85 protein-coding genes (1 of these 85 only partly in view) are annotated in these 91,911 nt (G+C 62.6%); 39 read left to right on the forward strand and 46 right to left on the reverse strand.

The features are described from left to right. The 9 genes from bamA to rpsB form a co-directional block, all read right to left on the reverse strand. Window positions 1-817, reverse strand: partial view of an outer membrane protein assembly factor BamA gene (gene bamA / locus BM186_RS21205; RefSeq protein ID WP_074918164.1) — the 5' portion only. It extends 1,544 nt beyond the left edge of the window; only the first 817 of its 2,361 coding nucleotides appear in the window; it begins with the start codon at window positions 815-817; its stop codon lies off the left edge, out of view. 85 nt (window positions 818-902) lie between these two features. After that, the gene (gene rseP / locus BM186_RS21210) at window positions 903-2,255 is read right to left on the reverse strand and encodes a sigma E protease regulator RseP (protein WP_074918166.1); all 1,353 of its coding nucleotides are present in this window, start codon (window positions 2,253-2,255) and stop codon (window positions 903-905) included. A gap of 63 nt (window positions 2,256-2,318) precedes the next feature. Next, window positions 2,319-3,503 (reverse strand): 1-deoxy-D-xylulose-5-phosphate reductoisomerase, encoded by a 1,185-nt coding sequence (ispC, locus tag BM186_RS21215; protein ID WP_074918277.1) that lies wholly within the window; start codon window positions 3,501-3,503, stop codon window positions 2,319-2,321. Then, window positions 3,500-4,315: a phosphatidate cytidylyltransferase gene (locus tag BM186_RS21220; protein ID WP_074918168.1), complete on the reverse strand. Its 816-nt coding sequence runs from the start codon at window positions 4,313-4,315 to the stop codon at window positions 3,500-3,502. Before BM186_RS21220 ends, ispC begins: the two co-directional genes overlap by 4 nt. Next, window positions 4,315-5,061 (reverse strand): polyprenyl diphosphate synthase, encoded by a 747-nt coding sequence (uppS, locus tag BM186_RS21225; RefSeq protein ID WP_074918170.1) that lies wholly within the window; start codon window positions 5,059-5,061, stop codon window positions 4,315-4,317. Before uppS ends, BM186_RS21220 begins: the two co-directional genes overlap by 1 nt. A 17-nt stretch (window positions 5,062-5,078) precedes the next feature. Continuing rightward, window positions 5,079-5,636: a ribosome recycling factor gene (gene frr / locus BM186_RS21230; RefSeq protein ID WP_072425456.1), complete on the reverse strand. Its 558-nt coding sequence runs from the start codon at window positions 5,634-5,636 to the stop codon at window positions 5,079-5,081. Continuing rightward, window positions 5,633-6,376 carry a UMP kinase gene (pyrH, locus tag BM186_RS21235; RefSeq protein WP_004424012.1) on the reverse strand — a complete coding sequence of 248 codons (744 nt, stop codon included), beginning with the start codon at window positions 6,374-6,376 and terminating at the stop codon, window positions 5,633-5,635. The genes frr and pyrH overlap by 4 nt, the downstream gene beginning before the upstream one ends. A gap of 188 nt (window positions 6,377-6,564) precedes the next feature. Then, complete coding sequence (tsf, locus tag BM186_RS21240) at window positions 6,565-7,428, reverse strand: translation elongation factor Ts (RefSeq protein ID WP_072425457.1); 864 nt, start codon at window positions 7,426-7,428, stop codon at window positions 6,565-6,567. 129 nt (window positions 7,429-7,557) lie between these two features. Next, window positions 7,558-8,301 (reverse strand): 30S ribosomal protein S2, encoded by a 744-nt coding sequence (gene rpsB / locus BM186_RS21245; RefSeq protein ID WP_072425458.1) that lies wholly within the window; start codon window positions 8,299-8,301, stop codon window positions 7,558-7,560. 271 nt (window positions 8,302-8,572) lie between these two features. Between rpsB and map the strand changes: the two genes are divergently transcribed. The 7 genes from map to BM186_RS21280 all read left to right on the forward strand — a co-directional run bounded on the left by map (window position 8,573) and on the right by BM186_RS21280 (window position 16,846). Further along, window positions 8,573-9,355, forward strand: coding sequence for a type I methionyl aminopeptidase (gene map, locus BM186_RS21250; RefSeq protein WP_045735080.1), 783 nt, complete (start codon window positions 8,573-8,575; stop codon window positions 9,353-9,355). Window positions 9,356-9,440: 85 nt separating this feature from the next. Further along, complete coding sequence (locus tag BM186_RS21255; protein WP_021489811.1) at window positions 9,441-12,140, forward strand: [protein-PII] uridylyltransferase; 2,700 nt, start codon at window positions 9,441-9,443, stop codon at window positions 12,138-12,140. 37 nt (window positions 12,141-12,177) lie between these two features. Next, window positions 12,178-13,374, forward strand: a complete 1,197-nt coding sequence (gene dapC / locus BM186_RS21260; protein ID WP_074918172.1) for a succinyldiaminopimelate transaminase — start codon at window positions 12,178-12,180, stop codon at window positions 13,372-13,374. 239 nt (window positions 13,375-13,613) lie between these two features. Then, window positions 13,614-13,961: an ArsC family reductase gene (locus BM186_RS21265; protein ID WP_021489813.1), complete on the forward strand. Its 348-nt coding sequence runs from the start codon at window positions 13,614-13,616 to the stop codon at window positions 13,959-13,961. Window positions 13,962-14,000: 39 nt separating this feature from the next. Continuing rightward, window positions 14,001-15,035 (forward strand): 2,3,4,5-tetrahydropyridine-2,6-dicarboxylate N-succinyltransferase, encoded by a 1,035-nt coding sequence (dapD, locus tag BM186_RS21270; RefSeq protein ID WP_074918173.1) that lies wholly within the window; start codon window positions 14,001-14,003, stop codon window positions 15,033-15,035. Window positions 15,036-15,114: 79 nt separating this feature from the next. Continuing rightward, the gene (locus BM186_RS21275) at window positions 15,115-16,320 is read left to right on the forward strand and encodes an aminotransferase class V-fold PLP-dependent enzyme (RefSeq protein WP_074918175.1); all 1,206 of its coding nucleotides are present in this window, start codon (window positions 15,115-15,117) and stop codon (window positions 16,318-16,320) included. A gap of 118 nt (window positions 16,321-16,438) precedes the next feature. Next, on the forward strand, window positions 16,439-16,846 hold the full coding sequence (locus tag BM186_RS21280) for a SufE family protein (protein WP_074918177.1): 408 nt from the start codon (window positions 16,439-16,441) through the stop codon (window positions 16,844-16,846). A gap of 132 nt (window positions 16,847-16,978) precedes the next feature. Here the strand turns inward: BM186_RS21280 and BM186_RS21285 are convergent, their stop codons facing one another. The 3 genes from BM186_RS21285 to tcdA form a co-directional block, all read right to left on the reverse strand. After that, window positions 16,979-17,449, reverse strand: a complete 471-nt coding sequence (locus BM186_RS21285) for a YehS family protein (protein WP_072425462.1) — start codon at window positions 17,447-17,449, stop codon at window positions 16,979-16,981. A 39-nt stretch (window positions 17,450-17,488) separates the two neighbouring features. Next, window positions 17,489-18,283 carry a substrate-binding periplasmic protein gene (locus tag BM186_RS21290; RefSeq protein ID WP_074918179.1) on the reverse strand — a complete coding sequence of 265 codons (795 nt, stop codon included), beginning with the start codon at window positions 18,281-18,283 and terminating at the stop codon, window positions 17,489-17,491. A gap of 149 nt (window positions 18,284-18,432) precedes the next feature. Then, entirely contained in the window at window positions 18,433-19,242 is an 810-nt protein-coding gene (tcdA, locus tag BM186_RS21295; RefSeq protein WP_017674801.1) for a tRNA cyclic N6-threonylcarbamoyladenosine(37) synthase TcdA, read from the reverse strand. Between the two features lie 246 nt (window positions 19,243-19,488). Between tcdA and dapE the strand changes: the two genes are divergently transcribed. Genes dapE through BM186_RS21310 form a run of 3 tightly spaced genes read left to right on the forward strand, consistent with a single transcriptional unit; the run spans window position 19,489 to window position 21,832 of the window. Then, on the forward strand, window positions 19,489-20,631 hold the full coding sequence (dapE, locus tag BM186_RS21300) for a succinyl-diaminopimelate desuccinylase (RefSeq protein WP_074918180.1): 1,143 nt from the start codon (window positions 19,489-19,491) through the stop codon (window positions 20,629-20,631). Next, a complete protein-coding gene (locus tag BM186_RS21305) occupies window positions 20,628-21,455 on the forward strand; it encodes a putative RNA methyltransferase (protein ID WP_074918182.1) in 828 nt (275 codons plus the stop codon). Before dapE ends, BM186_RS21305 begins: the two co-directional genes overlap by 4 nt. A gap of 5 nt (window positions 21,456-21,460) precedes the next feature. After that, complete coding sequence (locus BM186_RS21310) at window positions 21,461-21,832, forward strand: hypothetical protein (protein WP_074918183.1); 372 nt, start codon at window positions 21,461-21,463, stop codon at window positions 21,830-21,832. Between the two features lie 347 nt (window positions 21,833-22,179). Here BM186_RS21310 and BM186_RS21315 read toward each other — a convergent pair whose 3' ends face one another. From BM186_RS21315 to BM186_RS21335, 5 genes are all read right to left on the reverse strand, one after another. Then, entirely contained in the window at window positions 22,180-22,389 is a 210-nt protein-coding gene (locus tag BM186_RS21315; protein ID WP_004423973.1) for a cold-shock protein, read from the reverse strand. A gap of 229 nt (window positions 22,390-22,618) precedes the next feature. Continuing rightward, a complete protein-coding gene (locus BM186_RS21320) occupies window positions 22,619-23,611 on the reverse strand; it encodes a DUF4340 domain-containing protein (protein WP_074918185.1) in 993 nt (330 codons plus the stop codon). A 166-nt stretch (window positions 23,612-23,777) separates the two neighbouring features. After that, window positions 23,778-25,604 carry a GldG family protein gene (locus BM186_RS21325; RefSeq protein ID WP_074918187.1) on the reverse strand — a complete coding sequence of 609 codons (1,827 nt, stop codon included), beginning with the start codon at window positions 25,602-25,604 and terminating at the stop codon, window positions 23,778-23,780. 12 nt (window positions 25,605-25,616) lie between these two features. Next, window positions 25,617-26,348 carry an ABC transporter permease subunit gene (locus BM186_RS21330; protein WP_003244158.1) on the reverse strand — a complete coding sequence of 244 codons (732 nt, stop codon included), beginning with the start codon at window positions 26,346-26,348 and terminating at the stop codon, window positions 25,617-25,619. After that, complete coding sequence (locus BM186_RS21335) at window positions 26,345-27,268, reverse strand: ABC transporter ATP-binding protein (protein ID WP_074918190.1); 924 nt, start codon at window positions 27,266-27,268, stop codon at window positions 26,345-26,347. Before BM186_RS21335 ends, BM186_RS21330 begins: the two co-directional genes overlap by 4 nt. A gap of 502 nt (window positions 27,269-27,770) precedes the next feature. Between BM186_RS21335 and BM186_RS26435 the strand changes: the two genes are divergently transcribed. The 7 genes from BM186_RS26435 (at window position 27,771) to BM186_RS21355 (ending at window position 32,872) form a co-directional block, all read left to right on the forward strand. After that, complete coding sequence (locus BM186_RS26435) at window positions 27,771-28,154, forward strand: hypothetical protein (RefSeq protein WP_139228026.1); 384 nt, start codon at window positions 27,771-27,773, stop codon at window positions 28,152-28,154. Window positions 28,155-28,270: 116 nt separating this feature from the next. Further along, window positions 28,271-28,741 carry a hypothetical protein gene (locus tag BM186_RS21340; protein ID WP_074918191.1) on the forward strand — a complete coding sequence of 157 codons (471 nt, stop codon included), beginning with the start codon at window positions 28,271-28,273 and terminating at the stop codon, window positions 28,739-28,741. A 139-nt stretch (window positions 28,742-28,880) separates the two neighbouring features. Next, window positions 28,881-29,456, forward strand: coding sequence for a hypothetical protein (locus BM186_RS26440; RefSeq protein WP_139228027.1), 576 nt, complete (start codon window positions 28,881-28,883; stop codon window positions 29,454-29,456). Window positions 29,457-29,568: 112 nt separating this feature from the next. Next, window positions 29,569-30,597, forward strand: a complete 1,029-nt coding sequence (locus tag BM186_RS21345) for a restriction endonuclease (RefSeq protein WP_074918193.1) — start codon at window positions 29,569-29,571, stop codon at window positions 30,595-30,597. A 107-nt stretch (window positions 30,598-30,704) separates the two neighbouring features. Next, a complete protein-coding gene (locus tag BM186_RS26445) occupies window positions 30,705-31,613 on the forward strand; it encodes a restriction endonuclease (protein ID WP_139228028.1) in 909 nt (302 codons plus the stop codon). A 439-nt stretch (window positions 31,614-32,052) separates the two neighbouring features. Next, the gene (locus BM186_RS21350) at window positions 32,053-32,445 is read left to right on the forward strand and encodes a hypothetical protein (protein WP_074918194.1); all 393 of its coding nucleotides are present in this window, start codon (window positions 32,053-32,055) and stop codon (window positions 32,443-32,445) included. Between the two features lie 10 nt (window positions 32,446-32,455). Further along, window positions 32,456-32,872, forward strand: a complete 417-nt coding sequence (locus BM186_RS21355; RefSeq protein ID WP_074918196.1) for a hypothetical protein — start codon at window positions 32,456-32,458, stop codon at window positions 32,870-32,872. Window positions 32,873-32,928: 56 nt separating this feature from the next. Here the strand turns inward: BM186_RS21355 and BM186_RS21360 are convergent, their stop codons facing one another. Continuing rightward, window positions 32,929-34,809: a bifunctional diguanylate cyclase/phosphodiesterase gene (locus BM186_RS21360; protein WP_074918198.1), complete on the reverse strand. Its 1,881-nt coding sequence runs from the start codon at window positions 34,807-34,809 to the stop codon at window positions 32,929-32,931. Window positions 34,810-35,097: 288 nt separating this feature from the next. On the opposite strand from BM186_RS21360, the gene BM186_RS21365 reads away from it, so the two are divergent. The 3 genes from BM186_RS21365 to BM186_RS21380 all read left to right on the forward strand — a co-directional run bounded on the left by BM186_RS21365 (window position 35,098) and on the right by BM186_RS21380 (window position 39,761). After that, window positions 35,098-35,940: an EamA family transporter gene (locus tag BM186_RS21365; protein WP_072425477.1), complete on the forward strand. Its 843-nt coding sequence runs from the start codon at window positions 35,098-35,100 to the stop codon at window positions 35,938-35,940. 419 nt (window positions 35,941-36,359) lie between these two features. Continuing rightward, on the forward strand, window positions 36,360-38,843 hold the full coding sequence (plsB, locus tag BM186_RS21375; RefSeq protein WP_074918203.1) for a glycerol-3-phosphate 1-O-acyltransferase PlsB: 2,484 nt from the start codon (window positions 36,360-36,362) through the stop codon (window positions 38,841-38,843). 204 nt (window positions 38,844-39,047) lie between these two features. Then, on the forward strand, window positions 39,048-39,761 hold the full coding sequence (locus BM186_RS21380) for a trypsin-like peptidase domain-containing protein (protein ID WP_074918205.1): 714 nt from the start codon (window positions 39,048-39,050) through the stop codon (window positions 39,759-39,761). A gap of 357 nt (window positions 39,762-40,118) precedes the next feature. Here BM186_RS21380 and BM186_RS21385 read toward each other — a convergent pair whose 3' ends face one another. From BM186_RS21385 to BM186_RS21405, 5 genes are all read right to left on the reverse strand, one after another. After that, entirely contained in the window at window positions 40,119-41,726 is a 1,608-nt protein-coding gene (locus BM186_RS21385; protein ID WP_074918207.1) for a malate:quinone oxidoreductase, read from the reverse strand. A 297-nt stretch (window positions 41,727-42,023) separates the two neighbouring features. Beyond that, complete coding sequence (locus tag BM186_RS21390) at window positions 42,024-42,707, reverse strand: LrgB family protein (protein WP_074918209.1); 684 nt, start codon at window positions 42,705-42,707, stop codon at window positions 42,024-42,026. Continuing rightward, window positions 42,704-43,057 (reverse strand): CidA/LrgA family protein, encoded by a 354-nt coding sequence (locus BM186_RS21395; RefSeq protein ID WP_017674822.1) that lies wholly within the window; start codon window positions 43,055-43,057, stop codon window positions 42,704-42,706. Before BM186_RS21395 ends, BM186_RS21390 begins: the two co-directional genes overlap by 4 nt. Continuing rightward, window positions 43,054-43,572: a DUF934 domain-containing protein gene (locus BM186_RS21400; protein WP_074918211.1), complete on the reverse strand. Its 519-nt coding sequence runs from the start codon at window positions 43,570-43,572 to the stop codon at window positions 43,054-43,056. Before BM186_RS21400 ends, BM186_RS21395 begins: the two co-directional genes overlap by 4 nt. Beyond that, the gene (locus BM186_RS21405; RefSeq protein ID WP_074918213.1) at window positions 43,569-45,236 is read right to left on the reverse strand and encodes a nitrite/sulfite reductase; all 1,668 of its coding nucleotides are present in this window, start codon (window positions 45,234-45,236) and stop codon (window positions 43,569-43,571) included. Before BM186_RS21405 ends, BM186_RS21400 begins: the two co-directional genes overlap by 4 nt. A 342-nt stretch (window positions 45,237-45,578) precedes the next feature. On the opposite strand from BM186_RS21405, the gene ccoG reads away from it, so the two are divergent. Both ccoG and mapR read left to right on the forward strand, forming a co-directional pair. After that, window positions 45,579-46,991, forward strand: a complete 1,413-nt coding sequence (ccoG, locus tag BM186_RS21410) for a cytochrome c oxidase accessory protein CcoG (protein ID WP_074918215.1) — start codon at window positions 45,579-45,581, stop codon at window positions 46,989-46,991. Window positions 46,992-47,262: 271 nt separating this feature from the next. After that, window positions 47,263-48,675 carry a GntR family transcriptional regulator MpaR gene (gene mapR / locus BM186_RS21415; RefSeq protein ID WP_017674826.1) on the forward strand — a complete coding sequence of 471 codons (1,413 nt, stop codon included), beginning with the start codon at window positions 47,263-47,265 and terminating at the stop codon, window positions 48,673-48,675. Between the two features lie 101 nt (window positions 48,676-48,776). On the opposite strand, the gene BM186_RS21420 is transcribed toward mapR, so the two are convergent. From BM186_RS21420 to BM186_RS21455, 8 genes are all read right to left on the reverse strand, one after another. Beyond that, window positions 48,777-50,015, reverse strand: a complete 1,239-nt coding sequence (locus BM186_RS21420) for a maltoporin (RefSeq protein ID WP_072425485.1) — start codon at window positions 50,013-50,015, stop codon at window positions 48,777-48,779. A 141-nt stretch (window positions 50,016-50,156) separates the two neighbouring features. Next, a complete protein-coding gene (locus BM186_RS21425; RefSeq protein WP_072425486.1) occupies window positions 50,157-51,302 on the reverse strand; it encodes an ABC transporter ATP-binding protein in 1,146 nt (381 codons plus the stop codon). A gap of 24 nt (window positions 51,303-51,326) precedes the next feature. Then, window positions 51,327-52,178, reverse strand: coding sequence for a carbohydrate ABC transporter permease (locus BM186_RS21430; protein ID WP_093051393.1), 852 nt, complete (start codon window positions 52,176-52,178; stop codon window positions 51,327-51,329). Window positions 52,179-52,197: 19 nt separating this feature from the next. After that, entirely contained in the window at window positions 52,198-53,106 is a 909-nt protein-coding gene (locus tag BM186_RS21435; RefSeq protein ID WP_072425488.1) for a carbohydrate ABC transporter permease, read from the reverse strand. Window positions 53,107-53,365: 259 nt separating this feature from the next. Continuing rightward, window positions 53,366-54,619 (reverse strand): ABC transporter substrate-binding protein, encoded by a 1,254-nt coding sequence (locus BM186_RS21440; protein WP_074918217.1) that lies wholly within the window; start codon window positions 54,617-54,619, stop codon window positions 53,366-53,368. Window positions 54,620-54,818: 199 nt separating this feature from the next. After that, window positions 54,819-56,261: an ATP-binding protein gene (locus BM186_RS21445; protein ID WP_074918219.1), complete on the reverse strand. Its 1,443-nt coding sequence runs from the start codon at window positions 56,259-56,261 to the stop codon at window positions 54,819-54,821. Continuing rightward, the gene (locus BM186_RS21450; protein ID WP_074918221.1) at window positions 56,251-56,985 is read right to left on the reverse strand and encodes a response regulator; all 735 of its coding nucleotides are present in this window, start codon (window positions 56,983-56,985) and stop codon (window positions 56,251-56,253) included. Before BM186_RS21450 ends, BM186_RS21445 begins: the two co-directional genes overlap by 11 nt. Before the next feature lie 45 nt (window positions 56,986-57,030). Further along, window positions 57,031-58,017 carry a glucokinase gene (locus BM186_RS21455; RefSeq protein WP_074918223.1) on the reverse strand — a complete coding sequence of 329 codons (987 nt, stop codon included), beginning with the start codon at window positions 58,015-58,017 and terminating at the stop codon, window positions 57,031-57,033. Between the two features lie 293 nt (window positions 58,018-58,310). Between BM186_RS21455 and ubiM the strand changes: the two genes are divergently transcribed. The 6 genes from ubiM (at window position 58,311) to BM186_RS21485 (ending at window position 63,378) form a co-directional block, all read left to right on the forward strand. Continuing rightward, window positions 58,311-59,483 (forward strand): 5-demethoxyubiquinol-8 5-hydroxylase UbiM, encoded by a 1,173-nt coding sequence (ubiM, locus tag BM186_RS21460; RefSeq protein ID WP_074918225.1) that lies wholly within the window; start codon window positions 58,311-58,313, stop codon window positions 59,481-59,483. Window positions 59,484-59,638: 155 nt separating this feature from the next. Then, window positions 59,639-61,072 (forward strand): cytochrome-c oxidase, cbb3-type subunit I, encoded by a 1,434-nt coding sequence (gene ccoN, locus BM186_RS21465; protein WP_074918226.1) that lies wholly within the window; start codon window positions 59,639-59,641, stop codon window positions 61,070-61,072. Continuing rightward, the gene (locus BM186_RS21470) at window positions 61,062-61,295 is read left to right on the forward strand and encodes a cbb3-type cytochrome oxidase subunit 3 (RefSeq protein WP_074918228.1); all 234 of its coding nucleotides are present in this window, start codon (window positions 61,062-61,064) and stop codon (window positions 61,293-61,295) included. The genes ccoN and BM186_RS21470 overlap by 11 nt, the downstream gene beginning before the upstream one ends. Window positions 61,296-61,401: 106 nt before the next feature. Continuing rightward, window positions 61,402-62,175, forward strand: coding sequence for an SDR family oxidoreductase (locus BM186_RS21475; RefSeq protein WP_072425496.1), 774 nt, complete (start codon window positions 61,402-61,404; stop codon window positions 62,173-62,175). Window positions 62,176-62,205: 30 nt separating this feature from the next. Beyond that, the gene (locus BM186_RS21480) at window positions 62,206-62,460 is read left to right on the forward strand and encodes a hypothetical protein (protein WP_074918230.1); all 255 of its coding nucleotides are present in this window, start codon (window positions 62,206-62,208) and stop codon (window positions 62,458-62,460) included. A gap of 12 nt (window positions 62,461-62,472) precedes the next feature. Further along, window positions 62,473-63,378 carry a LysR family transcriptional regulator gene (locus BM186_RS21485; protein ID WP_074918232.1) on the forward strand — a complete coding sequence of 302 codons (906 nt, stop codon included), beginning with the start codon at window positions 62,473-62,475 and terminating at the stop codon, window positions 63,376-63,378. Between the two features lie 37 nt (window positions 63,379-63,415). Here the strand turns inward: BM186_RS21485 and BM186_RS21490 are convergent, their stop codons facing one another. The 3 genes from BM186_RS21490 to BM186_RS21500 form a co-directional block, all read right to left on the reverse strand. Then, window positions 63,416-64,072, reverse strand: a complete 657-nt coding sequence (locus BM186_RS21490) for a TIGR04211 family SH3 domain-containing protein (RefSeq protein WP_072425499.1) — start codon at window positions 64,070-64,072, stop codon at window positions 63,416-63,418. Window positions 64,073-64,303: 231 nt separating this feature from the next. Continuing rightward, window positions 64,304-65,665 (reverse strand): putative bifunctional diguanylate cyclase/phosphodiesterase, encoded by a 1,362-nt coding sequence (locus tag BM186_RS21495; RefSeq protein WP_074918234.1) that lies wholly within the window; start codon window positions 65,663-65,665, stop codon window positions 64,304-64,306. An 80-nt stretch (window positions 65,666-65,745) separates the two neighbouring features. Then, window positions 65,746-66,645 carry a LysR family transcriptional regulator gene (locus BM186_RS21500; protein WP_074918236.1) on the reverse strand — a complete coding sequence of 300 codons (900 nt, stop codon included), beginning with the start codon at window positions 66,643-66,645 and terminating at the stop codon, window positions 65,746-65,748. A gap of 102 nt (window positions 66,646-66,747) precedes the next feature. Between BM186_RS21500 and BM186_RS21505 the strand changes: the two genes are divergently transcribed. The 5 genes from BM186_RS21505 (at window position 66,748) to BM186_RS21525 (ending at window position 71,582) form a co-directional block, all read left to right on the forward strand. Continuing rightward, window positions 66,748-67,611 (forward strand): MBL fold metallo-hydrolase, encoded by an 864-nt coding sequence (locus BM186_RS21505; protein ID WP_074918238.1) that lies wholly within the window; start codon window positions 66,748-66,750, stop codon window positions 67,609-67,611. 279 nt (window positions 67,612-67,890) lie between these two features. Continuing rightward, complete coding sequence (locus tag BM186_RS21510; protein WP_074918240.1) at window positions 67,891-69,669, forward strand: acyl-CoA dehydrogenase C-terminal domain-containing protein; 1,779 nt, start codon at window positions 67,891-67,893, stop codon at window positions 69,667-69,669. Between the two features lie 130 nt (window positions 69,670-69,799). Beyond that, a complete protein-coding gene (locus BM186_RS21515; protein WP_072425503.1) occupies window positions 69,800-70,345 on the forward strand; it encodes a chalcone isomerase family protein in 546 nt (181 codons plus the stop codon). 8 nt (window positions 70,346-70,353) lie between these two features. After that, on the forward strand, window positions 70,354-70,887 hold the full coding sequence (locus tag BM186_RS21520) for a DUF3833 domain-containing protein (RefSeq protein ID WP_074918242.1): 534 nt from the start codon (window positions 70,354-70,356) through the stop codon (window positions 70,885-70,887). Continuing rightward, the gene (locus BM186_RS21525; RefSeq protein ID WP_074918244.1) at window positions 70,884-71,582 is read left to right on the forward strand and encodes an SDR family NAD(P)-dependent oxidoreductase; all 699 of its coding nucleotides are present in this window, start codon (window positions 70,884-70,886) and stop codon (window positions 71,580-71,582) included. The genes BM186_RS21520 and BM186_RS21525 overlap by 4 nt, the downstream gene beginning before the upstream one ends. Before the next feature lie 27 nt (window positions 71,583-71,609). On the opposite strand, the gene BM186_RS21530 is transcribed toward BM186_RS21525, so the two are convergent. Beyond that, a complete protein-coding gene (locus BM186_RS21530) occupies window positions 71,610-72,161 on the reverse strand; it encodes a TetR/AcrR family transcriptional regulator (RefSeq protein WP_064495799.1) in 552 nt (183 codons plus the stop codon). 171 nt (window positions 72,162-72,332) lie between these two features. Between BM186_RS21530 and BM186_RS21535 the strand changes: the two genes are divergently transcribed. From BM186_RS21535 to BM186_RS21545, 3 genes are read left to right on the forward strand one after another with little or no spacing between them, the layout of a single operon-like run. Next, window positions 72,333-73,493 carry an efflux RND transporter periplasmic adaptor subunit gene (locus BM186_RS21535; RefSeq protein ID WP_074918245.1) on the forward strand — a complete coding sequence of 387 codons (1,161 nt, stop codon included), beginning with the start codon at window positions 72,333-72,335 and terminating at the stop codon, window positions 73,491-73,493. A gap of 15 nt (window positions 73,494-73,508) precedes the next feature. Next, entirely contained in the window at window positions 73,509-76,643 is a 3,135-nt protein-coding gene (tmexD, locus tag BM186_RS21540) for a multidrug efflux RND transporter permease subunit TMexD (protein ID WP_074918246.1), read from the forward strand. Window positions 76,644-76,647: 4 nt separating this feature from the next. After that, window positions 76,648-78,048, forward strand: coding sequence for an efflux transporter outer membrane subunit (locus BM186_RS21545; protein ID WP_074918248.1), 1,401 nt, complete (start codon window positions 76,648-76,650; stop codon window positions 78,046-78,048). Between the two features lie 75 nt (window positions 78,049-78,123). Here the strand turns inward: BM186_RS21545 and BM186_RS21550 are convergent, their stop codons facing one another. Beyond that, on the reverse strand, window positions 78,124-78,525 hold the full coding sequence (locus BM186_RS21550; protein ID WP_074918250.1) for a hypothetical protein: 402 nt from the start codon (window positions 78,523-78,525) through the stop codon (window positions 78,124-78,126). A 116-nt stretch (window positions 78,526-78,641) separates the two neighbouring features. On the opposite strand from BM186_RS21550, the gene BM186_RS21555 reads away from it, so the two are divergent. Continuing rightward, window positions 78,642-79,319 (forward strand): DUF4197 domain-containing protein, encoded by a 678-nt coding sequence (locus BM186_RS21555; protein ID WP_003462142.1) that lies wholly within the window; start codon window positions 78,642-78,644, stop codon window positions 79,317-79,319. A gap of 33 nt (window positions 79,320-79,352) precedes the next feature. On the opposite strand, the gene BM186_RS21560 is transcribed toward BM186_RS21555, so the two are convergent. Beyond that, window positions 79,353-80,708, reverse strand: a complete 1,356-nt coding sequence (locus BM186_RS21560) for an ATP-binding protein (RefSeq protein ID WP_074918252.1) — start codon at window positions 80,706-80,708, stop codon at window positions 79,353-79,355. Next, window positions 80,705-81,418 (reverse strand): response regulator, encoded by a 714-nt coding sequence (locus BM186_RS21565; RefSeq protein WP_074918278.1) that lies wholly within the window; start codon window positions 81,416-81,418, stop codon window positions 80,705-80,707. Before BM186_RS21565 ends, BM186_RS21560 begins: the two co-directional genes overlap by 4 nt. Window positions 81,419-81,585: 167 nt before the next feature. Between BM186_RS21565 and BM186_RS21570 the strand changes: the two genes are divergently transcribed. Together BM186_RS21570 and BM186_RS21575 are read left to right on the forward strand one after the other, a co-directional pair. Beyond that, window positions 81,586-82,386: an MlaA family lipoprotein gene (locus tag BM186_RS21570; RefSeq protein ID WP_074918263.1), complete on the forward strand. Its 801-nt coding sequence runs from the start codon at window positions 81,586-81,588 to the stop codon at window positions 82,384-82,386. Further along, entirely contained in the window at window positions 82,373-82,633 is a 261-nt protein-coding gene (locus BM186_RS21575) for a hypothetical protein (protein ID WP_074918265.1), read from the forward strand. Before BM186_RS21570 ends, BM186_RS21575 begins: the two co-directional genes overlap by 14 nt. 86 nt (window positions 82,634-82,719) lie before the next feature. Here the strand turns inward: BM186_RS21575 and BM186_RS21580 are convergent, their stop codons facing one another. From BM186_RS21580 to BM186_RS21615, 8 genes are all read right to left on the reverse strand, one after another. Further along, the gene (locus BM186_RS21580) at window positions 82,720-83,499 is read right to left on the reverse strand and encodes an EAL domain-containing protein (protein WP_074918267.1); all 780 of its coding nucleotides are present in this window, start codon (window positions 83,497-83,499) and stop codon (window positions 82,720-82,722) included. 52 nt (window positions 83,500-83,551) lie between these two features. Continuing rightward, entirely contained in the window at window positions 83,552-85,183 is a 1,632-nt protein-coding gene (locus BM186_RS21585) for a methyl-accepting chemotaxis protein (RefSeq protein WP_074918270.1), read from the reverse strand. Between the two features lie 276 nt (window positions 85,184-85,459). Continuing rightward, complete coding sequence (locus BM186_RS21590) at window positions 85,460-86,908, reverse strand: heavy metal sensor histidine kinase (RefSeq protein ID WP_241519876.1); 1,449 nt, start codon at window positions 86,906-86,908, stop codon at window positions 85,460-85,462. Beyond that, window positions 86,905-87,576 (reverse strand): heavy metal response regulator transcription factor, encoded by a 672-nt coding sequence (locus BM186_RS21595; RefSeq protein WP_074918274.1) that lies wholly within the window; start codon window positions 87,574-87,576, stop codon window positions 86,905-86,907. Before BM186_RS21595 ends, BM186_RS21590 begins: the two co-directional genes overlap by 4 nt. Before the next feature lie 96 nt (window positions 87,577-87,672). After that, window positions 87,673-87,930: a DUF2790 domain-containing protein gene (locus BM186_RS21600; RefSeq protein ID WP_074918275.1), complete on the reverse strand. Its 258-nt coding sequence runs from the start codon at window positions 87,928-87,930 to the stop codon at window positions 87,673-87,675. 14 nt (window positions 87,931-87,944) lie between these two features. Next, window positions 87,945-88,715, reverse strand: coding sequence for an alpha/beta hydrolase (locus tag BM186_RS21605; protein WP_079785280.1), 771 nt, complete (start codon window positions 88,713-88,715; stop codon window positions 87,945-87,947). Window positions 88,716-88,926: 211 nt separating this feature from the next. Further along, window positions 88,927-90,888, reverse strand: a complete 1,962-nt coding sequence (gene acs / locus BM186_RS21610; RefSeq protein WP_072425515.1) for an acetate--CoA ligase — start codon at window positions 90,886-90,888, stop codon at window positions 88,927-88,929. Window positions 90,889-91,109: 221 nt separating this feature from the next. After that, the coding region (locus tag BM186_RS21615; protein WP_139228029.1) for a TRAP transporter large permease at window positions 91,110-91,911 on the reverse strand (802 nt) is incomplete at its 5' end.

The raw sequence follows: 91,911 nt of genomic DNA on the forward strand, positions 1-91,911 counted from the left end.
ACAGCTTCACGTCACGGACGCTGTACTTCTCGCCCTCTTCGACGTTGACGGTGATGTAGACGTGCTTCTTGTCCGGGGTGATGGATACCTGGGTGGAGCTGATATCCATGTTGATGTAGCCGCGGTCCAGGTAGTAGGAGCGCAGGCGCTCGAGGTCACCGGACAGTTTCTCGCGGGCATACTTGTCGTCGTTCTTGAAGAAGGACAGCCAGTTGGTGGTCTTCAGTTCGAACAGATCGACCAGATCTTCATCGGAGAACACGGTGTTGCCGACCACGTTGATGTGGGAGATGGCAGCAACGGTGCCTTCGTTGATGGTGATCTTCAGCGCCACACGGTTACGCGGCTGCGGAATCACTTCGGCTTCGATCTCGGCCGAATAGCGACCCTGAGCGACATACTGGCGCTGCAGCTCGTTACGCACGCCTTCGAGGGTGGCGCGCTGGAAGATTTCGCCCTCGGCCAGACCGGACTGATTCAGGCCCTTGAGCAGGTCTTCTGTAGTGATGGCCTTGTTGCCTTCGATCTCGATGCCGGAGATGGAGGGACGCTCGACCACGGTAACCACCAGCACGTCACCATCGCGACCGAGCTGGATATCCTGGAAGAAGCCGGTACGGAACAGGGAGCGGGTGGCATCGACCAGTTGGCGATCATCTACCTGCTCGCCCACGTTGAGCGGCAGCGCGCCGAATACGCTGCCTGCGGAAACCCGCTGCAGGCCATTGACGCGTATATCGGAGATGGTGAAGGACTCGGCGTGAACTTCGGCGATCATCAATGCGGACAGTACCGCAGGTAGCAGCAGACGTTTCATGAAGTCCTTTCTTATTCCAACTGACGATAAAAACTGCCGCTTAAGCGACACTTCTTTTAAATCTCAAGAACGTGTTCAGCAATGCTCACAGGCGGCTGAGGTCGTTGACCAGGGCAAGCAACATGACCCCGATGACCAGACTGATGCCGATCTGCATCCCCCAACCCTGAACCCGCTCAGACAAGGGGCGACCACGCACCCACTCGACCAGATAAAACAGCAGATGCCCACCATCCAGTACGGGAATGGGCAGCAGATTGAGAACCCCCAAGCTAATACTCAGATATGCAAGGAATTTCAGGAAATCCCCCAGCCCTGACTCAGCTGAAGCGCCCGCCACTTTAGCAATGGTTATCGGCCCACTCAAGTTTTTTACCGAGAGCTCACCGAACAGCATTTTCTTCAGCGAATCGAGGGTCAGCAGGCTCATGGACCAGGTTTGACGCATGCCTTCGACAACGCCATCGAGCGGACCGTAGCGCACCTCGCGGAGCATCTCCGGCGGCCATTCGACGCCCTGCACGCCGGCGCCCAGGTAGCCACTGCGGGCCTCTCCTTCACCGCGCGATGCCAGAGTCAGCTGCACATCCTGCGTTTGCCCGGCGCGTTCGAAGCGCAACGTGACCGCCTCGCCCGGCAATGCCCGGACGCGATCGACCAGATCCTGCCAGTCGACCAGGGGCTCGCCATCGAGCGCCAGCAACCTGTCCCCTGCCTGCAGCCCTGAGGCGTGGGCAGGCCCCTTGGAATCGACCTCAGCCAGAACCGGCTCCAGCACAGGACGCCATGGACGAATGCCCAGCGAACCAATCGGGTCCGGCTCGTCGACGCCGCGCAGCCAGTTGTCCAACTGCACCTGTTTTGGCGTTTCGACGGTGGAGCCAGGCTCCAGCACGCGCAGATCGAGCGTACCGCTCTCGCCCAGACGCCTCACCAGCTGCAGATTGACCGCCGCCCAACCACTGGTGGCCTCGCCGTTTACCGCAACGATCTCTTGCCCCGCACGCAGCCCGGCCACTTGCGCCAGACTGTCCGGCTGCACCGCGCCGATAACCGGGCGCACCTGCTGACTGCCGAGCATGGCGACGAACCAGAAGAACAGCAGCGCCAGCAGGAAATTGGCCAGCGGGCCCGCAGCCACGATGGCGATGCGCTGGCGCACGCTCTTGCGATTGAAGGACTGCTCGACGAGCTCGGGGGGCACATCGCCCTCGCGCTCATCGAGCATCTTGACGTAGCCGCCCAGAGGAATGGCTGCAACCACGAATTCGGTGCCCTGGCGGTCATGCCAGCGCAGCAGCGGTGTGCCGAAGCCAACGGAGAAGCGCAGCACCTTGACGCCGCAGCGCCGGGCTACCCAGAAGTGCCCGTACTCGTGAAAGGTCACCAGGACACCCAGTGCGATCAGGGTGCCAACCAGCATGTACAACCCACTCATTTCACTTCTCCAGCTCTACGAGCCGCTCAAGTTCCAGCACACACCAGACCAATACGGACGTCATCAACGGCCAGCGAGCCACTGCCCAGCCAGCTCACGCGCACGGGCATCGGCCGCGAATACCGCGTCGAGCGCTTCGACAGCCTGCACCGGCTGGGCGTTCAACACGGACTCAATCATACGCGCGATATCAACGAAACGGATGCGCCGCTGCAGGAAAGCCTCGACCGCGACTTCATTGGCGGCGTTGAGCATCGCCGGCGCACTGCCGCCAGCCTGCGCCGCCTCCCGCGCCAGACGCAGACAGGGAAAACGCTGCTCGTCGGGGCGTTCGAAATCCAGGCGACCGACGGCAAACAGATCCAGAGGCGATACGCCCGAGTCGATACGCTCCGGCCAGGCCAACGCATGAGCGATGGGCGTGCGCATATCCGGATTACCCAGCTGCGCCAGCACCGAACCGTCGATGTAATCGACCAGCGAATGAATCACGCTCTGCCGGTGGATGACCACTTCGATCTGCTCCGGGCGGGCATCGAATAACCAGCAGGCCTCGATCGACTCGAGCCCCTTGTTCATCATGCTGGCCGAGTCTACGGAAATCTTGCGCCCCATCGACCAGTTCGGATGAGCACAGGCCTGCTCCGGCGTGACGCATTCCAGGTCGGCCAACGGCGTTTCGCGAAAAGGCCCACCAGAAGCCGTCAGCAGTACGCGACGCACACCGACAGTCTGCAGCCCCCGCGCATAGTCACCGGGCAGACACTGGAAAATGGCGTTGTGCTCGCTGTCGATAGGCAACAGCACCGCCCCGCTCTGCTTGACCGCCTGCATGAACAAGGCGCCGGACATCACCAGCGCTTCCTTGTTGGCCAGCAGCACCTTCTTACCGGCCCGCACGGCCGCCAGGGTCGGCTTGAGGCCTGCCGCACCGACAATGGCCGCCATTACGCAATCGACCGCCGCGTCGGCAGATACGGCGCACAGCCCTGCTTCGCCGACCAGCACCTCGGTCGCCAGCCCGGCGGCGCGCAGATTGCTCTGCAGCTCGAGCGCTGAAGCGTCATCAGGCACCACGGCGTAGCGCGGCCGATGCTGCACGCACAACACCTGCAGCTCTGCCAGGCGCGAAAAGCCCGTCAGCGCGAAGACGCTGTAGCGCTCAGGGTGGCGCGCGATCACATCCAGCGTACTGAGGCCAATAGAGCCCGTAGCGCCCAGCACTGTGACCTGCTGCACTGCACTCACAGCGCGCCCCAACCAGCGAGCCAGAGCAGTGCAGCGAACAACGGGATGGCTGCGGTCAGACTGTCGATACGATCCAGCACTCCGCCATGTCCCGGCAGCAGATTGCTGCTGTCCTTGATCCCGGACTGACGCTTGAACATGCTTTCGGTCAGGTCACCAACCACGGAAATCAGTACCACCACAGCGGCACCCGCCAGAGCCAGCAGCAGCCCACCAACGGACCAGCCTTGCTGCAGCCCGACCAGCAGGGTGATCAGCAGGCTGGCCGCAAGGCCGCCGTAGAGTCCTTCCCAACTCTTGCCCGGGCTGACCTTGGGCGCCAGCTTGCGCTTGCCAAAGGTCTTGCCGGAAAAATAGGCGCCGATATCCGCCCCCCAGACCAGCACCATCACCGCGATGATCAGCGCATTGGCCTGCGGCCACTGCTTGAGCAGGATCAGCCCTTGCCAGGCCGGCAGCAGAATCAGCAAACCAATCAGCAAACGCCCCGGCACACCGCCCCAGAGACGACTGCTATCGGGATAGGTCATTACCAGAAAGGTCGCGACCAACCACCACAGCACAGCCACCACCAGCAGCAGCGGGGCAACGACCGGCACCATGTACAGCAAGCCGAGCAACACGGCCACTGCAGCCGCATAGGCCACACGCAGCGACTGCGCCTCGAACCCTGCCAGACGGGCCCATTCCCAGGCCCCCAGCGTGACCACCGCACCGATGAACAGGGCAAAGGCACCGCCATCGAGCAGAAAAAAACCGCCCAGGGCGATGGGCAACAGCACCAGCGCCGTGATGATTCGTTGTTTGAGCATTAGGAGCGCGCCTCAGCTTCCACCTGCTCGCTGGTCTTGCCGAAGCGACGCTGGCGGGTAGCGAAATCGGCCAGCGCCTTGCGCATGGCCTCGTGCTTGAAGTCCGGCCAATAGAGGTCGGAGAAGTACAGTTCGCTATAAGCCAACTGCCACAGGAGGAAGTTACTGATGCGGCGCTCGCCACCCGTACGGATGCACAGGTCGGGCAAAGGCAAATCACCGGTGGCCAGACAACCCTGAAGCAATTGCGGGGTAATGTCTTCGGGCTGCAAATGACCTGCCTGCACCTCACGCGCCAGACGCTGAGCGGCCTGGGCGATATCCCACTGACCACCGTAGTTGGCCGCGATCTGCAAGGTGAAACGCCGGTTGCCGGCAGTCAGTTGCTCGGCTTCGCGCATGGCTGCCTGCAACTCGGGATGAAAACGCGAGCGATCACCGATGATGCGCAGGCTGATGTCGTTATCCAGCAGACGCCTGGCCTCACGACGCAGCGCCCCCAGGAACAACTCCATCAGCGCACCAACCTCTTCGGCCGGACGCTGCCAGTTCTCACTGGAAAAGGCGAACAGGGTCAGCACCTCGACGCCCGACTCGGCACAGACCTCGATCACCGCGCGAACTGCATCGACCCCGGCCTTGTGCCCAGCCACACCCGGCAACAGGCGCTTCTTCGCCCAACGGTTGTTGCCATCCATGATGATGGCGACATGCCGCGGCACCGCCCCCTGCTTGTTCTTGTCCATGTATGGGCGCCCAGCCGTCAGACGGCCATCAGGTCCGCTTCTTTGACCTCGAGCGCCTTGTCGACGTCACCGATGAACTTGTCGGTGATCTTCTGCAGCTCGTCAGCGGCGCGACGCTCTTCGTCCTCGCTGATTTCCTTGGCTTTGGACAGTTTCTTCAGCTCGGCCAGGGCATCACGACGCACGTTGCGCACGGCGACCTTGGCATCTTCGGCCACGCCACGCGCCTGCTTGGTATAGCCCTTGCGGGTTTCCTCGGTCAGCGCCGGCATCGGCACACGAATGGTGGTACCAGCGCTGCTCGGGTTCAGGCCCAGATCGGAGGTCAGGATGGCCTTCTCGATGGCAGCACTGAGGGTCTTGTCATGCGCGACGATCTTCAGGGTGCGCGCATCTTCGACGGTGATCGCTGCTACCTGATTGAGCGGCATGTCGCTGCCCCAGGCCGGTACCTTGATGCTATCGAGAATGCTCGGATGGGCACGACCGGTTCGAATGGAGGCCAGGTTACGCCCCAGCGCTTCCAGGGACTTGCTCATACGCTCCTGAGCGTCTTTCTTGATGTCGTTGATCATTGTGCATCCTCCTCGATCAGAGTTCCTTCGGCGCCACCCACTACAACGTTCAGCAGTGCGCCGGGCTTGTTCATGTTGAAAACCCGCAGCGGCATGTTGTGATCGCGGCACAGGCAGATGGCGGTCAGATCCATCACGCCCAGCTTGCGATCGAGCACCTCGTCATAGGTCAGGCGCTCGAACTTCTCGGCATGCGGATCTTTGAACGGGTCGGCAGTGTACACGCCATCGACCTTGGTCGCCTTCAGTACCACGTCCGCATCGATTTCGATGGCACGCAGGCAAGCAGCCGAATCGGTGGTAAAGAAGGGGTTGCCGGTGCCCGCAGCGAAAATCACCACCTCACCGGTCTTCAGGTGGCGCATGGCCTTGCGGCGGTCATAGTGATCGGTCACGCCGACCATGGAAATCGCCGACATGACGATGGCAGGGATGTTCGAGCGCTCCAGCGCATCACGCATGGCCAGGGCGTTCATTACGGTGGCCAGCATGCCCATGTGGTCGCCAGTGACGCGATCCATGCCGGCAGCCGACAGCGCCGCGCCACGGAACAGGTTGCCACCACCGATCACCAGGCCGACCTGCACACCGATACCGACCAGTTGGCCGACTTCCAGCGCCATGCGATCGAGCACCTTCGGATCGATGCCGAAATCTTCCGAGCCCATCAGGGCCTCGCCGCTAAGTTTGAGCAGAATGCGTTTGTAGCGAGGTTGGCGACCAGTTGTCTGCTGAGCCATTGCAAGTCTCTCCTGCGGCGATATGAAATTCTTGAGCAACGCGCTCGGGCGCTGCAATTATCCGGCACTTCGAACGTGCCGGCGACCTCAGGTTGCAAGGCCGTTAGTGCATTTGTTGCCCCTTATTCGGCAAAGAGGCTGCACGCGCAAGCGGGCAGCCTCTCTGGGACAACTGGCCGAACCGCCGATTACTGCTTGCTGGCAGCAACCTGAGCGGCAACTTCGGCGGCGAAGTCGGTCTCGGCCTTCTCGATACCCTCGCCCACTTCGTAACGAACGAAGGAAACGATTTCGGCACCGGCTTTCTTCACCAGGTCACCGACCTTGACTTCCGGATCCATGATGAAGGCTTGCTCGACCAGGCTGGCTTCGGCCAGGAACTTGGCGATACGGCCTTTGACCATGTTCTCGACGATGTTTTCCGGCTTGCCAGCGATCTTCTCGGCGTTCAGCTGCAGGAAGATTTCCTTTTCCTTGGCAACCAGCTCTTCGGAGACCTGATCCGGCGAAACAACGGCCGGGTTGGAGGCAGCAACGTGCATGGCAACGTGCTTGGCCAGTTCGTCGTTGCCGCCTTTCAGGACAACCAGAACGCCGATACGGTGGCCGTGCAGGTAGGCACCAACGGTTTCGCCGGAAACAGCGGCCAGGCGACGGATGTTGACGTTCTCGCCGCACTTGGCAACCAGGGCTTCACGAGCGGATTCGCGCGAGGCGATCAGCGGAGCGGCTTCGGTCAGGTTCTTCTCGAAGGCTTCGTCGATGCTTTCTTTGACGAAGGCTTTGAAGTCGTCCTGCAGAGCCAGGAAGTCGGTCTGCGAGTTGACTTCGATGATCAGGCCACGACCGCCTTCGACGCGAACGGCGATGGAGCCTTCAGCGGCAATGTTGCCAGCCTTCTTGGCAGCCTTGATGGCGCCGGAAGCGCGCATGTCATCAATGGCTTTCTCGATATCGCCACCAGCGGCAACCAGGGCCTTCTTGCACTCCATCATGCCTTGGCCAGTACGCTCGCGCAGTTCTTTAACCAGGGCTGCAGTAATCTCTGCCATCTTGAAAATCCTCTCGGTAGGTCTTCAACCATTCACCCGCGTGACGGGCGATCAAATCTGTGAGTGGCAAAAAGGGGGCTTAGCCCCCTTCTTGCACAGCGCGTAACGCTAGATGCTTTGCGTTACCGCTTAGCCTTCGGCGCTCTCGGCAGCCGCGGCTTCTTCGACGAACTCTTCAGTGCCGCCGCCAGCATTGCTGCGACCACGGATCACGGCGTCGGCCATGGCACCCATGTACAGCTGGATGGCGCGGATGGCGTCGTCGTTACCCGGGATGATGTAGTCAACGCCTTCCGGGCTGCTGTTGGTATCGACGATGCCGATAACCGGGATGCCCAGCTTGTTGGCTTCGGTGATAGCAATGCGCTCGTGGTCAACGTCGATAACGAACAGAGCGTCCGGCAGACCACCCATGTCCTTGATACCACCCAGGCTGCGATCCAGTTTTTCCAGATCACGGGTACGCATCAGGGCTTCTTTCTTGGTCAGCTTGGCGAAAGTACCGTCCTGGGACTGGGTTTCCAGCTCGCGCAGGCGCTTGATCGAAGCACGGATGGTCTTGTAGTTGGTCAGCATGCCGCCCAACCAGCGGTGATCGACGAACGGCGAGCCGCAACGAGCAGCTTCTTCGCGAACGATCTTGCCAGCGGAACGCTTGGTGCCGACGAACAGGATCTTGTTCTTGCCAGCAGCCAGCTTCTCAACGAAAGCCTGAGCTTCGTTGAACATCGGCAGGGTTTTTTCGAGGTTGATGATGTGAATCTTGTTACGCGCGCCGAAAATGTACTTGCCCATTTTCGGGTTCCAGTAACGGGTCTGGTGGCCGAAGTGCACACCGGCCTTCAGCATATCGCGCATGTTGACTTGGGACATGATAGTTCCTTGATAAGTCGGGTTAGGCCTCCACGTATCCCAGCTTCCAACCCTTGCGGGCACCCAGGAAACCGTGTCGATACGTGTGTGGGTTTGAGCTTTCGGGCTTAGTGCCCGTAAAGCGGCGCGTTTTATACCACACAAAGCCGGCTCAGGCTACAAAAGCTGGCAAACAACGCAGTAACGCCCCGCAGCGGTTGCAGCGCCTTTGGGGCTGGCACGGCGAAGCTGCTAATATATCGCCCTTTCCGTTCGTGCCCGAGAGCTTCATATGACCGTCACCATCAAATCCGCCGAAGAAATCGAGAAAATGCGCGTGGCCGGCCGTCTGGCCGCCGAAGTGCTGGAGATGATCGGTGAACACGTCAAGCCAGGCGTCACCACCGAGGAAATCGACCGCATCTGCCACGACTATATCGTCAACGTGCAGCAGGCCATTCCCGCACCACTCAATTACAAGGGCTTCCCCAAGTCGATCTGCACCTCGATCAACCATGTGGTGTGCCACGGCATCCCCAATGACAAGCCGCTGAAAGACGGCGACGTGCTGAACATCGACGTCACCGTGATCAAGGACGGCTACCACGGCGATACCAGCAAGATGTTCATGGTCGGCAAGGTCGCCGAGTGGGCCGAGCGCCTGGCCAAGGTCACCCAGGAATGCATGTATAAAGGCATCGAACTGGTCAAACCCGGCACGCGCCTGGGCGATATCGGCGAAGTGATCCAGAAGCACGCGGAAAAGAACGGTTTCTCCGTGGTCCGCGAATACTGCGGCCATGGCATCGGCGCGGTCTTCCATGAAGAGCCGCAGGTGTTGCACTACGGCAAGGCCGGTACCGGCATGGAGCTCAAGGAAGGCATGACCTTCACCATCGAGCCGATGATCAACCAGGGCCGCCCGGAAACCCGCCTGCTCGGCGACGGCTGGACCGCCATCACCAAGGACCGCAAGCTGTCGGCGCAATGGGAGCACACCGTACTGGTCACCGCAGACGGCTATGAGATCCTGACCCTGCGCAGCGACGACACCCTGCCGCGCACCTCGGCCTGACCGCGATCCGTAGGGTGCGCCGTGCGCACCATTGAAGCTTGTGGTGCGCATCGCGCACCCCACCTTATATAAGGAAGGCAACTGCATGCCGCAGATGGACCCCGAACTGTTTGACCGCGGTCAGTTCCAGGCCGAGCTGGCCCTGAAATCCAGCCCCATCGCTGCATTCAAGAAGGCCATCCGCGGCGCGCATGAGGTGCTCGATGCGCGCTTTCGCGCCGGCCGTGACATTCGCCGCCTGGTCGAAGACCGCGCCTGGTTCGTCGATCAGATCCTGCAGGAAGCCTGGAAGCGCTTCACCTGGAGCGAGGATGCCGACATCGCCCTGCTCGCCGTTGGCGGCTACGGCCGTGGCGAGCTGCACCCTTACTCGGACATCGACCTGCTGATCCTGCTCGACAGCAGCGATCACGAAATCTTTCGCGAGCCCATCGAAGGCTTTCTCACCCTGCTCTGGGACATCGGCCTGGAAGTCGGTCAGAGCGTGCGCTCGGTCGACGAATGCGCCGAAGAGGCGCGCGCCGACCTGACGGTGATCACCAACCTGATGGAAAGCCGCACCATCGCCGGCCCCGAGCACCTGCGCCAGCGTATGCAGCAGGTCACCAGCACCGATCAGATGTGGCCGAGCAAGCACTTCTACCTGGCCAAGCGCGACGAACGCAGAGCGCGTCATGCCAAGTACAACGACACCGAGTACAACCTCGAACCCAACGTCAAGGGCTCGCCCGGCGGCCTGCGCGACATCCAGACCGTCCTCTGGGTGGCACGCCGCCAGTTCGGCACACTCAACCTGCAGGCCCTGGTCGGCCACGGCTTCCTACTGGAGAGCGAATACGCCCTGCTCTCCTCCAGCCAGGAATTTTTGTGGAAGGTGCGCTACGCCCTGCACATGCTCGCCGGGCGCGCCGAAGACCGCCTGCTGTTCGATCACCAGGCCAAGATCGCTGCCCTGTTCGGCTATCAGGACGGCGACGGCAAGCGCAGCATCGAACACTTCATGCAGAAGTACTACCGCGTGGTGATGGGGATTTCCGAGCTGTCGGACCTGATCAACCAGCACTTCGAGGAAGTGATCCTGCGCGCTGGTGAAAGCGGCCCGGCCACGCCACTGAATAGCCGCTTCCAGGTGCGCGACGGCTATATCGAAGTCACCCACCCGAACGTGTTCAAGCGCACGCCCTTTGCCATCATCGAAATCTTCGTGCTGATGGCGCAGCACCCGGAAATCAAGGGTGTGCGTGCCGACAGCATCCGCCTGCTGCGCGACAGCCGCCACCTGATCGACGACGAGTTCCGCAAAGACATCCGCAACACCAGCCTGTTCATCGAACTGTTCAAGTGCAAGGAAGGCATTCACCGCAACCTGCGCCGGATGAACCGCTACGGCATTCTCGGCCGTTACCTGCCGGAGTTCGGCCATATCGTCGGACAGATGCAGCACGACCTGTTCCACATCTATACGGTCGACGCGCACACCCTCAACCTGATCAAGCACCTGCGCAAGTTCCGCTGGCCGGAGCTGGCGGAAAAATTCCCGCTGGCCAGCAAGCTGATCGACAAGCTGCCCAAATCGGAGCTGATCTACCTCGCCGGTCTGTATCACGACATCGGCAAGGGCCGTGGCGGTGATCACTCGGAGCTGGGTGCAGTGGACGCCGAAGCCTTCGCCCGCCGCCATCATCTGCCGGCCTGGGACAGCGCCCTGATCGTCTGGCTGGTGCAGCACCACCTGGTGATGTCCACCACCGCGCAGCGCAAGGACCTCTCCGACCCGCAGGTGATCCATGACTTCGCCCAGTTCGTAGGCGACCAGACCCACCTGGACTACCTCTACGTGCTGACCGTGGCCGATATCAACGCCACCAACCCCAGCCTATGGAACTCCTGGCGCGCCAGCCTGCTGCGCCAGCTCTACACCGAGACCAAGCGCGCCCTGCGCCGCGGCCTGGAAAACCCACTGGACCGTGAAGAGCAGATTCGCCAGACCCAGAGTGCAGCCCTGGACACCCTGGTACGCGGCGGCACCGACCCGGACGATGCCGAACAGCTTTGGAGCCAGCTGGGCGACGACTACTTCCTGCGTCACACCGCCACCGACGTGGCCTGGCACACCGATGCCATTCTCCAGCACCCCAACGATGGCGGCCCGCTGGTGCTGATGAAGGAAACCACCCAGCGCGAGTTCGAAGGCGGCACGCAGATCTTCATCTACGCGCCGGACCAGCATGACTTCTTCGCCGTCACCGTGGCCGCGATGAGCCAGCTCAACCTGAACATTCACGACGCGCGGATCATCACCTCCACCAGCCAGTTCACCCTCGATACCTACGTGGTGCTGGATGCTGACGGCGGCTCGATCGGCAACAACCCGGCGCGCATCCAGCAGATTCGCGAAGGCCTGATCGAAGCGCTGAAGAACCCGGACGACTACCCGACCATCATCCAGCGTCGCGTGCCGCGTCAGCTCAAGCACTTTGCCTTCGCGCCGCAGGTGACCATCCACAACGACGCGCAGCGCCCGGTGACCATCCTCGAACTGACCGCCCCGGACCGCCCCGGCCTGCTGGCTCGGATCGGGCGAATCTTCCTCGAATACGACCTGTCGCTGCAGAACGCCAAGATCGCCACCCTCGGCGAACGGGTCGAGGACGTATTCTTCGTCACCGACGCCAACAACCAGCCGCTGTCCGACCCCGAACTCTGTGCACGCCTGCAGGAAACCATCGTCCGCCGCCTGTCCGAGCCCAGCGCTCAACCGCAGACCCTGCAGATCAACATATGATTGCGCCGCCCCGCTTTCCGAAGTACGCGAGATAACGATGAATCCAGCCCTCGACCAGCTCCAGCCCTACCCTTTCGAGAAACTGCGCGAACTGCTCGGCAGCGTGCAACCGGCCGCCGACAAGCGTCCGATCGCCCTGTCCATCGGCGAACCCAAGCATCGCTCGCCTGACTTCGTCGGCCAGGCACTGACCGCCAATCTCGACAAGCTCGCCGTCTACCCGACCACGCTCGGCCTGCCGGAGCTGCGCCAGAGCATTGCCAGCTGGTGCGAACGCCGCTTTGGCGTGCCAACTGGCTGGCTGGATGCAGCGCGCCACGTGTTGCCGGTCAATGGCACCCGCGAAGCGCTGTTCGCCTTCACCCAGGCGGTGGTCGACCGCAATGCCAAGGGCCTGGTGGTCAGCCCCAACCCCTTCTATCAGATCTACGAAGGTGCGGCCTTCCTCGCCGGCGCCGAGCCGCACTACCTGCCGTGCCTGGAAGCCCACGGCTTCAACCCGGACTTCGATGCCGTGCCGACAGAAGTCTGGCAGCGCTGCCAGATTCTCTTCCTCTGCTCGCCAGGCAACCCCACCGGCGCCCTGATCCCGGTCGAGACGCTGAAGAAACTGATCGCCCTGGCCGACGAGCACGACTTCGTCATCGCCGCCGACGAGTGCTACAGCGAACTGTATTTCGATGAGGACGCACCACCGCCCGGCCTGCTCAGCGCCTGCGCCGAACTGGGCCGTAGCGATTTCGCACGTTGCGTGGTGTTCCACAGCCTGTCCAAGCGCTCCAACCTGCCGGGGCTGCGTTCGGGCTTCGTCGCCGGCGACGCCAGCATCCTCAAGCACTTCTTGCTGTACCGCACCTACCACGGCTGCGCCATGCCGGTACAAACCCAACTGGCCAGCGTTGCCGCCTGGAATGACGAAGCGCATGTACGTGCCAACCGTGACATGTACCGTGAGAAATTCGCTGCCGTGCTGGATATCCTCGCCCCGGTGATGGACGTGCAGCGCCCCGATGGCGGCTTCTACCTGTGGGCGCGCACACCGGGTGACGACACCCTGTTCACCCGCGACCTGTTCGCCACCGAGCACGTCACCGTGGTGCCCGGCTCGTACCTGTCGCGTGAGGTCGATGGTGTCAACCCGGGCGCTGGCCGCGTACGTATGGCGCTGGTGGCACCGCTGGCCGAGTGCATCGAGGCCGCCGAGCGTATTGCCCGTTTCATTCGCAGCGCCTGAGCCTCTGCAGGGCCTGTGGACGGGGCTTTAGCCGCGAGCCTCCGACTCCGTAGCCCGGATGCAATCCGGGGATAGCCGCTCATGGCTTCCTGGATTTCATCCGGGCTACACGCCTCTGCTGCACGCCGGCGCTGTAACACATCACAGCGACAGCCGCCGCCACGTCTGGACGCGACGTGGCATAATGGCCCGCCGTATTTCCCGGACCTTCCGGCACGCCACTCATCAGAGGAAGATCAATGAGTTACGTCCTGTATGGCATCAAGGCCTGCGACACGATGAAAAAGGCCAGAACCTGGCTCGATGAACACCAGGTCGACTATGCCTTTCACGACTACAAGAGCGTCGGGATCGACCGTGCAAACCTGGAAAAGTGGTGCAACGAGCATGGCTGGCAGACCGTCCTGAACCGTGCTGGCACCACATTCCGCAAGCTGGAAGACGCGCAGAAAGCCGATCTCGACCAGGCCAAGGCCATCGAACTGATGCTGGCCCAACCCTCGATGATCAAGCGCCCGGTACTCGACCTGGGCGACAAGACCCTGGTCGGCTTCAAGCCGGATAACTACCAAGCCGCGCTGGCCTGATCAACCTCACCCGATTTCGTTGCAAGGAACCCCCATCTAATGAGCACCTCCCTTTACAGCATCGCCTTTGGTGTTGGCACCCAGAACCGCCAGGGCAACTGGCTGGAAGTCTTCTACGCCCTGCCGCTGCTCAATCCGGCCAGCGAGCTGGTAGCCAAGGCCGCCGAGAAGCTCGGCTACCAGGGTGGCAATCAGGCCATCGCCTTCACCACCACACAGGCTGCTGACCTGGCCGAAGCTCTGAAAGGCGTGGACGCCGCTCAAGCGGCGCTGCTGACCCGTCTGGCCGAAAGCCACAACCCGCTGGTCGCCACCTTCCTGGCTGAAGATGCCGCGCTGACCAGCACCCCGGAGGCCTACCTCAAGCTGCACCTGCTGTCGCATCGTCTGGTCAAGCCGCACGGTCTGAGCCTGGCAGGTATCTTCCCGCTGCTGCCCAACGTGGCCTGGACCAGCCAGGGCGCCGTCGACCTCGGCGAACTGGCCGAGCGCCAGCTGGAAGCGCGCCTGAAGGGCGAGCTGCTGGAAGTGTTCTCGGTGGACAAGTTCCCGAAAATGACCGACTACGTGGTGCCGACCGGCGTGCGTATCGCCGACAGCGCGCGCGTGCGCCTCGGCGCCTACATCGGCGAAGGCACCACCGTGATGCACGAAGGCTTCGTCAACTTCAACGGCGGCACCGAAGGCCCGGGCATGATCGAAGGCCGCGTTTCCGCTGGCGTATTCGTCGGCAAGGGTTCCGACCTGGGCGGCGGCTGCTCGACCATGGGCACCCTGTCCGGTGGTGGCAACATCATCATCAGTGTCGGTGAAGGTTGCCTGATCGGCGCCAACGCCGGTATCGGCATCCCGCTGGGCGACCGCAACACCGTCGAAGCCGGCCTGTACATCACCGCCGGCACCAAGGTGAACCTGCTCGACGAAGGCAACGCCCTGGTCAAGGTGGTCAAGGCGCGCGACCTGGCTGGTCAGCCTGACCTGCTGTTCCGTCGCAACTCGCTGACCGGCGCCGTGGAGTGCAAGACCCACAAGTCGGCTATTGAGCTGAACGAAGCCCTGCACGCCCACAATTGATCCAACGTAGGGTGCGCCTTGCGCACTGCTCAGCCATGCGACTCAGTGCGCATGGCGCACCCTACGGGATAGGCTCCTCATGTCACCGATCTCCCCCTGGCGTGCCGACTTCCCCGGCATACTCGCCCTCGAAGCCGAAGGCCAGACCTATCTGGACAGCGCCGCCACTGCACAGAAACCGCAGGCGGTGCTGGACGCCCTGCTCGGCTACCTGGCCAGTGGCGTGGCCAACGTGCACCGTGCCCAGCACCTGCCGGGCGAGCGCGCCACCCGCGCCTTCGAGGCCGCACGCAGCAAAGCCGCGCAGTGGCTGAATGCAGCCAGCACCGAGGAGATCATCTTTACCCGCGGCAGCACCGAATCACTCAACCTGCTGGCCTACGGCCTGGAGCATCTGCTGCAGCCGGGCGAGCAAATCGTCATCAGCGCGCTGGAGCACCACGCCAATCTGCTGCCCTGGCAGCAACTGGCCAAGCGCCGCAATCTCGAGTTGCTGGTATTGCCGCTGGATCACACCGGCAGCATCGATATGCAGCAAGCGGCTCGGCTGATCGGCCCGCGCACCCGCCTGCTGGCGGTTTCGCAGTTGTCCAATGTGCTCGGGCGCTGGCAACCGCTTGCCGAGCTGCTGGCTTTGGCACGTGCGCAAGGCGCATTCAGCGTGGTCGACGGCGCGCAGGGTGCGGTGCATGGTCGCCACGATCTGCAGGCACTGGGCTGTGATTTCTACGTGTGTTCGTCGCACAAACTCTACGGCCCGGATGGCGTCGGCCTGCTGTATGGCCGCCGCGAAGCGTTGGGCAAATTGCAGCACTGGCAATTCGGCGGTGAGATGGTGCTCGATGCCGACTACCAGAGCGCGCGCTATCGCCCTGCTCCATTGGGTTTCGAGGCCGGCACACCAGCGGTTTCAGCGGTCATAGCCCTGGGCGCAGCACTGGACTGGCTGAACGGGTTGGATCACACCGCCGTGGCACGTCATGAAGCGGCCCTGCATGCCGAACTGCTGGCCGGCCTGCAAAGCCGCAACGGCGTGCGCCTGCTCGGCAAGCCGCAACTGGCACTGGCCAGTTTCTGCGTCGACGGCGTACATAACGCCGACCTGGCTCACCTGCTCAGTGAACAGGGCATCGCCGTGCGCGCCGGGCATCACTGCGCCATGCCGCTGATGAAAAGCCTGGGTCTGAGTGGTGCAATTCGCGTCTCGCTCGGCATGTACAACGATGGCGACGATCTGCGGCGGTTTTTCAGCGCCCTGGATAACGCTCTGGACCTGCTGCGATGAAATGCCGCCAACGGCTTTTCGTAGGAGCGGCTGGGCGGCATTCCGTTTCAGCCGCGAATATCGGCACCCGAACCATCGCGGCTGAAGCCGCTCCTACATGCTACGGGAGGCTCTCGCCATGAGCCTGGCAGTCGCCGCTCAGGAAGCACTGGCAGCCTTTGCCGCCTGCCCTGGCTGGGAGCAGCGCGCGCGCCTGCTGATGCAATGGGGCGAACGCTTGGAGCCATTGAGCGAAACCGAACGCGTCGACGAGCACCGCGTGCATGGCTGCGAGAGCCTGGTCTGGCTGATAGCCGAACAACGCGGTGAGCACCTGCACTTTCGCGCCAGCAGCGACGCCCGCCTGCTGCGTGGCTTGCTGGCCGTGCTGCTGGCGCGTGTCGAAGGCTTGCCTCGCGCCGAGCTGGCCAGTGTCGATCTGGTCGACTGGTTCAACCAGTTGGGGCTACAGAGACAACTGTCGCCATCACGCAGCAACGGCCTCAATGCCGTGCTGCAGCGTATGCGCGAGCTGGCTGGGTCCTGACGTAGGGTGGGTTAGGCGCCTGGTGGGTTACGCGGCGCACGACGATGACGGTGTCTGATAGTGTGACGTTTGGCGCCGCTAACCCACCCGAAGATCACGAACGCTCTTCACCATTTCAACAGGGTCACGTCACTAGTCGCTCTTGCCCCGCTCGCGCAACGTCAGACCGCGCAGAAAATTGCGCAGGATCTGGTCGCCGCACTCGCGAAAGTGCTTGTGACCCGGCGCACGGAACAGGGCGCCAAGCTCGGTCTTGGTCATCGGCAGATCAGCCGATTGCAGAATTGCCTGGATATCGTCGTCGCGCAGTTCGAAGGCCACGCGCAGCTTCTTCAGGATCAGGTTGTTACTCAGGCGCTTTTCTACCGGCAGACGCGGCCGGCTGTCGTCCTTGCCACGCTTGTAAAACACCAGGCCTTCGAGCACGTGCGCCAGCAGCACATCACTGCAGGAACGATACCCGGGCTCGTCCTCACGCAGCAGACAGGCCGGGATCAGGCCCGGCTCGACGGGATAATCCGCCAACCGGCATAGCTCTTCCAGCTTGCCATCGCTGACATCCAGCAAATAGCGCAAGCTGCGCAGTACATCGTTATTGAGCATGCAGAAAACTCTTGGAGGAAGGAGGTAGGCAGGTGCGGTTCAGTCCCGCACGGCCTGGGCCGAGGTGCTGGGTTTCCAATCATCGGCGTTACCGGAATTAAGCGCCTGCTGTAGACGCTGCAGGTCACCACGCTGGGCAAAGTCAAGCAGCCTGGCATTGAACACGCGCAACAGCTTGACGCTCTCAAGATCGTCCTTGCGAAACAGCAAGCGCAGCGGCTCGGTATTCAACTGCCGTGGATGATGCACGATTTTACCGCCATCTTCCGGAAACAAACGATTCAACATGGCATAGCCGACAGCGCGGTCCTGTGGATGCAGGTCGATGCGACCCAACTCCAGAAGACGAAAGCTGGTGTCCTCCTTGCCATTCTGCTCGACGCTCAGGCGGCCAGCCTGCAACGCCTCGTCGAACGCCGGGCCGTAGGAGTAACCCAGCGTCGTGCCGATGTGATACTTCAGCAAGTCCTCGACCGTGGTCCAGTCGAACGCCTGATCGCGACGATGGAACAGAACGATCTCCCCGCGTACCAGCGGGTCACTACAAATGCCGTAATTGAGCCGACTGGGGCTGCAGCTATAGGGCATGATCGCGTGCAACTGCCCCTGCTGCAGCATCAGTACGTTGCGGTCCCAGGGATGAAAGATGAATTCGACCTGGTAGCCCTCTTCAGCGAACACCGCACTGATCAGTCGCGCCAGAGCGCCACCATCACTGCGCTCCTGGTCGACATAAGGCGCCCAGTCACCGGTGCCGATACGCAGCTTCTGCGGCTCGGCCTGAACGGGCCCAAGGGCTACCAGCAAAACAGGTAGCGTCAGGGAGGCGAGCATCCGTGCCCAGCGTCTTCTCAGCGAGACGCAAAAAAACAGGTACGACACAAATCACCTCTGATACGGATCATGTTCGACGTCTCCCTGTCGACTACTGCAACCTCTCCCTTCGCCCAGCATAGTCAAACGCACCGCGCACGGGCGTTTTCTCAGGTTTTCGATTGGCGCTCTGCCGGACGACGGGCGCCAGCCACCAGTTTGTCTACCAGTTTGGCCGCAGCGGCCATGCCGAAGCTGGCGGTGACCATCATCACCGCGCCGAAACCGCCCGCGCAGTCGAGTTTCACCCCTTCACCGACGAAGCCCTTGGCCTGACAGACCGTGCCGTCCGGCTTGGGATAGCGCAGCTGCTCGGTGGAGAACACGCAAGGGACGCTGTAGGTGCGGCCCGGCGTACGCGAGAAGCCATAATCGCGGCGCAACAGGCTACGCACCTTGGCCGCCAGCGGGTCGTTGAAGGTCTTGTTCAGGTCGGTGACCTGAATCTGCGTCGGGTCGACCTGCCCACCCGCGCCACCGGTGGTGACGATCTGGATCTTGCGCCGTTTGCACCAGGCGATCAGCGCCGCCTTGGCCGGTACGCTGTCGATGCAGTCGATCACCCCGTCGAGCTGCTCGGTGATGTACTCGGCCATGGTCTCGCGGGTAACGAAATCCGCCACCGCGTGCACCACGCAGGCCGGATTGATGGCGCGGATACGGGCCGCCATCTCGTCGACCTTGGCCTTGCCCACCGCGCCTTCGATGGCGTGCACCTGGCGATTGGTGTTGGTGATGCAGACATCGTCCAGGTCGAACAGGGAAATCTCGCCGACGCCCGAACGCGCCAGCGCCTCGGCCGCCCATGAGCCCACGCCGCCGATGCCGACCACCGCCACATGCGCCGCTGCCAGTCGTTGATAGCCCTCCTGGCCGTAAAGCCGGGCTATGCCGCCGAATCGCTGATCGTCAGTACCCATCACACCCCCTGCAGGAAGGCGCACATTATAGAGATAGCACCCTGCCCACCCAAGCCTGCAGCACAGGTCAGCCGTCGGCCCGTCGTATCAAGCTGCATTTACCGCGAATGCGCCGTGCGGCCCTCCCTCATCCGGCGCTTCGCGCCACCTTCTCCCAGAGGGAGAAGGGCATCAAGGATGGCGTCGCTGCGCGACTTTCACGGTAATATGGCCGGCCTTCACGCTAGCCGCCGTACCGGAGCCGCAATGACCGCCACCCTCACCCCGACCCTGGAACTCGCCTTCGACCTGATCCGTCGCCCGTCCGTGACCCCGGTCGACGAAGGTTGCCAGGAGCTGATGATGCGCCGTCTGGCAGCCTGCGGCTTCGAGGTGGAGCGCATGCGCATCGAAGAGGTGGAGAACTTCTGGGCCAAACGCGGTGGCGACGGCCCGGTGCTGTGCTTCGCCGGCCACACCGATGTGGTGCCCACCGGCCCGCTGGACGCCTGGCAGTACCAGCCGTTCGACGTGCGCGTCGATGAAGACGGCATGCTCTGCGGCCGTGGCGCAGCGGACATGAAAGGCAGCCTGGCGAGCATGATCATCGCGGTGGAGCGCTTCGTCGCCGACTACCCGAACCACAAGGGCGCCATCACCTTCCTCATCACCAGCGATGAAGAAGGTCCGGCGCAGCATGGCACCAAGGCGGTGGTCGAGCGCCTGCGCGAGCGTAACGAGCGCCTGGACTGGTGCATCGTCGGCGAGCCGTCGAGCACCACCCTGCTCGGTGACGTGGTGAAGAACGGTCGTCGTGGCTCCCTCGGTTGCACCCTGACCGTCTATGGCAAGCAAGGCCACGTGGCCTACCCGCACCTGGCGAAGAACCCCATTCACCTGGCCGCCCCGGCGCTGGCCGAACTGGCCGCCGAGCACTGGGATCACGGCAACGACTACTTCCCGCCGACCAGCTTCCAGGTGTCCAATCTCAATTCCGGCACCGGTGCGACCAACGTTATTCCCGGTGAGCTGAAGGCGGTGTTCAACTTCCGTTTCTCCACCGAATCCACCGTCGAAGACCTGCAGCAACGCGTCACTACCATCCTCGACAAGCACGGCCTGGACTATCACCTGGAATGGGCGCTGTCCGGCCTGCCCTTCCTCACCCAGCCGGGCGAATTGCTCGACGCGGTGGCCGCCAGCATCAAGAACGTCACCGGGCGCGAAACCACCCCGTCGACCAGCGGCGGCACCTCGGACGGGCGCTTCATCGCCACCCTGGGCACTCAGGTGGTCGAACTCGGCCCGGTCAACGCCACCATCCACCAGATCAACGAGCGTGTGCTGGCCAGCGATCTGGACCTGCTCACCGAAGTCTATTACCAGACGATGGTGAAATTGCTGGCATGAGCTTGATCTGCCCCATCTGCCAAGCGCCGCTGATGCCCAGCGGCAACGGCCTGGCCTGCGAAAACCGGCACAGCTTCGACCGCGCGCGCCAGGGGTACTTCAACCTGCTGCCGGTACAACACAAGAACAGCCGCGACCCCGGCGACAACGCCGCCATGGTCGAGGCGCGCCGACGCTTTCTCGACGGTGGCCACTACGCACCGCTGGCCGCGCGCCTGGCCGCGTTGGCTGCCGAGTACAAGCCGGCGCGCTGGCTGGATATCGGTTGTGGCGAGGGTTACTACACCGAACAGATCGCCCGTGGCCTGTCCCATGCCGACGGTTATGCCCTGGATATCTCCCGCGAGGCGGTGAAACGCGCGTGCAAACGTGCTCCGCAGTTGAGCTGGCTGGTGGCGAGCATGGCGCGCGTGCCCTTGGCCGATGCCAGTTGCGACCTGCTGGCCAGCGTCTTCAGCCCGCTGGACTGGGCCGAGGCCAAACGCCTGCTCGCACCCGGCGGCGGCTTGCTGCGCATGGGCCCGACCCGCGTGCACCTGATGGAGTTGCGGCAGAAGCTGTACGACGAAGTACGCGACTACGACGACGAGAAGCACCTGGCGCTGATCCCGCCCGGCATGCACCTGGCGCATAGCGAGACCCTGCAGTTTCCGCTGCAGCTGACCGACGCTCAGGCCCGCGCCGACCTGCTGGCCATGACCCCACACGGCTGGCGCGCCAGCGCCGAACGTCGCGAAGCGGTGATCGCCGAACCCTTCGAAGTTACCGTCGCCATCCGCTACGATTGGATCGTCAAAACCCAGAGCCCACGCTCTCAGGACTGAAAGCCATGCGCCAACCCGATATCGAGATCTACCTGAAAGACGCCGAACGCGACGCCGTGGCGCAGTGGCTGGGCGAAGCTCTCGGCCCGTGCAGCGACTGGCAGCAGAAGGGCCAGACCTTCAAATGCAAGGCTGGCGAGGTGCCGGTGACCTGGCTGCCGAAAGCCGTAGGCAAATGGCACAGCCTGTATCTGGAAAGCGACGCCACGCCCTGGGACGACGACCTCGCCTGTGCCCGCGCCGCCCATGCCGCGCTCGGCGTGCAGGTGCGCTGTGCACCGGGTACCTGGGTAGAAGATGAAAGCGATGAGGAAGCCGATCGCTGGATCAAGGTCGATGCCGATGGCGAAACCGAGATCGTCTGGCGTACGGAATAAAAGCGGCCGCTTGGCGGCTATCTGATGACCCTCTCCCGCTCGCGGGAGAGGGTAAGTTGCCGACACGGGCGTTTGAATCGACAGCCCGTAGCCCGGATTCGATCCGGAGAAAGACCTACAACCCACTGAAAAAGAAACGACCGAACACGATTAGTACCCATGCGGCGTGCCGCGTTCGCAGAGGTTGGAGCCAGCAGGCAGTTTCGCGGTGTTCTCGGCCCTCTCCCCCAGCCCCTCTCCCATGAATGGGAGAGGGGAGCTACCCGCGAAAGCCGCCCTACGAAGTACAGCGTGCAGAAACAACAAGGCCCGTCATCGACGGGCCTTGTTGTATGTCGAGCTGGAGCTCAGACCGCGGAGACGTCTTCCGCCTGCAGGCCTTTCTGGCCCTGGGTCACACCGAACTCGACCTTCTGGCCTTCGACCAGGGTGCGGTGGCCGTCGCCACGAATGGCGCGGTAGTGAACGAATACGTCCGGGCCGCTTTCGCGCTGAATAAACCCGTAACCCTTGGAATCATTGAACCATTTGACGGTTCCCGTCTCACGATCTGCCATTACCAACTTCTCCAAACTCGCTATGTTTTTATTGTCCCGAAGGCGCTTTGACGGCTCGGTAAAAACGTTCTTCTCAGCGTTCGCCACCCCCGGCAATCGAGCATGGAGCAGGTCAAGCGATTCGCGTTCTTGCTGCAGCCGAAGGCCGAGTATAAAGCATGGATTGTGACTGAAAAGCACTTTTTCAAAACCGCCACGAACCCAGAAGATATGCGGGTTACAGCTTGTTTTATGGGCTTTTGACTAACAGATCGCGCAACTTCTTCGCCAGCCGCTGCACCTGATCAGGCTCCAGTCGATATGCCCAGTCACTGCGCGCACTCACCTCTGCGGCGTTGAAACCTTCACGCTCGCCAAGCACCAACCAATACTGCTCGCCCTGCTTGTACAACGCTCCTTCGAGCTTCTCCTCGGCAAAACCGTTGAGGTTGAACTGCAGCATCGGCGCCTGCTTGAAACCTATCTGCGCCAATGGCGCGGCATCGGCGAACTGCAGGTTGGAGAAGACCAGTGCGACACCATTGGCCGCACCCTCGAAGCTAAGTTTCTGCTCCTTGCGCAGCTCTGCGACAGCGAAGTTGTACTGCTGGGCATCGGCACGCGTCAGCGTGAGATTCTCACCATCGGCGTAGCGCAGCACCAAACTGGCGATGCGGGTGAACGGGATATCGGTGATACGCCGATCCAGCCAGTCCAGCTCACGCGTCGGCACCTGCAACTGCTGATCGATCAGCCAGACCTGATTCTCGCCGGCACGACGCACCAGTTGCCCGCTGCCTTGCTGAGAGGGATTACCCAGGCGCAGCCCCAGGTCGGGATGGCCATCGAAGTACAGCTTCAGACGCAGCGCCTGCTCATCGGCCCCGCCCTCCTCGGCCAGTCCCAAACGAGCATGCCACTGCGGGTTGGCAGTCTTGGCCTCCTGCGTGCGCGCCTCACGCAATGCCCGCAGCAGTTCGGCCAGCGCTTGCGGTGCCGCCGGGTAGTCAGCCTTGGCCGGCACCACCCACTGTTCGCCGCGTCGCTCGATACGCACAGGCGGCTGCCCCGGCTGCTCGATCTCCAAGGCCTGCAACGTACTCAGATAGCCCTGCTCGGCTGCCAGCCAGGCCGCCGACTCGACTTGCGCCGTGCTCTGCTGCTGGCTGCGCTGCACGGCCAGGTAACCCAGCACACAAAGCAGCACGATGATGATCAATGCGATCAGACCTTTACGTCCCATGATCTTTTCACCCTTGGATAGGAGGAAGCCACGTAGGGTGCGCCGTGCGCACCGATGCTTCCCGGCTGAACACACGGCGCACCCTACGGGCCTCTAGAAAATCAGATATTGGCGGAGGCACTTCAGCGGCGACTGTCGCGGCTGAAGCCCCTCCCACAACTGAACATCACGCGCGACGGCGGCGGCGCCACAACCACAGCGCCAACACGCCAAGGGTCAGCAGCGCCGGCACCAAAGCGATGTTGATGATCTTCAGCGTGCGCCCCAGCGCCTCGATATCGGCATTGAGCTGGTAGCGCACCTCGCGCAGCTCCTTGCGAATCTCCAGCTTCTGCTGGATAAAGCGCTGCAACGCGCCCTGCTGCTCCGGCGTCAGCTCCAGGTTTGGATCATCGCTTTGCTGCAGCGCCGCCAGTTGCTGCTCGGTCTCGGCCAGCCGTGCCTGCAGTGCCTGCTCCTTGTCACGGAAGCGCTGTTCAGCGGCGCGCTGCAATTCCTCGACCACCACGAATGGGCGGCTGAAGCGACCACGCGAACGCACGCTGATCAGCGCCTCGGAGCCGGTCAGGTTGTCCAGCGCGTTGATGGTGAAGCTGCCGTTATCCGCCCAGGGCTGCGGCATGCGCTGGCCAAAGAAGTCCTGCACCTGCACCCACATGCGATCACTGAGGATGTCGGTATCGGCCACGGCGATGACGTTGATGTTGTCGGCCTGCTTGAGACCATCCTTGCGCCCCTCGATGCCATCGGGGAAGGCGCTCTGCGCCGGCCCATCGATACGCGCGGCGATGGTGTAGCGCTCGCCGGTCGGCTCCAGCTCGCGGATCAGCTCCTCGGGGTTGCTGAGCATGGCGAAGCGCTGGGCATCGAACGGCATGGCGTACTCGGAGCTCTGCATCAGCGGAGTGAAGCGCGTCTTCGCACCTTCCAGCGGTTCGAGAATGCCGGCGGTGGCGACGGTGACGCTCTCCAGCCCGGCCGTGGCGATATCGGTCTGATCCAGCGCCTTGCGCGGCAGGCTCAGCCAGGCAGCGTGACGCACCGGACGCTGGCCCTGACCAAGGTTGACCGACATGGCGTAGGAACCGTCACCGAGCACCTTGTCCGGCACCAGACGCAGGCCCCAGGCCTTGAACAGCGACTCGATGTTCGACGCCCTGTCCACCGCCACCTCGCCCGGCATATCGCCGCTGTCAGCCTCGGCATAGGGGTCGACGAATACCATCAGCTTGCCGCCGCGCAGGACGAACTGGTCGATGGCGTACAGGGTCTGCTCGGGCAGGTTCTTCGGATGCACCAGCCACAGCACCGAGACGTTCTCGGGAATCTGGTCGACGTCACTCTTGAGCTGCTCGATCTGGAACAACTGGCGCACCTGCTCCAGCACCATCCACGGCGGCGTCGGCTGCCGCGCCATCATGTCGAAGCCGCCGGTCATCGGCAGCCCGGAGAGCACGCCCACCACTGGCAGCTCCGGCTTGGCCAGGGTCTGCACCAGGCGGCTCAGTTCGTACTCCAGATGCTCCTCCTGATCCAGGGCGAAGAACGGGATCACCTGGGTGTCGTCCAGGCCGTTGGTGCCGGCCAGGCCGAAGTAGATCGAGTCGCCGCCCTGCTGCAGCGGAATGCCCTGCAGACCGTATTGCGCGGCCTTGTCCTCGTCTTCGGAAAACGGCTCGGGGTCGATGATGTGCAGGCGTATCTTGCCGCCGGCCTGGGCCTGGTAGGCCTTGAGCATCTCCTCCACGCGCTGGGCGTAGGTGCGCAGCGCCGGCAGGTTCTTGGCCACCTTGTCCGAGTAGAAGAAGTACAGGTTGATCGGCTCGTCCAGCTCGCCAAGGATCTGCTTGGTGCCGTCGGAGATGGTGTAGAGCTTCTGCTCGGTCAGGTCCAGGCGCGCGCCGCCCAGACCAAGGCCGGCCAGCAGGTTGAAGGCGAGAAAGGCCACCGCGATCAGCAGCAGCCCGGCGCCGGAATAGATCAGCTTTTTCATGGGCGCATTCCTTCAGTCAGCTTTCTTCAGATCGATGACCACGGCGGTGGCGGTTAGCCAGGCAGCGATCAGCGAGAGGAAATACAGCAGGTCGCGCAGATCGATCACGCCCTTGCTGATGGCGTCGAAACGCACCAGGAAGCTCAGCGAGGCGATGGCGTCCACCAGCCACTGCGGTGCCCAGGCGAAGGCATCAAGGACCATGGGAAAGCCGCTGACGATGAACAAAAAGCAGGCGCTGACCGCGAGGATGAAGGCGATCACCTGATTCTTGCTCAGCGCCGACATGCACGAGCCGATGGCCAGATACGCCCCAGCCAGCAGCCAGCTGCCGATGTAGCCAGTGACGATGGCGCCGTTGTCCGGCTCGCCCAGGTAGTTGACCGTGATGATCATCGGGAAGGTCAGCAGCAACGCGATGCCGGCGAACACCCAGGCCGCCAGGAACTTGCCGGTAACCGCCTCGAAGCGGGTGATCGGCAGGGTCATGAGCAACTCGATGGAGCCGGACTTGCGCTCCTCTGCCCACAGGCGCATGGCGATGGCCGGCACCAGGAACAGATAGAGCCAGGGGTGGAAATTGAAGAAGGCCGACAGGTTGGCCTGGCCGCCCTCGAAGAAGCCGCCCAGGTAGAAGGTGAACACCCCGGACAGTACCAGGAAGATGACGATGAACACATAAGCCAGCGGCGTGGCGAAGTAGCTCGCCAGCTCGCGTTTGAAGATCACCGGCAACTGGGTCATGGCTGCTCTCCCCGGGTCAGCGTGCGGAACACTTCATCCAGGCGGCCGCGTTCCACGTTGAGTTCCTTGACCTTCCAGCCGCGTTCGGCAATCAGCGCATTGACCTGCGGGAAGATCACCTCGCCCGGCTGCGCCAGCACGCTCAGGCTGTGCTCGCGGGCGTTTTCCTCGACACCGGCGACGCCCGGCAGCGCCGCTAAGGCAGCCTGATCCAGCGCTTGATCAGCCACCAGCGTCACCGCCTGGTGGTAGCGCGAACGGCTCTCCAACTCCAGCGGCGTGCCATCGGCCAGCAGACGGCCCTGGGCGATCACCACGGCGCGGGTGCACAGCGCCGTAACCTCTTCGAGGATGTGGGTAGAAATGATCACGATCTTGTCGCAGGCCAGGCCCTGGATGAGCTGGCGCACCTGATGTTTCTGGTTGGGGTCGAGGCCGTCGGTGGGCTCGTCGAGGATCAGCACGCGCGGGTCATGCAGAATCGCCTGGGCCAGGCCAACGCGGCGCTTGAAGCCCTTGGACAGCGTCTCGATGCTCTGCTCCAGCACCTTTTCCAGCTCCACCTGCTCCACAGCGCGCTGCACGCGAAGCGTCTTCTCGGCGCCGCGAAAACCGCGCACCTCGGCGATAAATTCAAGAAAGCCACGCACCGTCATGTCGCCATAGCACGGCGCGCCTTCCGGCAGATAACCGATCTGCCGCTGGGCCTTGAGAGTCTGGGTCTGGATATCGCACCCGAGGATGCTCGCCGTGCCGGAGGTCGGCGCGAGAAAGCCGGTGAGCATTTTCATGGTGGTGGATTTGCCAGCCCCGTTGGGGCCTAGAAAGCCCAGCACTTCCCCTGGCTGGACCTGGAACGACAAGTCATCGACTGCCGTGTGCTGCGCAAAACGCTTGGTCAGGTTTCTTATATCGATCATGGCCTCTCACCGTCGCGAAGGGCACTGCGCTCAGCGAAACCATCGCTAAAGCGCAGGCCGCAAGAACGCCGGACGCGAAAAGCACACGCCCGGACGAGGGCAAGACCGTAGCAAAACTAAAAAGTTCAGTCAGCAGGTTGCAACAAGCAGTAAAAGGAATATAGCGTTCAGCAAACGGACAGCTTTATGCCAAAGCTGAACGCCCCACGGCGAAGTGCCGTATTGCCTACGGGTAACTCAGCTCATGGCTTGGGCGTTCATACTCCTAGCGCGCGGATCATAAAGCGTGTTCTGGCTGTTTTTTGAGCAGCCGCAACGAATGAGACAAAAGAGGAAGTCAAGCGAATACGTCCAAGGATCAGGAGCTGGCTGGTAATGCCATGATTTCAAAAAGAATTTTCCAGGGTGGTTATGACGATGGTGCGGAGTTAGATGGAAGGCTCTACTATCGGATTAGTACCGCTTTCCATCTAATCACTGTTATAGGAATCGCTCTATCTCTATGTACAACGCAATAAAAAAATATGCACCAATACTTTTCCTAAGCACAGCCACCGTGTCGGGTTTAAATTATTTTGAGTATCAAGCCATCATTCAAATCTCTCAAGCACAAACTGGCACCATCCCAACAAATCTGACTTCAGAAATTATTATCACAATTGCATTTCATCTTATTGCCCTATCAGTGTTGCCATTAGCCCTGTCTGCAAAAAATAGAACGCTTACCGCTTACGTGGCTCTGATCATCCTGGGCGGAATTTATATAACCTATATGACTGGAATAAATGCGGCGGGACCAGCAATAACCATTATCGCTTTTTGCTATTTGGCCTTTTACGGCTACTCAAAGGCCAAAAGTATTTACAGCTACTACCGAACCAAATAGAAAACGTGTTGTTTTCCTATAACAACTGGTTCAAACCGTTCGCTGCGCTCACTGGGACGGGCTAAAGCCCGCCCCTTAACCAAACGTTATGCAGCACAGAAGGAATTACGTCGTATATGGAATCGCTGCTAAGCATTTACATTGAGTTTGTTGCCAAGATTTTACGCAGACTCCACGTAACCGTAGGTATCTCAGGCATATCGGTTGGGTTTCAAGAAGAAGCACAGCAAAGCTTAGATCAGCGCGTCGCAAAACTTGATGCGGCGAGGGCTAATTTGGTTGATGGCATCCAAGCAATTGACCAACTCATGGCCGAAGCCCAGAAGAACAAAACAGAAATTGCCGAAGCGGCCCAACAAATCTCGCGCCTAAAAGCCGACAAGCAGACTCTCGCCGAAGAGCTCAGCGCTATAAAGTCTGTGGTTACTGCGGATGTTGACGCATTTCGAAAAATTGCGGGTGTTCCAACAGTGGGTGATATACGGCGCGAACGTCTTATAGGCTTCGCGAGTGGAATCACCGCATCACTAATAGCATCAGCTCTAATCTATGGCACAACTAAATTTTTCCAGAGTTTTGGGGCATGAGTGTAAGCCGCATAACAACTGGTTCAAATCGCTCGCTTCGCTCACTGGGACGGGCTAAAGCCCGCCCCTAACCAAACGTTATATGCAGAAATCTACCGTCATAGAAAACTTAAATGACTGATCGTCATCAGGAACATCAATGAACATAGAAGAAACACTTAGCGAAGTGAAGGAAATCAATTACACAACCTGGGAATCAGAGACAATAGTCATTATCTCCACTGCTTTCGCAGTAGCATCTTCAATCTTAACCGGCGTTATATTCCGCATCTGGCCACCGACACTCAACCCCCTCTTTTCCCCAGAAAATTTGGCACTTGCACTCTACACATTAGCTAGTGCCGGGTTAATTATATATATCGGCCTGCAATCCAGAAGAAGAGCATTATTAAACAAATTGCCATCCATAGATATAATAAAGCTCTGCAATCTTGTTAAGCTGTGCAGCATGCATGGCCAACAGGGTTACTCTGGAAACTGGCATACCACATCCACCGCATTTAACCAGCGCGCAATGGAGTCGCTATTTTCGCAGGGAATTTCACAAATTATCCCCGCGCACGATTATTTCTCTTACATGCTCTCAGAACGACTTATAGTCATTGAATCAATTACAGACAAAGGCTCAGACAAAAACCTAAACATTTTGTCAATTGCCATTTCAAAAAAAGCGCTAAAGCGCATAGAAATCTATGAAAAATCAAAGAATTGGTGAATGGGTTACACGCACCGATGTGTCTGCATATAACAATCGGTTCAAATCGCCCGCTGCGCTCACTGGGACGGGCTAAAGCCCGCCCCTTAACCAAACGTTAGAACTCATAAATATGAATCCGTCAGTACCGACATGGCAGTTATTTGAAGATCTCGCTCGCCGCATCTTGGAGGCGAACAACTTTAGCGTCACGAAAAACAACATCAGGGGGGATAGGGGGTTTGACCTACTGGCTGACTTTGGAAATGAGCGCTGGGCAATTGAGATTAAGTACTACCGCACGGCGCGCGCTCAGCCTTCCCTCATTGATGCTGCTGCTGTCCGCGTGGCGAGTAATGGGGTAGCCGCACGGGTTCAAAAAGGGATGCTAATAGTTTCTTGCATTCTTCCAGCAGAGCTAAGAGAGTCACTTGAGCAAAAATTCAGTATCACCTTTGTAGATCAGGTTGATCTGAGAGTCTGGTGCAATTCACATCCCGAACTTGCGGAGGAATTGGATGCGTTGTTAGAGGCTAGCCCAAGCGAGCCTCAGGCGACACGGCTAACACGTGATGATCCAATGCGAAGCAGTAAACCCCTTGGGGGCGTACCATCTCAAGTTCGCGACACGAGAGGAACTGAACTATGTCAGGAACTCAAAAGCATTAAAAAGGGAAAGGTGTCCTGGGCACAGTACGAAAAGGTATGCGAAAAAATTCTCAAGTACCTCTTCCCGAACGATCTTCATGGCTGGCATTCTCAAAAGCGAACCGATGACGGACTAAATCGCTACGACTATGTATGTCGAGTGAGGCCGACTACCGAGTTCTGGAAATTTGTCATCGACCACCTCGATAGTCGTTATGTGCTTTTCGAGTTCAAGAACTATTCTGGAAGAATAAAACAAGGGCAAATCCTCACCACTGAGAAGTACCTTTTGGAACGCGGTCTCCGGCGCATGGCAATTATCATGACCAGAGTCGGTGCAGAGCCTCATGCGGTTGCAATGACACAGGGAGCCATGCGCGAACAGGGCAAGCTGATGCTTATCGTAAACGACGAGAAGGTATGCGAGATGCTTCACATGAAGGAGCGCGGCGAAGACCCCACAGACTGCCTTTTTGAAATTGCCGATAACTTCTTGCTGACACTGCCCAGATGAGTTCTAACTACTCATTCCAGCGGATCGTCAAAATGCTGCGCATTTTGCCGTTCGCTGAATTCAAACGTTAGCTGCCCTCCGAATTAAACCATGCGCAAGGATGAGAGATGCCGCCTAGGACAAATGAATTTCAGAAGCTGGTGAAAATAATAAATAAGCATTTGGCACCAGCTGATGCAAAAATAACGGAATCAGCAATGATCTTTGATCGTGAGGCCGGTATAAATCGTGAAGTAGACATTCTAATTGAAACAAATGTCTTAAATTGCAATATAAAAATAGGTGTAGAGTGCACCACTACATCTAGAAAGCTAGATATAAAAAAAATTGAAGAATTAAAAGAAAAGCATAGAAGACTCGGAATTAATCAGAGCGTAGTAGTGGCAAAAAACGGATTTTCACAGACAGCAAGAAACTATGCAGAGATTAACAGCATTAAACTTCTTTCATTTAGCGCAGCTAAAAGAAAGGATTGGCTGCCTTTATTTGAGCACTTAAGGAGCCCTTACGTTTACGGCAGGACATACTTCATTAAATCAGCATCATTGAAGTACAGGCCAGAGACAACAGACGAAGGGTTTGACATGGATACAGAAACCACTGTGCTATTCCAAGGTAAAGAGCTAGCAGTTTTGGATTTCTGCAATCAACTATTTAGTGAAAGCCAAATAAGTAGAATTGCACACAAAGAGCTCAAAGAGAACGAGGAGAACGGCCAAGATCCTTGGGTTAGCGTTGGATTTTCTCTCGAAGAAAAATATGAATTCAAAAATAAAAACGGAAAAAAATCGCATCCTATAGAAATAGAAATGACATATGGCTACATTTCTAATTACCAAAAACTAGGCACAGAACAATTAGCATATGATGATCAATATGTTTTAGTTGGGAACACATCTTGCACTGATGAGAACAAACTTGCGCAGGCAGTATTTAGCGTAAAGAATGGAGCATTAAATGGGACTATTGAGTTTAACTCCTCGCTAATCCCCAAACCTCCAGCTTCGGGCAGCTAACAATGCGTATACGGACTCTCCCCACAAGCAGTGAGTAATAGCTTTTCGAACCTGCCGTCAGCGCGGTTGCACTCGTATATCCGGCCTGTTCTAGGCGCTATCGCCCTGGCCATTCTGTAGTTCGCACAGCGGGGGCCAAGCGTTCAAGCGATCACGTGGATCAGCATTGTTATCGGCCTTGTTCCGCTGCAGGACTCGCCTGTTCCGACAGTGCAGCTGTTCACCACAACCGCCAGAAAACCACCACGCCTTCCTTATCCACCGCCGTCAGGCGGTTTTTTGGTTGGTGGAGATTTACACCTCTCCGGCATCCGCATAGGACAGCTCCGGCTACCGACAGGGTTGCCCAGGAGCCTCGAATTCCCACTCTGACTGCGCCCGACGTCTTCGCTTTGACGCTATGCTCTCCCCGCTCATACCAACAAGGACGTAAACATCGATGGACTTCATTGCACGCAATTTCAAATGGCTGATGCTGCTATCCGGCGTTCTCACGGCGACCATGTTCTACGGCCTGTTCGCCCCGCAGGAAGCGCTGCAGTCGATGTTCGGCGTATCCTTCGATGGGCAGTTGCAATCCTTGGTCGTTCGCAGTTGGTCGGCGCTGGTCGGGTTGATGGGCCTGCTGCTGATCTATGGTGCGCTGAGCCCGAAGCATCGGGTTCTCTGTGCCGTCATTGCCGCGCTGAGCAAGGCCATCTTCGTGTCGCTGTTGCTTATCCATGGCCAGGACTACTTGAACAAGGCCGCGCCCGCCATCGCCCTGGATCTGCTGGTGATCGCCTTTACCCTGCTGTTCCTGCTGGCCGTGCAAAAGCGGCGCAGCGCTTGAGGCGAACCTCATGGGAATGATCAGGCATATCCTCTGGCTGGACTGCATGGCCGCTGCGAGCGCGGGCGTTGTGGTCCTGTTGCTGGCCCCCTGGTTGAGCGGCTGGTATGCCCTGCCCGGCGAGCTGCTGAGCTTCATCGGCGCGGTCAATATCGCCTACGCCTGCTTTTCCTTTTCGCTGGCGATTCGTGTGCGACGCGCCGAAGCGCTGATCAAGCTGCTGGCAGTGGCCAACGGATTCTGGGCGCTGGCATGCCTTGGCATCGCGGCGACCTTTGCCCCGGTGATGACGCTACCGGGGCTTTGCCATGTGCTCGGCGAGGCTGCGTTCGTGGGAGGCCTGGGCATGCTGGAGTGGAAATGGCGCAGGCAGCTGCTGGTGGCTGGCGAACAGGGCGTTTCGACTCAGCCTGTCGCGGACCAGTAGCCGTCACAGGTATTCAGGCGAAGATCCGGCGATGGCTGCTCAGGCCATCATCAGCCCTATCCGTCAGCGCGGTGAAATCGGTTCTTGCCCGCGTGCTTGGCCGCGTACATGGCCTGATCCGCACGTTTCAGCAGGTCCTGGCCGCCTTCACCGTGCAGCGGAAACAGAGCGGCGCCCACGCTCGCCGATATCCGCACCATGCTGCCGTCCAGATCGAACGGCTTGGCCAGCACATCCAGCACCTTGAGCGCCACCGTCTCGCAATCCTGACTGCCGTGCAGATTGCCTAGAACGATGCCGAACTCATCACCGCCGAAGCGTGCGACCGTGTCCGTGCTGCGCACACATCCTTCCAGCCGCCTGGCGGCCATCTGCAGTAGGCTGTCGCCAGCCGTATGACCGTGGCGGTCGTTGATTTCCTTGAATCCATCCAGGTCGATATAGAGCACGGCGCACAGCTGCTGCTGGTCGCGCACGGACTCCAGCGCCTGGTCGAGCCGCTGGTGGAACCTGACGCGGTTGGCCAGCCCGGTGAGGGCGTCATGCTCGGCGTCATGACAAAGGCGGGCTTCCAGGTGCTTGCGCTCGGTGATGTCCTGCGTGACCAGCACCAGGAACTCCGGGAGACCCTGGCGATTGCGGACGACGCTCGAGGCCTCGCATACCCAGATCAGCGAGCCATCCTCACGCCGATAGGTTTTCTCGATTTCCGGGGAAAGCGCACGAGCCTCGCTGACCAGTTGCTCGCTCAGGAAGCTGCGGGCGGCGGCAGCTACTTCAGCGTCGCTCAGGTCGAAAATGTTGGCGCCTTGCAGCGCCTCGGTCGGGCGCCCCAGCATGCGCGCGAACTTCTCGTTGACCCGCAGTATCCGCCCCTCGGGGCTGATGTGGGCGATACCCATGGCCGCCTGGTGAAAGGTGGCGCGAAACAGTGCTTCGCTGCCTTGCAGGGCATCGGTGGCTGCGCGTTGGCGAACCAGCATCAGCGCCAGCAGGCCAACGAACAGCATGACCACCAGGGTGACGCCGACCGCGGCCATCAGGTAGGTGGAGCGCCGCTGCAAGGTCGTGGCCATTTCCTCGTCGTAGGCGGTGGCCACGGTGATCATCAGGGGATAACCGCTCATGGTGCGGTAGCTGACGATACGGGCGACGCCATCGAACGCCTCGCCACTGTCGTGGAAATCATCGGCGCCTTGCAGCTTTTGCCGCTGGAACCAGGCCAGCGACTCGGCACCCAGGCCAAATTCGCTGCGTGCGCCGATCTTGCGCGCCCGTATCACGCCGTCCAGGCCGGCGAGCTCCAAAAGCCCTTGCGGGCCCAGATCGACCTGCTGGAAGAAACGCGTGACGTCCTCTGGACGCACGGCCATCACCACGACGCCGGCGAAGCTGCCGTCATCGCGCTCGATACGCAGCGACATGGGGATCAGCCAACGCCCGGAGACTCGCCCGAGTACCGGCTGATTGATGAACAGCTGATCGATACGGGCATCGCGCTGCGCCGTGAAGAACTCGCGGTCGGCGTAGTTGACCGGGCCGGTGTTCTGGCTACTGCTGACGATATCGCCCTGCTCGTCCACCACGCTGACGATGGTGAACATCTCCTCGCGGATCACGCCCTCCTCGACCCAGCGGCGCAGGTCGATGCCCTTGCCCTGTCGGCGGTACTGCTCGCGCACGAAAGCCGCCACCTGCTCGGCCGCCTTCAGCGCGCGGAACACCTGCTGCTCGAAAGCGATGGCCAGGCTGGAGTTGGCTTCCATTTCCGCAGCCAGCGCCTGCTCACGTTCGAAGGCGATGCGTTGCAGGGTGATCAGCCAGACAACGGCAACGAATACGCTCGCCAGAACGATCAGCAGGTTCAAGGGTGTTGCGATTCGAGGGCGTCGAGCGACGGCGTCATGCGCGTCGATCGGCGTGCTGGGCGGGGTCATCGCCTTGTTCTCCAAGCCTTTCACGGGCGGGCTGTTTTCTAGATGTTGGGCCTGGGTCTGTTGCCCTTTGGTTCAGCGTCGCGGGGCGTGATCCATCGCCTTGCGTTGAATCATAGGCATTGTTGCGCCACTGTGCTGCCATCATGCGGTAATGGGTTTTGCCCGAAAATCGAGCTTGCGGCAGACTGACGACCGACACGGCACCTCAGCCACATCACTTCGAGCCGAGCGGTATCTGCACTGCTCCTGCTCAATTTCTTCGACAACCGCCTGCCTTCGAGGCCCGCCTTGGAAACCACGGTCTTTCTCGCCGTCATCGCCGCCGCTGCCCTGCATGCCGGCTGGAACGCTCTGCTCAAGATTGGTCTGGATCGCTTCCTCACCGCCACGCTGATTCAGATCGGTGCAGGGCTGGTGGCGCTTTGCGCCTTGCCATTTGTGGCCCTGCCACAAGCCTCGGCCTGGCCGTGGATTGCGCTGTCGGCGTTGCTGCATATCGGCTACAACTTCTTTCTCGCCCGCGCCTACCAGTACGGCGACTTGGGCCAGGTCTACCCGATTGCGCGGGGCAGCTCACCGCTGATGGTCGCCCTGCTCTCACTGCTGCTGTTGCATGATGGGCTCGGTGCCCTGCAGTTGCTGGGTTTGCTGGTTCTGGTGCTGGGCATCTGGCTGATGGCGCTGCGCGGCGGCCATCACAAGGCGCCACAGGGAGCGATGCTGGTCTGTGCGTTGATGACGGCACTGTTCATCGCCGGCTACACCCTCAGCGATGCCATGGGCGCGCGCAACAATGGCGATGCGCTGAGCTATTCGCTGTGGCTGTTCACCGTCAACGGCGTGGTGATGGCGGTGGTATTGGCCATCAGCCGTGGGCCGCGCGCCTTCCTGCAGCTGGGCCCGCACTGGCGTGGCGGGCTGGCCGGAGGGGCGATGTCGATGGCGGCCTACACCATCGTTATCTGGGCCATGACCCAGGCGCCGGTGGCATTGGTTTCGGCCCTGCGCGAGACCAGCGTGGTGTTTGCCGTGCTGCTGGGGGTGGTGTTGCTCAAGGAAAGATTGCGACCGATTCGCCTGCTGGCGTGCGCGGTGATCGCGGCTGGTGTAGTGGTGATGAAGCTGGCGTAGGGGTTCGCGTTGCGACAAGTGGATTGCGAAAACACAACTGGTGGGCTGAAGCGGATCGCCGCCCGGCCCGCCCTACAAGGACATCTGTAGGAGCGAGCTCTGCTCGCGAACCTCAAGCACAAAAGCTTCGCGAGCAGAGCTCGCTCCTACCCGGTCCCCCAACGCAACCAGCAGGTCAGGAGGCAATCCGCACCATCGGGGCGGCCTGACTCGGCATTCTGATCGGGAACCCGAGCCCCGCTTTACGGTTCTGTTGATCAACGGGTGCTGAATCGTTGACCGTTTTTTCGTCATACGCTGCCTGCATGCTGGCCGTGCTGACTGCCTGGACGCGAGAGTTTTTGCCGGCCAGGCGGGCTTGCGGCACACTAGCGCCCTTCCCGAGCCACCGCTCGTTTTGCCACACAAGCAGAGTCCGTATGACCCGTTCCCCCTTCCGCCGCCTCGTCTTCGGATCGTTGCGCCGCCTGCTGTACCTCTGGGTACGCTCGGAAACCATCAACCAGTCCGCCTTCACCCTCAAGCTCGACCGCAGCAAGCCGGTGTTCTACGTGCTGCAGCAGCCCTCAGTGAGCGACCTGGCAGTGGTCGACCGCGAGTGCACCAAGGCCGGCCTGCCGCGCCCGGTGTTGCCGGTGGCGGTCGGGGAACACATCGAGCCCGCCGCCTTCTTCTACCTGACACCTGAGCCGGACTGGTTCGGTCGCCAGGACAAGCGCGGCATATCGCCAACCCTGGATCGCGTGGTCACCGCCCTCAGCCAGCATGCCGTGGATGACGCACAGATCGTCCCGGTCAGCGTGTTCTGGGGGCAGTCGCCAGACCGCGAAACCAGCCCCTGGAAACTGTTGTTCGCCGACAGCTGGGCGGTGACCGGGCGCCTGCGCCGGCTGGTGAGCATCCTGATTCTCGGGCGCAAGACCCGCGTGCAGTTCTCCACGCCGATTCACCTGCGCGAGCTGGTCGAGCAGGACAAGGGCCAGGAGCGCACCCTGCGCATGGTGCATCGCATCCTGCGCGTGCACTTCCGCAACCAGAAGGCGGCGGTGATCGGCCCGGACGTGTCGCACCGGCGCAACCTGGTCAAAGGCCTGGTGCACGACCCGATGGTGCGCCAGGCGATTGCCGAGGAAGCCGAACGCGAGAAGATCAGCCTGGAGAAGGCCGAAGCCCAGGCGCTGCGCTACGGCAACGAGATCGCCTCGGACTACACCTATACGGTGATCCGCTTCCTCGAACTGGTGTTGTCCTGGTTCTGGAACAAGATCTACGACGGCATCAAGGTTCACAACGTCGAAGGCGTGCGCGACATCGCCCAGGGCCACGAGGTGATCTACGTGCCCTGCCACCGCAGCCATATCGACTACCTGCTGCTGTCCTACCTGCTGTTTCGCAACGGCCTGACGCCGCCGCACATCGCCGCCGGCATCAACCTCAACATGCCGGTTATTGGTGGCTTATTGAGACGAGGGGGCGCCTTCTTCATGCGCCGCACCTTCAAGGGCAACCCGCTGTACACGGCGGTGTTCAACGAATACCTGCACACCCTGTTCAGCAAGGGTTTCCCGGTCGAATACTTCGTCGAGGGCGGGCGCTCGCGCACCGGGCGCATGCTGCGGCCGAAGACCGGCATGCTGGCCATCACCCTGCGCAGCTTCCTGCGCAGCCACCGCCTGCCCATCGTCTTCGTGCCGGTGTACATCGGCTACGAGCGCGTGTTGGAAGGCCGCACCTATCTGGGCGAGCTTCGCGGCGCGAGCAAGAAGAAGGAGTCGATCTTCGACCTGTTCAAGGTGCTCGGCGCGCTCAAGCAGCGCTTCGGCCAGGTCTCGGTGAACTTCGGCGAGCCGATCAAGCTGGCCGAATTCCTCGATCAGCAGCAGCCCGGCTGGCGTCAGCAGGAGCTGGGCCCGCAGTACCGCCCGGCCTGGCTCAACGACACCACCAACCGCCTGGGCGAGCGCGTGGCGCGTCACCTCAACGAGGCGGCGTCGATCAACCCGGTCAACCTGGTGGCATTGGCGCTGCTGTCCACCAGCAAGCTGGCACTGGACGACCGTGCCCTGGCCCGTGTGCTCGACCTCTACCTGGCCCTGCTGCGCGCGGTGCCCTACTCGCCGCATACCACCCTGCCAGACGGCGACGGCGCGGCGCTGATCGAGCACGTCAAGGGCATGGACCTGCTGGCCGAACAGAAGGACGCGCTGGGCAAGATTCTGTATCTGGACGAGCAGAATGCCGTCCTGATGACCTACTACCGCAACAACGTGCTGCACATCTTCGCCCTGCCGGCGCTGCTGGCGAGCTTCTTCCAGAGCAGCGCGCGAATCAGCCGCGAGCAGATCCTGCGCTACGCCGGCGCGCTGTATCCGTATCTGCAATCGGAGCTGTTCATCCGCTGGGAACAGAGCGAGCTGGAAGCCGTGATCGACCAGTGGCTGGTAGCCTTCGTCGAGCAGGGCCTGCTCAAGGTCGAGGGCGACGTATACGTGCGCCCGGCGCCGAGCTCGCGCCAGTTCGTGCTGCTGACGCTGCTGTCGCGCTCGGTGGCGCAGACCCTGCAGCGTTTCTACATGGCCATCGCCCTGCTGCTCAACGCCGGGCAGAACGCGATCAGCGCCGAGGAGCTGGAAGACCTGTGCACGGTCATGGCCCAGCGCCTGTCGATCCTGCATGGCCTGAACGCGCCGGAGTTCTTCGACAAGAGCCTGTTCCGCCACTTCATCCAGAGCCTGCTGGACCAGGGCGTGCTGCGCCAGGACGAAGCCGGCAAGCTCAGCCATCACCCGCTGCTCAGCGAACTGGCCGAAGGCGCCGCCAAGCGCGTGCTGCCAGCGGAGATTCGCCTGTCGATCCGCCAGGTGGCGCTGGATCGTAACGAGGATGAGCCGGCAGCGCCGTAATCGTAGGGTGTCGCGGGGCCGCCAAGGCCATGCGCACCTTCGAATCCCCATTGCCGAGGTGCGCACGGCGCACCCTACCCGTTAAAGCCTCGGGTGGATGTCGCTTTTGACATCCACCATCGCGGACGGACGATGCAACCAGACGAACCTGTCACGGTTTTGGCAGTCAGTCGATAAGCCACACACCGGCAGGAGGCCCTGGCCATGATCGATTCCCTGATGTTGAGCGCTGCACGCATCACCACGCTGGCGACTGGGCAGGTACTGACCAACGCCAGCGGTTTCTTCTTCCGCCGGGATCAACGGCTGTTCCTCGTCACCAGCCGCCACGTGATGCTCGACGAGCCGAGCGGCCATCAGCCGGACAGCCTACAGATCGAGTTGCATACCGACGCAGACAACCTGGCCAGCACCGTCAGCTTTTCCATCCCGCTGTATGACGGCGACCAGCACCTGTGGCGTCAGGGTATGGATGGTGCGGGCGAGATCGACGTGGCGGTGATCGAGCTGGATCAGGCCGCGCTTCCCGACAATGGCGCTTACCAGGCCTTCACCCCGCAGCACCTGCTGCAAGCCGACGAGCATGTGGAAATAGGCTCGACGCTGTTGGTGGTGGGCTTCCCGCTGGGCTTTCAGGACACCCTGCACCGCATGCCGGTGGCACGCCATGCCGGACTGGCATCGTCCTTCGGTCTGCGTTTCCACGGGCTGGGCTACTTCCTCACCGACGGGCGCACCCATCGCGGCCTGAGCGGCGCGCCAGTGGTCAAACGCGCCAGCGTCGATGGCGAGCTACCCTGGCATCTGCTCGGCATCCACTCGACACGCCTGCTCGGCAATCGCGACGAGGATCAGGACGAAGCCCTGGGTCTGAACTGCACCTGGTATGCCGATATTCTGATGACGCTGACGGAGTGAACATAACCGGATGCAACCCGGGAAAGCCGGCGTAGGGCGGACTCAGGAGCGAAGCGAACAGTCCGCCGGGCCATGCCCTCGTTCGACACCACGGCTCATCATCGGAACGCCAACGGCGTACTGCTTCCGAGCGGCCGGCGTCCCGGTACGCCCTACTCGCTACGAAACGTGGATGCCGGGGTCGGACCAGAACATCGCGGCTGAAGCCGCTCCTACAGGTATTCACCCGTCCCGTAGGAGCGGCTGGGCGGCATTGCGCTTCAGCCGCGAAAGATTCAGCTCACGAATGTCAGCGGCCCAATAAAAAACCCGCCCTGCGCATCACGCAGGGCGGGTTTCTTTACAGCGGTGAAAGCCTTACAGAGTCACAGCAGCCGGCTCGGGCTCGGCGGCCATTTCCACGTCCGGGGCGACTTCGATGTGCTGCAGCTCGAGACGCTCGCTGCTCCACTGGCGGATGCGGTTGGTCAGCGCCAGGTCGTCGTTGAGCTTCTGCCCGTAGGACGGGATGATCTCCTTCAGGCGCTCCTGCCACTCAGGGGTGGCGACCTTGTCGGCGAAGGCCTTCTCGATCAGGTGCAGCATGATCGGTGCAGCGGTGGAAGCACCCGGCGAGGCGCCCAGCAGTGCGCTGATACTGCCGTCGGCCGAGGTCACCACTTCGGTGCCGAACTGCAGCACCCCGCCCTTCTCGGCATCCTTCTTGATGATCTGTACGCGCTGGCCAGCATTGATCAGCTCCCAGTCGGCGTCCTGCGCCTCCGGGAAGTACTCGCGCAGCGAGGCCATGCGGTCTTCCTGGCTGAGCATCAGTTGACCCATCAGGTAGGTGCTCAGCGACCAGTTGTCCATGCCGGCGTTGACCATCGGCATGAAGTTGTCAGTGGTCATGCTGCTGAACATGTCGAGCAGCGAGCCGTTCTTCAGGTACTTGGTGGAGAAGGTGGCGAACGGGCCGAACAGCAGCACGTTCTCGCCGTCGATCACGCGTGTGTCCAGGTGCGGCACGGACATGGGCGGCGAGCCGACAGAAGCCTTGCCATAGACCTTGGCCAGGTGCTGGGCAACCACGTCCTGGTTACGCGTCATCAGGAACTGGCCACCGACCGGGAAGCCGGCGTAGCCCTTGGCTTCTTCGATACCGGACTTCTGCAGCAGCTTGAGCGCGCCACCACCAGCGCCGATGAAGACGAAGCGCGCATTGATGCTCTGCTCAGCGCCGTCCTTGGCCAGGTCGGCCACGGTGACACGCCAGGTGCCATCTTCATTACGCTGCAGATCGCGAACTTCGTGCTCAAGGTGCAGGCTGGCCTGCTGCTTGCCGATCAGCGAGTCGATGAGCTGACGGGTGATCTCGCCGAAGTTAACGTCGGTGCCGATGGCCATACGGGTGGCGGCGACCTTCTGCTGCGGGTCACGACCTTGCATGACCAGCGGTACCCACTGGGCGATCTGCGCGTGATCCTCGGTGAACTCCATGCCACGGAACAGGTTGCTGTGCTGCAGCGCAGCATGGCGCTTGCGCAGGTATTCGACGTTGTCGTCACCCCAGACGAAGCTCATGTGCGGGGTGATGTTGATGAAGCTCTTGGGCTTGCTCAGCACCTCGCGCTCGACCTGGGTGGCCCAGAACTGCTTGGAGATCTCGAACGACTCGTTGATGGCGATGGCCTTGCTGATGTCGATGCCACCGTCGGCGGTTTCCGGGGTGTAATTCAGCTCGCAGAACGCCGAGTGGCCGGTGCCGGCATTGTTCCAGCCGTTGGAGCTTTCGGCGGCTACCTGGTCGAGACGCTCGTAGATTTCGATGCTCCAGTCCGGCTGCAGCTCGTGGAGGTAGGTGCCGAGGGTGGCGCTCATCACGCCAGCGCCGATCAGCAGCACGTCGACGGTTTTCTCGGGCTCGCGGGGCTTGGAGCAACCGATCACGCTGAGACAAAGCAGCGTCAGCAGGATTTTCTTCATGGGATAGTCCAGTTCATCGCACGACGACAACAGCCGTGCAGGCAAGGTTTCGGGTAGCGGCCGTTTGGGCCGCACATGGGCGATAGCCGCAGATCTGCGGCGCGGCGGGAGGAAGGGTGTTTCCAGGCCTCTTGGCGGGCGTATTCCGATCGCGCCGCGTGCTGGAGCAATATGCGTGCCGCTGAAAGGATTCAGCAGTCCCTGTGCGGCTTTCTGCCACACAGCCGGAACGGGGCTGGCGGGAACTCGCCAGATCCACGGGAGGAGCCCCCTGGAAATGGCGGAATCCCGCCCGAATCAGGCCAGCAGCAGCGGCAACAGCAAGGCAGTGCCAATGCCCAGCAGGCTCATCGCCAGGGCGGCGAAGGCGCCGCACTCCTCACCTTCCTGCAAGGCGTGCGCGGTGCCGATGGCATGGGCATTGATACCGTAGCTCAGGCCACGGGCCGCGGGGTGATCGACGCCCGCCCAACGCAGCAGCAGCGGCCCCATGGCCGTACCGATCACCCCGGTGAGCATCACCATCACCGCCGCCAGCGAGGCGACGCCGCCGATCTGCTCGGCCACCGGCATGGCAATCGGCATGGTCACGAATTTCGGTGCCAGGCTCATCACCACGCTCCAGTCGGCGCCCAGCGCCCAGCCGATGGCCAGGGTCAGCGCCACCGACAGGACGCCGCCGGCCGTCAGGGTGATCAGCACGGGCCAGAACAATTGGCGGATGCGCTTGATGTTGTGCTGCAGCGGCACCGCCAGGGCTACGGTGGCCGGCCCCAGTAGCCAGGCAACGGGCTCGGCGCCAGCGCGGTAGGTGGCGTAATCCACGCCGCACAGCAGCAAGGTGGCGACGATCAGCGTCACCGATACCAGCACCGGCTGCAGCAGCAGCCAGCCGCTGCGGCGATAGAGCCAGGCGGCGATCAGAAAAGCGGCCAGGGTCAGGGCGATGGCGAACAGCGGATGATGAGTCAGCAGCGTCATCCCTTGCGCTCCTGACGGCGGATCAGCGTCTGCAACAGCCAGCCGCAGAACGGCACGGTGACCAGCAGCGACAGCACCAACGCCGTGGCGATCACCGGCAGTTCACCGAGCAGCAGGTCACTGCTGGTCATGATCCCCGAGGCCGGCACGGCCAGCAGCAGCGGCAGATATGGCAGCAAACCACCGGCGGCCTGCTGCAGCGGCTCGGGCACGGCGCCGCGCCACATCAGCCAGACCGAGAGCAGCAGCAGGCCAATGATCGAGGCCGGCAGCATCGGCAACAGCCAGTGATTGAGCGCCACGCCGAACAACTGCAGCAATACCAGCCAGAACAGGCCACGCACCATCATGATCTCGACTCCTCCTTATGGCGCCCCCGACGAAACAGCGGACGCGGCTCGATAACCGAGCGACCATACAACACACTGAGCCCTTGCAGGCCCTTGAGTGCATCTTCCAGCGATTTGTCGGCGCGCACGGCGAAGGCATCGAAGCCGCACTGGCGCATGTGCGCCAACTGGTCGCGCAGCACATCGCCCACCGCGCGCAACTCGCCGCACCAGCCCAGGCGGGTACGCAGCAGGTAGGCCTGGCTGTAGCCACGACCATCGCGAAAGCTGGGGAAGTCGATGGCGATCAGCGGCAGGCTGGCGAGAAAGGGCTGCAGCGCCTCCGGCTCGTCGTCCACCTGCAACAGCAGGCCATCGGCACTCATCGCCCTGCCCTGCAGCACCGCAGCAGGCTGCCGCTCGCGCCAGGCCGTCAGCGGCAGGATCAGCGGCGCGTCCCCTTCAGTGTCGAGTTGCCAGGGATCATCACTGACGATGCAGGCCTGGCCCTCGACCAGGCGAATCAGATTGTTCATGCCACCTCCTCGCGGCTGTACACGCTCGCCTTGAATGGCTCCAGGCCGATGCGCTGGAAGGTGTCGAGAAAGCCTTCGTTGACCTCTCGCTGATCAACGTAAGTACGCACGATGCGCTCGATCACCTCGGGCACCTGCTCGGCGGCGAACGAGGGGCCGATCACCTTGCCCAGCGCCGCCTGCTGTCCCTGGCTACCGCCGAGGGTGAGCTGGTACCACTCGCTACCGTTCTTGTCGACGCCGAGGATGCCAATGTTGCCGATATGGTGGTGGCCGCAGGCGTTCATGCAGCCGGAGATGTTCAGGCTCAGCTCGCCCAGGTCATGCAGGTAGTCGAGGTCGTCGAAACGCTGCTGGATGGCCTGGGCGATGGGGATCGACTTGGCGTTGGCCAGCGAGCAGAAATCACCACCGGGGCAGGCGATGATGTCGGTGAGCAACCCGGCGTTGGCCGTGCCCAGCCCCGCCGCTTCGGCCTCCTGCCATAGCGCGTAGAGGTCGGCCTTGCGTACATCGGGTAGCACCAGGTTCTGTTCGTGGGCGACGCGAATCTCGCCGAAGCCGTAGCGCTCGCTCCAGTCGGCCAGCGCCTCCATCTGCTCGGCGCTGACGTCGCCGGGCGGTGCACTGATGCCCGGCTTGGTCGACAGGACCACGCTCAGGTAGCCGGGCACCTGATGCGCCATGACGTTGCGCGACACCCAGCGGGCGAAGGCCTCATCGCGCGCCAGGTGGGTGCCGAAGTCGAGGTCGAGGGCGTCCTGCGGCACGTAGGCCGGCTTGTGGAAGGAGGCGGCGACGCGCTGGTACTCGTCCTCGGTCAGTTGCGCCGGGCCGTCCTTGATCGGCTGCCACTCGCGCTCCACCTCAGCGGCGAAGGCCTCGATGCCGAGGGCCTTGACCAGAATCTTGATCCGCGCCTTGTACTTGTTGTCGCGCCGGCCATGGCGGTTGTACACGCGCAGGATGGCCTCGACATAGGACAGACAGTCCTGCCAGTGCAGGCCTTCGCGCAGCGGCTGGGCGATGATCGGCGTACGCCCCAGGCCACCGCCGACCAGCACGCGCAGACGCAGTTCGTTGGCGGCGTCACGGTACAGCTGCAGGCCGATGTCATGCACCTGAATGGCTGCACGGTCCTGCTCGGCCGCGCACAGGGCGATCTTGAACTTGCGCGGCAGGAAGAGGAATTCCGGGTTGACCGTCGACCACTGACGCAGGATCTCGGCCAGCGGGCGTGGGTCGAGGTACTCGTCGGCGGCGACACCGGCGAAGGCCTCGGTGGTGATGTTGCGCACGCAGTTGCCGGAGGTCTGGATGGCATGCATGTCATGCTCGGCCAGCCAGTCGAGAATGTCCGGCACGCGTTCGAGCTCGACCCAGTTGAACTGTATGTTCTGACGCGTGGTGAAGTGGCCGTAACCGCGGTCGTACGCGCGGGCGATATGCGCCAGGGCGCGCATCTGCTTGGCCGACAGGGTGCCGTAGGGGATCGCCACCCGCAGCATGTAGGCATGTTTCTGCAGGTACAGGCCGTTCTGCAGGCGCAGCGGCAGGAACTCCTCCTCGCTCAGCTCGTCGGCCAGGCGCCGCTGGACCTGGTCGCGGAACTGGGCGACGCGCTCGCGCACCAGCGCGCGGTCATAATCGTCGTATTGGTACATGCCGGCAGGCCTCCTGATCACGGGGCGTCGACTATGCCTGCCGGGCGTGCACCGAAAACAGCGCCAGAAAAGCCTTAAAAAACCGGATCAGATGGATACGCCAGTGGCCGATGCAGGGCACTGATTGGCGTGGCGCGATGTCGCAGGGCGGTATCTGGATCGCTCGACATGAAGGCTCATGACCTCAGAAATGGCGCGGCCTGGCGGCCTGCGTGGCACTTTTCCCTGCGTTCGACGCAATCATCTGATCCGCTTTTTTATCGAAAACCTGAGTCTGTTTTGTAAACAGCCCCACTCGGATCATGGCGCCAGCCTGAATAAACGCCTGATGAGGGCAACGACATGACCGATCTGATCCCCGTGCGCGCCGTCGAGACCATCGACCCGGCCAAGCCCATTCGCCTGACCCCGGCCCAGGCCGGCGGCCCGATCCACACACGCAGCTTCACCGGGCGCTTTCGTAACCTGCGCCTGCTCGGTGCCGGCCTGCTGTTCCTGCTGTTCTTCGGCACCGCCTGGATCGATTGGAACGGCCGCCAGGCGGTGCTCTGGGATCTGGATAACCGCCAGTTCCATATCTTCGGCGCGACCTTCTGGCCACAGGATTTCATCCTGCTCTCGGCCATCCTGATCATCGCCGCCTTCGGCCTGTTCTTCATCACCGTGCTGGCCGGTCGCGTCTGGTGCGGCTACGCCTGCCCGCAGAGCGTGTGGACCTGGGTGTTCATGCGTGTCGAGCAGATCACCGAAGGCGACCGCGGCCAGCGCATCAAACTCGACGCCGCGCCCTGGTCGCTGCAGAAGCTGGCCCGGCGCAGCGCCAAACACGGCCTGTGGCTAGCGGTAAGCCTGGTCACGGCGATGGCCTTCGTCGGCTACTTCACCCCGGTGCGTCAGCTGACGGTGGACCTGGCGACCTTCGAAGTCGGTGCCACCACGGCCTTCTGGGTGCTGTTCTTCACCGCCGCCACCTATATCAACGCCGGCTGGCTGCGCGAGAAGGTGTGCCGCGACATGTGCCCCTACTCGCGCTTTCAGAGCGTGATGTTCGACAGCGATACGCTGGTCATCTCCTACGACGCCGCCCGTGGCGAAACCCGCGGCCCGCGCCGCAAGGACGCCGACTACAAGGCCGAGGGCCTGGGCGATTGCATCGACTGCACGATGTGCGTGCAGGTCTGCCCCACTGGGATCGACATCCGCGATGGCCTGCAACTGGAATGCATCGGCTGCGGCGCCTGCATCGACGCCTGCGACAGCATCATGGACAAGCTCGGCTATGCCCGCGGCCTGGTGCGCTACAGCTCGGAAAACGAGCTGGCCGGCGGCAAGACCCACTGGCTGCGCCCGCGTCTGGTCGGCTACGCGGCGATGCTGGCGGTGATGATGGGGGCCTTCGTCTGGGCCTTGGCCGAGCGCCCGCTGATCTCCCTCGACGTGACCCGCGACCGTGGTCTGTTCCGCGAGAACGCCCAGGGTCAGATCGAGAACATCTACAGCCTGAAGATCATCAACAAGACCCAGCAGCCGCGCAGCTATGCCATCGGCCTGGTCGGCGCCAGCGACTTCGAGCTGCACGGCCCGCGCACGCTGAGCCTGGCGCCAGGGGAGATTCGTGATCTGCCGGTAAGCGTCGCGCTGACGGCCACGCACAATGCTGCCGGGCCGCAAAACCTGCGCTTCGAGGTGCGCGACCAGGCCGATTCGCAGAGCCACGTCAGCACCCAGAGCACCTTCCTGGCGCCGCTGCATTGAGGCGCGGTAAACCGTGCTGTTCACTTAACGAAAGGTGGACCCGATCAATCCCCTCTCCCCTCCGGGGAGAGGGGGTAACGGTTGCACGGAGGTGTATTTAACCCTCTCCCCCGGCCCCTCTCCCATAAATGGGAGAGGGGAGCAAGCGTCGCGGCCCGAATGCAATCCGGGGCGATTCGAGATACGTCCCCCTCTACGAGGCACTGCCATGTCTGCCGCTCACCCCGTAAAGTGTTCGCCCATACCCTTTGCGTCGGTGAACCAGGACAGGATGAAACGCTACGAAAAATTTGCCGACGAGATCGCCGAGCTGATCCGTACCGGCGTGCTCGGCCCCGGCGAGAAGGTGCCCTCGGTACGCCATGCCAGCCGCACCTACGGCGTCAGCCCGTCCACCGTGTTCCAGGCCTACTACCTGCTGGAAGATCGCGGCCTGATCCAGGCGCGCGCCCGTTCCGGCTACTTCGTTCGCGAACACGCCAAACGCCCGCTGCACGAGCCTGAGCTGACCGCCCACGCCGCGCAAACCACCGAGGTCGACGTCAGCGAGCTGGTGTTCTCCGTGCTCGCCTCGCTGAAGGACCCGCACACCGTCCCCTTCGGCTCGGCCTTCCCCAGCCCCGACCTGTTCCCCCTGCCGCGTCTGGCCAAGAGCATGGCGCACGCGCTGCGCAGGCTCTCGCCGCACGAGATCATCGCCGACATGACCGCCGGCAACGCCGACCTGCGCCGGCAGATCGCCCTGCGCTACATGGTCAGCGGCGTGATGCTGCCGATGGAGGAACTGGTGATCAGCAACGGCGCCATGGAGGCGCTCAACCTCTGCCTGCAGTGCGTGACCCAGCCCGGCGACCTGGTGGCTATCGAATCCCCCACCTTCTACGCCTGCCTGCAGGTGCTGGAGCGGCTGCAGCTCAAGGCCGTGGAAATCCCTGTGCACCCACGCGAGGGCATCGACCTGGGCGCCCTGTCGGAGAGTCTGAAGCAACTGCCGATCAAGGCCTGCTGGTTCATGAGCAGCCTGCAGAACCCGCTCGGCGCGAGCATGAGCGAGGAGAAGAAGCAGGCGTTGTATGAGTTGCTGGTCGAGCACCAGGTGCCTCTGATCGAGGACGACGTATACGCCGAGCTGTACTTCGGCAGCCACCCACCCAAGCCGGTGAAGAGCTTCGACCGCGAGGGGCTGGTGATGCATTGCAGCTCCTTCTCCAAGAGCCTGGCGCCGGGTTATCGCATCGGCTGGGTGGCCGGCGGGCGCTATGCCGAGCAGATCGCCCGGCTCAAGCTGATGACCACCATCTCGCCGTCGGTGCCAGCCCAGGCAGCGCTGGCCGATTACCTGCAGCACGGCGGCTACGACCGCCACCTGCGCAAGCTGCGCCACGCCCTGGAAATGCAGCAAAGCGCCATGCTCGCCTCTGCCGCCCGGCACTTCCCCGCCAGCACGCGGGTCACGCGACCTTCGGGTGGCTACTTCCTCTGGTTCGAATTCCCCGAGCGCCTGGACTCGCTGCAACTGCTGCGCCTGGCGCTGGCCCAAGGCATCAGCCTGGCGCCGGGGCCGATCTTCTCCGCCAGCCAGGGCTTTCGCCACTGCGCGCGGCTGAACTACGGCCACCCGTGGAACCCGCGCAGCGAGCAGGCCATGGAAGTGCTCGGGCGCTTGGTGGCGGGGTTGCTCTGACGCCTGGTGCGCACAGCGCACCCTACGGATGACCTGCGCCACCTACGTAGGGTGCGCCGTGCGCACCGACTGATTTAAAGCGGGCACATCCTACGAGCGCTCTACTTCCACCAGTACTCTACCTGCACGCCGAAATTGGAGCCGTTGCGTGCGCTGCCGAAGGCGCCGTTCTCGGACAATGCCGAGCCGTCGGCCAGCAGGTTGGCGGCCTGCTGCGCGGCTCGGTTCCAGCTGGCGTAGGTGTAGTACAGGCGAATTTCCGGACGCTCCCAGAAACCGGGGCCCGATGGTGACCAGGTCGGCGCAATGGTGAACTTGGTCAGTTTGCGTGTACCGCCGGGCGCCTCGACTTGGTCGCGGCCAATCTCGCCGACCAGCTTGAACTGCTCGGTGAAGGCATAGCTGGTACGCCCGCCGATGGACAGCCAGTTCTGGTCCGCGCCATCCGGGCGCTTGTCCTTCTGGTAGACCAGCTGCACCTGACCGCCGAGGCGCGGGGTCATCTGGAAGTCGAAGAATTCCACCAGACGCCAGCTGCGGTTACTGCTGTCGAGCGTCGGGTCGCCGGTATAACCCAGACCGGTACCCGGCCCGCGCCCGTATTGCAGGGCGACGGTGTTGACCCCGCCGAGGAAGTCCTGCTGTTTGTGTTGTGCGCTCACCGCCCAGCCGCTGTTCGCGTCGGTGCTGTCCGGCTTGTCGATGTAGCTGACGCCCACTTCCAGCTCGCCGCCGGGGTTGACCTGGAAGCCGCCGACATTGAAATCGTGGCGGTTTATGTAGGGCTCCTGGTCGTAGTTGTCCTTGCGCGAGAACACGTAGCTGTACTTGAGGTCGCCGATCTTCATCTCGTCGATACCAAAACCAGTGGCGCTCTGGTTCCAGTAGTAGAAGTCGGTGATGTGGATGTCGTTACGCTTGTAGAAGCGGCGCCCGGCCCACAGCGAACCGCCATTGAGTGCCGGCATGTTGCTCCACTCGGCGTACATCTGGTTCATCCGCGCGAAGCCGTAATCACCGGTGAATTTCGGCGTATGACCGTACTGGTTGTAGAGCTGGGCCATGCCCTCGACGCTGATCACCGAGCCATCATCCAGGCGAAACAGGTCCTGGCGCAGGTCCAGTTCGATGTACTGCTCGCACTCGTTACCCAGGCGGTACTTGGACTGCGCGCCCGGTAACTGGAAGCACTGCTGTGTGCCGCCGGTATCCGCCCCGCCGATGCCGCTGCGTACGTAGCCGGTGAACTCGAGGGCCTGGGCCTGCGGCGTGGCGAAAGCCAATGCCAGCAGGCAGGGAACGCCGACAGAACAGGTGAGGGTTTGCTGTGTGGTCTTCATCGTTGCTCCTGATTGTTTTTATTGAGCGATGCTGCGGATTACCGCCGCAGCGGCGGTTCTTCGTTGTCTCGAGGAGCTGTAGCGCGGATGCAATCCGAGGGGGTTATTGGGCAGCCCCCGGATTGCATCCTGGCTACACGGCTAACCGAGCTTGAACTGGGCCACCTTGCTGTCAGTGGCCTGACGCTTTCCCGGGCGCAGGCGCTCGCCGCTAGTGGCGTCGAACAACAGCACGCGCGCCGGATCGAACTGCAGATCCAGGCTGGCGCCGGCTTGCGGCGCGGCGTCCGGCGCCAGGCGGCAGCACACCTTGGTCTGGTTGAGGCTGACGAACACCAGGGTGTCGGGGCCAGTCGGCTCGACCACTTCGACCTCGGCGCGCAGGCTCGGCTGCGCTGCAGCGGCGCCAGCCAGCTGAATCTGCTCAGGACGCACGCCGAGGATCAGCTCGCGCCCTTCCAGCTCCGCCGCCGCGCCCAACAGCAACTCGCAGCGCGCCTGCCCGGAGTCGAGCAGACCGAAGCACTGACCATCGCGCACCTGCGTGCGCAGCGGGATGAAGTTCATCGGCGGCGAACCGATAAAGCTGGCGACGAACTGGTTGGCCGGGTCGTTGTAGATTTCCTGCGGGGTGCCGAACTGCTGGATGATGCCGTCCTTCATCACCGCCACCTTGTCGCCCAGGGTCATGGCCTCGATCTGGTCATGGGTGACGTACACCGTGGTGGTCTTCAGACGCTGGTGCATCAGCTTGATTTCGGTGCGCATCTCCACGCGCAGCTTGGCGTCGAGGTTCGACAGCGGTTCATCGAACAGGTAGATCTTCGGCCGCCGCGCCAACGCTCGGCCCATGGCCACACGCTGCTGCTGGCCACCGGAGAGCTGGCCGGGCTTGCGCGCCAGCAGGTGCTCGATCTGCAGCAGCTTGGCCACGCGCGCCACCTCCGCCTCGATCTCGGCCGGCGGCAATTTGCGCATCTTCAAACCGAAGGCGATGTTGTCCTTCACCGTCATGGTCGGGTACAGCGCGTAGGACTGGAACACCATGGCGATGTCGCGATCCTTCGGGCTCATGCCGCTGATGTCGGCGCCGTCCACCAGAATCGCCCCGCCGCTGATGTCCTCCAGGCCGGCGATACAGTTCATCAGGGTGGATTTGCCGCAGCCGGAGGGGCCGACCAGGATCAGGAACTCACCGGAGTCGATGGCCAGTTCGATGTTCTTCAGGGTGTCCGCCAGGCCGCTGCCGTAGGATTTGTTGACGTTGCGCAGTTCGAGGGTAGCCATTTCATTTCTCCAATCTTGAAGGCATCAGCCTTTCACCGAGCCGGCAGTGAGACCGCGCAGGAAGTATTTACCGGCGAGGATGTAGACCAGCAGCGTGGGCAGCCCGGCGATCATCGCGGCGGCCATGTCGACGTTGTATTCCTTGGCCCCGGTGCTGGTGTTGACCAGGTTGTTCAGCGCCACGGTGATCGGCTGGGTGTCGCCGCTGGCGAACACCACGCCGAAGAGGAAGTCGTTCCAGATCTGGGTGAACTGCCAGATCAGGCTGACCATGATGATTGGCACCGACATAGGCAGCAGAATCCGCCCGAAGATGGTGAAGAATCCGGCGCCATCGAGGCGCGCGGCGCGCACCAGCGCCTCGGGAATGCTCACGTAGAAGTTGCGGAAGAACAGCGTGGTGAAGGCCAGGCCGTAGACCACATGCACCAGCACCAGGCCTTCGGTGGTATTGGCCAGGCCGAGCTGGCCGAGGGTGAAGGACGCCGGCAGCAGGATCACCTGGAACGGCAGGAAGCAGCCGAACAGCAGTAGGCCGAAGAACAGCTGCGAGCCGCGAAAGCGCCACATGGCCAGCACGTAGCCGTTCAGCGCGCCAAGCAACGTGGAGATCAGCACCGCCGGGATGGTGATCTTCACCGAGTTCCAGAAGTAGCCGCCGACGCCGTCCCAGGCCTTGACCCAACCTATCAGGGTGAACACGTCCGGGATCGACAGCAGGTTACCGCTGCGGATGTCGTCGGGGGTCTTGAAGCTGGTCAGCAACATCACCAACAGCGGCACCAGGTACACCGCGCAGGCCAGGATAAGGGTGGCGTGGATGGCCAGGCGGCTGAAGCTGAATGCCTTCCCTCGCGCCAGCGGGCGCGGTGCCATGCGCGCGTCGAGTACAGAATCAGTCATGGCGTTTGCCTCGCAGTTCGGAATACAGGTAGGGCACCAGAATCGCCAGCACCGCGCCGAGCATCAGCATCGCGCTGGCGGCGCCGAGGCCCATCTGGCCGCGGGTGAAGGTGTGGGCGTACATGAACATCGCCGGCAGGTCGGAGGCGTAGCCGGGGCCGCCGGCGGTCATCGAAGCGACCAGGTCGAAGCTCTTGATGGCGATATGCGCGAGGATCATCAGCGCACTGAAGAACACCGGGCCCAGGCTCGGCAGCACGATGCGCAGGTAGATGCTCGGCAGGCTGGCACCATCGACCTGAGCGGCACGGATGATCGATTGATCGACGCTGCGCAAGCCGGCGAGGAACAGCGCCATGACGAACCCCGAGGACTGCCACACGGCGGCCATCACCAGGCAGTAGACGACGCGATCCGGGTCCACCAGCCAGTCGAAGCGAAAGCCCTCCCAGCCCCAGTCACGCAGCAGTTTGTCCAGACCCAGACCAGGGTTGAGCAGCCACTTCCAGGCAGTGCCGGTGACGATCATCGACAGTGCCATGGGGTAGAGAAAGATGGTGCGGATAAAGCCTTCGCGGCGGATGCGCTGATCCAGCAGCACCGCCAGGAACACGCCGATGATCAGGCTGATGGCGATGAACAGGCCACCGAACACCAGCAGGTTCTGGCTCGCCACCCACCAGCGATCGTTGTCCCACAGCCGCGCGTACTGCTGCAGCCCGACGAAGTTGTAGCCGGGCATGAAGCGCGAGTTGGTGAACGACAGCAGGAAGGTCCAGCCGATGTAGCCGTAGAAGCCCACCAGCACGATGACCATGCTCGGCGCCAGCACCAGCTTGGGCAGCCAGCGCTGCAGGGCATCCAGCGGTGAGGCTTTGGTGATGACTGCGTTTGAACTCATGGTTGACTCCGTTGTTACGGGTTGCATGGTCGGCCCCCTCTCCCTCGGGAGAGGGTTGGGGTGAGGGGCAGCGGCGCACCGAAAAATCCGAGTTGCCCGTATCCCTCACCCCCGGCCCCTCTCCCAAAGGGAGAGGGGAGAAAAGCGCGGTGCGGCCGATCCCGTGGCGCGTGCCTGCGGGCATGCGCCAGGGATAGAAGGCTTGAAAGCGGCGGGTTGCCCCGCCCTACGGTAAGGGCCGGCTATGCGGCCTCGTCACTCACTGCACCGCCTGAATCGCCGCCGCCAGTTGCTGGGCGGCGCGCTTCGGGTCCGCCTTGGGATCGTTGAAGAAGTTGGTCACCACGTCGAACACCGCGCCCTGCACGTAGCTGGAGGCGGCCATGCCGTGGGCCAGGCTCGGCTGCAGACCGCCATCGGCGGCGGCCTCCTTGAAGTCGGCCATGGACTTCTGCGCGCAGGCGTCGAAGCTGCTCATATCCTGATCCATGCGCACCGGGATCGAGCCCTTGTTCTGGTTGAAGAACTCCTGGAACTCGTTGCCCATCACCGTGCGCGCCAGGTCTTCCTGGGCCTTGCGGTTGTCGGCATTGTTCAGTTTGAACATGGCCAGCGAGTCGATGTTGAAGGCGAAGCTGCCCTGGGTGCCGGGGAAGGCCAGGCACTGGTAGTCCTTGCCGGCGACCTTGCCGGCGGCAGTCCATTCGCTCTTGGCCCAGTCGCCCATGATCTGCATGCCGGCCTTGCCGTTGATCACCATCGCGGTGGCGCTGTTCCAGTCGCGTCCGGCGGCGTCGGCGTCGATATAGCCGCGCAGCTTCTGCAGGGCGACGAACACCTCGACCATCTTGTCGCCGGTCAGGGTGTCGCGATCCAGCTCGACGAAGGCCTTGCGAAAGCCCTCGGGGCCGAGAATGCTGAAGGCCAGGTCTTCGAACACGGTGCCGTCCTGCCAGGGCTGGCCGCCATGGGCGATGGCGATGAAGCCGGCCGCCTTGAGCTTGTCGGCAGCGGCGAAGAATTCGTCGAGGGTGGTCGGCGGCGTGGCGCCAGCCTTTTCGAACACTTGCGGGTTGATCCACAGCCAGTTGACCCGGTGCACGTTGACCGGCACCGCCACGTAGTCGCCCTGGTACTTCATCACCTCGATCACCTGCGGTGGCAGCAGGTCATCCCACTTCTGCTCGGCAGCGACGTCGTTGAGGTCGGCAAGCAGGCCCAGCTCGCCCCACTCCTGAATGTCCGGGCCCTTGATCTGCGCCGCGGCGGGCGGGTTGCCGGACACGGCGCGGGTCTTCAGCACGGTCATGGCCGCTTCACCACCACCACCGGCCACGGCGAAATCCTTCCATTTATGGCCCTGGGCTTCGACCAGTTTCTGCAGGGTATCGGCGGCGCGCTTTTCGCCACCGGAGGTCCACCAGTGCAGCACTTCGACTTCACCGGCAGTGGCAGACAGGGGCAGCAGAACAGCGAGGGAGATGGCACAGGACAGGCGAGAGATCGCTTTCATGGGATAAGACACCTTGTTGTTGTTATTCGCGAGCAAGTCGTGGTGCTTGCATTGCGAACGAGTCTACCCAGCCCCCAGAGCCCTGGGGGTAACAAAGGGTATTGGATAGTCACCAGGTCGTTACAAAGCGCCGCGAGCCGGTGACATGCAGCGCAGCGGCACGCGCGCTGCAGTTGTGCGGCGCGGCCCACGGCTGCACTCAACGGCTCTGGCGCGGCAACCAGAGGGTGACGCACAGCCCTCCATCGCGCAGGTTACGCAGGCTCAGCTCGCCGCCATGGCTATGTGCAAGGTTGCGCGCAATACCGAGTCCCATGCCGTAGCCCTGCTGCTGGCTGGCCAGACGGAAATGCGGCTCGAACACTTGCTCGAGCTTCTGCTCGGGCACGCCCGGCCCCTCGTCATCGACATGCAGGACGAACGCCTCGGCGTCGTCCTCGATGTGCAGGTGCGCGCGCTCGCCGTACTTCAGTGCGTTGTCCAGCAGGTTGCCAATGCAGCGGCGCAGCGCCAGCGGCTTGCCGGGATACAGATCACGCGCGGCACCATCGAGGGTGACGCGGCCCGAGCCGAGGTAGGGTTCGGTCAACCCATGCAGCAGGTGGTTGAGGTCCACCGGCTCGATGTTCTCGTGGATGTCGGTGTCCTTCACGCATTGCAGCGCGCCTTTGACCAGCAGCTCCAGATCGTCCAGATCGCGGCCGAACTTGCTTTGCAGGCTTTCGTCGTCGAGCAGTTCGACACGCAGACGCAAGCGCGTGATAGGCGTGCGCAGGTCATGGGAAATGGCGCTGAACAGCTGGCTGCGTTCGGTCAGGTAGCGGCTGATGCGTTCGCGCATGGCGTTGAAGGCGCGGGCTACCTCGACCACCTCACGGCCTCCGCCTTCGGCCACCGGCTCCACCTCGGCGCCCAGCGACATGTGCCGCGCGGTGCGTGCCAGGCGCTTAAGCGGGCGGCTCTGCAGATGCACCAGCAAGCCGATGAACAGCAGCAGGAAGGCCGTGGTCAGGAGAATGAACCACAGCTGCTGGGTCGGCAGGATGGGTTCCTCCAGGCTGGTGTAGGGCTCGGGCAGCAACGAGGCGATATACAGCCATTCGCCTGGTGCCAGTTGGATCTGCGTCACCAGCACCGGAGGATTGACCGGCTCCAGGGTCAGCGCGTAATGCGCCCAGGAACGCGGCAGTTCGTCGAGTTTCAGGCCGCCATTGAAGATGCGCAGATCGTCCGGGCTGACGAAGGTCACCGAAATGTCCGCGGCGCTGCCCAGCGCCTGGCGCAGCACTTCGGTCACCGATTCGGTCACAACCTGCTTACGCGGCGTGGTCGGCAGCAACTTCATCTGTAACGGTCGGTCATTGAGGCTGACCACGAAGCGCGTGCCGCCCATGCTGCGTAACTGATCGAGCACCAGCGGCCGGTAATTCACCGGCAGCGAACGGAAGTAACGCACGCTGGCCGACATCGAATGCGCCAGGCTGCGCGCCGTAGTGACCAGGCCTTCGAGCTGGGTGGCGCGTAGTTGCGACAGCCAGATCACGCTGGACAGGGTCTGCGCCGCGAGGATCGCCAGCAGGGTGAGCAGCAGCATGCGCCCGAGCAGCGAGCGCGGCAGCCAGCGCCGCGGGTTAACGCCCATCGCCTGCCTGCAGGCTGACCGTGGCCGCCAGTTGGTAGCCGCTACCCCGTACGGTGCGGATCAGCCGCGGCGGCTTGTCGGTATCGCGCAGGCGCTGACGCAGACGACTGACAGCCATGTCGACGATGCGCTCGAGCGGCATCACCTCACGGCCACGGGTGGCATTGCCGATGGTGTCGCGGTCGAGAATCTGCTGCGGGTGGTCGAGAAACAGCTTGAGCAGGGCGAAGTCGGCGCCGGACAGAATCACCTCCTCGCCGTCACGATGAAACAGCCGGTGACTGACCATATCCAGGCGCCAGTCATCGAAGGCCAGCACCTCGCCGCTACGCTCCTGAGTGAATTGCGCGCGGCGCAGCAAGGCCTTGATTCGCGCCAGCAGCTCGCGCGGGCTGAACGGCTTGCCAAGATAGTCATCGGCGCCCAGCTCCAGGCCGATCACGCGGTCGGCTTCGTCGGAGCTGGCGGTGAGCATGATCACCGGCACCTGGGCGAAGCGTTGGTGTTCACGCACCCAGCGGCACAGGCTGAAGCCGTCCTCGTCGGGCAGCATCACATCGAGGATGACCAGGTCGGCCGACTCCGCACACAGGCTCTGGCGGAAGGCGGCGCCGTCAGCCACGGCGCGCACCTGAAAGCCGACACGGCTCAGGTAGGTATCGAGCAGTTCGCGAATTTCCTGGTCGTCATCGACCAGCAGAATCGATTTGCCGGGCTGGCTCATGGTCCGCCACCTTTGTTGTTATGGCTGTGTAAATCCGGGGCTCTATCAAGGGTTCTCCCGGATTGCATCCGGACTACGTTCCGCCGCCTGTTGCAAGGCCACGCCGGCGCCGGTCAGGCCGGGGTACTCGGCCGTCACCAGCCACACCGGGATGCCGTCAAGGTAATGGCTCATGCAACCCTTGTCGCGGAAACTCTTGGCAAAACCGCTGGCAAGAAAACGCTCGGCGAAACGCGGCACCACGCCGCCGACGATATACACCCCACCGCGCGCGCCCAACGTCAGGACATTGTTGCCAGCAGCGCGGCCGAGCCAGCAACTGAACTGTTCCAGCACCTCGGCGGCAACGGGCTCGCCGGCCAGGCCTGCGGTAGTGATGGCCGCTGGCGTCGCGTGCTGCAAAGGCTGACCGTCCAGCTCACAGATGGCCCGATACAGCACCAGCAGACCATTGCCACTGAGCACGTCTTCGGCGCGCACGTGGCCCAGTTGCCGATAAAGAATTTGCCAAAGCTCGGCCTCACGCGGGCTGCCGATGGGTAGATCAACGTGACCACCCTCGCCCGGCAGCACCAGCCAGCGGCCATCGGCCTGCTCCAGCAGCGTACCGACGCCCAGACCGGTGCCGGCGCCGATCACCAAGGCCGGACGGTCTGTCTGCGGCTCGCCTGGGCATACCTGCACGCGCTCATGCTCGGCGATGCGGGTCATGCCCAGGGCCATGGCGGAGAAGTCGTTGATCATCAGCAAGCCGTCGATCTGCAATGCCTCGCAGAACGCCGTACGGTCGATACGCCAGTGATTGTTGGTAAAGCGGAACAGGTTGCCGCTGACCGGCCCGGCGCAGGCCAGGCATACCGAGCCGATGGACCCCGGCTGCAGCCCCTGGGTGTGCAGATAGGCGACGATGGCCTGCTCCGGCCCTTCGAAATCGGCGGTCGGCAGAACCTGCACCGCCTCCAGTTGCTCGTCACGCCACAGGGAAAAGCGTGCGTTGGTACCACCGATATCGCCGACCAGAGCCAGTTTCACGAGAACGTCTCCTGAGCGAAGGCCGTTCGCTGATCGGCAACTGCAGAAAAGTGAGGATGCATGGCATCGACTCCAAACCCGAATTATTTTTGTAGTTCAGACAACGCGCATCACAGTAAACCCGAAAATTACGCCTATCAACCCGCTCAAAGTTGTAATAACAACAATATTTAATGCCAGATCATAGCCCTCGCCTCGCACAACAGATTCAGCACCCGGCATGATCCCGGACAATATCTGCAGCCATCCTGCGCCCTAGACTCGGCCCTTTCCGAGTTCGCAAGGAGAGCAGCATGTCACCCGATATCGTCATCGTCGGCGCCGGCCCGGCTGGCCTTTGCCTGGCCCGCGCCTTGTCCGGGCACGGCCTGTCCATCGTGGTGCTGGAGCGCCAGGCCGAGCAGGCACTGGCCGAACCGGCCTTCGATGGCCGCGAGATCGCCCTCACCCATGGCTCGCAGGCGCTGCTCGAACGCCTCGGTCTGTGGGCGCGCCTGCCCGGCGAAGACGTTGCCGTACTGCGCGATGCCCAGGTGTTCAACGGCCCCTCGCTGTTCGCGTTGAAGATCCGCGCCGAACAGGCCGGCGCCGAGCGCCTCGGCCATCTGGTGGCCAACCAGGCCATTCGCCGCGCCGCCTATCAGGCCCTGAGCGACTGCGCCGATGTGCAATTGCTGTGCGAAACCAGCGTGCGCGCCATCGAGCAAAGCCAGAACGAGATGAAGCTGGTGCTGCAGGATGGCCAGGTGCTACAACCACGCATGCTGGTCGCTGCCGACAGCCGCTTCTCGGAAACCCGCCGCCAGCTCGGCATCGGCGCGCAGCTCAAGGACTTCGCCAAGACCATGCTGGTGTGCCGCATGCAGCACGAACAGGATCATCAACAGATAGCCTGGGAATGGTTCGGCTATGGCCAGACCCTGGCCCTGCTACCGCTAAACGGCCGGCAGTCGTCGGTGGTGCTGACCCTGCCACCGCGCGAGATAGAACGCCTGCAGAAACTGGACGAAGCGATCTTCACCCGCGAGATGCAGCAGCGCTTCGACCGCCGCCTGGGCGCCATGCAACTGGTCAGCAGCCGCCACGCCTATCCGCTGGTGGGCGCCTATGCGCGGCGCATGGTCGGCACCCGCTGCGCCCTGCTCGGCGATGCCGCCGTCGGCATGCACCCGGTCACCGCGCATGGTTTCAACTTCGGCCTGATCGGCGTGCAACTGCTCAGCGACGCACTGCTGGCCGCTCACGGCAAACGCCAGGACATCGGTGCGACTGCGCCATTGGCGCGCTACGAGCGCCAGCTACGCCTGGCCACCTGGCCGCTGTACCAGGCCACCAACCTGCTGGTGGAGCTGTATACCAACGACCGTTTACCGGCGCGCCTGCTGCGCGGCGCCGGCCTGCGCGTGGCGCAGGGTCTGTTGCCGTTGAAGAAGGGCATCGCCCGTCATCTGACCGCCCAAGCCTGAAACTCCCGCAAGCGCGCCGGACTCGGCGCGCAACCGGCCAACCTCATCTGATACGCATCAGACAGCAGTTTCTGAGTCTGTTTTGTTTTGCCCCGCCTCCCTACAGTTTCGCCACTCGCGCGGCTGCGCCCGCATCTGTATGGAAGGTTAACGCGATGCAATCTGCTGCTCCCCACCCGGCCTACAACTACAAGGTCGTCCGCCAGTTCACCCTGATGACCCTCTTCTGGGGCGTGGTGGGCATGTGCACCGGCGTGCTCATCGCCGCCCAACTGGTCTGGCCGGAACTGAACTTCGACACGCCCTGGCTGAGTTTCGGGCGCCTGCGCCCGCTACACACCAGCCTGGTGATCTTCGGCTTTGCCGGTAGTGCCCAGTTCGCCGCCAGTTACTACGCGGTGCAGCGCACCTGCCAGACGCGGCTGTTCTCCGACAGGCTGGCCGCCTTCACCTTCTGGGGCTGGCAGGCGACCATCCTGATCATGCTGGTCACCCTGCCCATGGGCCTGACCACCACCAAGGAGTACGCCGAGATCGAATTCACCGGCGCGGTGTGGATGGCCATCGTCTGGGTCGCCTACGGCATCGTCTTCTTCACCACCCTGACCCGCCGCAAGACCCGCCATATCTACGTCGGCAACTGGTTCTTCGGCGCCTTCATCCTGGTCATCGCCATGCTCCACATCGTCAACCACCTGTCGGTGCCAGTGAGCTGGTTCAAGTCCTACTCGGTGTATTCGGGCGCCACCGATGCCATGGTGCAATGGTGGTACGGGCACAACGCGGTGGGCTTCTTCCTCACCACCGGTTTCCTCGGGATGATGTATTACTTCGTGCCCAAGCAGGTGAACCGGCCGGTGTACTCCTACCGCCTGTCCATCGTGCATTTCTGGGCGCTGATCACCCTGTACATCTGGGCCGGCCCGCACCACCTGCACTACACCGCGCTACCTGACTGGGCGCAGAGCCTCGGCATGGTGATGTCGATCATCCTCCTGGCGCCGAGCTGGGGCGGCATGGTCAACGGCATGATGACGCTGTCCGGCGCCTGGCACCTGCTGCGCACCGACCCGATCCTGCGCTTTCTGGTGGTGTCCCTGGCCTTCTACGGCATGAGCACCTTCGAAGGCCCGATGATGGCGATCAAGACCGTCAACGCCCTGTCCCACTACACCGACTGGACCATCGGCCACGTACATGCCGGTGCACTGGGCTGGGTCGCGATGATCACCTTCGGCTCGCTCTATCACCTGATTCCGAAGGTCTTCGGCCGCGATGGCATGTACAGCACCGGCATGATCAACGCGCACTTCTGGCTGGCCACCATCGGCACCGTGCTGTACATCGCCTCGATGTGGGTCAACGGCATCACCCAGGGCCTGATGTGGCGAGCGGTCAACGAGGACGGCACCCTCACCTACTCCTTCGTCGAGGCACTGGAGGCCAGCCACCCCGGCTTCGTGGTGCGCCTGGTCGGCGGCCTGTGCTTCCTCACCGGCATGCTGCTGATGGCCCTCAACACCTGGCTGACCCTGCGCAGCCCGACCACCGAGCGGCACGATGCCGGAGACCCCGCCCATGCCGGCTGAAGCCTGGTGGATGATCGCAGTGATGGTGTTCTTTCTCGGCGTGCAACTCAGCCTGGGGCGCGGCAGCCAGCGCGACCTCGACGAGGCGACGATGCTGCCCTTCGCCGACGATCCCGAAGTGGCGCGCCGGGTCGAACGTGACACCGGGCGCAGCACCCGCGGCTGCGCCTGTCCCGGTACCTGTGACGGGCACTGCGAGCATCTCGGACGCCAGGAATTCTGAAACATTGGTCGCCATTTCTGGACAATGCATCCAGAAACGAGGCGCTGATCAGAGCCGGATGGCTACCTAGACTCGGGTTTCCTCAACCCGAGTCGGGAGACATCTCATGGTCGATCATTCCATTGCAGGCAAGACGGTACTCATCGCCGGTGGCGGCAAGAACCTCGGCGGGCTGCTGGCCCGCGATCTGGCCACGCACGGCGCCAGTGCGGTGGTCATTCACTACAACAGCGCAGCCAGCAAGGCGGAGGCCGACGCCACCGTGCAAGCAGTGCAGCAGCTCGGTGCCAAGGCCGTGGCGCTGCAGGGCGACCTGACGCGCGCCGCCGCCGTGGAGAAACTCTTCGCCGATGCGGTGGCCGCCGTCGGCCGCCCAGATATCGCCATCAACACAGTGGGCAAGGTGCTGAAGAAGCCTTTCAGCGAGATCAGCGAAGCTGAGTACGACGAGATGACCGCAGTCAACTCCAAGTCAGCGTTCTTCTTCCTCAAGGAAGCCGGCAAGCACGTCAAGGACAACGGCAAGATCTGCACCCTGGTGACCTCGCTACTGGGCGCCTACACCCCCTTCTACGCCGCCTACGCCGGTACCAAGGCGCCAGTGGAGCACTACACCCGAGCAGCCTCCAAGGAATTCGGCGCACGCGGTATCTCGGTCACCGCCGTCGGCCCAGGCCCGATGGATACACCCTTCTTCTACGGCCAGGAAGGCGCCGATGCGGTGGCCTACCACAAGAGTGCGGCGGCGCTGTCGCCCTTCTCCAAGACCGGCCTGACCGATATAGAGGACGTGGTGCCCTTCATCCGTCACCTGGTCAGCGATGGCTGGTGGATCACTGGGCAGACAATTCTGATCAATGGCGGCTATACCACTAAGTAAGCAACTGGAGATAGCCCGGGAGGTGGGCGGATGCGAACCCTGATTCTGGTGGTAGTTGGCCTGGCGCTGGCGGCCCTGGCATTGCGCTTCGCACCGGCGGCGCAGCGCACACTGGCTGTCACGCTGTTCACCCTGTTGTGGTTGGGCGTCTGCGCGCTCAATCTGCGCACCGGGCTTGCCCATGGTTATACCCTGGCCGAGGAACTGCCGATCCATGCCGTGCTGTTCGGCGTTCCCGCGGCTGCCGCCTGGCTCGCCTGGTGGTGGCTGCGACGAGCCGGTTGAACAGGTAGAACAATGGACAAACTCGAGCAGTACCGCGTTTTCCTGCAGATCGCCGAGATGGGCAGCTTCATCAAGGCGGCCAATGCTCTGGAACTGCCACGCGCCTCGGTATCGGCGGCGTTGCAGCAACTGGAAAGTCAGTTGGGCGTTCGCCTGCTGCACCGCACCACACGCAACGTGCGCCTGACGCCCGATGGCAGCCAACTGCTCGAACGCATTCGCGAGTTGCTGGCACTGGCCGAGGACATCGAGCAGAGCGCGCAAGGAACCGGCAGCCAGGTCAGTGGACGCTTGAAGATCGACGTGCCCAGCCGCATCGCCCGGCGCCTGATCGCACCGGCGCTACCGAACCTGCTGCGTCGCCATCCGCAATTGCAACTGCTGCTGAGTTCGACCGACCGCGCTATCGACCTGGTCAAGGAGGGCGTCGACTGCGTGCTGCGCGTCGGCACGCTCAGCGACAGCAGCCTGGCGGCGCGACAGCTGGGCAACCTGGCACTGATCAACTGCGCCAGCCCGGCCTACCTGCGTGAACATGGCGAGCCGCAGCAGGCCGATGACCTGGAAGGCAGCCACTGGATGGTCGGCTACGCCTCACCCACCAGCGGCCGCGAGATGCCCTGGGAATATGTCGACGACAATGGCGAGCAGTGCGAACTGCGCCCGGCCAGCCGCGTGATCGTCAATAACGCGGAGAACTACATCGCCTGCTGCCTGGCCGGCCTGGGCCTGATCCAGATTCCGCGCTTCGACGTGCAGCACCTGCTGGCTTCGGGCGAACTGCTGGAGGTGATGCCGCAGCAGCGTGCCGCCGCCATGCCGATCGCCCTGCTCTACCCGCACCGCCGCCAGCGCTCAAGGCGCCTGGCGGTGCTGATAGAGTGGCTGGAGCAGTTGATGGCGCCCCATCTGGAATGATTCAGAACCTGTTTATGTTCTGCCGCGCATCGAGGCGCTACACCCACTGATCATTGCGTTTGCGCTTGACCCGCAGCATGGTCGGCAGAATCAGCCCGAGCAACAGCCCGGCGCCGGCGATGCTGCCGCCATAGGCCATGTAGCGCATCAGCACCTGCTGCTGTTCCTCACCCAGTTGTGCCTGGGCATCGCGCAGCTGCGAACGGGTGGTGGTCAGCTCGGCATCCAGCGCGCCGCGGGCGGCCTGCAGCTCGTCGATGAGTTTCTTGCGCGAATCGAGGGTTTCCTGCATGCCTTGCACACGCACCTTCCAGGCGTCGTCGATGCCTTTGAGCTCAGCGCTGAGGTCGGCGACTTTCTGTTCCAGTTGCGGCAGGCGCTCGGCCTGGCCTGGCACCGACTGCAGGTCGCGGCTGGGAATCCAGACGCTGCTGCCGCTGGCGCTACGCACCTGGCTATAGTCGCCCTGGGTGCGCAACAGCTCCACTTTCTCCCCGGAAACCAGGGTGCCGACGATGCGGTAGCCATCGGTAGGGCCACTGCGCACGTAGGTATTCAGGCTGTCGCTGACCCAGCGCTGGTTGCCAGACGTTTCTTCGGCCAGAGACGGTTGTGCGCCGCCGAGCAGGCCACCGAGCAGCAGGCAGGCACTGAGAATGCGAGGTTGGAGTGGAGCATGACGAGATAAAAACATGGGGCGATCTTCACGTGGCAGTCAGACGAACCCGGCAAACGGGATGGACGTTGCCGGCCACGCGCTGAACAACACGCTCAAGCATGATCCAGGCAGAATCCGCGACGTAGACGCCACACTAGCGGCCAATAGCCATCTATTCCTGCCGGTACGGGCCGACAGCAGACAGACATTGGCCACTTGCCTGGAGTTCACTCCAGGCAGGAGATGGTAGATGGACGGAAGGTGGCGTCAGCCGTTGTGGCGCTGAACGAAGGTAGAGAAATCCGCCAACGGCATCGGCCGACCTAGCAGATATCCCTGGAACTGACTGCAACCGTTGTCCGCCAGAAACCTACGTTGCGCCTCGGTTTCCACGCCCTCGGCGATCACCGTCATACCCATGCTCTGCCCTAGCGCGATCACCGTGCGCACGATGGTTTCGCTGTTGGCATCGGTGAGCACGTCGCAGATGAACGAACGGTCGATTTTCAGTTTGCTCAGCGGCAGGCGCTTGAGGTGGCTTAGGGAAGAAAAGCCGGTACCGAAGTCATCCAGCGAGAAGCGCACACCATGTTCGACCAGCGCCGTCATCTTGCGCGTGAGGTCCTCCATGTCATGCACGATCAGCGTCTCGGTCAACTCCAGTTCCAGGCGCCGGGCATCGATACCGTGGCGCCCGATCAGGCCGAGAATTTCGGCGACGAAACTGTTTTGCGAGAACTGCTTCTGGCTGATGTTCACCGCCAGGCCCAGGTCGCCGAAGAGCGGGTCATCCTTCCACCGGCGCAGCTGCGCGGCCGTTTGCTCCAGCACCCACTGGCCAATGGGGATGATCAGCCCGGTATTCTCGGCGTGGTCGATGAACTCGCCAGGTGCCAACAGACCGCGTTGCGGGTGCTGCCAGCGAATCAGCAACTCGGCGCCGATGACCCGCCCGGCACCATTGAGCTGCGGCTGGTAATACAGCACGAACTGTTGCTCGCGAATGGCCGCGCGCAGGTCGCGATCCAGCTCCGAGCGCTCGGCGGTGTCGCTCTGCAGGATATGCAGGAGCAGAAAGAACAGCGCCATGGCAGCGAAGCCCTGCACCCAGGAACCGACGATGCGCACGTCGTCCGGCAGCGCATAGAGATCGGTGGGCCGCCAGTTGGACGCGGCCAGGGCGACGAACAGCAACAGGCAGAACAGGGACATGCCGTAACGCAGCCACATGGGCTCATCGCGGAAGGCCATCAACGCGCCGACAGCCACCGGTAGCAGATAGAGATGTGTCGCACGCGGCGCCATGAGGGTCGGCGGGTCGAGCAGCAGGGTCGAGGCGACGACGATGAGGATCAGCGCACCGAACAGAATGAGGTTGGCGCTGCGGGCCTGGTTGCGCAGCGTCAGGGCGAAGACCGCCACACCGCTGAGGATGATGGCCACATCCATGATGACGATGGCCCAGTAGCCGCGAGAGGAAAAGAACAGCCCCCAGAGCAGGCCCATCACGATCATCACCAGACTCGACAGCATGCGCATGCGCCGCTCGCGGCGCTGGCCTACCAGAGCCAGGTCTGCACCATGCCAGAGTTTGCGAACGCGCCTGCCGAAGCTCGAGAGTGATGGCATGGTGAAATCCTGATCCGATCACTTCATTCTTGAAGGTGCCTGGCCGAATGCAAGTTTCCGACGCAGCTTTTAACAGCCTGTTAATGCTGCCAGTGCGCCTCGCTGGCCAGCCGTTCGGCAATGAAGTCCAGCAGCAGGCGCATCGCCGGCAGCATCTGTCGACGGGTGCCGTACAGGGCATGGATGCCCAGCTCCGGCGGCCGGTAATCCGCCAGAAGCTGCACCAGGCGTCCTTCGCGTAGCAAAGCTTCGACCGAATACAGCGGTTGCAGGCTGATACCGGCACCCGCCAGCGCCGCTTCCAGCAGCACCATCGACTCGTTGGCGCTGAGGCTGCCGGACACCGAAACCGCACTCGCCTCCCCTCGATGCTCGAACTCCCACAGGCTGCGGCCGAAGTAGGCGTAAGCCAGGCAGTTATGTCGGGCCAGATCCTCCGGGCGCTGCGGTGTGCCGTGTCGCGCCAGGTAATCCGGGCTGGCACAGACCACCGAGCGGCACACAGCCAGGCGCCGCGCGATCAGATTCGGATCGAGCTGATTGGTAATGCGCAGCGCCAGGTCGATGCGCGCCTCCACCAGATTGACCGCTTCGCTGCCCACCAGCAGGTCGACGTTGACCTGCGGGTAACGCTCGATGAAGGCCTGCAGCGCATGCACCAGCCAGGCCTGGGCGAAGGACTGGCTGCAGGTGATACGCAGGGTGCCGCGCGGCGTATCGTCCACCCCCCGGCCGATTGCCTGCATACGCTCGGCCAGGGCCAACATCTCGCGGCACTGCGGCAGCATCTGCTCGCCGGCCGCTGTCAGGCTCAAGCGCCGTGTGCTGCGGTGCAACAGGCGCACACCGGACCAGGCTTCCAGCTCGGCGAGGTAGCGCGAAACCATCGCCCGCGACATGTCCAGCGCCTCGGCAGCGGCCGTCTGACTGCCCCGCTCCAGTACCTCGACGAACACCCGCGCCGCCATCAGTCGATCCATGATTCGCTCGATTCATGCAACAAATATGGCCAGCTTACGGGGATTTTCGCTCGACAGGTAGCGCATAAGATGCGCCGCACCCTATCTGCCTGGAGATCGTTCATGTCCCACGTCACCCGTTTTATCGCCGGCCTCGGCCTGCTCGCCGCTGCCAGCGGCGCCCTCGCCCAGTCGCTGACACTGGACACCTACAACCCGCGTGAAGCCGCTGTATTTCCTGTCAGCTCGACCCTGATCAGCGGCGAGAAGGACGCCATCCTGGTGGATGCGCAGTTCTCCAACGATGAGGCGCAGGAACTGGTCGAACGTATCCGCGCCAGCGGCAAGCGCCTGACCACCATCTTCATCAGCCATGGCGACCCGGATTTCTACTTCGGCCTCGACGTTCTGACCCGCGCCTACCCCGAAGCCAAGGTGCTGGCCACGCCGGCCACCGTCGCCTATATCGAGAAGACCCGCGCGCCCAAGCTGGCTTACTGGGGGCCGATTCTCAAGGATAGCGCGCCGGCCCGTACCGTTGTGCCCGGAGCCCTGCAGGGCAATCAGCTGCAGCTGGAAGGCCAGCGTATCGAGGTGGTCGGCCATGACCCGCAACACACCAGCCTGTGGATTCCCGGCATCAAGGCCGTGGTCGGCGGCGTGCTGACCAGCGCCAACATCCACCTATGGGTGGCTGACGCGCAGAGCGTCGGGGCTCGGCAAAGCTGGCTGAAGTCGCTGGATGAACTCGAAGCCCTGCAACCGACCAGCCTGGTGCCAGGCCACTACCTGGGCGAGCCGGCGATGGATCTGGCCGACCTGCGCTTCACCCGCGACTACCTGCGGGCTCTGGAGCAGGAACTGCCGAAAGCCAAGGACGCCCAGGCGCTGATCACGGCGATGAAGGCACGCTTTCCAGGGCTGCAGGATGACAGCAGCCTGGAGCTGAGCGCCAAGGTACTCAAGGGCGAGATGCAGTGGCCTTGAAGCGTTGCGCTGCCTGACGCGGCCACGTTAGCGCCCTTGTCGAACATCAGGGTCGCCTCCTGCCCTGATGGTCGCACCCGTGATGCATACGCCTGACAGCGTCTCTGACCTGTCGGGCGTTGCCGTTTCAGGACCGGCAAAACCTGTACAGCCCGCACAAGCGCCGGCGTGACTCGGCAGCCATTGCACGAACGTGCACGAAAGGGCTTGCAAAGAAGGGCAAACGGCTATACAAAAACTGTACACAAATAAACCTTGTACAGCTTTGGGTAAATCGACATGCCGTCCTACCGTGCTCCGCTGCGTGACATGCGCTTCGTGTTCGAAGAATTGCTCGACGCCTATACCCTGCTGCAAACGCTGCCCGAACAGCGTGAGCTCACTGCCGACCTCGGCGGCGCAATTCTCGAAGAAGCGGCCAAGCTGGCCGAGAACGTACTCGCACCCCTCAATGGCCCCGGTGACAAGCAGGGCTGCCAGTACGACCCGCAGACCCGCAGCGTGCGCACCCCCGACGGTTTCAAGGCCGCCTATCAGCACTTCGCCGAAGGCGGCTGGACGGCACTGGCCTGCACGCCTCGGTTCGGCGGCCAGGGCCTGCCCCACGTACTCAACATGCTGGTCGAGGAGATGACCTGCTCGGCCAACCTGTCGCTCGGCATGTACCCCGGCCTGACCCACGGCGCCATCAACGCCCTGACCAGCCATGGCACGCCCGAGCAGCAGGCGACCTATCTGCCGCGCCTGATAAGCGGCGAGTGGACCGGCACCATGTGCCTGACCGAAGCGCAGTGCGGCACCGACCTTGGCCTGATCCGCACCCGCGCCGTGCCGCAGGCCGATGGCAGCTATGCCATCACCGGCACCAAGATCTGGATCACCGGCGGCGAGCACGATCTGGTCGACAACATCGTCCACCTGGTGCTGGCCAAGCTGCCGGACGCACCGGACAGCGTCAAAGGTATCTCCCTGTTCCTCGTGCCCAAGGTACTGGAGGACGGCAGCCGCAACCCGGCCTTCTGTGGCGGCCTGGAGCACAAGATGGGCATCAAGGGCTCGGCCACCTGCGTGATGAATTTCGAAGGTGCCAAGGGTTGGCTGATCGGCGAGCCGAACAAGGGCCTGAGCTGCATGTTCACCATGATGAACTCGGCGCGCCTGATGGTCGGCATGCAGGGTCTGGGCGTGGCCGAAAGCGCCTACCAGATCGCCCTGGGCTTCGCTCGCGAACGCTTGCAGAGCCGCTCCATCTCCGGGCCCAAGGCCGCCGACAAACCGGCCGACCCGATCACCGTGCACCCGGACGTACGGCGCATGCTGCTGCGGCAGAAGGTGATGATCGAAGGCTGCCGCGCCCTCGCTTACTTCGCCGGCCTGCAGCAGGACATCGCCCACGGCGCCGAAGATGCCGAAACGCGCAGCCGCGCCGACGATCTGGTGCAATTGCTCACACCGGTGGTGAAGGCCTTCCTCACCGATGAAGGCTTCACCTGCGCCAACGAGGGCCTGCAGGTGCTGGGCGGCTCCGGTTTCACCGAAGACTGGGGGATCGAGCAACTGGTGCGCGACAGCCGCATCACCCGTATCTACGAAGGCACCAACGGCATCCAGGCGCTCGATCTGGTTGGTCGCAAGCTCGCACTCGGAGGCGGTCGCGCCGTGCGCGCGTTTTTCGCCCTGGTCGAAGGCTGGCTCAAGAACAATGCCGATGCCCCGCATGCCACTGCGGTGACCCAGGCGTTGAAGCAACTGCAGCAGGCCACCCTGTGGCTGGCCAGCGAAGGCAGCAAGGACCCGGAGCAGGCTGCGGCAGCGGCAACGCCCTATCTACGCCTGTTCGGCCTGACCAGCCTGGCCTGGTTGTGGTCGCAACAAGCCCAGCTGGCCCAGCGCCAACTCGATGCCGGCAGTTCGGAAACCCATTTCTATGCGGCCAAGATCAAGTCCGCCGATTTCTTCATGGCCCGCATCCTGCCAGAAACCGACGCCCTGCTCAGCGAGATCAAGGCAGGCAAGGCGACACTGATGGCCTTCACTGACGAGGAGTTCGCCGCCTGATCGCAGGCGGCACTGACAAGCTGCGCAATCCGACAACCCACCTCTCCCCTTTTTGGTTGTCGGATTTTTTTATTGGCTACCCGCGGCCATTCGATGGCCGCGGCCAACTGCAACTGCGGAGGGATGACTCATGGCAGCCCTGACATCACGCCTCTGTTCGGCCCTGCTGCTGACGCTGGCACTTGCCAGCACCTCGGTGCAAGCCAACAACCAGAGCGGCTGGCGTGAACAGCTACCGCAGGCCGAGCTGGTCGGCAGCGGTGATTTCAGCTGGTTCGGTTTCTCGGTCTACAACGCCAAGCTATGGAGCCCGGCGCAGCAGGTGGATTTCTCCCAGCCCTTCGCCCTGGAGCTGACCTACAGGCGCACCATCAGCCGGGAAACCCTGGTCGAAACCAGTCTCGACGAAATACGCCGGATCAACGGCCAACCCCTCGACCGCGAACAGCAGAGCGAGTGGACGCAGCAGATGAGCCAGGCGTTCGTCGATGTGAAGGATGGCACACGCATCACCGGCGTATTCCTGCCCGACCAGGGCTGCCGCTTCTACGTCGACGGCAAACTGCAGCACGTCATCGACGATCAAGAGTTCGCCCGCGCCTTCTTCTCCATCTGGCTCGATCCGCAGACTCGCAGCCCGAAGCTGCGTGCGGCATTGCTCGGCCTTAATCCGTGAGGTATCGCATGAAAGCCCTATTGATTGTGCTGAGCAGCCTGCTGCTGATCAGCTGCGGCCAGGTCCCGGTCGAACGTTACGCCAACGAGAAACCCGTGCTGGATCTGCCCACCTACTTCTCCGGGCCGGTGCAAGCCTGGGGCATGTTCCAGGACCGCTCCGGCGAAGTGATCAAGCGCTTTCACGTCGATATCCAGAGTCGCCGCGAGGGCGACAAGCTGATCCTCGATGAACGTTTCCTGTACAGCGACGGCACCCGCCAGCGCCGGGTCTGGACGCTGACGCCCGACGGTACGGGACGCTGGATCGGCACCGCTGACGACGTGGTCGGCGAAGCCATAGGCGAAGTGGCCGGCAACGCCCTGCGTTGGCGTTACCACCTCAACCTGCCGGTGGACGATACGACCTATGTCGTTTACTTCGATGACTGGATGTACCTGATGGACGACGACACCCTGATCAACCGCTCGGTCATGAGCAAGTTCGGCATCGAACTCGGTCAGGTCACGCTGTTCTTTCGCCGTGGCGCCGCTCAGCCATGACCCTGCACAGCCTGGGCAACGGATACAAGGCGCTAGTGATTGGCGCCAGCGGCACCATCGGCCAGGCCTTCTGTCAGTTGCTGCGCGCCGACCCCAACTGCGCCGGCGTACGTGAGCTGAGCCGTAGCAGCTCACCGGCGCTCGATCTGGAAGAGCCTGCCAGCATCGCCGAAGCCGCAGCAGCCTTGGCGGACGAAGGGCCGTATCAGTTGATCCTGCACACGGCCGGACTGCTACATCGCCCGGGCATAGCGCCGGAGAAAAGCCTGGCGGCGATCGAAGCCGATGCACTGCAGGCGATATTCCAAGTCAATGCGCTGGGGCCGGCTCTGGTGCTGCGCCACTTCCTGCCACTGCTCGACAAACAGGGCGCCATGGCCATGCTTTCGGCCAAGGTCGGCAGCATCGGCGACAACCGCCTCGGTGGTTGGTACGCCTACCGAGCGTCCAAGGCGGCGCTGAACATGCTGATCAAGACCGCCGCGATCGAGCTGGCACGCAGCAAGCCCAAGGCACGCCTGCTCAGCCTGCATCCCGGCACGGTCATCTCTCCCCTGTCGCAACCCTTTCGCGGTGCCAGTGCTGCGCGACCGGCCGAGCAGGCCGCCGCTGAAATGCTGCAAGTGATCGACGGTCTGGGGCCCGAGCACAGCGGCAGCTTCCACGCCTACGACGGCCAGCCCTTGCCGTGGTGACAGCAGTCAGGCAACGCGGCCTGGGCATCAGGGGCGAGGCTGGCCCGCGCCCTTGAGAAAGAACTGCTCGAGCACCGCCAGCGAACGCGCACTGGCGGCGCGGCCACGACGCTCGGCATCGACCATGCCATAGATCAGCGACACGAACAATTCGGTCAACAGCTCGGCGGTGATGTCGATGCGAAAGTACCCCTCCTGCTGGCCACGCAGGAAGAAGCTGTCCAATGCATCGGTGTAGGCGATCCAGCGTGCCCCGTCCTGGTCCGGGTCGAGACTGTCGGGGCGGTACTGGAAGATCATGAACACCAGCAACTCGCGGTGTCTGAGGTGATTTTCGATCAGGTTGCGCAATGCCTGCGCCACATCGGCGACCTGCAGGTCGGCGTCTTCGATCACCTGGTTGAGCGCTGCCTGACTGTGATTCATCAGGCGCTCGACCAGGCTGTCACGCGTGCCACAGAAACGATGCAAGGTGGCCTTGCTGACGCCCGCGGCTTCGGCCAGATCTTTCAGCGTCGCCCGCGGGCGATCGACGATGGCAACAGCCAGGGCCTTGAGCAGTTTTTCATCATTGGACATCGCAGGCCCTCCGCTTGAGCAGCGCGCATTGTGCAGAAAAAGTCCCCAGACTCAACGGGGACTTACAATTTTGCTCACAAAAGATCCATATGAGTCAATATTGACTCATTTTGACCAAGGCATGATCATTCGCGCCTTTCAAGGAAAATGGATCTCACTCCAGGTGACAGCATGAGCACAATTCGCGGACGTTACGTTTTTTCAGTGGTCGCTCTACTGGCGGCAATCGGCCTGGCCGGCTGCGACAAAGGCGAGCAAGGAGGGGGTGAGGCGCCACCACGCGAGGTCGACGTGCTGACCGTCAAGACCGAGCCGTTCACCGTGATCGCCGAACTGCCAGGCCGAATCGAGCCGGTGCGGGTCGCCGAAGTACGCGCCCGGGTCGCCGGCATCGTGCTCGAACGCACCTTCGAGGAAGGCGCCGACGTCAAGGCCGGCGACCTGCTGTTCCAGATCGACCCGGCACCGTTCAAGGCCGCCCTGTCGCGTGCTCAGGGCGAACTGGCCCGCGCCGAGGCGCAGCTGTTCCAGGCGCAGGCCACGGTCAAGCGCTACGAGCCACTGGTGAAGATCGATGCGGTCAGCAAGCAGGACTTCGATGTCGCCAAGGCTGCCCTGCAAAGCGCCCAGGCCGACAAGCGCTCGGCACAAGCCAGCGTGGAAACCGCGCGGCTGGATCTGGGTTATGCCGAAGTGCGCGCGCCCATTGCCGGACGCATCGGCCGCGCCCAGGTGACCGAAGGCGCGCTGGTCGGCCAGGGTGAAGCCACCCTGCTCGCCCGCATTCAGCAGCTCGACCCGGTCTACGCCGACTTCACCCAGCCGGCCGCCGATGCCCTGCGTCTGCGCGCTGCCATCGCCGATGGCAAGGTTGCCGGTGCAGCCGATCAGCCCTTGTCGCTGCGCGTCGATGGCACCGATATCGAGAGCAAAGGCACCCTGCTGTTCACCGATATCTCGGTGGATCGCAGCACCGGCCAGATCGCCCTGCGCGGCCGCTTCGACAACCCGCAAGGCGTGCTGCTGCCCGGCATGTACGTGCGCGTGCTGACGCCGCAGGGGCTGAACCAGAACGCCATCCTGGTGCCGCAGCGTGCCGTGCAGCGTGCTGCCGACGGCCAGGCCAGCGTGATGCTGCTGGGCGAAGACGACACCGTCGAGGTTCGCCAGGTCACCACCGGCGCCATGCACGGCTCACGCTGGCTGATCGCCGAAGGCCTCGCGGCCGGCGACAAGGTGATCACCAGCTCGCTGGCTGCCATCAAGCCCGGCGCCAAGGTCGTGCCGCGCGAGGAAGCTGACGCGCACGCTCCACAATCCCAGGCGCAGTAAGCCGGAGAGAACCCCATGTCCCTGTTTTTCATACGGCGCCCCAATTTCGCCTGGGTGGTCGCCCTGTTCATCTCGCTGGCCGGCCTGCTGGCCATCCCGTTCCTGCCGGTGGCGCAGTACCCCAACGTGGCGCCGCCGCAGATCACCGTCACCGCCACCTACCCAGGCGCCTCGGCGCAGGTGCTGACCGACTCGGTGACCAGTGTCATCGAGGAAGAGCTCAACGGCGCGAAGAACCTGCTGTACTTCGAGTCCACCAGCAACGCCAACGGCATCGCCGAGATCACCGTGACCTTCCAGCCGGGCACTGACCCCGAACTGGCCCAGGTCGACGTGCAGAACCGCCTGAAGAAAGCCGAGGCGCGCATGCCGCAGGCCGTGCTCACCCTGGGCATCCAGACCGAGCAGGCCACGGCGGGCTTCCTGCTGATCTACGCGCTGAGCTACAAGGATGGCGGCAAGAACGACAACACCACGGCGCTGGCCGACTACGCCGCGCGCAACATCAACAACGAAATCCGTCGCGTCCCTGGCGTCGGCAAGCTGCAGTTCTTCGCCTCCGAAGCCGCCATGCGGGTGTGGATAGACCCGCAGAAGCTGGTCGGCTACGGCCTGTCGATCGACGACGTGAACAACGCCATCCGCGCGCAGAACGTGCAGGTGCCGGCCGGCGCCTTCGGCAGCACGCCAGGTTCCAGCGAGCAGCAACTGACTGCCACCCTGGCGGTCAAGGGCACCCTGGACAACCCGGATGAATTCGCCGCCATCGTGCTGCGTGCCAACCAGGACGGTTCGCGCCTGACCCTGGGCGACGTGGCGCGCATCGAGGTCGGCAGCCAGGACTACAACTTCGGCTCGCGCCAGGACGGCAAGCCCGCCGTCGCGGCCGCCGTGCAGCTGTCGCCCGGTGCCAACGCCATCCAGACCGCCGAGGCGGTGAAACAGCGCCTGACCGAACTGTCAGTGAACTTCCCGGACAACGTCGAGTTCTCGGTGCCTTACGACACCTCGCGCTTCGTCGACGTGGCCATCGACAAGGTCATCATGACCCTGGTCGAGGCCATGGTGCTGGTGTTCCTGGTGATGTTCCTGTTCCTGCAGAACGTGCGCTATACCCTGATCCCGTCCATCGTGGTGCCGGTGTGCCTGCTCGGCACCCTGACCTTCATGTACCTGCTGGGCTTCTCGGTGAACATGATGACCATGTTCGGCATGGTGCTGGCCATCGGCATCCTGGTCGACGACGCCATCGTGGTGGTGGAGAACGTCGAGCGGATCATGGCCGAGGAAGGCCTGGCGCCGGTGCCGGCGACCATCAAGGCGATGGGCCAGGTATCCGGGGCGATCATCGGCATCACCCTGGTGCTGTCGGCGGTGTTCCTGCCGCTGGCCTTCATGTCCGGCTCGGTCGGGGTGATCTACCAGCAGTTCTCGTTGTCGCTGGCGGTGTCGATCCTGTTCTCCGGTTTCCTCGCCCTGACCTTCACTCCGGCGCTGTGCGCGACGATTCTCAAGCCCATCCCGGAGGGGCATCACGAGAAGAGCGGCTTCTTCGGCGCTTTCAATCGCCTGTTCACTCGTCTGACCGGGCGCTACACCGCGCTCAACGGCAAACTGGCGCCACGTGCGGGCCGCGTCATGTTCGTCTACCTGGGCATCGTGGTGCTGATGGGATTCTTCTACCTGCGCCTGCCGGAATCCTTCGTACCGGTCGAAGACCAGGGCTACATGATCGTCGACATCCAGCTGCCACCGGGCGCCACCCGTGAGCGCACCTCGGCGGCCGGCGAGGAACTGGAAGAATTTCTGATGGGCCGCGACGCCATCGAGACCTCCTTCCTGGTGCTCGGCTTCAGCTTCTCCGGCATGGGCGAGAACGCCGCCATCGCCTTCCCGCTGCTCAAGGACTGGTCGGAGCGTGACGCCACACAATCACCGGAGGCCGAATCGGCAGCGGTCAACCAGCACTTCGCCAACCTCGACGACGGCGCCATGATGGCCGTGCCACCTCCGCCGATCGAAGGCCTGGGCAACTCCGGCGGCTTCGCCCTGCGCCTGCAGGATCGTGCCGGCCTCGGCCGCGACGCCCTGCTCGCCGCGCGCGACGAGGTGCTGGGCAAGGTCAACGGCAACCCGAAGTTCCTCTACGCCATGATGGAAGGCCTGGCCGAGGCGCCGCAGTTGCGCCTGGTCATCGACCGCGAAAAGGCGCGTACCCTTGGTGTGAGCTTCGAGTCGGTGAGCAGCGCACTGTCAACCGCCTTCGGTTCCTCGGTGATCAACGACTTCGCCAACGCAGGTCGCCAGCAACGCGTGGTGGTGCAGGCCGAGCAGGCCGAACGGATGACCCCGGAAAGCGTGCTCCGGCTGCACGTACCCAACGACAGCGGTGGACTGGTACCACTGAGCGCCTTCGTCACCACGCAGTGGGAAGAAGGTCCGGTGCAGATCGCCCGCTACAACGGTTATCCGTCGATCCGCATCGCCGGCGACGCCGCCCCTGGCGTCAGCACCGGCGAGGCCATGGCCGAACTGGAGCGCATCGCCGCCGAGCTGCCGGAAGGCATCGGTTATGAGTGGACCGGCCTGTCGTATCAAGAGCGGGTCGCCAGCGGCCAGGCAGTGATGCTCTTCGCCCTGGCCATCACCGTGGTGTTCCTGCTGCTGGTGGCCCTCTACGAGAGCTGGGCGATCCCGCTGAGCGTGATGCTCATCGTGCCGGTCGGCGCCCTCGGCGCGGTGCTGGCGGTGACCGCCATCGGCCTGCCCAACGACGTCTACTTCAAGGTCGGCCTGATCACCGTGATCGGCCTGGCGGCGAAGAACGCCATCCTCATCGTCGAGTTCGCGAAGGATCTGTGGGAAGACGGCTACTCGTTGCGCGATGCCGCCATCGAAGCAGCACGCCTGCGTTTCCGCCCGATCATCATGACCTCCATGGCCTTCATGCTCGGCGTGGTACCGCTGGCCATCGCCACCGGCGCCGGCGCCGCCAGCCAGCGCGCACTGGGTACCGGCGTACTGGGCGGCATGCTCAGCGCGACCATGCTCGGGGTGATCTTCGTGCCGATCTTCTTCGTCTGGGTGCTGTCGCTGCTGCGTACCAAACCTCAGCAAACCGACAACCATCCCCTGCATAAAGCGGAGTAATGCGATGACCTCTCACCTCATGCTGCGCCCCGCTCTGCTGATCCTGGCCGTCGCCCTCGGCGGCTGTTCTCTGGCACCTCATTACGAGCGGCCAGAGGCACCGGTCGCAGCCGACTGGCAGGTGGCCGACGCCAATGGCACCCGCGCGCAAGCGCTGGACTGGCAGACCTTCATCGTCGATGCCGACCTGCGCCGCGCGGTGGATACCGCACTGAACAACAACCGCAGCCTGCGCCAGGCGCTGCTGGATATCGAGGCGGCGCGTGCGCAGTACCGCATCCAGCGCGCCGACCGTCTGCCGTCGCTCAATGCCAATGTCAGCGGCAACCGCCAGCGCTTACCGGCAGATCAGTCGCAAACCGCCCGCTCGGAGGTCACCAGCGTCTATCAGGTCGGCCTCGGCCTGGCCGAGTACGAAGTCGACCTGTTCGGCCGCGTGCGCAATCTGTCGGAGTCTGCACTGGAAACCTACCTGGCCACCGAGGAAGCGACCCGCGCCACGCAGATCAGCCTGATTGCCGAAGTGATCCAGGCCTACCTGACCCGCGATGGCGCGCTACGGCGCAAGGCGCTGGTGGAACAGACCCTGGACAGCCGCCTGGCGTCGCTGGAGCTGGTCAGCAGACGCCGCGAAGTCGGCGCCGCCACCGCCCTGGATTACCAGGAAGCGGTCGGCCTCGCCGAGCAGGCCAGGGCCGAGCGAGAAAGTACCGAGCGCCAGCTGCGCCAGGCGGACAACGCTCTGGCGCTGCTGCTCGGCACGCCAGACGCCGGGCGACTGTTGCCGTCGACCCCGCGCGACGAGCTGATGGTGCTGCAAGACATCGCCCCCGGCACCAGCTCGGAACTGATCGAGCGTCGCCCCGACATTCTTGCCAGCGAACATCGCCTCAAGGCACGCAATGCCGATATCGGTGCGGCCCGTGCGGCGTTCTTCCCGCGCATCACCCTGACCGGCTCGGTGGGCAGTTCCAGCACAGAGCTGTCCGGGCTGTTCGAGGGCGGCTCGCGGGCCTGGAGCTTCGCCCCGACGCTGTCGCTGCCGATCTTCGCTGGCGGCCGCAACCGCGCCAACCTGGATCTCGCCGAAGTGCGCCAGGACGCCGCCGTGGCCGACTACGAAGGCACCATCCAGACCGCCTTCCGCGAAGTCGCCGACGCCCTCGCCGCCACCGACACGCTGCGCCGCGAAGAAACCGCGCGGCGTGCCCTGGCCGAATCCAGCCGAGCGGCCGAAGCCCTGGCCGAAGCTCGCTACAGAGGCGGTGTGGATGACCACCTGCGCTACCTGGATGCCCAGCGCAGCAGCTTCAACGACCAGACCACGCTGATCCAGATCAGCACCGAGCGCCAACTGGCGCTGGCCGACCTGTTCAGGGCGCTGGGCGGCGGCTGGCAGCGCTAGCCGCCGCCCAGCGCCACAAACGACAAGGCCACGCACCAGCGTGGCCTTGTCGTTTTCGATCGAAGCGTATTCGACCTAACTAGCCCCCAGCAGATCGTTGGCGTCGAGCAGACGCCAGGCAATTTCCGGCCTTTTCTCCATGGCCCGGCGGATCGCTGCCGGGATGCTCTGCCGCGTCTTGCGACACAACCCCGGGTGGGCATCGAAATGCATGTGGATGCCGCGCATGCTGCGTACCTCGCCATGGGCTGGCTCGATGTGCAGGCGAATGCCCAACTGCTCGAGCATGCGTTGCTGCATGCGCTCAAGGTCTTCCAGGCTCTGCAGGTTTTCCAGGCGATCTAGCAGGCGCTGCTCCTCGCTGCGGGTCAGCAGCAGGATACGCGTGTCGGCGCCCGGCCTGTCCAGCAGCTCGTCGCGCTGGCAGTCGCAGGCACCCGGTGGGCAGGGAGTACGCAGGGGCAATGGTGAATTCATGGTCCTGATCATAGCCATAGCCATGCGCGCTGCCCATCCACGCCCATCGCTTGGCTTGCCTACGCTGCAGACTCCGTTAAGCTCACAGCATTTCCCCCGATGCAAGGATGAACACCATGCTGCGCCTCACCACGTTCGCCGCTGGCCTGCTGCTTTCGGCCAACGTCTTCGCCCTGTCCCTCTCCGACCTGAGCCAACAGGACGCCAGTGGCGGCCTCAAGGACGCGCTGATCCAGGGCGCCCAGGTGGCCGTCAAGCAACTGGGCACGCCCGGCGGCTTCAGCAACAATCCGGACGTGCGCATCGAGCTGCCCGGCAAACTCGGCAAGGCGGCCAAGACCATGAAGATGATGGGCATGGGCGCCCAGGTCGATCAGCTCGAAGCGAGCATGAACAAGGCCGCCGAGGCTGCGGTGCCACAGGCCCAGGCGCTATTGGTCGACGCCGTGAAGAAGATGACCGTGGCCGACGCCAAGTCGATTCTCAGCGGCCCGCAGGACTCGGCCACCCAATACCTGAACAAGAGCAGCCGCGAGCAGATCCGCGCCAAATTCCTGCCCATCGTCAAGCAGGCCACCGACCAGGTCGGTCTGGCCCAGCAGTACAACGCATTCGCCGGCCAGGCCGCCAGCTTTGGCGTGGTCGACGCCAAGAGCAGCACGGTGGAAAGCTACGTCACCGAACAGGCACTCGACGGCCTGTTCGAAATGATTGCCAAGCAGGAAGCCAGCATCCGTCAGAACCCGGCCGGTGCCGCTACCAGCCTGGCTAAGAAAGTATTCGGCGCGCTCTGAATACCCTGGCGGCGGATGTTCTCCGCCGCCATGCTAGGCGAATGGCAGCGTCACCCGCACTTCCAATCCACCCTCCACCCTGTTGCCCAGGGTCAGACAGCCGCCGTGCTCCAGCACCATGGCGCGCGCAGCCGACAACCCCAGGCCGACCCCGCCAGTGTGCTTGTTGCGTGAGGCCTCCAGACGGTAGAACGGCGCGAATACAGCCTCCTGCTGCTCCACGGGAATACCCGGCCCACGGTCGAGCACGCGAATTTCAACACCCTCGTCATCGGTCTGCAGCATCACCTGCGGCTCACGTCCGTATCTGACGGCGTTCTCCAGCAGGTTGACCAGCATACGTTTGATCGCGATCGGCCGACCGACATACACCTGGCGCCTGGGCACCTGAATCGCTACCTCAACGCCGGCATCCTTGAAGTCATCGATGATGGTATGCAGCAACTCACTCAGGTCGAAAGCTGTCGCCGTTTCGAGGCGAGCCTCGTCACGAAAGAAATCCAGCGCCGAGTTGACCATGGCCTGCATTTCATCAACGTCGCTGAACAACTTCGCCTGCTGCTCCGCATCCTCGATGAACTCGCCCCGCAGCCGCATGCGCGTCAGCGGTGCGCGCAGATCATGGGAGATGGCCGCCAGCATCTGCGTACGATCATCGAGAAAGTGCCGTAACCGCGACTGCATGGCATTGAACGCAACGATGACCTGACGGATTTCCTGAGGCCCCTCCGGGGTTATCGGCGGCGCCCTGAAGTCCACGCCGAAACGCCGCGCACCCTGCGCGAAGCGCTCCAGCGGAGCAGCCAGATAGCGTGCGGCCACCAATGCCACGATGAGGGTCGAGGTCATCATCAAGACCAGATACACGAGACTGCGCGGCACCCTCTCCAGCCCCCAGACGCGTGATGGTGTGGAGAACTCCATCCAGCTGTCGTCGGACAGTTCGATCATCAACACGTAACGGCTTTCGTCACGCGGCGACGGCCAGTCCTTCGGCTCATAGGCCTCGATCCTGGCCTGCGGCCGCTGCAACAACTGCTGCAACAAGTCAGAGCCGTAGCGGAAAGCAGCGTCATCGATCGCCGGAAGCTGAGCGTCACTGTGCTGCCGTAACCATCGGGCGTTGAAGGCTTCATCGCCAGCGGCATCAGCCGCCTTCTGCCGCTGCTCGGGCGGTAGCGCATCGGCAATCCGGGCAATGCTGGCCATGCGCTCCATCAACCCCGCCTCCAGCAATGGCGGTCGTGCCCATACGCCAGCCAGCAGACTGAACAACGCACTCAGCAGCAAAGCGGTCAGCATCGAGGCCAGGGTGGTCAGGGCGATCCAGCGTGCGACGGTGTCCCGCGTCAGCCAGCCACCACCCTCGAGGCGCGCCAGCCATCTCATCGTTTCACCACCACACTGGGCGTGAAGAGATAACCGATATGACGGATGGTACGAATCATCGAACTGCGCGAGGGCTCGGCGTCGAGCTTGCGTCGTAGCCGGCTGACCTGCACGTCGACGCTACGATCGAAAGCGTCATAGGCTTCACCGCGCGCCATGTCGAGTAGTTGCTGACGACTCAGTACACGCTGCGGATGCTCGGCGAGCACCAGCAGCAGTTCGAACTCGCCAGCCGAAAGCGGAATCAGGACTTTGTCCGGTGAGCGCAGCTCGCGGCGGGTCACGTCGAGCTGCCAGCCAGCGAACTCCAGGACCGGCCGTGGCCGCTCATGCAGTACGCTGCGTACCTCGCCTGTACGGCGCAACACCGCCCGCACCCGCGCCAGCAATTCACGGGCATCGAAGGGTTTGCTCAGGTAGTCGTCGGCGCCCAGTTCCAGCCCCACTACCCGGTCACTCAGCTCGCTCATCGCCGTCAGCATGATGATCGCCATCGAGTGCTCGCTGCGCAGGCGCTGACACAACACCAGGCCACTGTCGCCCGGCAGCATCACGTCGAGGATCACCAGATCCGGCAGTTGCCGCTCGAGCGCGCGCCACAGCGCCTGTCCGTCAGTGGCAACGTCCACGCTATAGCCATGCTGTTCGAGAAACTTCTTCAGCAGAGCAAGAACTTCGGTGTCGTCGTCCACCAGCAACAAGCGACTCACGGCCAGCACACCCTCAATGCGTTTGTGAGCGCCTATCTAAAACCATCGAACGCCTGCCGTCATATATTTCAATCCGGCAATAAAGCTTCGTGTTCGCAACATTGCGGACATTCCCAAGCAAAAATGCCTTGGCAGCCTCGGCGCAGTTTCCTATCGAGGTGTTCCGCATGTCCGTCACAACATTCGCATCCCCTGCCGCGCGTCCTATCACGCTCGCCATGACCATGCTGCTGGCCAGTGGTTGTGCCAGTAACCCAGCACCGGTAATCGACTCGGCGGGCTGCATCACCACGCCGGACCAAGTGGTGAACGACCCAGCCGAATCGATCAACCGCGGCATATTCGTGGTCAACCGAGCGCTCGACGACTACCTGCTCGCCCCCGTTGCACGGGGTTACCGACAGTTGCCTGACTTCGCCCAGAGCGGCGTGCATAACTTCGCGGCCAACTTCGGCGAGCCGATGGTGTTCATCAACGATCTGCTGCAAGGCAACCCCAAGCGCTCGATGGTCACGGCCACACGCTTCATTACCAACAGCACGGTGGGGGTAGTGGGGCTGATCGATGTGTCGAGCCGATTTGGCCTGGAGCGTCACCGAGCCGATTTCGGTCAGACCTTCGGCGTGTGGAATATCGCCGACGGCCCCATCGTCGAGCTGCCGCTGTTCGGTACGTCCAACCTGCGCGACGCCACCGGGCGTGTACTGGGTTTTGCCATAGACCCGTTCGGCAGCAACAGCGATACCCTGGATACGCTCGGCACCGTCAGTACTGTCGGCGGCACGGTCGACGGTCGTGCGCAGCGTCTGCCCATGACCGACGCGCTGCAACGGCAGCCTGACTACTACGCGGCCCTTCGCGATACCGTGGCCGAACGCCGCGCGCAGTTCGTCGCGGAAGGCAAGCTCGGCGCTGCACTGGAAGCGCCCGTTAACTGCGAAGCGGAAATGGTCGATGAGCAGAACTGAAGACTCACTGCTGCTCTATCAGCGGATCAGGAATCCCGACGCGCTATCGCTGCATTGCCGGGAGGTCGATTTGCGTCTGAGCGATGACCGCCGCCATCTGGTGCTCAGTCGTTACGTGGAGCTGTACGTCAGCGAATGCACGCAATGGGAAATGGTCAGCCATCACCAGGTCAGGCTAACTGATCTGCTGCGCTGGATGATTCTGCACAGCCAACGCTTACCGCCCCGGGCTAATCCCGACGGGTGAAGCACTGCAGCCTTATCAACTCGCAGGACGCAGCCAAGTGGCCGGGTAGGTGCCGCAATACCTGCCCATGCCAATCTCACGCTTCATCAGACGCAGCAGAGTCTGTCCAACGCAGGCCTGGCGAAGAAAAAGCCCTGCATGTAGCGGATACCAAGCTCGATCAGCGCATCACGCTCACCAACACTTTCGATGCCCTCGGCGATGATGCGGATGCCCAGGCGCTGCGCGACCAGCACGATACCGGCGACGATGGCCTGGCGCACCGGGTCCTGATCGATGCCACGGGTCAGGGCCATGTCCAGCTTGAGTACGTGCGGCTGAAACTCGGCCAGCAGATTGAGCCCGGAGTAGCCCGCACCAAAATCGTCGATGGCGGTGGTGAAGCCCTGCTTGCCGTACTCGGCGAAGATCCGCTTGAGGTGCTCGGCATCATGGATCTGCTCGCCCTCGGTCACCTCGAACATCAGCCGCTCGCGCGGGAAGTCAAAGCGCTGCGCCGCTTCCAGCGTGGCACGAATGCAGGTCTCGGCGCGATACACCGCATTGGGCAGGAAATTGATGCTGAGCAGGCAATCCGGAATATCGAGCAACCCGAGCTTGGCGGCCTGCTCGATGGCCTTGACCCGGCAGGCCTGATCGAAACGGTAGCGGTTGCCATCATTGACCCGTCCGAGCACTTCCGCGGCGGATTCGCCATTGCAGCCCCGCACCAGGGCTTCATAGGCGAACGGCCGCTGCTGCTCGATATCGACGATCAGTTGAAAAGCCATTGTGAAATCGAAACCCAGGGCCTCGGCGTTACGGCATTCGGCGCAACCCACAGCCCGAAATGGCTGAGGAAAGATGCTCTGGCTGACAATACCCATAGGCGCTTCCTTATAGAACAAGACGTGGAGACTTCCCCATTTGTCAGCCTAGTCAAAAGCGGAAGGAAGCCACCTGTTTTTCCAGCGACAACGCCAGTTGCTGCAAACCTTGCGCAGTACGCGATGTCTCGGCCACTGCCTCACTGTTTTCCATCGACATCTGTGCGATACGCTCGACATTGCGCGCCACGTCCTGACTAGCGACCGTCTGCTCACGCAGCGCCATGGAGATCTGATCGACCACACCGACCACGCTGGCGGAAGCCTGGCGAATGGTGACGATGGCATCACCGGCCTGACTGGCCTGCGCCACCCCGCCGTTGACCTGCTGCACACCGACTTCCATATTGCTCACCGCACTGCGCGTGCCCAGTTGGATCTTCTTGATCATCTCGGTGATCTCCTGGGTCGAGTTGGCGGTGCGCTGCGCCAGCAGGCGTACCTCGTCGGCTACCACGGCGAAGCCGCGGCCCTGCTCCCCGGCCCGCGCCGCCTCGATGGCGGCATTGAGCGCCAGCAGGTTGGTCTGGTCGGCGATTTCCTTGATCACGTTGACGATCGAGGAGATCTGATCCGAATGCTGGCCGAGCTCGGCGATCTGCGCCGCTGCACCCTGCACCGTGTCAGCGATGCGCTGCATGCTGGCGAGGGTTTCCTGGATCACCGCACCGCCCTCGGCCGACTGCCTGCCCGAGTCGCTGGACAGCCCATGCGCCTCGTTGGCGTTCTCGGCGACGTGATTGATGCTCACGGTCAGCTCCTCCACCGTCGCCGCCATGCTCGAAGCAGCCTGCGACTGCTCCTGGGTGGAAACCGACAACTGCGTGGAAGCACTGGAGATGTTCTGCGCAGCTTCAACCAACTGCACCGCGCCGGCACGGATCTGCCCGATCATCTCGCGTAGCCGCTCCTGCATGGTGGCGAAAGCATCCAGCAGCACACCGATCTCGTCACGGCCGGCCCGCTCGATATCCGAGTCGAGGCGCCCTTGGGCAACATTGCGCGCCACCTCCACCACCTGCCGCAAACGCCCGGCAATACTGTGCGAGAGGAGGAAGGCCACGCTAATGGCGAGCACCGCAGCGATCAGCCCACCGACCAGCAAGATCACCAGCGACTCGGACTTGGCAGCATTCATCGACGCCGTGCGCTGCTCCAGCAGTGCACGCTCCTCACTCTGGATCTCGCTCAAGATGCGGCGCATGGCGTCCATCTTGACCTTGGCGCCACCTGACGAAACCCGGTCGATCAGGGCATCGAAACGCTGCGTGCCGGCGCTCACCTGGCGGCGCAATTCCAGATTGCCGTTGATGTCTTCACCCAGCCATTGATCATGCAAGGCCTGCAGTTCACTGAGGCGGCGCTGCTGAGCAGGATTGTCCCTGGTCAGTTGGCGCAGTTGCGCCATATGCGCCTGGAAATCTCTCTCGCCGGACTCCATAGGGCCGAGAAACTGGTCTCGCCCGGTAATGACGAATCCCCGCGCACCGGTTTCGATATTGATCAGGTTGGCCAGCAGATCGGCAGATTCGTTGATCACGTCATAGGTGTGAATATTCAGCCGCACCGCACGCTCGACCTGGTCGAAGCCACGCCAGGTGGACAGCACCAGCACCAGAATGATCAGCAGAACGACACCGAACCCCGCGTACAGCTTCTGGGAGATGTTGAGATTGGCAAGCATTGGGAGACCTCTGAGTCGTCAGGAATGAACGGACAGAGGTGCGTCATTCGACTGCACCGACTGGCACTGCGCCATTATGCATATCGATACAATAATTGTACAAATAAAATACCATGTACAACTACAAACAGATCCTGACATCCGGAAATGAAAAGCCCCGCCGGGCTTGTGGCCGGGCGGGGCTGCCTAGTACTACTGCCTATCTGGCATGGTACGGGTGAACCTGAGGCGCGCATCTATACGTCAACTGCTGTTTCTTGCCGCCATGCTGCACGCTCAAGAAACCTCGACAGGGATCTCAGCAACCTCCTCCATGACTTGGGCGGGAAAGAACAGCTCGAAGCGGGTTACCCCATCGACACTGCTCACCTCGTACCGGCCCTGATGCAACTGCATGATGGTCGCCACGATGGAAAGCCCGAGGCCATTGGACTGAGCCGAACGCCCACGGGAGGCATCAACGCGAAAGAAACGCTCGAACAATCTCGGCAGGTGCTCGGCCGCTATCGTGTCGCCCTGGTTGATGACAGCAAAGCTAACGCCTACGTCAGAGCATTCGGCGCGAATGAGCAACTCCGAGTCAGGAGCTCCGTACTTGATAGCGTTGGCACAGAGATTGGCTAACGCACGCCGCAATAGCATCGGCTCTGCCCAGACGCGCCCCACACCCTCCGCCCGGATGGAGATGCCCACATCCGCCGCAGGCCCCTCGAAGTAGCTGGCGACCCGATCGATCTCGTCGCCAACGTCCAGACTTTGGCGCTGTAGCAATGCTGCGGATGGGTCGGTGCGCGCGAGAAACAGCATGTTGTCCAGCATACGTGCCAGACGCTCGAGTTCTTCGACATTGGAGGCCAGCAGCTGCTGGTAATGCTCCACACTACGATTCTGCTGCAAAGCGACCTGAGTTTCGCCCAGAAGGTTGTTGATCGGCGTGCGCAGCTCATGGGCCATATCCGTGGAAACCTGGCTCAGCTGGGTGAAACCCTTGCTCAAGCGTTCAAGCATCGTATTGAACGCGTCGATCACCGGTCGCAACTCCAGGGGTGCATTGCCCTCATCGAGACGCTGGCTGAGATTGCCAACACCGATCTTCTGAGCATGCCGAGCCAGTCGATGCAGTGGTCGAAGTCCACGATGCAGCAACACGTAACCAAATACGGCAAGCACCAGTGCGGCAATCCCGGCCAGGACGAGAACCGTCAGCCTGTAGTTGGCGAGCACCGTAGTACGCTCACTCATCAGCCGCCCGGTAATCACTTGTAGTCGGCCCAATTCGCCAGCATCGATAGTCGCCGCAAGCGCGGACATCGGGATACCGTCGATGCCGGGCAAATGATGTACGTCCACCAGTTCCAACGAGCGCTCGGTCTCTACCGGAGGTAGCGCCGGAACCTGCAGCTGCCCCGGGTTGATCAGAAGCAGCGGCGGCTGCCCCGCTACCCCTACAGCCAGCACGGACTCACGATTGCCCAGCATGTTCTCGAACAGGGTTGGCTTGGTTCTGATCAGCTCCAGCGTGCTGCTGTCGCTGAGAAAACTGCGCAACTGCTCGACGCGATAAACCAATGCGGCATCGTCACGGCGTATGAGCTCACGCTCAAGCCCTCGATACAGTGCTATGCCCAGGCTCGTCAGCGCCACAAAAGCCAGCAGTGCGAACAGTATCGCCAGCCGTAAGGTCAGCGACTGACGGTTCGACAACATCCGAGCGAGCACATTCATGGCTGAGTATCGAAGCGGTAGCCGATGCCCCGCACGCTATGAATCAGCCTGTTCTGGAAAGGCTCATCGACCTTCATGCGCAGCCGCCGCACAGCCACATCGACGACGTTGGTATCACTGTCGAAGTTCATGTCCCACACACGTGAAGCGATCAATGTACGTGACAGCACCTGCCCTTGATGAGTGACGAACAGATGCAACAGGGCGAACTCCTTGTTGGTCAACGCAAGGCGCACGCCACCACGGATGACGCGGCGCTTCAGGACATCGATCTGCAAGTCATCCACCTGCAGATGCTCCTCCTCGCGGGTAGGCCCGCGCCTGGTCAACGTACGCAAACGAGCGACCAGCTCGGCGAAGGAAAATGGCTTGATCAGGTAATCGTCAGCCCCCAACTCCAGCCCCTTGATACGATCGACCACGTCATCACGAGCCGTGAGAAACAGTACCGGAGTGTCCGCCTGTTGCCGCAGACGACGTAGCACCTCCCAGCCATCCATCTCCGGCATCATGACGTCCAGCACGATGACGTCAAAAGCGTTTTCCAGAGCCAGGTGCAGGCCATCGGCGCCATTGCGCGCCAGACTGACAGAGTACCCCTGCTCCTGCAGGCCATTGCACAGGTAGTTACCTGCCTTGAGTTCATCTTCGACGACGAGGATGTTCATCAACTTTTACCTGCTCACACACTTCGAACAAAATGCGCTACATCAGCCTGCCTGGGAGTGACGGATGGACAGGCCGGATGTAGGAGCACTCTAATCTCAATTGTCGTTGCTGCAACCACTGCCCATCACCTGATACTCCAGCACGTGCTCACGCCCCTGGTGGTCGAGGTAATGCAGCTGCGCCGGCCCCACACCGCATTGCTTGGTTAGGTCGGTAGAGGACAACACCCGGTCGATATCCAGATGGATGAAGAATCCCGTCTTGTCATGGATCACCGGAGCCGCAGTTTGTGTAGCAGCCATTGCCGAGCCAGCAGCAAGCAACATGGCGAACGCGAGTAGATAGCGTTTCATCGGAAGGTACCTATTCACAGTTTACGGCCTGCGGCCTGCAGAATCAGATCAGCAACTTCCTGGGCATGAGAAACCAGGGACAGGTGACTCGACGGCAACTCAATGGTGGTCGCCCCCATGCGCTTGGCCAGAAAGCGCTGCAGATCCGGGTTGATCGTCTGATCCTCACTGGATACGGCGTACCAGGACGGTTTGTCATGCCAGGCAGCGACAGTGGTACGCCCAGCGAACAACGTCTTGGCGATGGGCTGCTGCACGGCAAACAGCGTCAGCGCCTTGTCATGTGCAACGTCGCTGGCGAAATACTTGAGAAAGGCGTCCTGCTTCAGAGTCAGAAAACCATCATGCTCCTGCACACCTGCCCGCACTGGCATGGTCGGGTACTGGGCAGACAGCGCCACGAAATCCTCATTGGCGTCCGGCGCACGTGCGGCGACGTAGACCAGAGCGCTGACCTTCGGATCGACGCCCGCCTCGCTGACCACGGTGCCGGCGTAGGAGTGACCGACCAGAACGGTTGGGCCATCCTGTTGATTCAGCACCCGCTGCGTAGCAGCCACATCGTCGGCCACGGACGTCAGCGGATTCTGCACCGCCGTGACATTCAGGCCAGCAGCCTGCAGGCGGCTGATCACCTCAGACCAACTGGAACCATCAGCCCAGGAACCATGCACCAGCACCACATTGTTAGCTTTGACCGGCGTGACCTCGCTCGCCATTGCAGTACCAGCGCTCAACACCAGCAGCGTGCCAGCTGCCAGTAGTAGTCTGCTCAGTTTATTCATCTTCATATCCTCGTCTTCGTCATTGATGTAAACCCTGCCACCCGTCATGGGTGGCCGACGAAACAACGATATAAAGCGAGCACTGACTTGCCCCTGACATTCCGATTACAAATCTGTAATGCAGATCTACTGGAACTCGTGAATGATCGCCTGGCATTAAAAAGCCCCGCCGGGCTTGTGGCCGGGCGGGGCTTTCGGTTGCCGTTGCCGATCAGGCGCAGGCGGCTTGCATCTGGCGATGCGTGTCGATGAGGTGCTGCACCACGCCAGGATCGGCCAGCGTGGAGATGTCGCCGAGGGAATCGTATTCGGCGGTAGCGATCTTGCGCAGGATACGGCGCATGATCTTGCCCGAGCGGGTCTTCGGCAGGCCCGGAGCCCACTGAATAACGTCCGGTGTGGCGATCGGGCCGATCTCCTTGCGCACCCAGTTACGCAGCTCCTGACGCAGTTGCTCCGATGCTTCCTCGCCCGCATTGAGGGTGACGTAGACGTAGATGCCCTGCCCTTTGATGTCGTGCGGTACACCGACCACTGCAGCCTCGGCCACTTTCGGGTGGGCGACCATGGCGCTCTCGATCTCGGCGGTGCCCATGCGGTGGCCGGAGACGTTGAGCACGTCGTCGACGCGGCCGGTGATCCACCAGTAACCGTCTTCGTCGCGGCGCGCACCGTCACCGGTGAAGTACATGCCACGGAAGGTCTTGAAGTAGGTGTCGACGAAGCGGTCATGGTCGCCGTACAGGGTACGTGCCTGACCCGGCCAGGAATCGATGATCACCAGGTTGCCTTCGGCAGCACCTTCGATGATGTTGCCCAGGTTGTCCACCAGCGCCGGCTGTACGCCGAAGAACGGACGTGCAGCGGAGCCCGGCTTGAGGCCATGGGCACCCGGCAGCGGGGTCATCAGGCAGGCACCGGTTTCGGTCTGCCACCAGGTGTCGACGATCGGGCAACGGCTCTGACCGACGTTTTCGTAGTACCACTGCCAGGCTTCCGGGTTGATCGGCTCACCGACCGAACCGAGCAGACGCAGGCTGGAACCGTCGGCACCTTCGACCGCGGCCTTGCCCTCGGCCATCATGGCGCGAATGGCGGTCGGGGCGGTGTAGAGGATGTTGACCTTGTGCTTGTCGACGATCTTGGCGACGCGCGAAACGTCCGGATAGTTCGGTACACCTTCGAACATCACGGTGGTAGCGCCGTTGGCCAGCGGGCCATAGACCAGGTAAGTGTGGCCAGTGACCCAACCAATATCGGCGGTGCACCAGAAGACTTCGCCCGGACGGTAGTCGAACACGCGTTCATGGGTCAGCGAGGCGTATACCAGGTAGCCGCCGGTGGTGTGCAACACACCCTTGGGCTTGCCGGTGGAACCAGAGGTGTAGAGGATGAACAGGGCTTCTTCAGCGCCCATTTCCTTGGGTGCGCAGACGCTGCCTGCCACCTTCATCAGGTCTTCGTACCAGATGTCACGGTGCTGGTTCCACTTGATTTCGGAACCGGTGCGCTGCACCACGATGACCTTCTGGATGCTGCGGGTCTCGGGGTTGGTCAGGGCGTCGTCGACGTTGGCCTTGAGCGGAACTTTCTTGCCGCCACGCAGCCCTTCGTCAGCGGTGATCACCACCTTGGACTGGCAATCGATGATGCGCCCGGCCAGTGCCTCCGGCGAGAAACCACCGAATACCACGGAGTGGATTGCGCCGATCCGTGCACAGGCCAGCATGGCCACCACGGCTTCCGGGATCATCGGCATGTAGATGGTCACCACGTCGCCGCGGTGCACGTCCTGGCCGCGCAGGGCGTTGGCGAACTTGCACACTTGTTCGTGCAGTTCGCGGTAGGTGATTTCCCGGTGCTCGGACGGATCGTCGCCTTCCCAGATGATCGCGATCTGGTCGCCGCGCTCTTCCAGGTGACGGTCGAGGCAGTTGTAGGAGACGTTCAGGGTGCCGTCGGCGAACCACTTGATGTCGACGTGGTGATCGTCGAAGGTGGTCTGCTTGACCTTGTTGTAAGGCTTGATCCAGTCGATCCGCTTGCCCTGCTCGCGCCAGAAACCCTCGGGGTTGACCACGGACTGTTGGTACATGGCCTTGTAGGTGGCCTCGTCAGTGAGGGTCCGCGCGGCCACTTCGGGACGCACAGGGTAAAGAGACGCAGCACTCATGAAATCACCTCGACGGGGAGTTGTTTTTGTATGGTGCCTTTTGTATCCCCCGACCCTTCGTGAGGCCATTCGACCATGGTCTTACCGCTCTAAGACCATGGTCTCGAGGCCCTGCCTGGCGCATGCCGAGCCAATTCGACAGCGTCATGGATATGTCGCGACGAAGCAAAAAAGCCCGGCACAAGGCCGGGCGCAGAGGTAGACGCGGTATCGACGGCTGCCTAGCTCATCCCCAGCCAGTTCGGCAGCGCCATGGAAACGGCCGGGATGTAGGTAATCACCATCAGGAAGCTGATCAGCAGCATCAGCCATGGCAGCGCGGCGCGGATCACCGCCGTCAGTGGCATGCCCGTCACCGCCGAGGTGACGAACAGGTTCAGCCCCACCGGTGGCGTGATCAGACCGATCTCCATGTTCACCACCATGATGATGCCCAGGTGGATCGGGTCGATGCCCAGCTGCATGGCGATCGGGAAGAGGATCGGCGCCAGGATCAGGATGATCGCCGACGGCTCCATGAAGGCACCGGCGATCAGCAGCACGATGTTCACCACCAGCAGGAACTGCCAAGGCTGCAGGCCCAGATCCACCACCCAGGCAGTGATCTGCTGCGGGATCTGCTCGGTGGTCAGCACATGGGCGAAGAGCATGGCGTTGGCAATGATGAACATCAGCATGATGGTCAGCTTGCCGGACTCCAGCAGCACCTTCGGGCACTCGCGGATGGTCAGGTCCTTGTACACGAACAGGGCGACGAAGCCGGCGTACACCGCCGCCACGGCCGCAGCCTCGGTCGGGGTGAACATGCCGGTGTAGATACCGCCGAGGATGATCACCATCAGCAGCAGGCCCCAGAACGCTTCACGCGCAGCACGCAGCCACTCGCGGAAGCTGGCACGCGGCAGTGCCGGCAGCTTCTTGATGCGCGCGACGATGTAGATCGCGATCATCAGCACCAGGCCGAGCATCACGCCCGGGATCACCCCGGCCATGAACAGCTTGCCCACCGACTGCTCGGTGGCG

Source organism: Ectopseudomonas toyotomiensis, assembly GCF_900115695.1.
In the GTDB taxonomy this organism is placed as follows: domain Bacteria; phylum Pseudomonadota; class Gammaproteobacteria; order Pseudomonadales; family Pseudomonadaceae; genus Aquipseudomonas; species Aquipseudomonas toyotomiensis.

Excerpts from the sequence above, each read along its gene's own strand:
- rseP (WP_074918166.1), bottom strand. The coding sequence starts at position 2,255 with ATGAGTGGGTTGTACATGCTGGTTGGCACCCTGATCGCACTGGGTGTC.
- BM186_RS21220 (WP_074918168.1), bottom strand. The coding sequence starts at position 4,315 with ATGCTCAAACAACGAATCATCACGGCGCTGGTGCTGTTGCCCATCGCC.
- uppS (WP_074918170.1), bottom strand. The coding sequence starts at position 5,061 with ATGGACAAGAACAAGCAGGGGGCGGTGCCGCGGCATGTCGCCATCATC.
- frr (WP_072425456.1), bottom strand. The coding sequence starts at position 5,636 with ATGATCAACGACATCAAGAAAGACGCTCAGGAGCGTATGAGCAAGTCC.
- pyrH (WP_004424012.1), bottom strand. The coding sequence starts at position 6,376 with ATGGCTCAGCAGACAACTGGTCGCCAACCTCGCTACAAACGCATTCTG.
- tsf (WP_072425457.1), bottom strand. The coding sequence starts at position 7,428 with ATGGCAGAGATTACTGCAGCCCTGGTTAAAGAACTGCGCGAGCGTACT.
- rpsB (WP_072425458.1), bottom strand. The coding sequence starts at position 8,301 with ATGTCCCAAGTCAACATGCGCGATATGCTGAAGGCCGGTGTGCACTTC.
- map (WP_045735080.1), top strand. The coding sequence starts at position 8,573 with ATGACCGTCACCATCAAATCCGCCGAAGAAATCGAGAAAATGCGCGTG.
- BM186_RS21255 (WP_021489811.1), top strand. The coding sequence starts at position 9,441 with ATGCCGCAGATGGACCCCGAACTGTTTGACCGCGGTCAGTTCCAGGCC.
- dapC (WP_074918172.1), top strand. The coding sequence starts at position 12,178 with ATGAATCCAGCCCTCGACCAGCTCCAGCCCTACCCTTTCGAGAAACTG.
- BM186_RS21265 (WP_021489813.1), top strand. The coding sequence starts at position 13,614 with ATGAGTTACGTCCTGTATGGCATCAAGGCCTGCGACACGATGAAAAAG.
- dapD (WP_074918173.1), top strand. The coding sequence starts at position 14,001 with ATGAGCACCTCCCTTTACAGCATCGCCTTTGGTGTTGGCACCCAGAAC.
- BM186_RS21275 (WP_074918175.1), top strand. The coding sequence starts at position 15,115 with ATGTCACCGATCTCCCCCTGGCGTGCCGACTTCCCCGGCATACTCGCC.
- BM186_RS21280 (WP_074918177.1), top strand. The coding sequence starts at position 16,439 with ATGAGCCTGGCAGTCGCCGCTCAGGAAGCACTGGCAGCCTTTGCCGCC.
- BM186_RS21285 (WP_072425462.1), bottom strand. The coding sequence starts at position 17,449 with ATGCTCAATAACGATGTACTGCGCAGCTTGCGCTATTTGCTGGATGTC.
- BM186_RS21290 (WP_074918179.1), bottom strand. The coding sequence starts at position 18,283 with ATGCTCGCCTCCCTGACGCTACCTGTTTTGCTGGTAGCCCTTGGGCCC.
- tcdA (WP_017674801.1), bottom strand. The coding sequence starts at position 19,242 with ATGGGTACTGACGATCAGCGATTCGGCGGCATAGCCCGGCTTTACGGC.
- dapE (WP_074918180.1), top strand. The coding sequence starts at position 19,489 with ATGACCGCCACCCTCACCCCGACCCTGGAACTCGCCTTCGACCTGATC.
- BM186_RS21305 (WP_074918182.1), top strand. The coding sequence starts at position 20,628 with ATGAGCTTGATCTGCCCCATCTGCCAAGCGCCGCTGATGCCCAGCGGC.
- BM186_RS21310 (WP_074918183.1), top strand. The coding sequence starts at position 21,461 with ATGCGCCAACCCGATATCGAGATCTACCTGAAAGACGCCGAACGCGAC.
- BM186_RS21315 (WP_004423973.1), bottom strand. The coding sequence starts at position 22,389 with ATGGCAGATCGTGAGACGGGAACCGTCAAATGGTTCAATGATTCCAAG.
- BM186_RS21320 (WP_074918185.1), bottom strand. The coding sequence starts at position 23,611 with ATGGGACGTAAAGGTCTGATCGCATTGATCATCATCGTGCTGCTTTGT.
- BM186_RS21325 (WP_074918187.1), bottom strand. The coding sequence starts at position 25,604 with ATGAAAAAGCTGATCTATTCCGGCGCCGGGCTGCTGCTGATCGCGGTG.
- BM186_RS21330 (WP_003244158.1), bottom strand. The coding sequence starts at position 26,348 with ATGACCCAGTTGCCGGTGATCTTCAAACGCGAGCTGGCGAGCTACTTC.
- BM186_RS21335 (WP_074918190.1), bottom strand. The coding sequence starts at position 27,268 with ATGATCGATATAAGAAACCTGACCAAGCGTTTTGCGCAGCACACGGCA.
- BM186_RS26435 (WP_139228026.1), top strand. The coding sequence starts at position 27,771 with ATGTACAACGCAATAAAAAAATATGCACCAATACTTTTCCTAAGCACA.
- BM186_RS21340 (WP_074918191.1), top strand. The coding sequence starts at position 28,271 with ATGGAATCGCTGCTAAGCATTTACATTGAGTTTGTTGCCAAGATTTTA.
- BM186_RS26440 (WP_139228027.1), top strand. The coding sequence starts at position 28,881 with ATGAACATAGAAGAAACACTTAGCGAAGTGAAGGAAATCAATTACACA.
- BM186_RS21345 (WP_074918193.1), top strand. The coding sequence starts at position 29,569 with ATGAATCCGTCAGTACCGACATGGCAGTTATTTGAAGATCTCGCTCGC.
- BM186_RS26445 (WP_139228028.1), top strand. The coding sequence starts at position 30,705 with ATGCCGCCTAGGACAAATGAATTTCAGAAGCTGGTGAAAATAATAAAT.
- BM186_RS21350 (WP_074918194.1), top strand. The coding sequence starts at position 32,053 with ATGGACTTCATTGCACGCAATTTCAAATGGCTGATGCTGCTATCCGGC.
- BM186_RS21355 (WP_074918196.1), top strand. The coding sequence starts at position 32,456 with ATGGGAATGATCAGGCATATCCTCTGGCTGGACTGCATGGCCGCTGCG.
- BM186_RS21360 (WP_074918198.1), bottom strand. The coding sequence starts at position 34,809 with ATGACCCCGCCCAGCACGCCGATCGACGCGCATGACGCCGTCGCTCGA.
- plsB (WP_074918203.1), top strand. The coding sequence starts at position 36,360 with ATGACCCGTTCCCCCTTCCGCCGCCTCGTCTTCGGATCGTTGCGCCGC.
- BM186_RS21380 (WP_074918205.1), top strand. The coding sequence starts at position 39,048 with ATGATCGATTCCCTGATGTTGAGCGCTGCACGCATCACCACGCTGGCG.
- BM186_RS21385 (WP_074918207.1), bottom strand. The coding sequence starts at position 41,726 with ATGAAGAAAATCCTGCTGACGCTGCTTTGTCTCAGCGTGATCGGTTGC.
- BM186_RS21390 (WP_074918209.1), bottom strand. The coding sequence starts at position 42,707 with ATGACGCTGCTGACTCATCATCCGCTGTTCGCCATCGCCCTGACCCTG.
- BM186_RS21395 (WP_017674822.1), bottom strand. The coding sequence starts at position 43,057 with ATGATGGTGCGTGGCCTGTTCTGGCTGGTATTGCTGCAGTTGTTCGGC.
- BM186_RS21400 (WP_074918211.1), bottom strand. The coding sequence starts at position 43,572 with ATGAACAATCTGATTCGCCTGGTCGAGGGCCAGGCCTGCATCGTCAGT.
- BM186_RS21405 (WP_074918213.1), bottom strand. The coding sequence starts at position 45,236 with ATGTACCAATACGACGATTATGACCGCGCGCTGGTGCGCGAGCGCGTC.
- ccoG (WP_074918215.1), top strand. The coding sequence starts at position 45,579 with ATGACCGATCTGATCCCCGTGCGCGCCGTCGAGACCATCGACCCGGCC.
- mapR (WP_017674826.1), top strand. The coding sequence starts at position 47,263 with ATGAAACGCTACGAAAAATTTGCCGACGAGATCGCCGAGCTGATCCGT.
- BM186_RS21420 (WP_072425485.1), bottom strand. The coding sequence starts at position 50,015 with ATGAAGACCACACAGCAAACCCTCACCTGTTCTGTCGGCGTTCCCTGC.
- BM186_RS21425 (WP_072425486.1), bottom strand. The coding sequence starts at position 51,302 with ATGGCTACCCTCGAACTGCGCAACGTCAACAAATCCTACGGCAGCGGC.
- BM186_RS21430 (WP_093051393.1), bottom strand. The coding sequence starts at position 52,178 with ATGGCACCGCGCCCGCTGGCGCGAGGGAAGGCATTCAGCTTCAGCCGC.
- BM186_RS21435 (WP_072425488.1), bottom strand. The coding sequence starts at position 53,106 with ATGAGTTCAAACGCAGTCATCACCAAAGCCTCACCGCTGGATGCCCTG.
- BM186_RS21440 (WP_074918217.1), bottom strand. The coding sequence starts at position 54,619 with ATGAAAGCGATCTCTCGCCTGTCCTGTGCCATCTCCCTCGCTGTTCTG.
- BM186_RS21445 (WP_074918219.1), bottom strand. The coding sequence starts at position 56,261 with ATGGGCGTTAACCCGCGGCGCTGGCTGCCGCGCTCGCTGCTCGGGCGC.
- BM186_RS21450 (WP_074918221.1), bottom strand. The coding sequence starts at position 56,985 with ATGAGCCAGCCCGGCAAATCGATTCTGCTGGTCGATGACGACCAGGAA.
- ubiM (WP_074918225.1), top strand. The coding sequence starts at position 58,311 with ATGTCACCCGATATCGTCATCGTCGGCGCCGGCCCGGCTGGCCTTTGC.
- ccoN (WP_074918226.1), top strand. The coding sequence starts at position 59,639 with ATGCAATCTGCTGCTCCCCACCCGGCCTACAACTACAAGGTCGTCCGC.
- BM186_RS21470 (WP_074918228.1), top strand. The coding sequence starts at position 61,062 with ATGCCGGCTGAAGCCTGGTGGATGATCGCAGTGATGGTGTTCTTTCTC.
- BM186_RS21475 (WP_072425496.1), top strand. The coding sequence starts at position 61,402 with ATGGTCGATCATTCCATTGCAGGCAAGACGGTACTCATCGCCGGTGGC.
- BM186_RS21480 (WP_074918230.1), top strand. The coding sequence starts at position 62,206 with ATGCGAACCCTGATTCTGGTGGTAGTTGGCCTGGCGCTGGCGGCCCTG.
- BM186_RS21485 (WP_074918232.1), top strand. The coding sequence starts at position 62,473 with ATGGACAAACTCGAGCAGTACCGCGTTTTCCTGCAGATCGCCGAGATG.
- BM186_RS21490 (WP_072425499.1), bottom strand. The coding sequence starts at position 64,072 with ATGTTTTTATCTCGTCATGCTCCACTCCAACCTCGCATTCTCAGTGCC.
- BM186_RS21495 (WP_074918234.1), bottom strand. The coding sequence starts at position 65,665 with ATGCCATCACTCTCGAGCTTCGGCAGGCGCGTTCGCAAACTCTGGCAT.
- BM186_RS21500 (WP_074918236.1), bottom strand. The coding sequence starts at position 66,645 with ATGGATCGACTGATGGCGGCGCGGGTGTTCGTCGAGGTACTGGAGCGG.
- BM186_RS21505 (WP_074918238.1), top strand. The coding sequence starts at position 66,748 with ATGTCCCACGTCACCCGTTTTATCGCCGGCCTCGGCCTGCTCGCCGCT.
- BM186_RS21510 (WP_074918240.1), top strand. The coding sequence starts at position 67,891 with ATGCCGTCCTACCGTGCTCCGCTGCGTGACATGCGCTTCGTGTTCGAA.
- BM186_RS21515 (WP_072425503.1), top strand. The coding sequence starts at position 69,800 with ATGGCAGCCCTGACATCACGCCTCTGTTCGGCCCTGCTGCTGACGCTG.
- BM186_RS21520 (WP_074918242.1), top strand. The coding sequence starts at position 70,354 with ATGAAAGCCCTATTGATTGTGCTGAGCAGCCTGCTGCTGATCAGCTGC.
- BM186_RS21525 (WP_074918244.1), top strand. The coding sequence starts at position 70,884 with ATGACCCTGCACAGCCTGGGCAACGGATACAAGGCGCTAGTGATTGGC.
- BM186_RS21530 (WP_064495799.1), bottom strand. The coding sequence starts at position 72,161 with ATGTCCAATGATGAAAAACTGCTCAAGGCCCTGGCTGTTGCCATCGTC.
- BM186_RS21535 (WP_074918245.1), top strand. The coding sequence starts at position 72,333 with ATGAGCACAATTCGCGGACGTTACGTTTTTTCAGTGGTCGCTCTACTG.
- tmexD (WP_074918246.1), top strand. The coding sequence starts at position 73,509 with ATGTCCCTGTTTTTCATACGGCGCCCCAATTTCGCCTGGGTGGTCGCC.
- BM186_RS21545 (WP_074918248.1), top strand. The coding sequence starts at position 76,648 with ATGACCTCTCACCTCATGCTGCGCCCCGCTCTGCTGATCCTGGCCGTC.
- BM186_RS21550 (WP_074918250.1), bottom strand. The coding sequence starts at position 78,525 with ATGAATTCACCATTGCCCCTGCGTACTCCCTGCCCACCGGGTGCCTGC.
- BM186_RS21555 (WP_003462142.1), top strand. The coding sequence starts at position 78,642 with ATGCTGCGCCTCACCACGTTCGCCGCTGGCCTGCTGCTTTCGGCCAAC.
- BM186_RS21560 (WP_074918252.1), bottom strand. The coding sequence starts at position 80,708 with ATGAGATGGCTGGCGCGCCTCGAGGGTGGTGGCTGGCTGACGCGGGAC.
- BM186_RS21570 (WP_074918263.1), top strand. The coding sequence starts at position 81,586 with ATGTCCGTCACAACATTCGCATCCCCTGCCGCGCGTCCTATCACGCTC.
- BM186_RS21575 (WP_074918265.1), top strand. The coding sequence starts at position 82,373 with ATGAGCAGAACTGAAGACTCACTGCTGCTCTATCAGCGGATCAGGAAT.
- BM186_RS21580 (WP_074918267.1), bottom strand. The coding sequence starts at position 83,499 with ATGGGTATTGTCAGCCAGAGCATCTTTCCTCAGCCATTTCGGGCTGTG.
- BM186_RS21585 (WP_074918270.1), bottom strand. The coding sequence starts at position 85,183 with ATGCTTGCCAATCTCAACATCTCCCAGAAGCTGTACGCGGGGTTCGGT.
- BM186_RS21590 (WP_241519876.1), bottom strand. The coding sequence starts at position 86,908 with ATGAATGTGCTCGCTCGGATGTTGTCGAACCGTCAGTCGCTGACCTTA.
- BM186_RS21595 (WP_074918274.1), bottom strand. The coding sequence starts at position 87,576 with ATGAACATCCTCGTCGTCGAAGATGAACTCAAGGCAGGTAACTACCTG.
- BM186_RS21600 (WP_074918275.1), bottom strand. The coding sequence starts at position 87,930 with ATGAAACGCTATCTACTCGCGTTCGCCATGTTGCTTGCTGCTGGCTCG.
- BM186_RS21605 (WP_079785280.1), bottom strand. The coding sequence starts at position 88,715 with ATGAATAAACTGAGCAGACTACTACTGGCAGCTGGCACGCTGCTGGTG.
- acs (WP_072425515.1), bottom strand. The coding sequence starts at position 90,888 with ATGAGTGCTGCGTCTCTTTACCCTGTGCGTCCCGAAGTGGCCGCGCGG.